At 72.1% G+C, this 115,343-nt stretch carries 78 protein-coding genes and 1 pseudogene (2 of these 79 cut by a window edge); 38 read left to right on the top strand and 41 right to left on the bottom strand.

From position 1 onward, the window contains the following. From IPG72_12240 to IPG72_12280, 9 genes are all read left to right on the top strand, one after another. Positions 1-269, top strand: the 3' portion of a protein-coding gene (locus IPG72_12240; GenBank protein MBK6769757.1) for a hypothetical protein. It extends 262 nt beyond the left edge of the window; 269 of the gene's 531 nt are visible here — the last part of the coding sequence; its start codon lies beyond the left edge, outside the window; the stop codon is at positions 267-269. Between the two features lie 15 nt (positions 270-284). After that, positions 285-1,346 (top strand): prephenate dehydrogenase/arogenate dehydrogenase family protein, encoded by a 1,062-nt coding sequence (locus IPG72_12245; GenBank protein ID MBK6769758.1) that lies wholly within the window; start codon positions 285-287, stop codon positions 1,344-1,346. 134 nt (positions 1,347-1,480) lie between these two features. Continuing rightward, positions 1,481-2,896 (top strand): glycosyltransferase family 4 protein, encoded by a 1,416-nt coding sequence (locus IPG72_12250; GenBank protein ID MBK6769759.1) that lies wholly within the window; start codon positions 1,481-1,483, stop codon positions 2,894-2,896. Then, a complete protein-coding gene (locus tag IPG72_12255; protein MBK6769760.1) occupies positions 2,893-3,756 on the top strand; it encodes an ABC transporter permease in 864 nt (287 codons plus the stop codon). Before IPG72_12250 ends, IPG72_12255 begins: the two co-directional genes overlap by 4 nt. Positions 3,757-3,870: 114 nt before the next feature. After that, on the top strand, positions 3,871-5,259 hold the full coding sequence (locus tag IPG72_12260) for an ABC transporter ATP-binding protein (protein MBK6769761.1): 1,389 nt from the start codon (positions 3,871-3,873) through the stop codon (positions 5,257-5,259). Next, entirely contained in the window at positions 5,259-7,238 is a 1,980-nt protein-coding gene (locus IPG72_12265) for a hypothetical protein (protein MBK6769762.1), read from the top strand. The genes IPG72_12260 and IPG72_12265 overlap by 1 nt, the downstream gene beginning before the upstream one ends. After that, positions 7,235-8,617 carry a glycosyltransferase family 4 protein gene (locus IPG72_12270; protein ID MBK6769763.1) on the top strand — a complete coding sequence of 461 codons (1,383 nt, stop codon included), beginning with the start codon at positions 7,235-7,237 and terminating at the stop codon, positions 8,615-8,617. Before IPG72_12265 ends, IPG72_12270 begins: the two co-directional genes overlap by 4 nt. A 273-nt stretch (positions 8,618-8,890) precedes the next feature. After that, entirely contained in the window at positions 8,891-9,043 is a 153-nt protein-coding gene (locus tag IPG72_12275) for a hypothetical protein (protein MBK6769764.1), read from the top strand. Then, positions 9,036-9,380 carry a nucleotidyltransferase domain-containing protein gene (locus IPG72_12280; GenBank protein MBK6769765.1) on the top strand — a complete coding sequence of 115 codons (345 nt, stop codon included), beginning with the start codon at positions 9,036-9,038 and terminating at the stop codon, positions 9,378-9,380. Before IPG72_12275 ends, IPG72_12280 begins: the two co-directional genes overlap by 8 nt. A gap of 44 nt (positions 9,381-9,424) precedes the next feature. Here IPG72_12280 and IPG72_12285 read toward each other — a convergent pair whose 3' ends face one another. The 7 genes from IPG72_12285 to IPG72_12315 all read right to left on the bottom strand — a co-directional run bounded on the left by IPG72_12285 (position 9,425) and on the right by IPG72_12315 (position 19,867). After that, a complete protein-coding gene (locus tag IPG72_12285; GenBank protein ID MBK6769766.1) occupies positions 9,425-11,968 on the bottom strand; it encodes a phosphotransferase in 2,544 nt (847 codons plus the stop codon). Then, positions 11,965-13,851: an ABC transporter ATP-binding protein gene (locus tag IPG72_12290; GenBank protein MBK6769767.1), complete on the bottom strand. Its 1,887-nt coding sequence runs from the start codon at positions 13,849-13,851 to the stop codon at positions 11,965-11,967. The genes IPG72_12285 and IPG72_12290 overlap by 4 nt, the downstream gene beginning before the upstream one ends. Beyond that, positions 13,848-15,185, bottom strand: a complete 1,338-nt coding sequence (locus IPG72_12295) for a glycosyltransferase (GenBank protein ID MBK6769768.1) — start codon at positions 15,183-15,185, stop codon at positions 13,848-13,850. The genes IPG72_12290 and IPG72_12295 overlap by 4 nt, the downstream gene beginning before the upstream one ends. Then, positions 15,182-16,477: a glycosyltransferase gene (locus IPG72_12300; GenBank protein MBK6769769.1), complete on the bottom strand. Its 1,296-nt coding sequence runs from the start codon at positions 16,475-16,477 to the stop codon at positions 15,182-15,184. The genes IPG72_12295 and IPG72_12300 overlap by 4 nt, the downstream gene beginning before the upstream one ends. 3 nt (positions 16,478-16,480) lie before the next feature. Continuing rightward, positions 16,481-17,764: a hypothetical protein gene (locus IPG72_12305; GenBank protein MBK6769770.1), complete on the bottom strand. Its 1,284-nt coding sequence runs from the start codon at positions 17,762-17,764 to the stop codon at positions 16,481-16,483. Between the two features lie 205 nt (positions 17,765-17,969). Beyond that, positions 17,970-19,313 (bottom strand): hypothetical protein, encoded by a 1,344-nt coding sequence (locus IPG72_12310; protein MBK6769771.1) that lies wholly within the window; start codon positions 19,311-19,313, stop codon positions 17,970-17,972. After that, positions 19,310-19,867, bottom strand: a complete 558-nt coding sequence (locus IPG72_12315; GenBank protein MBK6769772.1) for a sigma-70 family RNA polymerase sigma factor — start codon at positions 19,865-19,867, stop codon at positions 19,310-19,312. Before IPG72_12315 ends, IPG72_12310 begins: the two co-directional genes overlap by 4 nt. 371 nt (positions 19,868-20,238) lie before the next feature. Between IPG72_12315 and IPG72_12320 the strand changes: the two genes are divergently transcribed. The 4 genes from IPG72_12320 (at position 20,239) to IPG72_12335 (ending at position 27,879) form a co-directional block, all read left to right on the top strand. Next, positions 20,239-24,096, top strand: coding sequence for a hypothetical protein (locus IPG72_12320; GenBank protein MBK6769773.1), 3,858 nt, complete (start codon positions 20,239-20,241; stop codon positions 24,094-24,096). A 357-nt stretch (positions 24,097-24,453) separates the two neighbouring features. Further along, positions 24,454-25,671, top strand: coding sequence for a glycosyltransferase family 2 protein (locus tag IPG72_12325; protein ID MBK6769774.1), 1,218 nt, complete (start codon positions 24,454-24,456; stop codon positions 25,669-25,671). Further along, positions 25,668-26,759, top strand: a complete 1,092-nt coding sequence (locus IPG72_12330) for a glycosyltransferase family 2 protein (GenBank protein MBK6769775.1) — start codon at positions 25,668-25,670, stop codon at positions 26,757-26,759. Before IPG72_12325 ends, IPG72_12330 begins: the two co-directional genes overlap by 4 nt. A 199-nt stretch (positions 26,760-26,958) precedes the next feature. Further along, the gene (locus tag IPG72_12335; GenBank protein ID MBK6769776.1) at positions 26,959-27,879 is read left to right on the top strand and encodes a hypothetical protein; all 921 of its coding nucleotides are present in this window, start codon (positions 26,959-26,961) and stop codon (positions 27,877-27,879) included. A 3-nt stretch (positions 27,880-27,882) separates the two neighbouring features. Here the strand turns inward: IPG72_12335 and IPG72_12340 are convergent, their stop codons facing one another. Beyond that, positions 27,883-28,680, bottom strand: coding sequence for a hypothetical protein (locus tag IPG72_12340; protein ID MBK6769777.1), 798 nt, complete (start codon positions 28,678-28,680; stop codon positions 27,883-27,885). 380 nt (positions 28,681-29,060) lie between these two features. Between IPG72_12340 and IPG72_12345 the strand changes: the two genes are divergently transcribed. The 6 genes from IPG72_12345 (at position 29,061) to IPG72_12370 (ending at position 42,579) form a co-directional block, all read left to right on the top strand. Continuing rightward, positions 29,061-30,848, top strand: a complete 1,788-nt coding sequence (locus tag IPG72_12345) for a PAS domain-containing sensor histidine kinase (protein MBK6769778.1) — start codon at positions 29,061-29,063, stop codon at positions 30,846-30,848. Beyond that, positions 30,845-32,320, top strand: a complete 1,476-nt coding sequence (locus IPG72_12350) for a sigma-54-dependent Fis family transcriptional regulator (protein MBK6769779.1) — start codon at positions 30,845-30,847, stop codon at positions 32,318-32,320. Before IPG72_12345 ends, IPG72_12350 begins: the two co-directional genes overlap by 4 nt. A gap of 220 nt (positions 32,321-32,540) precedes the next feature. Further along, entirely contained in the window at positions 32,541-32,861 is a 321-nt protein-coding gene (locus IPG72_12355; protein ID MBK6769780.1) for a hypothetical protein, read from the top strand. A 54-nt stretch (positions 32,862-32,915) separates the two neighbouring features. Beyond that, positions 32,916-39,353 carry a tetratricopeptide repeat protein gene (locus IPG72_12360; protein MBK6769781.1) on the top strand — a complete coding sequence of 2,146 codons (6,438 nt, stop codon included), beginning with the start codon at positions 32,916-32,918 and terminating at the stop codon, positions 39,351-39,353. A 110-nt stretch (positions 39,354-39,463) separates the two neighbouring features. Then, on the top strand, positions 39,464-41,266 hold the full coding sequence (locus tag IPG72_12365) for a hypothetical protein (protein MBK6769782.1): 1,803 nt from the start codon (positions 39,464-39,466) through the stop codon (positions 41,264-41,266). Between the two features lie 125 nt (positions 41,267-41,391). After that, positions 41,392-42,579, top strand: coding sequence for a hypothetical protein (locus tag IPG72_12370; protein MBK6769783.1), 1,188 nt, complete (start codon positions 41,392-41,394; stop codon positions 42,577-42,579). 153 nt (positions 42,580-42,732) lie between these two features. On the opposite strand, the gene IPG72_12375 is transcribed toward IPG72_12370, so the two are convergent. The 3 genes from IPG72_12375 to IPG72_12385 form a co-directional block, all read right to left on the bottom strand. Then, positions 42,733-45,303: a hypothetical protein gene (locus IPG72_12375; protein ID MBK6769784.1), complete on the bottom strand. Its 2,571-nt coding sequence runs from the start codon at positions 45,301-45,303 to the stop codon at positions 42,733-42,735. Positions 45,304-45,634: 331 nt separating this feature from the next. Further along, a complete protein-coding gene (locus tag IPG72_12380) occupies positions 45,635-46,333 on the bottom strand; it encodes a sortase (protein ID MBK6769785.1) in 699 nt (232 codons plus the stop codon). Positions 46,334-46,410: 77 nt separating this feature from the next. Further along, the gene (locus IPG72_12385; GenBank protein ID MBK6769786.1) at positions 46,411-47,118 is read right to left on the bottom strand and encodes a PIG-L family deacetylase; all 708 of its coding nucleotides are present in this window, start codon (positions 47,116-47,118) and stop codon (positions 46,411-46,413) included. Between the two features lie 258 nt (positions 47,119-47,376). On the opposite strand from IPG72_12385, the gene IPG72_12390 reads away from it, so the two are divergent. The 7 genes from IPG72_12390 to IPG72_12420 all read left to right on the top strand — a co-directional run bounded on the left by IPG72_12390 (position 47,377) and on the right by IPG72_12420 (position 60,259). Beyond that, the gene (locus IPG72_12390) at positions 47,377-50,205 is read left to right on the top strand and encodes a hypothetical protein (GenBank protein ID MBK6769787.1); all 2,829 of its coding nucleotides are present in this window, start codon (positions 47,377-47,379) and stop codon (positions 50,203-50,205) included. Between the two features lie 270 nt (positions 50,206-50,475). Next, positions 50,476-51,321 carry a methyltransferase domain-containing protein gene (locus tag IPG72_12395; GenBank protein ID MBK6769788.1) on the top strand — a complete coding sequence of 282 codons (846 nt, stop codon included), beginning with the start codon at positions 50,476-50,478 and terminating at the stop codon, positions 51,319-51,321. 94 nt (positions 51,322-51,415) lie between these two features. Further along, a complete protein-coding gene (locus IPG72_12400) occupies positions 51,416-52,039 on the top strand; it encodes a hypothetical protein (protein ID MBK6769789.1) in 624 nt (207 codons plus the stop codon). Beyond that, positions 52,026-53,141: a ketoacyl-ACP synthase III gene (locus IPG72_12405; protein MBK6769790.1), complete on the top strand. Its 1,116-nt coding sequence runs from the start codon at positions 52,026-52,028 to the stop codon at positions 53,139-53,141. Before IPG72_12400 ends, IPG72_12405 begins: the two co-directional genes overlap by 14 nt. A gap of 5 nt (positions 53,142-53,146) precedes the next feature. Then, complete coding sequence (locus IPG72_12410; protein MBK6769791.1) at positions 53,147-58,114, top strand: S8 family serine peptidase; 4,968 nt, start codon at positions 53,147-53,149, stop codon at positions 58,112-58,114. Between the two features lie 273 nt (positions 58,115-58,387). Further along, complete coding sequence (locus tag IPG72_12415) at positions 58,388-59,131, top strand: response regulator transcription factor (GenBank protein ID MBK6769792.1); 744 nt, start codon at positions 58,388-58,390, stop codon at positions 59,129-59,131. A gap of 102 nt (positions 59,132-59,233) precedes the next feature. Beyond that, positions 59,234-60,259 carry a HAMP domain-containing protein gene (locus tag IPG72_12420; GenBank protein MBK6769793.1) on the top strand — a complete coding sequence of 342 codons (1,026 nt, stop codon included), beginning with the start codon at positions 59,234-59,236 and terminating at the stop codon, positions 60,257-60,259. A 118-nt stretch (positions 60,260-60,377) separates the two neighbouring features. Here the strand turns inward: IPG72_12420 and IPG72_12425 are convergent, their stop codons facing one another. Both IPG72_12425 and IPG72_12430 read right to left on the bottom strand, forming a co-directional pair. Then, the gene (locus tag IPG72_12425; protein MBK6769794.1) at positions 60,378-62,465 is read right to left on the bottom strand and encodes an ABC transporter substrate-binding protein; all 2,088 of its coding nucleotides are present in this window, start codon (positions 62,463-62,465) and stop codon (positions 60,378-60,380) included. Between the two features lie 49 nt (positions 62,466-62,514). After that, entirely contained in the window at positions 62,515-64,905 is a 2,391-nt protein-coding gene (locus IPG72_12430) for a hypothetical protein (GenBank protein ID MBK6769795.1), read from the bottom strand. Between the two features lie 350 nt (positions 64,906-65,255). Here IPG72_12430 and IPG72_12435 point away from each other — a divergent pair, with 350 nt between their 5' ends. The 6 genes from IPG72_12435 (at position 65,256) to IPG72_12460 (ending at position 72,802) form a co-directional block, all read left to right on the top strand. Beyond that, positions 65,256-69,200: a G8 domain-containing protein gene (locus IPG72_12435; GenBank protein ID MBK6769796.1), complete on the top strand. Its 3,945-nt coding sequence runs from the start codon at positions 65,256-65,258 to the stop codon at positions 69,198-69,200. 385 nt (positions 69,201-69,585) lie between these two features. Further along, the gene (locus tag IPG72_12440; protein MBK6769797.1) at positions 69,586-70,809 is read left to right on the top strand and encodes an MBL fold metallo-hydrolase; all 1,224 of its coding nucleotides are present in this window, start codon (positions 69,586-69,588) and stop codon (positions 70,807-70,809) included. 71 nt (positions 70,810-70,880) lie between these two features. Beyond that, positions 70,881-71,132 (top strand): sulfurtransferase TusA family protein, encoded by a 252-nt coding sequence (locus IPG72_12445; protein MBK6769798.1) that lies wholly within the window; start codon positions 70,881-70,883, stop codon positions 71,130-71,132. A gap of 71 nt (positions 71,133-71,203) precedes the next feature. Next, a complete protein-coding gene (locus IPG72_12450; GenBank protein MBK6769799.1) occupies positions 71,204-71,794 on the top strand; it encodes a DsrE/DsrF/DrsH-like family protein in 591 nt (196 codons plus the stop codon). A gap of 117 nt (positions 71,795-71,911) precedes the next feature. Further along, positions 71,912-72,274: a rhodanese-like domain-containing protein gene (locus IPG72_12455; GenBank protein ID MBK6769800.1), complete on the top strand. Its 363-nt coding sequence runs from the start codon at positions 71,912-71,914 to the stop codon at positions 72,272-72,274. 12 nt (positions 72,275-72,286) lie between these two features. After that, the gene (locus IPG72_12460) at positions 72,287-72,802 is read left to right on the top strand and encodes a protein tyrosine phosphatase family protein (protein MBK6769801.1); all 516 of its coding nucleotides are present in this window, start codon (positions 72,287-72,289) and stop codon (positions 72,800-72,802) included. 1,816 nt (positions 72,803-74,618) lie between these two features. Here the strand turns inward: IPG72_12460 and IPG72_12465 are convergent. From IPG72_12465 to IPG72_12500, 8 genes are all read right to left on the bottom strand, one after another. Next, positions 74,619-76,406, bottom strand: a complete 1,788-nt coding sequence (locus IPG72_12465) for a PD40 domain-containing protein (GenBank protein ID MBK6769802.1) — start codon at positions 76,404-76,406, stop codon at positions 74,619-74,621. 89 nt (positions 76,407-76,495) lie between these two features. Then, on the bottom strand, positions 76,496-78,061 hold the full coding sequence (locus tag IPG72_12470) for a hypothetical protein (GenBank protein ID MBK6769803.1): 1,566 nt from the start codon (positions 78,059-78,061) through the stop codon (positions 76,496-76,498). A 93-nt stretch (positions 78,062-78,154) separates the two neighbouring features. Continuing rightward, on the bottom strand, positions 78,155-79,075 hold the full coding sequence (locus tag IPG72_12475) for a hypothetical protein (GenBank protein MBK6769804.1): 921 nt from the start codon (positions 79,073-79,075) through the stop codon (positions 78,155-78,157). Positions 79,076-79,096: 21 nt separating this feature from the next. Next, the gene (locus IPG72_12480; protein MBK6769805.1) at positions 79,097-79,837 is read right to left on the bottom strand and encodes an exosortase-associated EpsI family protein; all 741 of its coding nucleotides are present in this window, start codon (positions 79,835-79,837) and stop codon (positions 79,097-79,099) included. Continuing rightward, positions 79,818-80,648, bottom strand: coding sequence for an exosortase/archaeosortase family protein (locus tag IPG72_12485; protein MBK6769806.1), 831 nt, complete (start codon positions 80,646-80,648; stop codon positions 79,818-79,820). Before IPG72_12485 ends, IPG72_12480 begins: the two co-directional genes overlap by 20 nt. Positions 80,649-80,657: 9 nt before the next feature. After that, on the bottom strand, positions 80,658-81,602 hold the full coding sequence (locus IPG72_12490) for a branched-chain amino acid transaminase (protein MBK6769807.1): 945 nt from the start codon (positions 81,600-81,602) through the stop codon (positions 80,658-80,660). A gap of 112 nt (positions 81,603-81,714) precedes the next feature. Then, on the bottom strand, positions 81,715-82,035 hold the full coding sequence (locus tag IPG72_12495) for a hypothetical protein (GenBank protein MBK6769808.1): 321 nt from the start codon (positions 82,033-82,035) through the stop codon (positions 81,715-81,717). A gap of 76 nt (positions 82,036-82,111) precedes the next feature. After that, a complete protein-coding gene (locus IPG72_12500) occupies positions 82,112-83,689 on the bottom strand; it encodes a PE-PGRS family protein (GenBank protein ID MBK6769809.1) in 1,578 nt (525 codons plus the stop codon). A gap of 221 nt (positions 83,690-83,910) precedes the next feature. Between IPG72_12500 and IPG72_12505 the strand changes: the two genes are divergently transcribed. Then, entirely contained in the window at positions 83,911-84,069 is a 159-nt protein-coding gene (locus tag IPG72_12505) for a hypothetical protein (protein ID MBK6769810.1), read from the top strand. A 1,665-nt stretch (positions 84,070-85,734) separates the two neighbouring features. Here IPG72_12505 and IPG72_12510 read toward each other — a convergent pair. Continuing rightward, positions 85,735-87,042, bottom strand: coding sequence for a hypothetical protein (locus IPG72_12510; GenBank protein MBK6769811.1), 1,308 nt, complete (start codon positions 87,040-87,042; stop codon positions 85,735-85,737). Positions 87,043-87,139: 97 nt separating this feature from the next. On the opposite strand from IPG72_12510, the gene IPG72_12515 reads away from it, so the two are divergent. After that, positions 87,140-88,219 (top strand): tRNA-dihydrouridine synthase family protein, encoded by a 1,080-nt coding sequence (locus IPG72_12515; protein MBK6769812.1) that lies wholly within the window; start codon positions 87,140-87,142, stop codon positions 88,217-88,219. A 50-nt stretch (positions 88,220-88,269) separates the two neighbouring features. On the opposite strand, the gene IPG72_12520 is transcribed toward IPG72_12515, so the two are convergent. Further along, positions 88,270-90,192, bottom strand: coding sequence for an ABC-F family ATP-binding cassette domain-containing protein (locus IPG72_12520; GenBank protein MBK6769813.1), 1,923 nt, complete (start codon positions 90,190-90,192; stop codon positions 88,270-88,272). Between the two features lie 305 nt (positions 90,193-90,497). Between IPG72_12520 and IPG72_12525 the strand changes: the two genes are divergently transcribed. Further along, the gene (locus tag IPG72_12525; GenBank protein MBK6769814.1) at positions 90,498-90,989 is read left to right on the top strand and encodes a YaiI/YqxD family protein; all 492 of its coding nucleotides are present in this window, start codon (positions 90,498-90,500) and stop codon (positions 90,987-90,989) included. Here the strand turns inward: IPG72_12525 and IPG72_12530 are convergent. The 7 genes from IPG72_12530 to IPG72_12560 all read right to left on the bottom strand — a co-directional run bounded on the left by IPG72_12530 (position 90,916) and on the right by IPG72_12560 (position 97,159). Then, complete coding sequence (locus IPG72_12530; GenBank protein MBK6769815.1) at positions 90,916-91,392, bottom strand: hypothetical protein; 477 nt, start codon at positions 91,390-91,392, stop codon at positions 90,916-90,918. The genes IPG72_12525 and IPG72_12530 overlap by 74 nt on opposite strands. A gap of 11 nt (positions 91,393-91,403) precedes the next feature. Next, positions 91,404-92,189, bottom strand: coding sequence for a 4'-phosphopantetheinyl transferase superfamily protein (locus IPG72_12535; protein MBK6769816.1), 786 nt, complete (start codon positions 92,187-92,189; stop codon positions 91,404-91,406). 63 nt (positions 92,190-92,252) lie between these two features. Further along, positions 92,253-92,795: a GNAT family N-acetyltransferase gene (locus tag IPG72_12540; GenBank protein ID MBK6769817.1), complete on the bottom strand. Its 543-nt coding sequence runs from the start codon at positions 92,793-92,795 to the stop codon at positions 92,253-92,255. Between the two features lie 439 nt (positions 92,796-93,234). Then, entirely contained in the window at positions 93,235-93,855 is a 621-nt protein-coding gene (locus tag IPG72_12545; GenBank protein MBK6769818.1) for a Uma2 family endonuclease, read from the bottom strand. Positions 93,856-94,106: 251 nt separating this feature from the next. Then, a complete protein-coding gene (locus IPG72_12550; GenBank protein ID MBK6769819.1) occupies positions 94,107-94,562 on the bottom strand; it encodes a hypothetical protein in 456 nt (151 codons plus the stop codon). Between the two features lie 219 nt (positions 94,563-94,781). Continuing rightward, a complete protein-coding gene (locus IPG72_12555) occupies positions 94,782-95,294 on the bottom strand; it encodes a Uma2 family endonuclease (protein ID MBK6769820.1) in 513 nt (170 codons plus the stop codon). A gap of 227 nt (positions 95,295-95,521) precedes the next feature. Further along, a complete protein-coding gene (locus tag IPG72_12560) occupies positions 95,522-97,159 on the bottom strand; it encodes a hypothetical protein (GenBank protein MBK6769821.1) in 1,638 nt (545 codons plus the stop codon). Between the two features lie 202 nt (positions 97,160-97,361). On the opposite strand from IPG72_12560, the gene IPG72_12565 reads away from it, so the two are divergent. Beyond that, a complete protein-coding gene (locus tag IPG72_12565; GenBank protein ID MBK6769822.1) occupies positions 97,362-97,751 on the top strand; it encodes a phage holin family protein in 390 nt (129 codons plus the stop codon). 71 nt (positions 97,752-97,822) lie between these two features. Here the strand turns inward: IPG72_12565 and IPG72_12570 are convergent, their stop codons facing one another. From IPG72_12570 to IPG72_12600, 7 genes are all read right to left on the bottom strand, one after another. Then, a complete protein-coding gene (locus tag IPG72_12570; protein ID MBK6769823.1) occupies positions 97,823-100,003 on the bottom strand; it encodes a hypothetical protein in 2,181 nt (726 codons plus the stop codon). A gap of 189 nt (positions 100,004-100,192) precedes the next feature. Next, positions 100,193-102,358 (bottom strand): hypothetical protein, encoded by a 2,166-nt coding sequence (locus IPG72_12575; protein MBK6769824.1) that lies wholly within the window; start codon positions 102,356-102,358, stop codon positions 100,193-100,195. Between the two features lie 359 nt (positions 102,359-102,717). After that, complete coding sequence (locus IPG72_12580) at positions 102,718-103,062, bottom strand: RNA-binding protein (GenBank protein ID MBK6769825.1); 345 nt, start codon at positions 103,060-103,062, stop codon at positions 102,718-102,720. Positions 103,063-103,452: 390 nt separating this feature from the next. Beyond that, positions 103,453-105,090, bottom strand: coding sequence for a chaperonin GroEL (groL, locus tag IPG72_12585; GenBank protein ID MBK6769826.1), 1,638 nt, complete (start codon positions 105,088-105,090; stop codon positions 103,453-103,455). 88 nt (positions 105,091-105,178) lie between these two features. After that, a complete protein-coding gene (gene groES / locus IPG72_12590; GenBank protein MBK6769827.1) occupies positions 105,179-105,472 on the bottom strand; it encodes a co-chaperone GroES in 294 nt (97 codons plus the stop codon). 282 nt (positions 105,473-105,754) lie between these two features. After that, positions 105,755-106,906, bottom strand: a complete 1,152-nt coding sequence (locus IPG72_12595) for a tetratricopeptide repeat protein (protein ID MBK6769828.1) — start codon at positions 106,904-106,906, stop codon at positions 105,755-105,757. Positions 106,907-107,146: 240 nt separating this feature from the next. Continuing rightward, positions 107,147-107,686: a hypothetical protein gene (locus tag IPG72_12600; GenBank protein ID MBK6769829.1), complete on the bottom strand. Its 540-nt coding sequence runs from the start codon at positions 107,684-107,686 to the stop codon at positions 107,147-107,149. Positions 107,687-108,020: 334 nt separating this feature from the next. Between IPG72_12600 and IPG72_12605 the strand changes: the two genes are divergently transcribed. After that, positions 108,021-110,408, top strand: coding sequence for a hypothetical protein (locus IPG72_12605; protein MBK6769830.1), 2,388 nt, complete (start codon positions 108,021-108,023; stop codon positions 110,406-110,408). 17 nt (positions 110,409-110,425) lie between these two features. Here the strand turns inward: IPG72_12605 and rimM are convergent, their stop codons facing one another. The 4 genes and pseudogenes from rimM to ffh form a co-directional block, all read right to left on the bottom strand. Beyond that, complete coding sequence (gene rimM / locus IPG72_12610) at positions 110,426-110,977, bottom strand: ribosome maturation factor RimM (GenBank protein MBK6769831.1); 552 nt, start codon at positions 110,975-110,977, stop codon at positions 110,426-110,428. A 49-nt stretch (positions 110,978-111,026) separates the two neighbouring features. Continuing rightward, entirely contained in the window at positions 111,027-111,251 is a 225-nt protein-coding gene (locus IPG72_12615) for a KH domain-containing protein (protein MBK6769832.1), read from the bottom strand. Between the two features lie 652 nt (positions 111,252-111,903). Further along, positions 111,904-112,236 (bottom strand): annotated as a pseudogene (rpsP, locus tag IPG72_12620) (30S ribosomal protein S16). An 18-nt stretch (positions 112,237-112,254) separates the two neighbouring features. Next, positions 112,255-113,595: a signal recognition particle protein gene (gene ffh, locus IPG72_12625; protein MBK6769833.1), complete on the bottom strand. Its 1,341-nt coding sequence runs from the start codon at positions 113,593-113,595 to the stop codon at positions 112,255-112,257. Positions 113,596-113,857: 262 nt separating this feature from the next. Here ffh and IPG72_12630 point away from each other — a divergent pair, with 262 nt between their 5' ends. Next, positions 113,858-115,343, top strand: the start of a protein-coding gene (locus tag IPG72_12630; GenBank protein ID MBK6769834.1) for an immune inhibitor A. Its footprint extends 2,168 nt past the window's final position; the window shows 1,486 of its 3,654 coding nt (coding positions 1-1,486); its start codon is at positions 113,858-113,860; its stop codon lies off the right edge, out of view.

Genomic DNA, 115,343 nt, shown 5'->3' on the forward strand with positions numbered 1-115,343 from the left:
TGCCGCACCGCGTCGCGCGCGTCGTGCTCCGTCGCTCCGTACCGCCCGTGTGGCGCTGGCTGTCCGGCTGCCCGACGGGTTGGCGCCGGCCGTTCTGGGCCGTGGCGAACCATCCGGAGCGCGGGGCCGTTTGGGTGGAGACCGAGGGCGCCGCGCCGGACGTCGTCGCCCTCATCCGATACCACGAGCGCGAGGCGCCCGATGCCTGGCGCGGCACGCCGCTGACCGCGTGGCACGCGGCGCTGTGCGCGGCGGATGCGACGTGCTGAGAAGGAGGATGACCCATGGCCCGTGAGCAGCCCCCCGTCATCGCGATCATCGGCCTCGGTCCCGTCGGGACCGCGCTCGGCCGGGCGCTGGCGCACGTCCGGACGGACTACCGACTGGTGGGACACGACCGCGACGCTGCCCGCGCCAAGGCCGCACTGGCCGCCGGCGCAATCGACGAGGCGCGCTGGAACCTCGTGGCCGCCGTCGAGGATGCCGACCTGATCGTCCTGACCGAGCCGCTCGATCAGACGCTGCTGACGATCGAGCACATCGCGCCCCACGTCCGCCCCGGCTCGCTCGTCACGGACACAGCGCCCGTGATGCGCCCCGTGCTCCGCGCCGCCGCCGACCTGCCGGCGGGCGTCTCGTTCATCAGCGGCCACCCGATCCTCGCCGGTCGGCTCGTGGCGGCGGACGCGGCGGCTGCGGCGCCGGCAAGCGCGGCGGCCGATGCGACGCCGGTGAACGCCGACGCCGATGGGACGCCCGGCGCGGGCCGTACGGGGGCGGCGGCGTCACCATTCACCGGCGTCGCCTACTGCATCGTGCCGGCCGCGTCAGCCGACGCGGCGGCCGTCCGCGTGCTGACGAACCTGATCGACGCAATCGGCGCCGAGCCGTACTTCATCGACGCGGACGAGCACGACGCGCTCGCCACCGCTGTCGACCAGCTGCCCCACCTGGCCGGCGCCGCCCTGGCGCGCGTCCTCGGCCACAGCCCGTCGGCCACCGACATCGGGCGGCTGATGCCCCCGAGCATGCACACCACGTGGCTGGCCACCGGCCGCGACGGCGTGGACGCGGCCGCGGCTGCGATGATGGACCGGTCGGCCGTCCTGTCATGGCTGGACGCGCTCGGCCGCGAGCTCGCCGAGCTGCGCGTTCGCATCGCCGCGGCGGACGCGGCAGCGATCGGCGAATGGCTGACCGAGGCCGACGCTGCGCGTGCGCACCTGGCCCCTGCCAGCCTGGACCGGCGCCAAGGCGACGGCGTCGACCAGAACGCCGCCTGGAACGACATCGGGTCGGCGAACCCGCTGCGGGGGTTGTTGTTGGGGCGAAGGAAGGGGCGGTAGGGGTAGATAGGGCAGACAGGGACAGCGCAGGCGATCAACGGCTGAAGCCGTCGATCCTTGCGAACCGTGCGGTCCTTGCGATCCCAGAGTCCACACGACACCGGCACCACACCCCCACGCGGTACAATCCCGCCGTGACCGCAACCGCCCCACCCCCCGCCCCCTCGTCCTACCGCGTCCTCATGGTCGCCCCGACGTCGTTCTTCGGCGACTACGGCTGCCACGTGCGGATTCTCGAGGAGGCCCGCACGCTGCAGGCGATGGGGCACCACGTGCGCATCGTCACGTACCACAACGGCAACGACGTGCCAGGGCTGACCGTCCAGCGCTGCCTGCCGATCCCGTGGCGGGAGCGCTACGAGGTCGGCTCGTCGCGGCACAAGCTGGCGTTCGACGTCCTGCTGTCCGCGCGCGTGCTCCAGAGCGCGCTCGCCTTCCGCCCTGACGTGATTCACGGCCACCTGCACGAGGGCGCGCTGATCGGCGGCGCGGTGGCGCGGCTCGTGCGGCGGCCGATCGTCTTCGACTTCCAGGGCAGCCTTTCGGGCGAGATGGTGGATCACGGCTTCGTCCGCGAGGGCGGCCGCTGGCAGGCGGCCGCACGCTGGCTCGAGCGGCGGATCGACCACCGGCCGGAAGCGATCGTGACGAGCACGGCTTTCGCCACCGAGCACCTCATCGATGACTTCGATGTGCCGCGCGCGCGGATCGTCGCCCTGCCGGACTGCGTGAACGCCGCCACGTTCCGCCCCGACGTCCTGACGCCCGCCGAGCGCGCCGCCGCCCGCCGCGCCCTCGGCCTGCCGGAGGCGGCGCCGATCGTCGTCTACCTCGGCCTGCTGGCGCGCCATCAGGGCACCAACGTCCTGCTCCACGCCGCCCGCAAGGTCATCGACGCACGGCCCGACGTGCGCTTCCTGGTGATGGGCTACCCCGGCACGGAGTGGTACGCCCGCCGCGCCGAGCAGCTCGGCCTGCACGGGCGCATCCTCTTCACGGGCCGCATCCCGTACGACCAGGCGCCGGCCCACCTGGCGCTCGGCGACATCGCCGTGGCGCCCAAGATCAGCACGACCGAGGGCAGCGGCAAGCTGCTGAACTACATGGCGATGGCGCTCCCGACGGTGACGTTCGACACCCCCGTCAACCGCGAGTACCTGGGCGACGACGGCCTCTTCGCCGCCCCGTTCGCCGACCCCGATGCCTTCGCCACCCGCATCCTCGACACCTTGGCCGACCCCGCCGGCGCCCGCGCGACGGGCGAACGACTGCGCGCCCGCGCGGTTGAGGGGTATGACTGGGCGCGGGCAGGAGAAACACTCGTCGACGTCTACCGAAGAGTCGGCGCGGGCGGTCACGGCCAACGCATGGACGCCCATCCCTCGTCTCCCGCTCTCCCCCCCCGCGAAGCATCCTCCCCCTCCCCCAGACTTGGGGGAGGGGGTCGGGGGGAGAGGGCCTTAGGCCGTCGGGTGGAGAGAGCTGAAGGCCGACGGCCTGAGAGGCCCTCAGTCCGTCCGTCGAACACACCCTCCTCACCCCCCAAATGACCCCCCACACGAACCTCCCACACCAGGATCGCCCCCTCGCCCACCGCCTGCGCGAGCTCTGGGCCTACCGCCATCTCGTCGGCAACCTCGTGATCCGCGACCTCAAGGTGCGCTACAAGAACTCGGTGCTCGGCGTCCTGTGGTCGCTGGCCAGCCCGCTGCTGATGATGCTCGTGTTCTACGTGATCTTCGGCGTGATGCAGAGCCCGTCTGTCGACCGTGCGTTCCACCTCTTCGTGCTGACGGGATTGCTGCCCTGGAACTGGTTCAGCATGAGCGTGGCGGGCGGCGTCGGGTGCGTCGTCGGGAACGCATCGCTGATCAACAAGGTCTACTTTCCGCGTGAGGTCCTGCCGGTCGGCGTCGTCCTCGGCGAGCTCGTGAACTTCCTGTTCGCGCTGCCCGTGCTCATCGCCATGCTCGTGCTGTGGGACATCCCGCTGACGATCCATGCCCTCTGGCTGCCCGTGATCATCGCCATCCAGGCCGTCTTCACGCTCGGCATCGTCTTCCTGCTCTCGTGCGCCAACGTCTACTACCGCGACACCGCCAAGATCATGGAGGTCGTGCTGTTGGCCTGGTTCTTCGGCACCCCGATCTTCTACGACTATGGCGCGTTCAACCGCGTGATCCACATCGTCGGCTGGCCGATCGAGACCGGCCGCCTGGCCTACATCCTCAACCCGATGGGCACGCTCGTGGCCAACTACCGCACCGTCCTGTACGGCTCGCCCGACGGCCCGCCGAGCGCCCCCGACGCGCTCTTCCTGCTCCGCACCGCCCTGACGGCCTTCGCGATCCTGGCCATCGGCTATTGGGCGTTCGCGCGGCGGTCTGGCCGGTTCGGGGAAGAGGTATAGCGTGGGCCACATCGCAAGGGCTTGCTCGGCTCGATGCGTGGGCCGGTGGGCGCCCCGTGGAGCGGCACGGTCCGCTGCGCGGCGATCACGAAGCGCGCCGCAAGGAACGGCACGATGAGCGGTGCGATCCGCTTCGAGGGCGTCACGAAGTCGTTCGTCATCGCCCACGACCGGCCGCGCAGCTTCCAGGAGGCGTTCGTCCGCGTCTTCCGCCGGACCGCCGCGGCCGAACGAGACGTCCTCGTGGCGCTCGACGACGTCTCGTTCGACGTCGCGCCCGGCACGGCCGTCGGGCTCGTCGGGCCGAACGGAACCGGAAAGAGCACGGCCCTCAAGCTTGTGGCGCGGATCGTCGAGCCGTCCGCCGGGCGGGTCGAGGTCAGCGGGCGCGTCGCGGCGCTGCTCGAGCTCGGCGCCGGCTTCCACCCTGACCTGACCGGCCGCGAGAACGTGTACTTGAACGGCTCGCTGCTCGGCCTCGGACGGCGCGACATGAGCCGCCGCTTCGACGCGATCGTGGCCTTCAGCGAGCTCGAGCGCTTCATCGACGTGCCGGTGAAGCACTACTCGTCCGGCATGTACATGCGCCTCGGCTTCGCCACGGCCATCCACCTGGACGCCGAGATCCTGCTGATCGACGAGATCCTGGCCGTGGGCGATCAGGCTTTCCAGCACAAGTGCCGCGAGCGGATCACGTCCCTGCGCAAGTCCGGCGTCACGATCCTCCTCGTGAGCCACGACACCGAGGCCGTCCGCGAACTCTGCGACCGCGCGATCTGGCTCGAGGACGGCGTCATCCAAGCGGACGGCTCGTGCGACGACGTGCTGCAGGGCTACTACCGCAGCATGGTCGCGCGCGAGGAGGCGCGCCTGGAGGCGGAAGCAGCGGCCGAAGCGGCAGCCGAAGCGGCAGCCGAAGCCGCGGCCGACGCCTCCGCCCCCACGTCGCCCCACGCCGACACCGGCGCCCCAACCACCGGCCGTGTAGGGGCACGGCATGCCGTGCCCCCCTCGCCGACCTCCCCACCCCGCCCCCCCACCTCCCCCGACCGCTTCGGCAGCGGCGAGGTCGAGATCGCCGACGTCGAGGTCCTCGGCCCCGACGGCACCCCCCACCCGATCGTCCTGACCGGCCAGCCCCTCACGATCCGCCTCCACTACGTCGCCCACCGCCGGATCGACCACCCCGTCTTCGGCATCGCCGTCCACCGCGACGACGGCACGCACGTCTCCGGCCCCAACACGCGCGACGCCGGGTTGTCGATTCCCTACATCGACGGTCCGGGAACGATCGACGTCCGCATCGACCGGCTGACGCTGCTCGAGGGCAACTACGAGCTCTCCGCCGCGTGCTACGACGACGCGCTGTCCCACGCCTACGACCACCACCACCGCCGCTTCCCGATGCGCGTCCGCGCCGGCGACATCCGCGAGCGCTTTGGGCTGCTCGCGCTCGATGCGGCGTGGACACATCGGGCGGGGGATCGGGGCGACGAACGCTGATGCCAACAACGCTCGCCACTGCCGTCGCCGTCGCCGCGACCGTCCTGATCGCGATCGCGCCAGGTTTGGCGCTGTTGCGCGTGTGCGGGGCGGGGCCGCGCGATGTCGTGGCGCGGGTAGGGGTGGCGGCGGGGGTAGGGCTGGCGGTGGTGCCGGTGGTGTACCTGTGGGCGGCGACGATTGGGGTTGGGATCGGGCCGGTGACGTGGGGGGTCGTATTGTTGGGAGCGATGGTCGCGGGGGCCGGGACCCTCAGGCCGCCGGCCCCCGCGACCCTCGCCCTCGTCCTCGTCCTCTTCGTCCAACTCATCGCCCGCTGGTACGCGGCACGCACCATCGCCATCCCGGTCTGGGCCGACAGCGTCCACCACACGATGATCGCCGACCTCTTCGTCCGCCACCACGGCCTCCCGGCCGACTGGCTGCCGCTCGCGCCGCTCTCGACGTTCAGCTACCACTTCGGCTTCCACAGCATCGTCGCGGCCGTCGCCTCCCTCACCGGCATCGAGGTTCACCGCGCGGTGATCGTCGTCGGCCAAACGCTGATGGTCCTCCAAGCGCTGACCGTCGCCGGCCTGACGACGCTCCTCACGGGCCGCCGCTGGGCCGGCGTCGCGGCAGCCGTCGTCGTCGGCGGCCTCGGCCCGATGCCCGGCACGTACCTGACGTGGGGCCGCTACACGCAGCTGGCGGGACAGGTGGTGCTGCCGGCCGCGCTCGGCATGGCGGTGCTCGCGGCGCGCGAACCGTGCCGGCTGGCCGCGGACGACGATACGCTCGGCCGGCGGCGGGCGGTGGGGCGGATGATCGCGGCCGCGGTCATCGTCGCCGGACTCGCGCTCACGCACTACGTCGTGCTCGTGTTCTTCGTCGTCGCGGTCGGCGCGTGGTGGTTGGTGGACGGCGGCGCAGGCTGGGCGCAGCGGCGGGCATCGTTCGGGCGCCTCGTCGTCGTCGCGCTGGCCGCCGTCGTCCTCGCGCTGCCGTGGCTGCCGCGCTTCCTTGCCGGCAACCTCGATCGGAACGCGGCCGCGCTCGTCAGCACCGAGCTGCCCGGCGCAGTGTGGGGCGCGGTGACGCTTGCCTACGTCGTCGAGCACTTCGGCCAGTGGGTCGGCGTCGGCCTGACGGCTGTCACGGGCATTGCGCTCGCCGTCGGCCTGGCGCGGCGGGACCGCACCGTGGCTGTGGCGACGGTCTGGATCATCGGCCTCGTGGCCGCGTCCTACCCGCAGGCGTTCGGGCTGGCGATCACCGGGCCGCTGAAGGACTTCACGGTCCTGATCGGGCTGTACGTGCCCGCCGCATTGGCCATCGGCGCCGCCGCGGCGCTGACATTGGACATCCTGTCCGCAGGGTCCCTCCCCCAGCATTGGGGGAGGGACAGGCTGGCAAAGTCAGCCAGGGAGGGGGCCCGCGGCACCGCGACGACCGTTGGCATCGCGGCATCCGTCGCCCTCGCCGCCGTCCTCGGCTATCGCCAGCGCGATGTCATCCAGCCTGACCGCATCATCGCCACCCCCGCCGACGAGCGCGCCCTGGCGTGGGTCCGCGACCACACCCCCGCCGACGCCGTCTTCCTCGCCAGCGGCCAGCCGACGTACGGCGACACCGTGGTCCTCGGCGAGGACGGCGGCTGGTGGCTGCCCGTCCTCGCCGACCGCGCCTGCACGATCCCGCCCCTGCCGATCGGCCATGAGCTGACCGTCGAGCCGGACTATCGCCAGCGGACGGTCGATCTGGCGAAGGCCGTCGCCGCCGACCTCGGGGCGCCGGACACCGTCGCGCGGCTGCAGCGAGAAGGCGTGGAGTGGGCCTATGTGGGCCCAACGGCGAAGACGCTGACGGCGGGCAAGCTCGAAGCGGCGGGGTGGCGCATGGTGTACGACGAGGATGGGGCGTCGGTGTGGGTGGCGGCGTGGGGGGGAGGCTCGGGGGGTGAGGGCCTTGGGCCGCCGCCCGTGGACCAAGCCCCATGACCCTCATCATCGCCGGCGACCGCATCGCCCCCCGCATGGCCGGCCCGAGCATCCGCGCCCTCGAGATCGCCCGCGCCCTCCACGCACGCGGCCTCCCGGTGACGCTGGCCGCACCGGGCGAGGTCGCGCTCGATCTGCCGTTCCCGAGCATCGGCTACGACGTCCGCGGCGAGGCGCTGCGGGCAGCCGCCGCGGGCGCGACGTCGATCTTCATCCAAGGCCTCACCCTCGCCCAGTACCCGTTCCTGGCCGCGCTCGACATCCCGATCGTCGTCGACCTCTACGACCCGTTCGTCCTCGAGAACCTCCATGCCCGCGTCCACGACACGCCGTCGGGCCGCCGGAGAGGCCACGAGACGGACCTGGCCGCGCTCGTCGATCAGCTCAAGCGAGGGGACTTCTTCGTCTGCGCCTCCGAGATCCAGCGCGATTACTGGCTCGGCTGCCTGACGGCCGTCGGTCGGATCAACCCGCCGATCTACGACGGCGGCGCCGACCTGCGCCACCTCATCGACCTCCTGCCCTTCGGCCTGCCCGACACGCCGCCCGCCGTACCGACGACGCCCGTCCTCCGCGGCGTCCACCCGCACGTCGGCCCGGATGACCGCATCCTGCTGTGGGGCGGCGGCATCTGGGACTGGTTCGACCCGCTGACGTTGATCCGCGCCGTCGCCGCCGTCGCCGCCGAGCGCGACGACGTCCGGCTGTACTTCATGGGCACGCGCACGCCGAGCCTCTATCGCCCGAAGCAGACGATGGCCGACCAGGCCGTGGCCCTCGCCCGCGACCTCGGCCTCTTGGACCACATCGTCCTGTTCAACGACGGCTGGGTGGACTACGACGCCCGCGCCGGCTACCTGCTGGAAGCCGACCTCGCCGTCAGCACCCACCTGCCGCACGTCGAAACGCGCTACGCCTACCGCACGCGCCTGCTGGACTGCATCTGGTCCGGCCTGCCGATGCTCGTCACGGACGGCGACGTGCTCGCGGACGTCGTGCGGCGCGAGGGCCTCGGCGAGGTCGTACCGCCCAACGACGTCGGCGCCGCGGCCGCCGCCCTGCGCCGGATGCTGGCCGTCGTCGATGCCGCCGCAGCGAGGGGCGACGCGACCCGCGGGCGCGCGGCGTACGCCGCGGCCTTCGAGCGCGTGCGCGCGTCGATGACGTGGTCGGCCGCGACGGCGCCGCTGGCCCGCTTCGCCGCCGCACCGGTGCGGGCGGCCGATCGGCCGATGGGCGACGTGCTGGCGGGCCGGGGGGCGGCGACGCCGGTGGCGGGGCTCCCGCGGCGGGCGGTGGAGATCGTGCGGGAGGGGGGGGTGTTGGCGCTGGTGGAGGAGGGGGTGCGGTACGTGCGATGGGTTCGGCGGGGGCGGTGAGGCGGGTATAGGCCTGAGGGCAGTGCCGGCGGAAGCACATTGCACCGTATGGAAACGCAACATAGAAGCGCGACGAAGAGCAACATAGAAACGTGACCGGACGCTATGGTGATTCTTGTCGGGACTCAATGTTGCTTTTGGGAACGATTCCACATTGCATCGTGATTCACATCCTGGCGACGCGCTTCGAGGACCGTTCGTACGCCTGCCTTGGCACGTCTGCCCGTTTCCCCCACCCCCCATCATCTGGCGTCATCGCCCCATGGACGTGCGATGACCCCGCCCCTCGACCTCACATCGCTCCGTCGGGCGCTCGCCGGCCTCGATCGTGGCTGCGAGCGCTCGCGCAGCGCGCCGGACGACGAGGAGCTGCGCGACGCCGCCCGCCGCCTGCTCGAGCAGCTGGAGGCACGCAACGATGCCTGACATTCAGGTCACCCAACGCCAGGCCACTACCCTGGACGTCGCCCCCGCTCACCTCGCTCTCCTGCGGGCGATCCTCGCCCGCCACATCCCCGACCGCACCGTCGTGGCCTTCGGCTCGCGGACAATCGGCGCGGCCAAGCCTTGGTCCGATCTGGACCTCGCGATTCTCGGCAACACGCGCCTGCCAGTGGTCGTGCTGGCACGCCTTGCCTCGGATCTCACGGAGTCAATGCTGCCCTTCCGCGTCGACATCGTCGAACGGGCCGCCGTATCTGGCGAGTTCGGGGAGCGAATCGACCGCGGCGCCTCGGTCGTGCGGTCCGGCGCGAGCGCGTAGCGCCTGTACGCAAAGCCACGGGATCGAGGCCCCGGTTGACTTGATCAACCTCGCGGAGGATGGACCCTTTCTCCAGCCCCCGCCCCCGCCCCCAACCGCGCCGCGCTGGCCGTCACCAACGCCGCCGCCAACGGCACCCCCCCCGCCGCCAGGTGCACATCCGCCAGCCGCAACAGCGCCGCCGCTTCGCACCAGCGCATCACCGCCGGGTCGATGCGCGGGTCGACCGCGGCGTGGGCGCGCCTGAAAGCCAGCGCCGCGCCCCGCAGCCGTGCCGCTCCGGTGGGCGTCTGGCAGCCGAGCCACACCAAGTGCGCGATGAAGTTCCCGACGTCGAGCGCCGGCTCGCTCAGCGCGGCGTCATCGAGATCGACGAAGCCGATCCGGCCATCGGGGGCGACGAGCACCTGTTCCGGATGCAGGTCGCGGTGCACCGGCTGGAGCCGCCAGGCGTGCGGGCCCGGGGCAAGCGACCCGAGTTGTTCGAGCGCCGCCGACGCCCGCCGCCCAAGCCGCGCATCCGCGGCGGCCAGGCGTGCGACGCGTGCGGCCAGCGGTGCCAGCTCGTCCGCCGGATTATGCCGTCGCTCGAGCGGCGCGGGCGACACATGCAGCGCGCCGAGCGCGGCGCCGATCCGCGCGGCCAACGCGAGGTCGCCCGCGCGCAGGCGCGCCGTCACGGGCACGCCGGGCACGGCGCCGAGCAGAACCACCCGCGCGTCGTCCAGGTAGCCGAGCGGCTCGGGCAGCCGCGGGCCGTCGGCGCGCTGGGCCGCATGCAAGTGGGCGTGCGCTGCCAGGACGCGCGGGCCACGCGCGCTGGCGAAGAGCTTCCCGAACAGGACGGTCGAGGGGTTCGTCGGGGCCGCGGACGCACCGCCGGCCGCGGGCGAACCATTGGCGATAGGCGCACCACCGGCGACGGACGCACCACTGGCGATAGGCGTACGACCCGCGCCTGGTGCGTCGCGTTCGAGGTCGGCGACGTCGTACCGGACCAGGCACCGGCGGCCCGGCTTGTGGCGCACGACGCTGGCCGTCGTCACGCGCGCCTCGCCTTGGCCGAGGGTGCGCAGCGCAGCCGTGATGTGGTTCGGGCTGACCGCCAGCGCCAGCGTCGGCAGCGTCGGGTCCACGGGCACCGGCGGCGGCGCGATGGGTGGGACGGACGACACGATCGTCGTCGCATGCCGGCTGCGGCCGTGCTCCGCGAACCGCGCCTCGGCCGCCGCCACGATCGCGGCGACCGCCGTCGGCCAGTGCGGGTCGAGCCGGCGGAACGGGTGGATCGCCAGCCGGAGGAGCGCCGCGGCCTCGAAGAGCGGCAGCAGCCGAACGGCGGTCGGGTCCGTGGCGCCGACGAGCGTCCGGACGATGTCCCGCGCCGCGTCCGTCGTCGCCTGCGCTCGCCGCGCCGCGCCGCGGCCGGCGGCGCCGGTCGCGACGGATGCCTCGGCCGCCCAGGCGCCGTAGTGCGCCACGAACGTCCCGTGGTCGAACGCGGGTTCGCCGATCGCCGCGTCGTCGAGGTCGATGAGGAAGGCGCCGCCGCCGCCGACGAGGACCTGCCTGTCGTACCAGTCGCCGTGGACGATCCGGGCGCGCCACGTGCTCGCGGCGATCGCCGCAGCGACCCGTTCGGCCAAGCGGCCGGCGATGGGCGATGAGGACGGCAGGAGCGCGTCGATGTATGCCCCCGCTGCGCGCACGGCGTCCGCCTCGTCGTCCGCCGAGCGGCGGGGCAGCGAGGTCGCCACGCGGCACGTCGCCGGGAGCGCGTGCAGCCGGCCGACGGCGGCCACCGCCGCGGCCGTCCAGACGGAACGGTCCCCGCTGGCGTCGACGTCGAGTGCCCGCAGCTCGCGCAGCGTCCGCCCGGGAACCGCCCCGACGACCGTCATGTGGCGCGCGGCGTCGACCGCCAGCAGCGCGCCGACCGGAAGGCTGCGCGCCTGCAGCGCGCGCTGCAGGTTGCCGAGCCGGGCCGCGTCGCGCCGGGTGTGGATCTTGGCGTAGGCCGCATCGTCGCCGCCTGGAGCCCCGACGATCCGCAGCACGCCCTTGCGCTCCGGCACGTGCCGGACGAGTTCGATCGCGAGGTTGCCCGCGGTGGCCGGGTCGTGGCCGAGCGCCCGCGCCATCACACCGGGCGCCATCGCTTCGACGAGCCACGGCACCTTGCGGTCGACGGGCGCGACTTGGAGCACGGCGCCGATGGACGCAAGGTGCGCGAACCGTTCCTCCGGGCCGCCGTGCAGCTCGAACGCCCGTTCGGACAGCCGCGACAGGCGGCCGCCGGGACGCGCCACCGTGGCGTCGCGACCGTCGGCGTGCAGCGTGATCGTGGCCCAGGTGGTGACCGCGCCGCCGTCGCCCGAGCCGCCCGTGGCCGCATCGCCCCCTTGGCAGCGCAGCTCGCCGCGGACGATGCAGCTTACGCCCGGCTTGTAGCGGACCCAGGACGGCGTGAACCCCTGGACAGCGACTTCACGGGCGAGGGCGGGCGCCCAGCCGCGGGCGATCGCGTCCGCCAGGGCGTCGGCGTCGAACGCCGCGGGCAGGCAGGACAGGGCGGCATCGGGCTTCATCGAGCCGCCTCCAACCTCAGGTCAGCACCAGGCGCTGCCGCCGCGCGCGGCTCGGCCGGACGCGCGACCGTCGCCCGCGACTGCAGCGCGTACAGGCCGCGGTACCGGGCGTTCCCGGCCAGCAGCTCGTCGTGCGTCCCGCTGGCTGCGATCCGCCCGCCCTCCACCACCCAGATCGCGTCGGCCGCCTGCACCGTCGACAGTCGGTGGGCGATCACGAGGGCCGTCCGGCCGACGAGCAGGCGGTCGATCGCGGTCAGGACGGCGGCTTCTGACTCGGCGTCGAGGCCGGTCGTCGGCTCGTCCAGCAGGACGATCGGCGCGTTGCGGACGAGCGCGCGGGCGATCGCGATCCGCTGGCGCTGGCCGCCCGAGAGCGTCAGGCCGCGCTCGCCGACGGGCGTCTGGTAGCCGTCCGGCAGGCCGCTGATGAAGCCGTGGATGCACGCCGCCTCGGCCGCCGCCACGATCTCGGCGAACGAGGCGTCCGGCCGGCCGAAGGCGATGTTGTCCTGGACGGTCCCGGCGAACAGGACCCCGTCTTGCGGCACGACGGCGATCTGGGCACGCAGCGAGGCCAGCGTGTAGTCCCGTACATCCCGGCCGTCGATGACCAGCCGGCCCTCCGTCGGGTCGTACAGGCGCGGGATCAGGCCGAGGAGCGTCGACTTGCCGGCGCCGGAGAGGCCGACGAGGGCCACCGTCTGGCCGGCCCGCACCGTGCGGTCGACGGCCCGCAGGACCGGCGTGCCGGCGGTGTAGGCGTGCCCGACGCCCTCGAACGCGATGTCGCCGCGCAGCCGGTCGACCGCGACGTGCCCGTCGGGGACGTCGGAGGTCACGTCGAGCAGCTCGGTGATCCGGTCCACGCACGTCGCCGCCTTGCTCGACCGTTCGGCGATCCGGGCGATCCGCTTGAGCGGCTTGTAGAAGCTGCGCAGGTAGCTCGCGAAGACGACGAGCTCGCCCGGCGTGAGCGCACCGGCCTGGACGCGCAACGCGCCGTAGCCGACCGTCGTCGCCATCGCCACGGCCAGCGTCGTCTCGACGGCGCGGTTCAGCTTGGCCTCGAGCCGCGCCGAGACGAGGCCGCTCTCGACGCTCTGGCGGTTCGTCTTGTCCAGCCGGGCCAGCGCGGCGTCCTCACCGGTGAACATCTGGACCACGTGGATCCCGGAGAGCACCTCGTGCATCTGGCTGGCCAGCTGGCCCTCCTTGCGGCGCTGCTTCTGGGCCGCGGCGCGGATGCGGGTGCTGAAGACGGACAGCAGGCCGAACAGGAGCGGCGTCATCGCTGTGGCCGCCAGCGCCAATCGCCAGTCCAGGACGAACATGACCACGAGGAAGCCGATCAGGACGATGCCCTCGCTCAGAAGGTCGCTCAGGGCGCCGACGAGGAGTTCGCGCAGGAGCATCATGTCGCTTGTCAGCCGCGTGAGCAGATCGCCCGTGGCGGCGCGGATGTGGTAGGCCACCGGCAGCCGCAGGAGGTGGTTGAACACCCTTTGTCGCATGTGCGCGACGACCGACTGGCCGACGCGGGCCGCCAGCAGGCTCTCCGCCTGGTACAGGAACCCGCGCGCCACGGCGGTCACGACGATCGCCGCGGCGCAGACGGCCACGAGCGTGCGCCCGTCCGCTCCCGCCAGCCCCAGCCCTTGCAGCCACGGCCCCATCGGCCGCCCGCCGATCACGTTGTCCAGCACGACCTTCAGCGGCCACGGCTCGAGCATCTGCAGCGCCGTGTAGGCCAGGCTGGCCGCGAACGCCAGCCCAAGCCGCTTCCGATGCGGGCGGAGCTCGTCCCGCAGCTGCCAGATCGCCCCGCCCGCCGCCGTGAGCCCCTCGGCCTGCCGCGCCAGCGCGCGAGTGACGGCGCTCACGCCGCCACCCGGCAGGCGTCGGCGCCTCGGGTCGACGATGTGCGACGCGTCGCGGCATCGGCGACACATGCCACATCCGTTCCAGTCGCTCCACCCGCTTCGGTCGACCCCTCGTGGATCGACAACCGTGCCAATCGCGCCAGCACCGCCTGCGCGTTGTGCCGCCAGGTGTGGCGGGCGATCACGTCGGCCCGCCCGGCGGCGCCCATCGCCCTGGCTGCCTGCGGGGCGGCGAGCACCGCCGCGAGCGCTGAAGCCATCGCGGCGACGTCGCCGGCCGGGTAGAGCCTCGCCGTCCGCCCGTCGTCGACCACCGCGCGCACCGGGGGGATGTCCGCGGCGACCGTCGGCAGGCCGGCGGCGAGGTACTCGAACAGCTTGAGAGGGGAGAAGTAATCCTCGGCGTCCGCGGCGTAGGGCGCCACCGCCACGTCGCACGCCGCCAGCAGCGCCGGCACGTCCTCGTGCGGCACGGACCCCGTGAAGCGCACGCGGTGCCGGAGCCCGAGCTCGACGGCGCGCGCCTCGAGGGTCGGCAGCGCCGGACCGTCGCCGACGATGAGGAGGCATGCGGCCGGATCGTCCGCCGCCACCCGGGCGAACGCGTCCAACACGTCGCCGACGCCGTGCCACGGCCGGATGCTGCCGACGAAGCCGATCACACGGCGGTCGGCAAGGCGCAGTCGGGCGCGCACGGCGTGCCGCTCAGGTGCGGCGGCGGCCATCGCGTCGGCATCGACGCCGTTGGGCAGGACGAGGATCCGCGCGGGATCGACGCCCACTTCGGCGAGCCATTCGGCCAGCGGCGTCGAGACCGCAACGACGGCGTCGGCCCCGGTCAGGACGTCGCGCTCGATCGCCCGCGCGCGGCGCGGCCACGGCAGGGCGCGGTAGCGGGCGGCCTCGCGCGTCAGCGGCGCGTTCACCTCGAGCACGTGCGGCACGCCAAGGGCGCGGGCCACCGCCTGACCGCCGCTGCCGAAGAGGCTGTAGCGCTCGTAGACGGCGTCGATGCCGGCGGCGCGCCACGCGGGCGTCGACAGCGCGAGGGCGCGGGCCGCCAGCTGGGCCCGCAGCGCGCCGGCGCGGTCGCCGCTGGCGCGCTCGATGAGTCGGCGGCTGCGGGCGTCGAGGACGATGGGCGACGCCGCAACGAGCGCCGGGGCATCGATTCGGGCGGCGGCGATGTGGACGCTGTGCCCCTCCGCCGCGAACGCGCGGCACATCGCTCGCACGTGGATGCTGGCGCCCTTCGTGCCGTCGACCGGGATGCCGGGGTCCGTGCAGGCGTAGAGGAGGTTCATCGGCGAATGGTCCATCGGCGAGTGGTTCATCGACCGACGCCTTCGGCGAACAGCATGTGCAGCCGGCCGACGTTCGCCCGCACGTCGAACGCGGCCTCGACGCGGGCGCGGCCGGCGTCGGCCAGGCGGCGGCGGAGCCGGGCATCCGCCAGGAGCAGCTTGAGGGCGGCGGCCAGGGCTTCGGGGTCGCGCTCGGGCACGAGCAGGCCGGTGACATCGTCTTGGACGAGTTCCGGGATGCCGGTGACGGGCGTCGCCACGACGGGTACGCCGAGGGCCATCGCCTCGATGAGGACGGTCGGCAGGCCGTCGCGGTTGCCGTCGGCGCCGACGACGCACGGGGCGGCGAAGGCGGTGGCGTGCGGGATGAGGTCGATGAGCGCGGCGCGCGGCAGCGGGCCGGGCAGCGTCACGCGATCGGCCAGGTCGAGCGCGGCGACGAGCGCGGTGAGCGACGCGGCGCGCTCGCCGGTGCCGATGATCTGACACGTGAAGGGCACGCCCTCCGCCTTGAGGATCGCACACGCGCGGATGAGGTCATCGAACCCCTTCTTCTCGACGAGCCGGCCGATCCCGAGGATCAGCGGCAGCGGGTGCGGGACGTGGCCGTTGCGGTGGAACGCGTCGAGGTCGAGGCCGTTGTAGATCCGCACGAGCCGCGATGTGCCGGGCGTGTGGGCCAGGTAGGCCCTGTTGAAGTCGCTGACCGTCACGCTGAAACGGGCATCGACGAACTTGCGCGCGAGCGCCGTCGGCGCGACGGACTGATGAAAGATGTCCTTGGCGTGCGCCGTGAAGCTGTACGGGACGCCGGTCAGGCGGGACACGATCCGCGCCACGGACGTCGCGCTGGACGCGAAGTGCGCGTGGAGGTGGGTCACGCCGGCCGCCTTGACGCGCGGCGCCAGCCAGACCGCCTGGTGGAAGCGCTTCCAGGCGCCGAGCCGCCGCTTGCGGGCCGTTTCGAAGAGGACGGTGCGATAGGCTTCCGGCGCCGCGCGCCACGCGGCGACGTGCGTGCGGACGACGTCGCGCACGCCGCCGGCCCAGACAGCCTCGGGGGCGTAGGTCACGCGCGCCCGGACGCGGGCGACATCGGCGTGGAAGCGGCCCTCGTTATTCGTCTTCAGGCTGAAGATGTGGAGGTCGGCGCCTTGGCGCTCGAGCTCGAGGATCTCGTTGAGGATGAACGTCTCCGAGAAGCGCGGGAACATTTTGCAGACGTAGCCGACACGGGTGGTCGCGGGCACGGCGGCCGTCTTCGTCGCATTCGGCCAACTGGACACACCCGGCACGGTCGTCACTGTGGTCACGTTCGTCACGATCTACTCCTCAGCGGACCACGCCGGCTGGAGCCGGTCGGGGCGGTGGTGGGCGCCATGGGTCGGCGTGGCGACCGGGCGCGGGTGGACGGCGGACGGCTGATCCAGCAGGCCGACGAGCGCCGCGGCCACACGGTCGAGGCCGCCGAGGTCGACCTGGCCCACCGGTCGACCGGCGGCGAGCGCGCGGGCCAGCTCATCGCGCAGGCGCGCCGGCGTCAGCGCGTCCGGCGTCACCATCCGGACGACACCGCGGCGCTCGAGGGCGGCGGCGCGAATCAGCTGCTCCTGGCGCGGCGTCGTGCGCGGCACGAGGACGGCCGGGCGCCGGAAAGAGAGGATCTCGCACGTCGTGTTGTAGCCGGCCATCGACACGACGGCGGCGGCGCGGGCGACGACGCCCGACAAGCCGGCGACGAAGTCGACGATGCGCGCACCGGGCGCGTCGGCGGCCATCGCGTGCAGCGCGGCGCGCTCGGCGTCGGCCATGAACGGGCCGGTCACGACGACGGGGCGGAACGGCGCGCCGCCGGGCCACGCGGCCGCGGCGCGCAGGAACGTGTCGAGGACCGCGAAGCCATCCCCGCCGCCGCCGGCCGTTGCCAGGACGTAGGGCGGGGCGCCGTCGGCGACGAGGTCGGCCAGCTCGGCGGGGATCGGCTCCGCGCGGCGGCGGAGGTAGCCGACGTACTGCATCTTGGCGGCGACCGCGCTCGAGAGCCCGTAGGCCTCCGCCGGGTCGAAGACATCGCGCTGGCCGTAGACGAGGATCCGGTCGTACACCCGCTCGAGCAGGTCGTAGATCCCACTGGCCGCCCACGCCGCCCGCGTCCGCCCCGGCGCGTCGACGACATCGCGCAGGCCCAGGACGATCTTGGTGTCCGGCAGGAGCCGGCGCACCGCGGTCAGCGCGCGGACGGCCTCGCCCTTCACGCCGCCCGGCGCGTGGTCGACGACGACGAGGTCCGGCCGGAAGTGGCGCACGGACTCGTGGAGCAGCGCACTGCGCAGGGAACGGACGGTCTCGAACGACGTCGGCAGCGAGCGCGCGGCGTACTGCTCATCGCCGGTCTTGATCACACACGGCAGCTTGACGGTGTCCGTTCCCGGCGGCAGCACGAGGTCCGTCGCCAGCGGCGAGCCGGTGACGATGAGCTGCGCGATGCCGGGCCGGACGCCGTGGAGGTGGTGGGCGATGGACAGGGCGCGGCGGAAGTGGCCGAGGCCGTACGTGTCGTGGCAGTAGTGGAGGACGCGGCCTGGGTGGGCGGGGGGGTGGATCGTCATGGGTGGCTTTCCTTCTGGGGGAACGCGGCGGGTGTGGGGGCCGGCGTCGCATTCGCTCGTGCCCGCTACGTTGCCGAGCGGGCGGGAAAGTCACGGGTGGGGATCGGGTTGCGTGGGCGAGGAATGTCGGCGGACATGGAAAAGGGCGGGTCTGAGACCCGCCCCTACCGTGTGAATTTGGCGTGAGGCCACCGCGTGGCTTGGCCTAGCGGTTGCGCTCGCCGCCCTTGTCGTCGCGGCCCTTGTCCTCGCCGCCCTCGTCCTCGCCGCCCTTGTCGTCGCGGCCCTTGTCCTCGCCGCCCTCGTCCTCGCCGCCCTTGTCGTCGCCCCCTTCGTCCTCGCCGCCCTCGTCCTCGCCGCCCTCGTCCTCGCCGCCCTTGTCATCGCCCCCTTCGTCCCCGCCGTCCTCGTCCTCGCCGCCCTTGTCGTCGCCCCCTTCGTCCTCGCCGCCCTTGTCGTCGCCCCCTTCGTCCTCGCCGCCCTTGTCCTCGCCGATCTCGCGCGCATCGTCCGCGCCCTCCGCGCGGGCAGGCGGTGCGATGGGGCGCGGGCCACCGGCCGCGGTCGCTTGCGCCGCCGGCGGCTCGGCCGTCGGCCCGCTCGGGCGGGCCGACGATGTTGCGGCGGCGGCCCTGCCTGCCCCGATCGGCGATGGCGTTGGGCGCGGCCCGGTCATCGACGCCAGCGGCGTCGGCCCGTGGGGCACGACGGGGGCCGGGACGCCGTAGTCCAGAAACGGCAGCATCTCGACCGCCACGAGCTGACCGGCGGTCAGCCGCGCGCGGATGCGGACGTGGTCGCCGATGCCGAACGCGCCGGGGTGCTCGGAGGCACCGTACTCCGCGACGTCGGCGGGGACGTTGACCGTCAGGCCGGAGATCCGGCACCACTCCGCGGCGTACGCGTCGATGACACCCTCGAACGTGACGTCGGCGCTGCGCGCGGCGGCCATCGCCACGGCGACGTCGGCGCGCCGGGCGGCAGCGACGGCCGCGGCTCGGGCGCGGTGCGATTCGACGCTCGGCGCCGTCGCCAGCAAGACGCCCCGCCCCGCCTCCTTGACGGCGTAGAGCGCGTCGCCGGGCACCGCGTTCGTGGCGGCATAGGCCACCGGCGCGCCGACGAGCAGCGCGGCCACGCCGGCGGCCATCGCCCAGATCGTGCGCAGCGGGCGCGTGGCTGGACGGGGCGACGAGGTCGAACGGTCGATCGCGAGGCGCGGGCGATGCGGCGCCGCGGCGGATCGTGACGGTGCGGTGGACGATGGACCGGGTGTCGACGACTCAGCCGATGGCGACGACGGGGCGATACCGGCTGCCCGCGCGTCGAATGCAGCGAGCAGGCGTTCGCGAGAGGTAGCCACCTGGGCCATCGTCGGCGGGCGGACCGCGGCGGTCAGCGCGGCCGCGGTCTCGAGCGCCGGTCGGAGCGCCTCGGCGGACGCGGGATGCCGCCGCAGCACCGACTCCACCGACTCGCCCCGCTCCAGGGCTTCGAGGGCTTCGATCAACTCGGCTTCGTGCCGGGATTCGTCATAGGGAGCGTTCATACGCTTGCCGTCCTCTGCGTCATCTGCCGGGCCAGTGCGGCCACGGCACGCGCCTGCAACTGCTTGACGGCCCCGGCCGTCCTGCCCATCGCCTCAGCCGCCTCCAGAATGGGCAGCCCGGCCCCGTAGCGCAGCGCCAGCACCTGTTGCTGCTCTTCGGTCAGTGCCTGCATCGCGTCGGCGAGAGCGATACGCTCCTCGTCGCGGGCGATGGCCGTGTCGAGATCGCCAAGAGGATCCTCATCGTTCCCGGCCACGATATCGTCGAGCCCGACCTCGGGGTGCCGATAGACCCGCCGGTAGTGGCCGCGCACGACGTTCTTGGCGACGCCGAACAGCCAGCCCTGCAGCGTCGTCTGCGGCGGCCGCGGCCCGTCGATCGCCTCGAGGAACCGGACGAACACGTCGCTCGTCAGGTCGGCGGCCAGGTCCGGGTCCGCGACCTGCAGCGAGACGAAGCGATGGATCACCGGGTGGTAGCGGTCGTGGATCTCGATGAGCGCCGCACGATCGCCGGCCAGCACGCGCGTCAGCAGCGCGGCCTCCGCCGGCACGGCCGCTCGCTCGGGGTGGGTGGGCTCACTCGTCATCCGTCTGGATTGTGGCGCACGCCACGCCGATCGGGAAACAGGCACGATCATCGCAACCCTCTGCGCCGCCGGAGCGGCCGAACTGGATCCATGGTGGTCCGCCCTCCTTCCCCGCCGCGGTCGTCGCCCGGCCTGCGGCGCCTCGTCGGCGTCGTCGGCTTGGCTTCCACCTCCTCCGTTGCCGAACCGCGCCAAAGGTCACGGGTCGCCCGATACGAATTTCGAACGCCGATGCCGGCCCGTCAGGAACGGATTGCACGGCCGCGCGTGTCCATCTGATCCGACACCCCGCCTCGCTCCTCCCACTGCTGCCGACGATCACTGAAGGGACCGCCATGCACGCTCGCGGCCGCCGCACCGCCCTCGCCGTCACCACCGCCACCGCGCTCGCCGCCTGTGCCGCATACGCCCTCGCGACCGCCGCCGACGCGCGGGCGCAGGCGCCGGGCGCCGACGGTCGCATCCACTTCACGGTCGACGACGAGCGCGACCTGCCGGACGCCCGCCCCGGCGACGGCACGTGCGCGGCCCCGGCGCCGGACGGGCGCTGCACGCTGCGCGCGGCGTTCGACGAGGCGGGGGCGTCGGGGCAGCCGACGACGATCGCGTTGCCGGCGGGCCTGTATACGTTGAACTTGAACCGGGGCGCGGCCCCGCCGGTCGCCGGCCCGGCGTACGCGGGCTTGTACGTGCCATCCGGCGCCGACGTACGCCTCGAGGGCGCCGGCGCCGCCGTCACCGTCATCCGGCTCGGCCTCGCCCTAAGCGAAACGAGGATGATCATCGTCGCCGAGAGCGCTCGCCTGGACGTGACGGGCGCCACGCTGCGGGCCGCCGGCGGCCACAGCGCGATCCAAACGTACGGGCGGCTGACCGTCGCGGACGCCGTGCTGTCCGGCTGCAGCCCGTGTACCTCGGTCGTCTCCGTCGACTTCGACGGGACGCTGGCGATGACGCGCACGGTCGTCGCCGACAACAAAGTGGACACCGTGCTGTTCCTGTGGGGCTCGGCCGTCGTCGTTTCCAGCACGTTTCAGCACAACGTCGTGGCCAGCCAAGTCCTCTACGCCTATGGAGCGGCGCGCTTCGAAGCATCCGCGATCATCGGGAACGAGTTTGCGATGTTGACGAGCTGGGGCGGCGGCGGCGGTCACGTTCAGCTTCACCATTCGACCGTGGCCGACAACGTGATCCGCCTATGGGACTTCGGCGGGGCGCCGATGTTCGGTTCCGGCCCGCTGACGCTCGAACACACCACGATCGCCGGCAATCGCGCCACGGCCGAACGGGGCCCGATGGTCCTCTTCCGTTCCGACCGGCTGGCGATCACCGCCTCGATCGTCGCGGACAACGGCACGCTCGGCGATGTCTACATCCCGTCGGCCGGCTGCATCGTCCCGACCATCGTGTCCCACGGCGACAGCGTCGTCGACCAATCGTCGTGCGCCGACCCGGCCCGCGGCGACCGCGTCGTCGCCGACGCCGACCTCGGCCCGCTCGTCGACGCCGGCGGCCCGACGCCCGTCCGCCTGCCGCGCCCGTCGAGCGCCGCGATCGGCGCCCGCACCGTCGGCTGCCCCGCGGTCGACGCGCGCGGTGCGCCGCGGCCCGCCGGCGGCCCGTGCGCGTCCGGTGCCGCCGAACCGTCCGCCCCGCCGCCGCCGCGCGGACTGCTGTGGCCGATCGACGCGGCGTTCCCGACCGGCGGCCCGGATGCCCCGCAGCGCACCGAAGGCGTGCCGGGACCGCCCACCGTGCTGGCGGTGCGCGACGGCCGCGGCATCGTCGTGCGCGGCCGACAAGGCCAGGCGCTCGGCATCACGAACCAGCCAACGGCCCTCGAAGGCGGCATGATCGACCTCCCCTCACCCGCGATCGATGCCGCGCTGGACGGGACGACGGCCTGGCTGATGCACGCCGACGGGACGCTGACGTCCGTCGACGTCACCGACCGCGCCCGCCCGGTGCGCCTGGCGGTCGTGCATCATCCCGTGCCCGGCGACCTCACCTACCCGGTGGCCTACACGCGCCTGGCCATCCCGGCGCCGGGCGTCCTGTGGCGCCTTGGCTGGACAGGCAAGGGGCTGCGCGGGACACCGGTGCAGTATGTCGATGTCTGGGATGTCACCCGGCCGACAACGCCGCGCCATCTCCAGAAGCTCGACATCGGCTTCGGCGCCGGCCCGCGCGGTCTGGCCTGGTACGCCGGCCGCCTCGTCATCGCGCAGGCGACCGGACTCGGGTTCGGCAAGACGGACCGCTCGTTCACCGTTCTCGACGCGTCGGCGCCGCTGACGCCGGCCGAGGGCGCCCGCCTCGACCTCGACGGCACCCCGACCGGCGTCACGCTGCACCACCACCACGCCTTCGTCACCGTCCGACAGCGCGACGGCGGCGCCCCCGACGGCGTCCTTGCGATCGACGTCACCGACGCCGCCAAGCCGGTCGTCCTCGGCTGGTGGCCCGACGTGTGGGACGACGTCGTGGCCGCCCCGAACGGCGTCCTCCTCCGCCGCGGCGCGTCGCTCGCCGCCGCCGACCTGTCGGACCCCCTCCGCCCCCGCATCCTGTCGGCAGCGACCTGGCTGGTACCGCCCACCTCGCTCCGCGCAATGGACTCCGGCATCCTCGCCCGCCTACCGGACGGCCGCGACGTCGTCGTCGACCTGACCGCGCCCGGCGGCCCGCGACCGGTCGACGCGCCGTCCGACGGCGTCGTCATCCAGACAACGGTGGGCGGCGGCGAGGACCTCGCTTGGCGTACCGAACGTGCGACATGGCATGTCGCCGACCCGCAGCACCCCGCCCGCGTCCGCCGCGAGCTGCCGGAAGCCGGTGCAACCACCGTCGCCACGCCAACCGTTGCCGACAGCATCGTCTGGAAGGCAGCCCCGGACGGAATCCACGGCTTCGCAACGGACGGCACCGGTGACGCAGTCGGTACCATCGATGTGCGCAACCCAGCGGCATTGTCGGCTGCCAACGCCCGTCTCTGGGTGCTCACCGGATCGCACGTCGCGCTGTGGGACGTCGCCGACCCGGCCCGCCCGACCCCGTCGCGCACCTGGCCCCTGCCAACCGACGCGATCGTGGGCGGCCTGGCGGCGGACGACGCCGGCGCCGTCGTGTGGTCGTCCACCGGCCGCGTCTGGCGCCTGCGGATCGACGACAGCAGCACCCAGCTGCCCGGACCGCTCGTCGTGCACACGGCCGGCCCCATCGTCGCGGCCGCCATCGTCGGCGATCGCCTCGCGATCATCGACGGCACGAGCGTCACGGCGTACGCGATCGACAGCGGCAGCGCGAGCCTTCTGGGCGCATTGCTCGTATCCGGCGCCGGCCGCGGGCTGGCGGCGTCCGGCGACCGGGCGTACGTCGTGGCCGGCGGGTGGCTGCACGTCGTCGGCCTGTCGAGCGACCCCGTCCGCCCTGTCGTCAAGGTGCCCGCACCCGGCGCCCGCGGACCCATCGCCATCGCCGGCGGGCGCGCCTTCGCAGCCGCCGGCGCCAACGGCCTGCTGGCCTACGACATCGCTGCCCCGCAGCCGCCGACCGTGCAGATGCACTGCGGCACGACCTTGCCGGGCGAGCGCGACGTGGTCGTCCGCTCGCCCGGCGCGACCTCCGTCGTGCTGCGCCTCGACGGCCTGCCGGTGGCATCGGCCGCCCCCGCCATCGCCGGCGATCGAGCCGATCTCGTGACGCTGCACCTCGCCCTCCCCGCCGGCCGCCACCGCATCGACGCCGTCGCGCTCCGGCCGAATGCGCCGACCCGGACCAGCCCACCGATACGCGTCGAGGCCATCCCCGACCTGCTGTTCGACCCCAGCGGCGTCACTTTCGATGACGGTCGCCCGTCCGGTCCCCGCCCCGCCCTGGATTCCACGGGCTGCGCCACGTCCGCCGACGGCTGGACGGTCCGCATCGACGCCCACAACGCAATACACGTCGTCGTACCGATACGGCCCGACATCGCCGCCACCGCGGCCGTCACGATGACCGTCGCCGGCCGCGCAGCCCGGCTCGCCCCGGTCCTCGACACCCCATCCCACTTCGCCGGCACGTTGCCGGCGATCACCAACCCCGCCGCCGACCCCATCGTCCACCTCAGGATTTCGGCCGGGACGGAGCGGGCGACATGGCACGGGCGGGCGGTGCGGCAGCAGGTGTGGCTGCCGTGGGCAGCGCGCTGACATCAGAACACGAACACCGGGCGATCGCGACGCCCTGCGCACTCGCCCGTCGGGCCTCCGGCGTCCACACCCACCCCCGCAACGGCAGCGCGCCCTGGCAACACGCAGGCGACTCCGATGCGGGGTGTCCAGAGGGGCGCAGCACCCTCTGGCCGGGGTGCAGGGGCCAGGCGGCCCCTGCGAAGGAAATGCACGAACCCATTTGGGTATGCGTCCAATCGGGCACGTACTCCGGCTCTGCACTTTCCTCATCTTCGTCTCGACTTGCCTCATCTTCGTCTCGACTTGAGCCGCCATCCAAGCTCTTTAGGCCTCATCAACAATGCAGCTATCCGCGTCGACGGTATACTGCCATCCATGCCCGCTCCCGACCCAACACCCCCAACCCCCGCCGACACCGCCATCCTCATCCTCACCCACAACGGCACCCCCCACCTCCCCGCCTCCCTCACCGCCTGCCTCGCCCTCGACGGCCTGGCGGACGCCGCGTCCATCATCGTCGCCGACAACGGCTCGTCCGACGGCGCCCTGGACCTCGTTGCGCGCGACTTCCCAAACGTCACCCGCCTCGACCTAGGCGGAAACCTCGGCTTCGCCGCCGGCTACAACGCCGCCGCCGCCTCCTCCTCCGTCACCGCCGATCGCCCATGGCTCCTCTTCCTGAACGACGACACCGCCATCGACCGCCACGCCCTTCGCGCCCTGTGCGACGCCCTTGCCCCCGGCGACGTCTGCGCCGGCGCCCGCCTCGTCGACTGGTCCGGCGACCGAATCGACTTCGACGGCGGCGCCGCATCGTGGACGGGGCATGGGCACCCCCTCCTTCACGGGCAGCGCATCCGACCGCAGCATACGCCGCCCCCGGCCCGGCCGCAGCTCTTCGCATGCGGCGCGGCCATGCTCGTCCACCGGGCGACCTTCCTGTCCATCGGCGGTTTCGACCCCGACTACTTCATGTACTACGAGGACGTCGACTTCGGCTGGCGCCTCACCCTCGCCGGCCACGACGTCCGCCACGTCCCAACCGCCGTCGTCCGCCACCGCGGCGGCGGCAGCGCCGACACGTTCGCATCCGCAGTACGCGCCCGCTGGCACGAGCGCAACGCACTCGCCAACGTCGTCAAGAACACGGCGGAAGACCATCTCGCCCGCGTGCTCCCGGCAACCCTTGCCCTTGCCGCCGTCCGCGCCGGCGCGCCGCCGGACGTGATCGACGCGGCCGCTCGGTTGGTTGCACTCGGCATACCGCCAGGCGACGTCAACCCCTCGCACCCCTTGCCCCTCCCAGGCGAAGACTGGCCCGGCTGGCCCCACCTCGCCCCGCTCGACCTCGACTGGCCCGCCCTCGCCGCCGCCCGCGCCGCGATCCGTCCGCGCTGGACCCGCTCGCCCGCCGATGTCGTCACCCGCCTCGGCCGGCCGTGGGCACCCATTCCCCCCACCCCGGACGGCTGGGCCGCGCTCCGCCGAGCAGCCGCCGCATTCGAGCTGGAGGCCATCTATGGCCCCGTCGACGTGCACGCCGGCCTCCGCAATCGCCTCCACGGCCGCCTCCGCCGCGCACTCCGCCGATGACCGCCGCCTCGGTGCCGGAACCCCCGAACGAAGTTCGCGTCGACGTCATCGTCGTCGCCTGGAACAACCGCGCCTACCTCGCCGACCTCCTGCCCGCCCTCGCCGCGCAGACGCACCGACCACAGCACCTCATCGTCGTCGACAACGGCTCGACGGACGGCACACCGGCCTGGCTGGCAGCGAACTGGCCGGCCGTCGAAGTCATCGCGCTCGGAGCCAACCTCGGCTTCGCCGCCGCCAACAACCACGGCCTCGCGCGCAGCGACGCGCCGTGGGTGGCCCTCGTGAACAGCGACACCGTGCCGGACCCCACCTGGCTGGCCACCCTCGTCGCCGCCGGCAATGCCGATCCGCGCATCGGCAGCGTCGCCAGCCTCATGCTGTTCATGGATCGCCCCGACATCGTCAATTCCGCCGGCATCGCCGTCGACCCCTCCGGCATCGCCTGGGACTGGTTGGGCGGCGCGCGCGTCGACCGCCTGCCGTTCGACGCCGCCGCCGGCGCGATCACGGTCTTCGGCGCCTCCGCCGGAGCGGCGCTCTACCGCCGCGCGGCGATCGACGACATCGCGATCCCGCCGGCCACCGTCGACGGACAACCGATCTCTCCGCCTCAGCTGTTCGACGAGGCGTACTTCATGTACCTCGAGGACGTCGACGTCGCCTGGCGGCTCCGGCTGCGCGGCTGGGACAGCGTGCTGGCACCGGGCGCCTGCATCCGACACGTCGGCAGCGGCACGTCCGGCGAGGGCTCGCCGTTCAAGAACCGCCTGCTGGCGCGCAACAAAGTCTGGACGATCCTCAAGAACTATCCGACGGCACCGCTCCTCGCCCGCCTACCCCTCGTCGTCGCCTACGACCTGGCCTCCGTCCCGTACCGCGTCGTCGTGAACGGCCAGACCGCGGCGCTGCGCGGCCGCCTCGACGCGCTCGTCGGCGCACGTCACGCGCTGCGCGAGCGGCGGCGGGTCCAGGCGGCGCGAACGGCCGGGTGGGCGTCGATCCGGGCCGCGATGGCCCCCGTGGCCACGCCTTGGTCCGTTGCGGCGCGCTATCGCCACCTCCGTCCGGGTCCGACGCAGCGGTAACGGCGCGCCACCTGCAGGAGACGAATCCGCGCCACCATCCGTACCCCGCCAGCGCCGACCACGTTGTACACGGATGGTTGTGGATGACCCATTTCGGATGCCCACTGCCCGCCGCCGCCACGAAGGGGTGCGACGCCGGGTCGAACAGGCGCCACACTCGGGCCCGGCCACGCGCCGCCCGCCGAGCTGATGAACGATGATGAACACGCACAATGACCCCACCGACGACTTGGCGAACGTCATCGCCGGGTTGTCCCCTCAGCGCCGCCAGGACGTCGCCACCGCACGCGCCGTGGCGGCCGAAGCCGCCGCGCTCCTGGTCGGCCACACCGCCCATTCCGCCGTCTGCCACAAGCCGGACGGCAGCATCGTCACCGCGGCCGACATCGCGTCGGACCGGCTGATCGCCGCTCGCCTCCACGCCGCGTGCCCGGGCGACACGATCCTGTCCGAGGAGTCGACCGCCCACTTCGAAGGCGGCCGAACGTGGGTGATTGACCCGCTCGACGGCACGACGAACTTCGCCGCCGGCCTGCCGATTTGGGGCGTCACGCTCGCACTGCTGGAGGACGGTGTCCCGACGGTCGGCGTCAGCGTCTTCCCGCGGCTCGGCCTCGACTTCACAGCGATCGCCGGCCGCGGCGCCTTTGCCGGATCGGCCCGCCTCAGCCCGCATCGGCTCCGCCAGCCGGCCGCCGGCCAGGCCAACGGCCACGGCCCGTCGCCCCGCCTCGGCATCGGGCCGGACGATCTGATCGCCCAGTGCAGCCGGACGGCATCCCGTTGGCAGCTCCACCTCCCGGCGACGCGCCGCACGCTCGGCAGCACCGCGTTCCACCTGGCGCTGGTGGCCGCCGGGACGTGCCGGGCCAGCGTCACGATGGACGCCGGCATCTGGGACGTCGCGGCCGGCTGGCTCCTCGTCACGGAGACGGGCGGCACGGTCTCCGACGACGCGGGAATGTCGCCGTGGCCGCTCGCGGCGGGCGACTGGTCGCAGCGACGCATCAGCACGATCGCCGCCGCAGATGCTGCCAGTCACGGCGCCGTCCGCCGCGCGATCACGCCGGTGGAGGACGGTCGGTCAGGCGATGACGGTGGTGTGCGAACGGCCGCGTGACGGTCAGCCGCGAACCCCCGCCCGGCGCGGCCACGCCCGCGCGAGCATCCGCGACAGCCATGCACCCAGGCCGGCGCCGAGGCCGAGGAACAGCAGCCCGCGCGCCCACTCCGGCAGGAACTGCAGCGTGAGCAGGAACGCCGGGCGCTGCAACGGCCCCGGCACGCCGACGTTCTCGTAGAGCTCGCGCAGGAAGAACGCCAGCGCCAGCGACACCGCCAACCCGGCCACCGTGACGAGCACGAACACGCGCACAAGTTCGCGCTGCGTCAGCGCCGGTGGTCGGGCGCGCTCTTCGTGTTGGAGGTGCGGGTCGTACGGGAACGCCCCCAGCGCCTCGGTCTGCGCCAGCTCGTCGACGATGTAGGCGGCCGCGGTGCGCAGATCGCGCGCCACGGCGAAGCCCTTGTCGTCCGGCTCGCTCGGTCCGAGGACATCGCTGAGCATTCGGTCGCCGAGGACGAGCACCGCACGGCAGCCGGCGGCATCGGCGACGGCCAGCGCCGACGGGTCGGCGGCGACGAAGAACATCGACCTCAGCGGCACACCTGCCCGGCCCGCCGCCTCGGCCAGCGCATCGAGCCGGTCATCGATGTCGGCTGCGCGGGGGGCGTCTGACGCGGCCCTGAGGTCGAGCCGCGGAGCGACGAGCAGCAGCGCCAGCGCCGTCTCGGGACGCTCGCCGTCGCCCGGCACGCTGACGAACAGCGGCTGCACACCGGCGTCGGACAGGGCGGCCAGCCCGGCAGCGGCCTCGGGGTCGATCTGGAAGACGTCGGACAAGATGAGCGCGTTGGCCATGGGCGTACGATACCACAGGGCGGGCAAGGCAGTTCACGCGACTCGGCGTGCGGCGTTCCGGCGCCCCGATCGTCGCCGCAGCCCGCCACGGATTCCCCCGAATCCTTCACGGCGAGGACCGTGCTGTCGCATTATTGGCGCAACCCCGTCGTAGATCGCGGTGTTGCTTAAGGTACATTAAGGCGGCGCCGCGCAAGGCGCCTCGCTCGTCGCCCCGTCGCATCCGCACATTCACACGCCCGCCCATGCGTGGGCCCCACCGGATCGAGTTCCGCCCATCCTGGCGCGGCGCACGTCCGCCTTCCCCGGCGGCATGCGCGCGCTTCCTCATCTCTCGTCGCCTGCACTCGCCCGATCCGCAACAGCGATAAGGAGGCCCTATGACGAAGCACGGCAGCCCCCACCCGAGCTTCGGCGACTTGCCGCACACGCCCCGCTCGCCCTTTTCCGGAGTGCCGACACCGGACCAGCCGGTCGATCCGTCCCCCGCCCTCGCCGCCGCACGCGTCTCTCTCGGCCGTGACCACGCCGTCCTCGAAGCCGACGCCGGATTCGAGGACCTCCTCGGCCTCGCCGGCGATGAGCTGTGCGGGCGCTCCATCTTCGACTTCATCTTCCCCGCCGAACGCCGCGCCGTCGCCGATCGCCTCAACTACGCCGTCGCCTGTCGCCACGACCGAATCGGCTGCCTTGCCCTCCGTCGCCCCGACGACCACGCCGTCCACATCGACGCCGTGCTGCGCTACGAAACCACCGGCGGCGAAGGCCTCTGGCTCCGGTGCAGTCGCCTGACGGGCACGCTCGTCGCCGCAGCCGGCCCGCACGGGGACGGCTCGGCGACGGCTGCGACGACGGTGACGGCGGCGACGGCGGCGACCGCACCGGCAACGCACGCATCGTCGCTTGCACCGTCGTCCGTGACGCCGTCGGCCGTATGGCCGTCGACCGCAATCCCGTCGACGCCGTCATCGCCGTCGAACCCGGCGCCCGTCCCCGCGCCCGTCCCGCTGACCGCCGTTGACGACGACGGCCTGGACGACGCGAGCCGCCAGGTCCTCCGCCTCGAGGACGTCCGCGGCGGTGCGATGCTCGTCGTCGGTGCGGCCGGCCAAGTGCTGGCAGGGACGTCGGCAGCGGCGACGCGCATCGGCTGGCCGGTCGAACTGCTGACCGGACAGACCGTCGACAGCCTCTTCGTCCTGAGCCCGCCGGCGCGCGAGCAGCTCCACGACGCCGTCCGCTCCGGGCGGCGCCAGATGGTGCCCGCCAGCATCGTCGGCGGCCTGGCGCTCGCGAACCTGGAGTGGCTGCCGGCGCAGCGGGCCGGCTACGGCTTCCTGTCGATCCTGTCCGTCCAGATGACCGCCGGCTCGGACGAGCACACGTTGGCGCTCCAGCAAGCCGTCCGCCTCCTGTGGCACGACGCCGGCGACTCCGCCACGGCGCTCGTCCTGGGCACCGAGAACCTCGCGTCCCTGCTCGGCGCGGACGGGCGCCGCCCGGGTGCGGCGAGCATGGCCGGCGTGCTGATCCGCCACGCGCGGATGATCCACCAGGCGATGGCCGAGGTCCGTCGTGTCGAGAACGGCACGCCGGTCGAACTCGAGCCGGTCGATCTGAACGATACGATCACGGCGTATGTCGCGGCCGTCCAGCCGTCCGCCGCCGCCGCGTCCATCACCCTGCGCACCGAGCTGGCGACGGGGGTGTTCGTGCGCTCGACGGAGCTGCGCATCCGAAGCATCGTCCGCAACCTCGTCACGAACGCATGCCAGGCGCTCGCGAGCCGGCCCGGCGGCGGCACGGTGGAGATCACGACGGCGCCGGCCGACGGCGAGTCCGGTCCCGGTGTCCAGCTCGTCGTCCGCGACGACGGACCCGGGATGTCGGATGCCCTCAGCCGCGTCATCTTCGAGCCGGGCCTGAGCAACCGCCACGGCGGCACGGGCGTCGGCTTGAACCTCGTGCGCCAATTCATCGTCGAGAGCGGCGGCGCGGTGCAGCCGCTGTCCAGGCCGGGCGAGGGAACGGCCTTCGTCATCTGGCTGCCGACCGTCCCTCCGGATGGCGTTGCGCCCGATAGCGTCGGCCCCAACGGCTTTTCCCCCGGCAGCGTTTCCCCCGACGGCTTTTCCCCCGACAGCGCGCCAACGGAGAACCGACCATGACCCCCCCCACCCTGCTGGTCGTCGATGACGAATCGATCTTTCGTGACCGGATCGCCCGAGCGCTCGCCCCGGCGGGCTACCGGATCCTGCAGGCCGAAGATGAGTCCGGAGCGCAGCGGATCATCGAGAGCGAGTCGCTCGACATGGCCTTTCTCGACCTGACGCTCCGGAACGAGGACTCCACCGCGCCGTTGACGGACCGCGGCGGCTGGCGGATCTTCACGCGGCTGCGGCACTTGGCGCCTGAGGTGTCGGTCGTCGTCGTGACCAGCGACGGCGCGGCCGGCACGGCCGTCCGGCTGCTGCAGCAGGGTGCGCTCGACTACTACGAGAAGCACGGCCTGACCCGCCGCTCCGCCGACGCCGACCTGCAGCGCCTGGCCGAGGTCGGGATCGCCCGCACCCGTGTCGGCCGCGCAGCGCCCGCCGTCCCGTCGGACAAACATCCGTCGGACGGCGAGCCGTGGGTCGGCGGCGACACGGCGGCGATGCGTGAGGTCGAGCGGCGCGTCGCATCGTTCGCGCCGTTCGACATCGGCGTGCTGATCCTCGGCAGGAACGGCACGGGCAAGGACATGCTGGCCGAGGAGATCCACCGCCGCTCGCCGCGCGGTGGCCGCAAGATGGTGGCGGTGAACTGCGCGGCCATCCCGCGCGACCTGCTGGAGAGCCAGCTTTTCGGACACGAGAAGGGTTCGTTCAGCGGCGCCATCGACAAACACATCGGCTTGATGGAGGCGGCGAGCGGCAGCACGCTCTTCCTCGACGAGATCGCCGAGATGGACGCCGACCTGCAGGCCAAGTTGCTCCGCGCCCTGCAGCACAAGCGGATCCGCCGCGTCGGCGGCACCCAAGAGATCGACATCGACATCCGCGTCATCGCGGCGACGAACCAGGACATCGCCGCGGCGCTCGAGAGCGGCGCGCTGCGCACCGACCTCTACTACCGCATCGCCGGCACCGAGATCACGCTGCCGGGCCTCACCGAGCGGCTCGGCGACATCGTCGCCCTCGCACAGCACTTCCTCGCGATCGAACGGGCGGCCTTCAACCCCGACGCCACGGGCTTCACATCGGCGGCGCAGCATGCGCTGTGCGCCTACGACTGGCCGGGCAATGTCCGTCAGCTCCGCAGCGAGGTGATCAGCGGCCTCATCCTGTCACGCGGCCAGGCGGAGATCGACATCGCCCACCTCTCGCCCAAGGTCACGATCGGCCAGCTGCCCGGCGCCGCCCTCGAGCCGTCCATCCACGCCCGCCTGGCCGCCGGCCTGCCGGCCGTGCTGCCGCCGGACGGCCTGCCGCTCGTCGAGCTCCGCGACGCCTGGGAGCGCAGCATGATCGAGCAGGCGCTCGTGCGCCACGCCGGCAACATCGCCGCCGTCGCCCGGACGCTGCATGTCTCGCGCGATCAGGTGACCCACCGCTGCCAGAAGTTCGACCTCGATCCGCGGGCGTTCGCCGACGCATGAGCGCAAGTGGGTGGCGGATTTTTCCGCGCCGTGGCTGGAAAGTGACGCGGTCGCCGACTCCTTCGGCGGCCGCGTTTTCCGTGGTCCACAGTTCACGCGCTCGGCGGCAGCGGTTGGCACAACCCTTGCATATTGGCCGCCCAGCGCCCCGCCCCGGGTCGTCACGATCAGCAGGCCCTTCGCGTTTCCAACGCCCGGGCGCACAATCACGGAGGCCAACGTGTCAGCGGATCTCATCGCCAACATCCGATCGGCCATGGCGCTTTCCGTCTTCGGTTTGGGCATCCTGTCCATCGTCGCCGGCGTCTGGACGATCCTCGCCCGCGAGTACCAGCAGACGATGCGCGGCATCGCGGCCCAGTCGAACCGGCTGCACGCCCGCAGCTTGGCCGAGGTCGGCGTCGTGCCGGTCCTCGACGCCTCGGCGCGGCTCGTCGAGTCGACGACGCAGCTGATCAAGACCGCCATGGGCATCGGCGCGTTCCTCTGCCTCATCGGCTTGGCGATGTGCCTGATCTCGTTCTGGATGTTCTACCTCTAGGCCAGTTGCTGCCCCGCAAGCGACGCACCCGGGAACCCCACCACGGAGCACGCGATGTCCGCCGATCTGCCCGCCCCCGAACCAACCCCCGTCCCCACTCCGCCCGGCCGTGCCCTCGCCGACCGCGTCGCCTCGGACGCCGCGCTGGCCGCGCAGGCCGCGCGATGGGTGCCGCTCTCGGCCGAGACGACCGAAGGCGTGCGCGACGCGGTGACGCTCATCGCCGGCTCGGCCGCGCTCGTCCTCCTCGGGCCGCCGGGCAGCGGCAAGACCGCCGCGCTGCAGGCCGCGTGGCACCGGCTGGCGCGCGCCGGCCAGTCCGGGCGGGCCGTCGCCCCGCTCTACATCGACTTGGCCCATGCCCGCGACGGCGAGGGCCTGACCGACCTCGTCGTCCGGGCGATCGACGCGCTCGGCCTGCCGGCCGACGACGCGGCGCCCACCCATCTCCTCCTCGACAACCTCGACCGAATGCGTCACCGCTACCTCCTCGACGACCTTCGTCTGATGATCGACGCCGGAGGCCGCGTCGGCCCGACGGCCGTCATGGCCTGCCGGCAGGACGATTGGGCCGAGATCCACACCGTCCTGCCCGGCGTCGCCGAGGCTCGCCTGCTGCCGATCGAGCCCGCCGACGTCCGCGACGCGCTCATCCGCTTCCTCCCGGCCGCCACCGCCGAAGCCGCCGGGGCATGGCTCGCCGGCGACGCCGAGCTGGCCGAGGCCGTCACGCAGCCGCGCGTCCTCGGCGCCTTCCTCGCCGTCGCCGCCGGCCACGCCCCGGCCGACTGGCGCCGCGCCCGCGTCGGCGACGCCCTGCTCGAGCGCATCCTGTCGACCGTCCCGTCCACCGAGCGCACCCTCACCCGCGACGCGCTGGCCGACGTCGCCCTGAGCGCGCACGGCCGCGCCTTCGTCAGCGAGGTCGACACGATGGCGATGCGCCTCGGCGTGACGCGCTACGACATGCTGCGCACCGGCGCCGTCGTCCCGCGCGGCGCCGACCTCGAGTTCACCGAGCCGCTCCTCGCCCGCCACTGCGCTGCGCTGGCCCTCATCCAGCGCTTCGGCGCCGTGCCGGAGGCCCTCGCCGGCCAGATCCAGTCGATCGACGACCCGGCCGTTGCCCCGCTCCTGATCCATGCCTACGACCTGGCCCCCGACCCCGCCCGCTACCTGGCCGCGCTCCGGCGCCTCCCCGCCGCCGAGCGCGTCGTCGCCGCATGCCTCGGCCTCGACGAGCCCTTCGCCGATGCGGTGGCCGCCGCAACAACCGCACCCGCGGCACCCGCGGCAGCCACTGCATCGGTCGCACCCACAGCGGCCCCAGCACCCACAGCACCCACAGCGTCCGCCGACCCGACCCGACTCGATGTCACCGCCCTCGACGGCGCCTCGGCCGACATCGCCCCAGACAACACCAACGACATCGCCAACGCCAGCGCCAACGCCGCGACGCTCCGCTCCGCCTGGCAGCTCACGCACAGCGCGGACGTCGCGTACGCCCTGGCCGAAGTCGAAGCGGAACGCGGCGCGCTGGCCGAGGCCGTTCAGGCGCTTGGCTGGGCGATCGAAGCACGGCCCGGCGTTGCCGCGTGGCACGACGCCCTCGGCCAGATCGAGGCCGAGCGCGGCCGCTGGGCCGAGGCCGCCGACGCCTTTGCCACCGCGCTGCACCTGTCCGACGGCGACGCCGGTGTGACCCGCCGACTCGCCCGCGTCCAGATCGCCCTCGGTGAAGCCGCCGGCGCCATCGCCGCCCTCGAAGCCCTCGTCGCCGCCGCGCCGACGGACGCCGCCGCATGGTCCGTCCTCGCCCGCGCCCACGAGGCGACCGGCAACGCGAACGCCGCCCTCGCCGCCGCTGCCGAGGCCGTTCGCCGGGACGATGCCTGGCCGGACGACGCCCTCCTCGTCGCCCGCCTGACGGTCGGCGCCGTGCCCGTCGATCCCGCGCCGGCCGACCTGCCTTCCAGCATCGTCGACCCGCTCGTCGACCCGCTCGTCGACCCGCTCGTCGACCCGCTGCCCAGCACGACCGACGCACTCCCCAGCACCACGGACGTCGCCCGCATCGCCGCCCTCTTCGCCGCAGGCGCCACCTCCTACGCCTCGCCGTCCTCCCCGCCGCCGACGGAAGCACCGGAGCCGGACCCGACCTCGGCCTCCGCCACCACCGCCGCCACCACCTCTGGCGGGACATGGGATTCCCTGGACATCGGACCCGTCCCAACCTCCCCAACCTGGCCGGTTGCCGCAGCCGCTGCGCCGACGGAAGACAGCACGGAAGACAGCGCGGCCAGCGGCGACGAGGGATGGGACGATGGTCCGGACGATCCGGATCCGGTCGCCGAGACCGCCACCCTCGCGCGTACCGAAGATGAACCGCCCGCCCTCCGCCCCCCGATGGCCGGTCCGCCGGATGACGCATCGGCCGTGACTCGGACGGCCGCGCTCTTGTCGGTGGCCGGTTTGTACCAGGAGAGCGGCCACGCGGCGGCCGCGTACGTCGTCCTGCGGCGCGCCCAGGATGAGCTGCCGCCGTCCGCCTCGGTCGCCCGCCGGGCGGGGGAACTGGCGCTGGCCCTCGGCGACCCGGCATCGGCCGTCCAACAGCTCTCGCTGGCCGTCGGGCTGGACGGCGAGGACGTCGGCGCGATGCGCGCGCTGGCGGCCGCCCACACCGCGCTCGGCGAGCCGGCCGCGGCGCTCGGCGCGCTCCAGGCCGCGGCGCTGCGCTGCCCGGGCGATGCCGACCTCTGGCTCGAAGTCGCCCGTGCCGCCGAAACGGCGTCCGATCGCGACGCTGCCGAAACCGCCCTCGCCCGCGCCGCCAACGCCGCGCCGGATCGCCCCGACGTGCATGCCGCCGCCGCAGCCGCTGCGCTGGCGCGCGGGGACACGGAAGCCGCGCTCGCCGCGCTCGAACACGCCGCGTCGCACGACCTCACCGACCCGCGCTACGTCCTGCCGCTCGTCGACCTCTGCGTCGACGACGCCCCCGACCGCGCCCTCGCCCTCCTCGACCGCCTGCCCGCACAGTCCGACGTCCTGGAGCGCCGCGCCCGTCTCCTCGGCCGCTGCGGCGACTGGCCGGCGGCTGTCGACGCCCTGGCTGCCGCGTGCGCCCTGCCGTCCGGCGAAGGCAACCTCGACTTGGCCATCCGCCACGCCGACGCCCTCGTCCACGCCGGCCGCGCCGCCGAAGCCGCCGCGCTGCTCGAAGCCGCGTCGCCGGCCCTCGCCCCGCGGCCTCCCGCGGTCGAGGCCGTGCTCGGCGGCGCGTACGCCGCCGTCGGCCGGGACCGCGACGCGCTCGTCGCCTGGAGCGGCGCGGCCGTCGCCGGCGCCCTCGACGCAACGACCCTCGTCGCCTACAGCCGCCTTGCGTGCCGCCTCGGCGCGCTCGATGAGGCGGTCCGCGCCGCCGAGGCCGCCGTCCTCCGCGACGGCTCGCTGGCCGACGCGCCGGCCGCGCACGCCGACGCCCTCGAGGCCGCCGGCCGGATCGAGGCCGCCGCGCACGCCGCCCAAGCCGCGCTCGCCCTGGCGCCCGATCGCCCGGAATCGTTCTCGCGCCTGGCCCGCATCGCCGCCGCCCTCGGCCGCAACGACGTGGCCGTCGCGACGCTGCGGGCCGGCGTCGAGCGGCTGCCCGACGCCGCCGCTCTCCACCACGCCCTTGGCCGCGCGCTGGCCGCGCAGCACGACGCGAACGGCGCACGCGCCAGCTTCGCGCAAGCGGCGGCGCTGGCGCCGCACGCGCCCCAGTACCAACGCGATCTGGCCGCCAGCCTCGCGGCCGACGATCCGACCGGCGCGCTCGACGCCCTCGAGCGCGTCGTCGCCGCGGCGCCCGAGGACGCCGAGGCATTCCGCGCCAAGGCCGCGCTCGAGCACACCACCGGCGATCTGGCCGCCGAACGCGCCTCGCTCGAGCGGGCCGTCGCCCTGGCGCCCGAACGACCGGACCTCCTCGTGGCGCTCGCCCGCACGTGCCTGGCCGCCGGCGACCTTCCGTCCGCCGGTCGCGTGATCGAATGCGCCAACGCCCTCGCGCCGTACGATGCCGATGTCCACGCGCTGCGCGGTGCACTGCACGAGGCGTCCGGCCATCTGCCCGCCGCCCTCGACGACTTCGAGACCGCCGCCCGCCTCGCACCGACGTCCGCCGCGGCATGGTCGGCCGTCGGCCGCCTGCGGCTCGCCCGCGCCGACATCGCCGGCGCGCTGACCGCGCTGGCCGAGGCCGCCCGCCTGGACAACACCGACCCGCGCACGCACCGCGCCTTGGCCGAGGCCCTCGAGCGCGTCGACCAGCCCGCCGACGCCGTCGCGCACTGGACGATCGCCCGCCGCCTCGCGCCCGACGATCCTGCGACGGCGCTCGGCCTCGGCCGCGCCCGATTGAGTTCCGGCGACGCGCACGGCGCCGTCGCCGTCCTCCGCCAGGCCCTGCCGGCCGCCGACGGTGACGTGGTGCGGCCGGAAGGCGACGCCGCGCTCCACGCCGTGCTCGCCGAGGCGCTGCTGGCCACAGGGCGCGTCGGCGACGCGCTCGCCCACGCCGCCGTGGCCATCGAGCTCGAACCCAAGTCGGCCGCCGCTTGGCGCGCACAGGCCGAGGTTCGGCGCGTCGCCGGCGACGACGATGGCGCCAGGGCGGCACTGGCGGAAGCGGCGCGCCTTGCGCCAAGCGCTGCTGCGCACTCCGCCGTCGCGGAGATGGACGACGCGCGCGGCGACGCGGCGGCTTCCATCGTCAGCTGGCGGCGCGTCCTGGAGCGCGATCCCGAACACGCCGTCGCGGCGCTGCGCTACGGCCAGCGGGTGGCGCAGGACGGTTGGCAGCTCGCGCTCGCCGTCCCGGCCCCGGCGCCGGCGATCGATCCCGACGTCGCGGCATACACCGAGATCGTCCTCTCCCGCGCTCTGTCCCGCCTCGAGGGCGACGATGCCGCTGCCGCCGAGCGCGCGTTGGCCGTCGTTCGCAGCCGCGCCGGGCAGATCGGTGGAGCGGTCGAGGCGGCGCGGGCTGCCGTGGCGCTCTCGCCAAACACCGAGAGCCTCCTCGTGCGGGCGTTCACGCAGCTGACCGCCGGCGATCCGGCCGCCGCGCTGGCCGACCTCCGCCTGGCCGCCGCCCGCGGCAGCGACGATGCCCGTCAACATGCCCTCGCCTCCAGCGCCCACCTCGCCGCCGGCGAAATGGACGCCGCCGCCGAGGCGCTGCTGGCCGCGATCGAGCGCGCGCCCGATCTCGCCGAACTGCCGTGCCGCCTGGCCGAGATCCAGCTGGCGAGCGGCGACCGGTCGGCGGCTGCCGGCACGCTCCGCATGGCGGCCGGCCTCCCGATGGACCCGGCTGCCGAGCGCCGGCTGGCAGGCCTCGCGCTCGACGCCGGCGCGCCCGAGGTGGCATGCGTCGTCCTCGAGGCACGCGCCTCGTCCGATCCGAACGATCCCGTGCTGCTGGCGCTCCTGGCCGAGGCGCGCCGCCGCGTCGGCGACATGTCCGGCGCCGCGGACGCCCTGCGCCAAGCCGCCCGCTACGGCCCCGAGCGGGCCGAGACGCAAGCCCAGCTGGCGGACCTGCTGGCCGAGATGGGCGATCTGGACGAAGCCCGCGAGCGTTACGGCAAGGCGATCGCGCTCCAGCCCTATCAACCCGCCTGGCGCTTGGGCGACGCCGCCGCGCTCCTCGCGCTCGGGCGCCGGGACGAGGCGCGGTCGGCGCTCGTCGACGCGCTGACGTTCGCGCCATCCTCCGTCGACGCAAGGCTGCAGCTGGCGACGCTGCTCCTCGAGGACAAGGACGCCCGCGGCGCCCGCGAAGTCCTCGACCCCGCCCGCGTAGACGCCCCCGACGACGCGCGGGTCCACCACCAGCTCGGCCTCGCCGCCCGGGCGTTGGGCGACCACGAGGCCGCCGCGGCCGCGCTGGACACCGCCGCCCGGCTGAACCCGAGCGACCCCCGCCCATTCGTCGCCCTCGGCGACCTCCACCGGGCACAGGGCGAGCAGGACGACGCGATCCAGGCGTACGAACAAGCCGTCGCCGTCGCGCCGCGCTCGGTCGAGATCTACTTGCGTCTGGCCGGCGCGTGCCGCGAGGCCGGCATGGTCGAGCGCGCCCTCCTCATCCACGAGCACGCGGTCGATCTGGCGCCCGACGACGCGGCACCCCGGCTTGCGTTCGGCCGCGTGCTGGCCGATCTCGGCAACTTCGCCCGCGCCGTCGACGTCCTCGACCCGACGCTCGGATTGATGGTCGATGGCGACACGCGCCTCGCCGAGACGCTGACGCTGATCGCCAACCTGTACTCCCGCCTCGACCAGCACGAGCGCGCTCGGCCCTATCTGGAGCAGGCGCACGCGCTGCAGCCGAGCGAGCACGCCGGCAAACGCCTGCGCGCAAACCACATCGTCCAACTCTTCGCTCGCAGCCGCGCCAAGCACGCAAACGGGGCGCCGCGCGACTCGAGCAGCTGATCGCCACCGCACCTTTCTGCGGCGACATGGCCGCCGACAGTGTCTGCCGACCCCCAGAACGATCGGTTTCCCGATCCATCCCCCAGCACCACCGGACCAGGAGCCCCCCCATGATCCCGTTGGTCAAAGGCTGCGCCGCGTCGGTCTCACGGGCAGCGACACGACTGCACCCCGGATCCGCGCACGTTCCACCCCCGGCCGCCGCCGCGCTGATCGTCACGAGCCGCCATCGCCTCTGGCAGCGCTACGGCCCCGACGGGATCTTTGCCATCGAGCACGCCGTCGGCGCGCTGACCGCGGCGATGGACCGCCGCGGCATCGGCGGCACGCTGATCTATGCGGACGGCAGCCCGCTCCTCACCGCCCTCGGCGTCCTCCCGGCCGCGTCGAGCGAGCCCCGCGGCGTGGCCCGCGTCGTTCGCGATGTGGCGCGGCGCATGGCATGGACGGAGGAGGCAGCCCGCTTCGTCCTGCTGCTGGGCGATGACGGCATCGTCCCGTTCCACCCGCTGCCGAACCCGACGGACGACGACGACGCCGCCGTCCTGTCCGACCACCCGTACGGCCTGGATGCCCCGGCCGACGGCGCCGATCCGTGGTCGCTGCGCCCCCGGCGCGCCGTCGGCCGCCTCCCGGACGCCAGCCTGCCCGCCCTGCTGGCCGCGCTCGCAGCGACCACCGCCGCACACAACCGGCTGGCCGACGGCGCGCCGTTCCTCCTTTCCGACACCGCCTTCGGCTACTCGGCTTCCGTCTGGAAGCGGGCAGCGCGCGGGGCGTTCAGCGCCGTCGGCGAGCCGCAACACCTTCGGCTCTCGCCGCCGCTCTCGTTCCAGGACCGCCCGCAGCCGGGCCCGGACGGCCCGCGCTTCCGCTACTACAACCTGCACGGCCTATCCGACGGTCCGGACTGGTACGGCCAGGTCGATCCGACGTTCCCTGCCGGCTACGACGCGTTCCCGGTTGCGCTCCGGCCGGTCGACATCGCTCCGGCGCCGGGCGCGGTCGTTTTCGCCGAGGCATGCCACAGCGCGCCGACGCGCACCGGATCGCCGGGCGGAGCGATGGCCCTCGCCCACTTGGCCGGCGGCTGCCTGGCGTATGTCGGCGCGACGGGCGTGGCGTACGGCGGCCTCGACGGCGGGTTGGTGGCTGCAGACCTTCTGGCGCACCGCTTCTGGACCGCGCTCCGCGACGGGCTGCCCGCCGGCGAGGCGCTGGCCAGCGCCAAGGCGGCCCTGATCGGTGAAGGCCTCTCGCGCCAGCCGTATCTGGATGCCGAGGACGTCAAGGCGGTCCACAACTTCGTGCTCTACGGCGACCCGAGCCTCGTCCACGCGCCGAGCCCCGAGGCCCGGCGCATGGCGACGGCCGGCGCCGCTGCGGAGATGTTCGGACCGGCAGCAGCGGTGGGGTTGCTGCCGGTCCGGCCACCGCACAAGGCCCGTCCCCAGGCATCGACGCGGCCGGAGGAATCGGTGCCGCCGCGGGACACGGCGCGGCCGCCGGTTCTCGCTTTGCACAGCGCCCGCGTCGCCGTCGACCGCCTGAAGCGCGACGACGCGCGCCCCGCCTGGCGAACCGCCGGCGGCCGCTGCCCCGACGGTTCGCTGGCGTGCGCCCTGTCGCCCACCGTCCTGGCGGACACCGTCCGCCGCAGCATCGCCCGCCGCCTGCCCGCGTTTGCCGAAGGCGACGTCACGACGCACGTCCACCCGGTCTGCGCCCCGGCCGCCATCGCCCACGGCCCCGGCGACGCCGCCGGTCGTGCGGCCGCCGACGGCGCCGCACGAGGGATGGTCGTCACGCTGGCCCGCAGCCTGCCGACCGCCGACGGCCCGGCGTGCCACACCGTGCTGCACGTCACCGTCGACGCCCAGGGCGCGATCCGGCGCCTTGCGGTCTCGCGTTAGCGTACCCCGATGAAGACGGGATCGATGAGCGGATCGATGATCGGGTCGATGATCGGGTCGATGATCGGGTCGATGATCGGGTCGACCCGCGGATGGGCGACGGAAGGAACCGGGGGCCGCGCCCCGTGACGCCGGCCGCCGTCGCCCGCCGCCCGGATCCCCGCTGCACGCGCCTGGCCATCGTCGGCGTCGGCGGCGCCGGTGTGGCGACGCTGGCATGGCTGGCCGAGGCCGGCGGCATCGAGGCACGGCTCATCGCGGTGGATGCGTGCGCGGCGACGTTGGGCGGCGTCCCGGACAACGGTGGCCCGCCCTGGCGGCCGGCGGCCCCGATCTGCATCCAGCTGCCGCGTTCGACGGGCGGACGGACCACGCCCGACGCGCGAGCCGATGCGGCCCGGTCCATCGAGCCCGTGCTGCGCGCCGCCGTCCTGGACGCCGACCTCGTCTTCGTCGTCGCCGGCCTTTCCGGCGACACGGGCGGCGGCGTCGCCCCTGTGGTGGCCGAGCTTGCCAAGGCCGGTGGGGCGCTCGTCGTCGGCTTCGGCCTCGCACCGTTCCCGTTCGAGCCGGAGCGCAACCACCAAGCCGCGGCCACGGCCGAGGCGCGCCTGCTGTCGGCGTGCGACGCCGTCGTGACGCTCGACGGTGACCTGGCGTTCGGCGTCGTCGGCGCCGACCTGCCGTTGGAGTGGGCCGCCGCCGCGGCACGCGAGGTCGTCCGCCAGACCGCCGTCGGCATCGCCGCCTTCGCCGATGCGGGCGGCTGCCTGAAGATCGGCCTCCCCGACCTGGTGCGCCTGTTCGGGAACGGAGGGCGGAGCTGCGTTGCCACCGGCACGGCAGCTCCCCGTGCCGTCGAGGACAGGAACTCATCGACGCCGGCCTGGCTCGGCGCGCTCTCACCGGCCGAACGCGCCGTCACCGCAGCGCTTGACAGTCCGTTCACCGACCTGGCGGCCATTGCGACCGCCGACCGCGTGCTCTGTCAGATCACCGCCGGCCCCGACCTGGCACTCGCCGATGTCGATGCCGCGATCGAACGCCTGCATGGCGCGATCCGCCCGGGCTGCGACGTGCGCGTCGGCGTCCTGTCCGGCGCGCTGCTGCCAGGCTCGGCACGGGTACTCGTCATCGGAACGGCCGTTCCGGAGCGGAGTGGGGCGAACGTCGTCCCGTTTTCGCGCGAGCCGCTGAGCCCGCGCGCAGCGATCGGCCGCGCGGATCGCGACGGTGTCTGCGCGCAGGCGGACGGGGCGGCGGGGGCGATCGGCGTGGTGCGCGAGCGGCCGGTGCGGGCGGCGGCGGGGTAGGGTGTGGGCAGTTAGTTGGTGGCGGACAGTTGGTGACAGACAGTTGATGGGTGGCAGACAGTTGATGGCGGACAAGAGAGCAGCGACGGCTTCCGCCGCTGACACCGTTGCCCAGGAGAGCCCGCGGCCTCCGAGAACTCGCTGCCTCGCCCCCTACGCCGCCCGCCCCACCGGCAACCGCAAGCACAGCTGAACCCGCTGGTCTTCGGGCGTCCGCCGGGTGAACCACGCCTCGCAGCCCGGGAAGCCGCGTGCGGCCAGGGCGTGGCCGACCCGCAGCGCGGCCGGGTGTGACGCAAGCGCGGCCTCGTCGAGCAAGCGGCGCGGCGTCATCGGCGTGAGGCCGCCATCCAACAGGTCGATGACGACGACGATCGCGCTGGCCGGATCGCCCGGGACGATCGCCTCGTGGCGCACGTGGACCGACAGGTGCGAGCCCCAGCTGGCGGTCGCGACGGCGCCGGTCACGACGGCCAGCGCCACGTGCTCCAGCAGCCGGACGTCGACCGTCACGTCCGACGGCACGATGCCGCGCACGCCGCGGAACCGGATCCCCCGCAGCGCGAAGAGGTCGCGCAGGCTGCGCTCCGTCGTCGCGCCCAGCACGCCGATGTCGACGGCGCCGAGCTCGGGACGATGCCGGTGCGTGGCCAGGCTGCGCTGCGCGGCGAGCGCGCCGAGCACCGCGCGCAGGCCGGCGGCGTGGCCGTCGAGGACCGCGAGGTGGCGCATCAGATCCGGTACGGGCATCCGGACCTCGGCGTCCAGCGACTCGCCCTGCAGCCGGAGGTCGACCAGCGGGTCGCGCAGTGCATCCAGCAGATCGACGAGGATGGATTCGCTGCCCGCGGCCGCGTCCGCCGTCGTCGTGACGACGAGCGTGGCGCCAAGGCGGTTGCGGTGGCGCCAGTTCGGCCGATCGATCGGCTCCACGCGCACGACGGTGTCCATCGCGTGCAGCGGCACCCGTCCGCCTTGAAGCGTGCTCGAGGCGTCGCGGAGCGAGTGGACCAGCGTCCGCGCCCCGGGCCCAGGGATGTCGATTCGGTGGCCGGGCAGGAGCGCCGCCCCCACCAGGAGCCGCCGGGCGGCGGTGTTCGCCAGAATCACACGGCCGTCGGCATCGCAGACGACGACACCCCACGGCAGCGGCTCGATCAACCGTTGGTGTGCCTCGACACGCGCCAGGTACGACGTCGCCGGCGCGGGCACCATCTGCGCGGCGCCGGCGAGCGCATCCGACAGCACCGGGTGGCCCTCGACGCGGCGCTCGATCCCGTCCAGACGCGATCCGAAACGCGCCACGTCGCCGTGCAGCGCCGCCACCTCGGCGCGCAGCCGGGCGATGTCGTCGGCCGTCGCGGCGGGCGCAGCCGGTTGCGGCGGGGCGACGGGCTCGTCGAGGCCGGCAAGGCGGTGGGCCAGCGCGGCGGCGGACGCAGCCAGCTTGGCCGGGTCGTCCCGCCGCCACGGGCCGTACGCGCTGCCGGCGACGAGGACGACACGCGTCGGCCGGCCGCCGGCGGCCAGCAGGATCGGCCCGTCGAACGGCAGGCCGAGATGTCCGTACAGGTCGTCGACGTCGCGCGCCTCGGTCCGGCTGCCCAAGGCCCCATCGCCGGACTGCAGAGCGCGCTTCACGGCCGCCAGCTGGGTCAGCGGCCGCCGATAGAGCTCCTGCAGCGCGCCCGACGGCGTCAGCGCCCAGAAGCGCACGGCTTCGTCCTCGACGAGCCCGGCGTACACGACGGCGGCGTCCAGTTCCTTCAACGCTTCGCCGAGCGCCCGGCCCATCGCACCCGCCAGCGCCAACCGCGCCCGCGCCGACGCGCCCGGCCGGCCCGGACCGACGGCGTCGGTGCCCCGTGCCCCGGTCGTGCGGACCGCGCGCCAAGCCGCTCGTGCCCGCCTCTGCGCACCGTCCGCCACCGCTCGTCCCGACGAGGCCAGGGCGATCGCCGTGCCGGCGACGATCGACGATGTCCGGGCGACGGCGGTGGATGTCCGGGCGACGGCGGTCGAGGCCCGTTTGACGGCCGCCTCGAGAGCGGCAGAGGCTTCCTGCGCCACGATCGCCGTCCCCGTGCGCATGGCGGCAGCCTCGCCGCGCAGGACGGCCAGCGCGATCCAGGCGCCCGCCGCCAGCACCCCGGCGCGCCACAGCGCCGCGGCCGCCGGCATCGGCCAAATGGCCTGCAGCGCGCTGCCGAGAGCGAGCATGCCGAGGCCGACGAGGGGGTGGTGCGGGATCATCGCCGTACGTGCCCTGACCGCGCGCGGGCGGGCGACGGTGCGGGCAACCGTTCGGGCGACGGCAGGGCCGGCGATGGCCAAGGCCAGCGCCAGCGTGCCGGTCGCCAGGACGACGTCGGCGAGGACGGCCCGGCTGGTGGCCGAGGCGGCGCCGGCGCGCGCCGCGGCGGCCCAGCCGGGCGCGGACGCGAGCCAGGCGACAGCCATGGCGGCGGATCCCGCGAGGAAGGCGGGCACGGCACGCTCGATCGTCGATCGCTCGAACGCCGGTCGCACGGCGATGACGATGGCGACCACGACCATGCCGCCGAGCAGGCGGTCGGCAGGGGCTTGCCAGTGGGCGATGTCGGCGAGGCGGAGGACGAGATCGCTCAGCAGCTGCAGCGCCCCGACGAGCGAGAGCGCGGCCAGCGATCGTACGGCAGGGTCGCCGCGCCACGTCGGGGCGGCCGGTGCTGCGCGGTGGCGCATGGCGCCGCTACGTACGGTGCGGAGGGTCGGCCATGCGAGAGCCAGGAGCAGCGCGGGTCCAGGGCCCTGTAGAAAGCGCAGCACGGGTTCCGACCATCGGGGCATGGCATCCGGTCCGTCGGCGGCGTCGCTCGTCGACCGGGGCGAGTATACCGGAAGGTGAGGCGGCGGCCCAATGCGTTAGGGCAGTGCGTCAGGGCAGTGCGTCAGAGCCGTGCGCCAGGGCAACGCCTCCGGGCATTGCCGCAGGGCTGCCCGTCGCACCGCATCACCCACACGGGGTCGAGCAAGTCCACCGCACGGCGATGGCGCACGGCGCCGGCACACGACGCTACCGCACGACCTGCCCTTCCTTCAGCCGGGTGTACACGACCAGCCGCTGCCCGTAGTTGGCCTGGCCGGCGTTCCACGCGCCGTCGCACGTGATGAGGTTCAACATGCGCCGCGCCGTGGCGCCGAATACCTTCTGCACCGGCGCGCGGTCGAAGGCATAGCGTTCCTTGGCCTCGACGACGAAGATGAAGCGATCACCGTTCTCGTACGTCACCTCGACCTCGTCGCCGGGCACCAGCATGCGCAGCTTGTAGAAGACGGCCGGGCCGTACGGATCGTCCAAGTGGCCACTGATCACGCTCGTCTTGCCGGCTTGGCCGGGCAGCGCGCTCTCGTTGAACCAGGCCACGTTGCGCGAGATCCGCGGCACGTCGACCTTGCCTTCCTTGTCCCGCCCGCTCCGCTCGATCGACGCATCGACGCCGATCGCCGGGATGCGGAGCCGGATCGGGACGCCGGCGGCCTGGAATGGGTCGGGGGTCGGCGTCTGGTAGGGCACGGTGGCCGTGGCCGTCGGCGGCGGGGTGAGCGTTTCCGAGGCGGCCGGCAGCGGGGTGTACGTCGGCTCGAGTTCTTCCCTGGCCCAGCCGGACATCGTCTCGGGCAGGACGTCGGCGCTGGCGCCGCCGCACGCGGTGCCGGAGAGCGGGGCGACGAGCGCGAACGCCAAGATGGCGAGGCGGGTGCAACGGTTCATCGAATCGTCTCCGCGTCGAGCGCGCCGCGCGGCGGTCCTGCACGCATCTTGCGGCGCGCGAAGCGTCGTGCGGCGCGTCATGCCGGCAACACGATCCGCTTGAAGCCCTCGGCCAGCGCCAGCCCGTTGGCCGCGCCGATCGTGGCAGCGCGCTCGCGAACGCGCTGCGCCAACACTTCGGGATCGCCGAACTGCGATCGGTGGGCGTGGAGCGCCGTGATCTTGCGGTCGATCACGGCGCTGATGTCCACGATGTGGTCCGGATTCGGGTTGATCGTCAGCCAGACCTCGCGCACCTTGTGGACCTCGAGCCCTTCCGCCAGCAGGTGCGGCGCGTTCAGGAAGTCGCGCGCCGTCGGGAACACGGCCTCGAGCGTCGCCTGGCCGACGGCGCGGTGGTCGGGGTGGTTGACGTAGGTGTCCGTGTAGTACGTCGACGGGTCGTGCGTGATGACGATGTCGGGCTGATGTCGCCGGATCTCGCGGGTGATCGCATGGCGCAGCGCCAGATCGGCCACGACCTCGCCGTCCGGCAGGCCGAGAAACACGATGTCCTCCACGCCGAGCACCCGCGCCGCCGCCCGCTGCTCGTCGACGCGGAGCGCGGCGAGCGCCGGGCCGGTGAGCGACCGATCGCCCGTGCCCTTCGAGCCGTCCGTGACGATGACGTACGTCACGGCGGCGCCGCCGTCCGTCAGTGTGGCGATCGTGCCGGCGGCCGGGAACTCGGGGTCGTCCGGGTGGGCGACGACGACGAGGACGCGTTCGATGGGTGGTGTGGTCATGGCCCCATTCTACGGGCGGATCGGGTGGTCGCCAATGCGGAGCACGGCGGATCGATGCGCGCTCACCATGCGGACGAGGGCACCGCACGGCCGCACGCCGCCGTATCGCCCCGCCCATCGCGACGTCGTATACGTCGTATACTGCGTGTCGGCCGGCCGCGGTCATGTCTCTTCACGTACCCCCGACCGCCGATTCCGCGCCCGGTCGATTTCCGTGCCCACGATATCCGTGCCCAGTCGCTCGAGGATGATGACGGAATGACGATGTCCGCTCCATGCGCCCCGCGTACCCGTTCGATCGTGCTCGCGCTCGCGGCGGCCCTCTGCGTGGCGACGGCGCTGGCCGCCGCGCCCGCGGAACCGCCGGCGCAGGCGCAAGGCGTGGCCAAGCCGTTGCCGACCGGTGCGTGGACGTCGTTCGCGCACGGCAACGACATCCTGGCGCTCGCGTGGGACAGCAACGTTCTTTGGTCCGGTTCGCGGGCCGGCGGCTTGGTCCGGTGGCAGGACGGTGAGGGCGTGCAGTTCCTCCGCCCGCAGGATCCGCTCGGCGGCAACACGGTGCGCGACATCGCCGTCGGCACGGACGGTCGGGTCTGGATCGCCAACGAGGGTGGTCTGACGGTGCTCTTCGACAATGAGACCGCCGCGAAGTCGGACGACAGCTGGTACACCTACACCATGTCGAACACCGCCGGCGGCCTGCCGTCGGACGACGTCCGCGCGGTCGCCGTCGACGGGACGACGATCTGGGTAGGCACGACGCAGCGCTGGGACCGCGTGAACGGCACGCACACCGGCGGCGGCCTGGCGCGGCTGGAGACGAAAGGCACGCCGGACGCGTCCGACGATGCCTGGGCGCGGGTCTACACGTTCGACAACACGTACATCAAGTCGCCCACCGGCGACGACAAGCTCGGCCTCGTTTCGGACAACATCGAGGACGTCGTCGTCACGCCGCAGGGCAATGTCTGGGTCGCCACGTCGCCGCACTGGCGGCTGGAGCAGGAGCGGGTGGGCGAGCAGGCGCCGGTCCAGCGCTGGACGCGGATGCACGGCGGCTTGAGCTACCTGGCCACGAACCACACGTGGGACACCGCCGACGACGTCTGGACATCGAACAGCTGCGAGAACAAAGAAGTCACGGTGACGTGCTCCGTCCAATCGCTCGGCATCGACCCGCAAGGCTATGTGTGGGCGGGCATCGGCGGGCGGGGCGTCCTGTGGTTCCGCGGCGACCAGGCGACGATCCCCGACGAGCTCAGCCGCCGCTTCTCGGTCCAGGGCGAGTCCGGCTACCCGCTGCGCTTCGTCGACGACATCGCGTTCGGGCCGGCGAGCGATCCGGCGCTCGTGAACACGGTCTGGATGGCGTCGCGGGACGGCGGGCTCGTCGTCCTCAACCACAAGTTCACGCTGGCCAACCGCAACGACGACGTCTGGAACCTCGGCCGCGACGTGCCGTTCACGTCCGCCGACGGCTTGGCGCGCGACCGCGTGCAGGCCGTCGCGCTCGGCGGCGGGCGGGCGTGGGTCGGCACGGGACCGTACATCGGCGGCGCCGGCGGCATCAGCCCGTTGGACACCGTCAACCTCACGTTCAGCGCACCGCTCGTCACCGCGCAGTCGCCGGCGACGAACTTCATCACCGCCCTGGCGCTCGGCGCGCCCGGCTCGCGCTGGGCGGGCCACCTCTGGATCGGAACCGGCAGCCGCATCCAGCGGCGTTTCGGGGCGGGGGTGATCGACCTCGACACCAAGGGCACGCTCACCAGGGCCGACGATATCTGGACACCGTATACGACCGTCGGCACGGATTCCGACAAGGCGCCGCCGTGGACCGGCCTCGTCGGCGACAACGTGCTCTCGATCGCCGGCGACGGCGATAAGATGTGGTTCGGCAGCGCCGAGTCGACGTGGGACGGCAAGAACAAGAAGTACCAGGACGGCGGGCTGGCCGTGTTCGACGGCACGAGCTGGACGGCGCGAACGCCGTTCAACACCGGCACCCCCGCCGGCCTGCGCGACGCCAGCGTGAGCTCCTTGGCGCGCGGCTGCTCGGGCGACGTCTGGGTCGGCACCGGCAACCCATGGGACGCATACGGCGAGGGGATCGACGTCCTCACGCCGGGCAACTCGGTCCACGTCGTGGCCCAGGACAAGTGGGTGGCCCACAACTACATCAGCAAGGCGGTCGACGGGCTGCCGTCAAAGAACATCACGGCGATCAGCGTGAACTGCGCGGCCAAGAAGGTCGGCGTTGCGGCCTCCCACCACGTCCGCCAGCCGGACGGCGGCTCGCCCGGCGGCTCGCTCGTCGGCGGCGGCATCGCGCTGTTCGACCTCGACACGAGCACGTGGAAGCGCTGGGACTCCCGCACCGGCTTCATCAGCTTCAACAACGGCGATCTGCTGGCCGAAGCGAGTTCCGTGGCCGTCAGCGACAGCGGCGTGCTCCACGGCGGCACGTACGGCACGGACAAGACGAGCACCGAACTCCTGGTCAACGAGAAGCCGTTCTGGCCCGCCGTCCTGAACACGTTCGCCGACCCGACGTGGTCGAAACGCGTCTTCTCCCACTCCGGCACGGTCAGCACGTTGGCCCACGATCCCGACGGCCGCCTGTGGGCCGGCACGTCGCGCGGCGGGATGGCGCGCGAGAGCGCGAGCCCCGAGAACTGGCGCGAGGGGCCCGACCCGGGGGGTCTGCAGGTCTTCGACGGCGCCGCATGGCACACCCTGGCCGTGACGAACACCGGCCTCGTGGCCAACGACATCAGCGCCGTCGCGATCGGCGCGGACGGCACGGTGTGGGTCGGCACCGAAGGCTGGGGCCTCGCCCGCTTCTCCCCAGGCGCCGCCGTGCCGACGCCAACACCGACGGTCCCGGTCACGCCCGGCACGGTCTTCCCGACCGCCACCCCGTCCCCGACGATCGAGGTCACGCCCACCCAACCCGGCACCCCCGGCGGCACATCGCCCACCCCGACGCGCGGCACCCCGACCGCCACCCGCACGCGGACGGGCACGCCCGGGGGGGTGACGCCGACGACCATCTACCTGCCGAGGGTGGTCAAGAGACGGTAACGCGGTCGCCGCACATCGCGATGGGCGGTGATCATGCATCTGGGGCGGTGTCGCGATGTGCGGCGGGAGGGTGGCCGTGCGGCGGCGCGTTGACCCCTTTGTGGCCCCTTGCCCCCTCCCCGGCGACGCTCCGGTCCGGTACGCTGTGCGCACCGTGATCGAGACCGATCGCCGCATCGCCGCCCCGTCACTGCACATCGCACACATGCTTCCCTCCTGACGGGCGATCGGTCTCGGTCCGGGCTCACACAGCACCGGACGGAGGTCAACATGTCCACGATCAGCCCCAGCCGCACGCATCCGCGCAGCCACAGTCCGAGCTGCGGCCCCAGCCACCCTCCCATCCACGGCCATGCCGATGTCGACTGGCGTTCGTACGCCGCGGTGTACGACGTCATGGCGGAGGCGAACCCGGCGTACCGGGCGCTGGTCGACGACTACCGCCGGTTCGTCGGCGGGCTGCGCCTGCGCCCCGGCGACGTCCTCGTCGATGTCGGCGCCGGCACCGGCAACTACACGTTGGCCGCAGCGGAAGCGTGGCCGCAGTGCCACGTCCTGCACGTCGATGCGGACGACGGGATGAACCACCGGGCGCGGGCCAAGCGCGCCGCCACCGGGTTCGGCAACCTCGAAATCCGGACGGCGGGCATCGATGCATTCGATCTGCCCGACGAGAGCGCTGCGCTCGTAACGGCGGTCCACTCGCTCTACACGTTCCCGGACCCGCACGCCGCCATCGCCAAGATGTTCCGCTGGCTGCGGCCGGGCGGCGCCCTCTTTGCCTGCGATCCGGGCGCGCCGATCGATGTGGGCGAGTGGTCCCGCTACGTCTTCCGGCACATGTGTGCCGATCGCGGCTTCGCCCGTGCCGCTCTGCAAGTGTGGCGCGCCCGCGAGGTCATCCGCCAGAACCGGCGGATCGGCCGAGCCGTGGATGCCGGCACGTACTGGCGGCACGACGCGAGCACGTTTCGGACGGCGTTCGAGCAGGCCGGATTCGAGGTCGCCGAGACCCGGTCGGTGTACCGCGGCGTGAGCGACCTCGTGATCGCCCAGAAGCCGGTGACGGTCGCGCGGGCCGCGCGACTCGGAGAGGCCTTCGAGGCAGCGATCTGAGCGCTCCGCGACGCGATGCGAGTGATCGATCGCACGTCCCTGTTTCATGCAGTTGCGCGAAGTTCACGTAGTAGTCAGGATTGGAGCTTCCGAAATGTTGATTCGCCCCGCCCTCGACGCGGCTGATTTCGACGCCGTCCATCGCCTTACCCACGACGCCTACGTCGCCCTGGGCTACATCGGTCCGCAGCCCGACGGTCGCCTGCGCCACTACGCCGACATCGACGCCGCGCCCGAGAACATGGTCGTCGTGGCCGTCGACGACGGCTCGATCGTCGGTACCGTCTCGATCACGCTCGACGGCCCCAGCGGGCTGCACGTGGATCACGACTTCCCCGAGGCGTGCGATGCCGTGCGGGCGGAGGGACTACCGATCGGGGCGGCGTGGCGGATCATCACCGAACCCGGTCACCGCGCGACGATGGCGCTCGTCCTCGACCTCATCCGGGCCACGACCGACGTCCTCGGCCGCTGCGGCATCGAGACCGCGCTCCTCAGCTTCGCGCCGCGTCACGAGCGCGCTTACCAACGCCTCCTCGGCTTGACGACGATCGCCCGGACCGACGGTACGGCCGACCTCCGCACGCCGGCCGTGCTCATGCGCGGCTCGGTGGCCGAGGCCGCCAGCCGCCTCCCGCCGCACGACAACCCCGCCCTGGCGACGCTGGCGGCCGAACGCAAGCGCCTGCTGGAGGTGGTCCGCAGTGTCGCGGCGTAACACGAGTCCCTCGCCAAGCCGCCGCGCGGCCGCGCCTCGTGGACGCGCGGAGCTTCCGCTCCGCCCTGGCGAGTCGCTCCGTCCGCCGTACTCCCACATCGTCGGCTGGGGCGCCGACGTGCCGCGGCAGGCGGTTACGAACGAGGACGTATGCACGCGCATCGACTCCTCCGACGCCTGGATCCGTGCGCGCACCGGCATCGTGACGCGGCACATCGCCGCGCCCGACGAGTCGACGGAGACGCTGGCCGTCGGCGCCGCGCGGGACGCGCTCGCGACGGCGGGGCTAGCGGCGGCGGACATCGACCTCATCATCTGCGCGACGAACACGTTCGATGTCCTCGTCCCCAACCTGGCGTGCACGGTCCAGCGCCACCTCGGCGCCCGCGCCGCCGCGGCGTTCGACGTGCAGAGCGCGTGCTCCGGCTTCGTGTTCGCTCTCGCCGTGGCGACGGCGCTCCAGCGCACGGGCCGCTATCGCCGCGCCCTCGTCGTCGCCGCCGAGACGATGTCGCGCGTCGTCGACTGGTCGGACCGCAACACGTGCGTGCTCTTCGGCGACGGCGCCGGCGCAGTGGTCCTCGAGGCGTCCGACACGCCCGGCGGGATCATCGGCTTCACGCTCGGCAGCGACGGGGCGCAGGGCGATCTGATCGTCCTGCCGATCGGCCTGCGCCACTCCGGAGCGATCGACGGCCAGGCGATGTGTGCGCCGCACGTCCAGCTGGACGGTCACGAGGTGTTCCGCTTCGCGGTGCGCATCGTCGGCGACGTCGTCCGCACGTTGGCCCTCGACGCGGGGCTGGCACTGTCCGACATCGACCTCGTCATCCCGCACCAATCGAACCTGCGGATCCTCGAAGCCGCGGCCAGGCGCATCGACGTGGCGCCGGAGCGCATCTACGCCCATGTCCACGCCCACGGCAACACGTCGGCGGCGAGCATCCCGCTCGCGCTGGCCGACGCGGTGCGCGCGGGCGCGGTGCGCGGCGGCGACCGGATCGCGCTGGTGGGCTACGGCGGCGGGCTGAGCTGGGGCGGCTGCCTGATCGAATGGACGGCTCCGACCGGCACATTGAACCGAGCGACCCCAAAGGAGTGATCGCCATGACAACGTCGACGACCGTGACCGAGACCACGACGTCCCGCCGTCCCGGCCAGGCTGCAGCCCGCAACGGGCAGCAGCACCACGGCGACGACCATGCCGCCGCCAGCCACGGCAGCACGTACGATGGCGGCGGCTACCTGAACCGCACCCAGATGCTCGTCGGCGACGAGGTGCTGGCGACGCTGGCCACGAAGACGGTCGCCATCGCCGGCTGCGGCGGCGTCGGCGGCGCGGTGGCGATCACGCTGGCCCGGATGGGCGTCGGCGGCTTCACGCTGGCCGACCCGGCCGACTTCGATCCGCCCGACATGAACCGCCAGTGGGCCGCCACACACGACTCGCTGGGACGAAACAAGGCGGACACGTACGCCGACGTCCTGCGCTCGATCCAGCCGGCCGTCCGGCTCGCGACGTTCACCGAAGGCGTCACGGCGGACAACCTCGGCGCCTTCCTCGACGGCGCCGATGTCGTCGTCGATTGCCTGGACGTGGCCGTGTCGCCGCTGCTGCGCGTCGGCCTCTACCAGCTGGCGCGCGCCAAGGGCCTGCACGTCTTCTGCGCCCCCATGCTGGGCTTCGGTGCGATCATCGTCGACGCCGCACCGGACGGGATGCCGATGGAGGCGCTCTACGGCCGCGTCTTTGCCGAGGCGGTGGCCACCTCGAAGCTGCCCGACGGCCTGCGCGACCTCGTCGTGCCCGAGCACATCGACGCAATCGAGCGCCACCTGCGGAACCTCAAGGCACCGTCCGTGGCGATCTCGCCGATGCTCTCGGCGTCGCTCATCAGCACGGAGATCTACCTCGTGCTCGTCGGCGAGGGCACGCCCGGCTGGCGGCCGCCGCACTGCCTGCCCGACGTGATGGTCGTCGACCCGATCCGCTCGACGTTCCGTGTGCTGCCGCTGCAGGATCTGGTGGCGAAGCACGCCGACGTCGCCGCACCGGACATCACAACGCCCGACACGCGCCGCGCCGCCCTCGCCGCCGCCGGCTGGAACACGGTCCGCCTGCCCCACGGTGCCATCGCCGTCGACCTGATGAGCGACAGCTGGCGCGAGCGGGTGCGATCGAGCGCGGCGACATCGTCGCGTGCCGCCCCCGCCGACGTCGAAGCGCTGCTCACCGCCCGCTACGGCTTCCCGCACATCGTTCCGGTCCACCGCGGCCGCTTCGCCGAGGCGCTCTTGGCCAAGGCGCTCATCCGCCCCGGCGCCGCCGTCGTGACGAACGCCCTCTTCCCGACCACGCGATTCCATTTGGAGAGCGCCGGCGCGCTCGTCCTCGAGTTCGGCCTTAGGGAGGCGGACGATCTGTACGACCCGCACCCGTTCAAGGGCGAGCTGGATCTCGACCGGCTGGCCAACGTGTTTGCCGGCGTCGACGCCAACGACTGCCCGGCCCCCATCCTGGCGGTCTACGTCGAGCTCGGCGCGAACGCGATCGGCGGCCACGCCGTGCGCCTGTCCCACCTGCGCGCCGTGCGCGACCTCGCCGCCGCTCACGGCGTGCCCGTCCTCATCGACGCCACGCGCGCCTACGCAAATGCAGCGCTCGTTCGCGAACGTGAGAGCGGCCAAGCGGGCCGCCCGCTCGGCGACATCGTCCGCGACCTGTGCGCTTGCGCGACGGCATGCACCGCAAGCTTGAGCAAGGACTTCGTCACGCCCGTCGGCGGCTTCGTCGGCACGCGCGACGAGGCGCTGTTCGTCGGGCTGCGCGACCTGGCGGTGCTGGCATACGGCGACGGGCTCGGCGACGACGACCGGGCGTTGATGGCGGCGGCGGTGGCGACGGGCGCGGCGGCAACGCCATCGTCGGAGGCTGGAACGGACGACGGAGCGGACTTCGCCGGGGATGATGCGGTGGGCGCGGCGGCAGCGATGCGCGCCTCTTGCGTCCGCCGCCTGCACGAAGCGCTCACCGCCCGCTCGATCCCGGTCGTCGGCCCGCCAGGCGGCCACGCCGTCTACGTGGACGCAGCCGCCTTCTTGCCGCACCTCGGCCCGGACGACCACCGCGCAACGGCGCTGGCGAACGCGATGTTCGTCGCGGGCGGCGTGCGCGTGGGCGCGCACCTCGGGACGCCGCGGCAGGCGGCGGCGGGCGTCGATCTCGTGCGGCTGGCGGTGCCGGTGGGGGGGGTGAGCGACGCCGACGTCGAGCGGGTCGTCGAGGCGTTTCGGCAGGTGCACGTGGGGCGGGCGGGGATTGGGGGTGGCGGCCGGTCGACGTGGGCGGCGGAAGGGTCGGCGCGCTCACGGCGGACTTCACGCCGGCTTGAGTCGCCGGGTTGGTCGCGATGCGGCCAAAGGCCGGCCGTTCGGTTCGGGAGCGAAGGCAATCGATATCGCAACACTAAGCAACACCAAGAGATGTCGCAACAACAAGACGAGGAGTGGATGATGGGCAAGGAACCGCAGGGTCGAGCTCCCCGGGCCGTACGGCGAACCGAGCCGGACGAGCCGGTCGTCCAGCGCTTCATGGTCGCGGGCCTCACCACGAAGCCGTCGAAGCTGGCGTTCAAGGTCGTGAAGAGCACGATGCACCAGGAGGACGCGCCCCTGGCGGTCAGGCAGGGAGCGCAACCGGATGCGCAGACCATCATCTATGTACACGGCATCGGGAACAAGCCGCCCGCGTCGGTGCTGAAGTGCCAGTGGGACACGGCGCTCTTCGGGCGGGAGCTGGGCGATCGAAGCCGGCTGGCGTACTGGGTGAATCGGGCGTTCTATCCGACGCCCTCCGCCGACACCTGCATGACCGAAGCCATCGAGAACCTCGACGCCGAAGAAACCTCGACGCGGTCCACCATGCAGATCATCGAGGCCGCGTCCGACGGCCTCGACGCCGGGCTGGCCGCCGAGATCGCCGCGATCGCGCCCGGCGACGAACAACGAGCCTGGCTGACCGGCCTGGCCGAGCGGATGGCGTCGCAGGCCGACAAGCCACAATCAGCTGTTGCGGCGAGCGGCGTAGGGGCGCGGATTCTGCCGCTCCCGCCCTTCGTTCGTCGCTGGATCACCCGCCGTATCACGCGCGTGTTTCTTCGCGACGTCAACGAGTTCTTCTTCGACGATGAGCGCCGTTCGGAGATGGAAGCGAGCCTGACGGAGCGTCTCAGCGCGGGCGGCGGGCCGTTCGTCGTGATCGCCCACAGCCAGGGCTCGATGATCGCCTACAACGTGCTCCGAAGGCTGCCGGAGGCCGATCGCAACGTAAAGCTGTTCTTGACGATCGGCTCGCCGCTCGGCATCGCCGAAGTACGGGACATCCTCAAGGTATGGTCGCCCGACGGCGTGTTGCGCATGCCGCCGTGCGTCGAGCGCTGGGTCAACGTCGCCGATGCCCGCGACCCCGTCGCGGCGGACACAACGGTGGCCGACGAGTACGAGGTGTCGGCCGGTCAAAAGATACGGGACGTGCCCGTCGACAACGCTCAGTCACCGCGCCATCCCCACTCCGGCTCCGGTTACCTGCGGGTCCCGGTCGTCCAGCAGGTGGTGCTCGAGACCGTCGGCAATGCGTTCGTCCAGCCGGTGGCGCGGACGATCATTGCCAAGGACCTGGTCGACGGGATCGAGGATGGTCACCGCTTGGCGAGGCACCCGGTGTTGATCCAGCTGGCGCCAAGGAACGACATGCCCAAGAAGGACGGGCCCAAGGAGGAGATGGAGACCGTTGACACGGTTCGCAAGTCCCTGATCACCGCGATCCATGAGATGGTACGGACGACGGCACGCTCGTCGCAGTCCGATGTGAAGGACGAGATCGAGCAGGCGAAGGTCGAGCCGCTGAAGCGCTTCGTGGCCGCGCATCTCACGCGCCATGAGATCGAGCAGCTCCGGACGTGTTTCGGCGACCTGAAGGTCGAGCGCGTCTGGCGTGATGCGGTCAAGCGGACGCTCGTCCACGCGTCGGTCCACACGATCCAGTCGCGCCCCGCCGTGCTGGGCTACGATGCCACGGGGCGCGATATCGGCTGGGCGGTCCTGGACACCGGCATCCGCGCCGACCATCCGCACTTCCGAATGCACAGCAACGTCAAGGCCCAGTGGGATTGCACGCAGGCCGGTGGCGCTCGGCGATACACGCCTCAGGACCAAGCGTTTAACGGCTTGGACGAGCACGGCCACGGCACCCACGTCGCCGGCATCATCGCGGGTGAGTGCCCGTCGATCGTCCTCAAGCCCGGTGAGCAGCCGCGCCGGTTCGCCGGCGTCGCGCCGCAGACGTCACTGTACGGGTTCAAGGTGCTGAACGACCAAGGCAACGGGCAGGACTCCTGGATCATCAAGGCCCTCGACACGATCGCGGACCTCAACGAGTCCGCCGGCCGGCTGGTGATTGCCGGCGTCAACCTCAGCCTGGGCGGCAACTTCGACCCAAGCGTCTACGCGTGCGGACACACACCGCTTTGCCAGGAGCTGCGGCGCCTTTGGAACCAAGGCGTGTTGGTCTGTCTTGCAGCCGGCAACGAGGGCTATGCGCTGCTGCAAACCGCGCACGGCGACGTTCCGTCGAACCTCGACCTATCGATCGGTGACCCGGCCAACCTCGACGAAGCGATCGCCGTCGGCTCGATCCACAAGACGAACCCGCACACCTACGGCGTTTCGTACTACTCGTCGCGCGGCCCGACGGCCGACGGCCGAAGGAAGCCGGACTTGGTTGCCCCCGGTGAACGGATCCTCTCCGCGCTTCATCAGTTCAAGGCCGTCGACCCCGATCCGAAGACGGGCAACTATGCGGCGGACGATCTCTACATCGAGATGAGCGGCACCAGCATGGCCGCACCGCACGTCTCCGGTCTGCTCGCAGGCTTCCTCTCCGTGCACAGGGAGTTCATCGGCTACCCGGATCGCGTCAAGCGCATCCTGTTCGACCACTGCATCGACCTTGGGCGGGATCCGTACATCCAAGGGCACGGCATGCCCAACCTCATCGGGATGTTGGCGAACACGTGACGGATGGGACCGGGTGATTGTATCTGTGAGACTGCGGCCGAGTCTCGGTGAGTTTACACATGTCTCTCGGTTGGATCGACCCCCGATCTCGGTTAGACAGCCCGCGTGTCTAACCGAGACCGAAGTGTAAACTCACCGAGATCCCACCCCACCCTCGTACGCCCCATCCCACCGGAACGCGGTATCATCGCCCGCGCACGTGCCATTCCCCGATCCGCCTCCATCTCCTGCCCCTCGTCGCCCCAACCGCGGCCGCCCCTCCGGTGTCCCTCCATGTTCCCATCCCCCCACCCTCCCATCACCCCCCGTCCGGCGACCATCCTCGTCGTCGACGACGAGCCCAGCATCCGCACCGTCGCCCGCGCCTACCTCGAGCAGGCCGGCTACCGCGTCGTGTGCACGGACAACGGGCCGGACGCGCTGCTCAAGGCCGAGGCCGAATCGCCCGACCTCGTCGTCCTCGACCTCAACCTGCCGGGCATGGACGGCATGGAGGTCGCGGCGCGGCTGCGGGAGCGGTCCGACGTCTACATCGTCATGCTCTCGGCCCGGACCGAGGAGGCGGACCGCGTGGCAGGTCTGCGCCTCGGCGCCGACGACTACCTCACGAAACCGTTCAGCCCGCGCGAGCTCGTCGCGCGCGTCGACGCCGTGCTGCGGCGGCGGCGGGGGGAGGCCGCGGCTGGCGCAGCTGCCGAGGCGGGCAGGCACGTGCTGCGCTTCCAGCACGTCGTCATCGATCCCGACGGGCGTGACGTCCGCGCCGGCGGGCGGCCGCTGGAGCTGACGCCCACGGAGTTCGAACTCCTCGTCGCCCTCGCCCGCCACCCCAACCAGACCCTCACCCGCGAGCAGCTCATCGACCGCGTCTGGGGCGCGGACTTCTACGGCACGGACCGGGTCGTCGACGTCTACGTCGGCCAGGTGCGGCGGAAGATCGAGGCCGCCAGCGGCGCAAACGTCATCGCCACCGTCCGCGGCGTCGGCTACCGCTTCACGGACGCGCGCGACGGATGAGCGGCGCGCCATGATCGTCACCCGATGTGCGACCCCCGTGTGTGATGTCGCCTGTGCGGCGCCTCATGCGCGACACCGCACGACCCCCACCCCATGACCCCCATGACCCGACTCCGCCAGCTGCGCTGGCAGCTCGTCGCCGCCCAGCTCCTCGTCGTCGTCGTCGGCGTCACCGTGCTGGCCGTGACCGCCGACGCCACCGGCGCCCGCCTCGTCGCGGACGATCTGCGCCCCCTCGCCGCCGCCGCCCTCGCCGCGGCCGCCGTCGGCCTGACGACGAGCGTGCTCCTGCTGCGCCAGATCCTCCGCCCGCTCGACGAGATCGCCCGCAGCAGCGAGCGGATCGCGGCCGGGCGATACGACGAGCGCGTCGCCGTGCCGGCCAGCGACGAGCTGGCGGCCGTGGCGGACAGCTTCAACGAGATGGCCGCCGCCCTCGAAGCCGTCGAGGCCCGCCGGATCGCCCTGATCGGCAACGTCGCCCACGAGCTCCGTACGCCGCTGGCCGGTCTCGAGGGCTACCTCGAAGGGCTGCTGGACGGCGTCTTCACCGCCGACCCCGCGACGCTCCACGAGCTCCAGCACGAGGTCCGCCGCCTGCACCGGCTCGTCGATGACCTCCAGACGCTCTCCAACGTCGAGGCCGGCCAGATCCACCTGTCGCCGACGGACTTCGACCTCGTCGCCCTCGCCCGGCGCGTCGCCGCGCAACTCGGCGCCCAGACGCCCGCCGGCAGCGTGACGATCGACGTCGCCTCCGACGGTGCGCCCCTCGTCGTCCACGCCGATGCGGACCGCGTCGCCCAGATCGTGCTGAACCTCGTCGGCAACGCCGTGCGCTACACGGCCGAAGGCGGCCGCGTCACGATCCGCCTCCGCCGCGACGCCGGCACCGCCCGCCTCGACGTGATCGACACGGGCATCGGTATCGCCTCCGCCGACCTGCCGCACCTCTTCGAGCGCTTCTACCGCGTCGACCGCTCCCGCGCGCGCGCCAGCGGCGGCAGCGGCATCGGCCTGACGGTGTCCCGCCACCTGGCGTGGGCGATGGGGGGCGACGTGGCGGCGGCGAGCGATGGGATTGGGCGGGGGAGCACGTTCACGTTGACGTTGCCGGTGGGTCGGTGAGGGATGTGAACGGCACGGCCCACCGGTGCCCGACACCTCGACTGTCTATGTGTAGGGGGTCGCTCCTCCACGCACTCGGCCACACAAAGCATGATCCGGCCGCTCACGCATCGTGCACTCAAGGTGTGATGAAATCGGCCGCTGGAATGAGGCGCGGGTTGCCAAAGCGCTCCGCATTGTAGACGGTGACGTGAGAGCCCGGCACGTTGAGGTAGAGCGACTCATACAATGCGGTGATCGATCGGGTCGGGTCGGCGGACAGCGTCTGGTACAACTCCCAAGAAAACTGATCGGCCCGCCACAACCCGCCCGCCGCGTCCCAATTCGCCGAGAACGAGTTCTCCGTCGGGCTCGCCGCAGCGACAAGCAGGGCACCCGGCGCAACCACACCGGGCTCGAGCACCCCGGCATGACACGCCTCGACCACCACGAGCAGCCGGCGATGGCGGTCGGTGGCACGCCGGCCATCGAGGGCTCGGCGAAGGAGTGGCGCGTCCAGGTAGCCGCCGCCCCCTCGCCCCGTCGCATCCTCCGCCCCGAGGTGTAGCCCCTCACCTCCGCCATGCCCCACGAGGTACACCAAAGCGTCGTCTCCGGCGCCTCCGCCGAGCACGACGGGTGTCGAAGCGGTGGGCTGCCCCTCCAGCAGCGCTTGCAGGTCATCAGGCCCGATTTGGCTCAGTCGGTAGTCGATCTCGGCACCGGCACGCAGGTCAGGACCGCCGGCCACGTTGCGGACGGCGCCGTCCGGGTTGCGTGGATCGCCGGCGAGGTCGTCCTCGAGGACGAGGATGATGCGCTCGTCGGGCACACCACGGGACTTCAGCAGCTGGTACATGGCCAGGGCATCGGCTTGGTGTCGATAGTTGTCCCAGCCGGTCGACAACGCTGCGACCAGCGCCCACAGGCCACGCCGCTCCGCGACCGGATGCTCGTCCGCCGCGCCGATGTCGGCCGTCGAACGGTGGCGCACCGAGGCCAGCGTGCGCAGCGCGGAGTGGGTCGACGCCGCCCGCAGCGAGCCGGTGCCGCTCAGGTAGTCGGTCGTTTCGTAGGCGCCCGCGCGTACGCGCCAGACTCGGAAGGTGGACTGGGTCGGATCGGTGAACCGGTCGTGGTCGAACTCCAGCGGCCCGGTCGCACCGGTGATGTCGGGCTGCTCGCCGGCCCTCAGCCGGCGCAGTGCCTCGGCGATACCCGCCTTGTCCCAGCCCGTCAGAGAGCCGCGCCCGGTCACGACCTCCTTGATCGCTGCGGCCAGGGCGGGGCCGCCGGCGCCGTCCGATCGCTCCAGGGCGTAGGCGATGAGCACGAGCGCGTCGTACGCCGGAGCGGCGAAAGCGGGCGGCGGGACACCCAGCTCGACCTGGTATGCCGGCTCGAAGCCGGTCGCGGGATCGGGCGCGAAGGCCGTCCCCTCCATACCCTCACCCAAGGCACCGAGCCGCCCGGGCAGGCCCGGATAACGGGCGCCATCGCTGAAGAAGAGCCGCGTCGCGGGGCTGAGCGTGGGCGCGGTGCGCAGCAGGCAGGCGATGTCGTCGATCGACGTCGTGGCGACGAAGAGAACCTCAGGCGCCGCCCGAATCGCCTCGGCCAGCGACGCGGAACAGTCCGGCGCATCCGGCTGGCGCCGGACGATGCCGACCACCTCCATGCTCAGCTCCCGGGCCAGGAAGCCGAACCAGTCGAAGAACGTGGCCCCGTACGGGCCGAAGTCGGTCCACAGCGCGACGCGACGCACGCCTTGCTTGCCTGCGTGTGCGAGCATGGTCTCGGTCTGGGCGACGTCGGACTCGACGGTGCGCCAGAAGTAGTCCCGCCCGCCGAAGGCGCGGAAGATGTCGCCCGCGCTCGCGCTCGGCGAGATGAGCACCCTCTGCGCGGCGATGAAGCGGTCGGCCACGGCGAACACGTCGGCCGACGCGTCCGGACCGATCACGGCCACGATGCCATCGTCGGCAAGGAACCGGTCGGCCGCCTGGGCGGCGGTCGTCGTGGCCAGGTCGGCGTACTCCAGCGCGATGGGCCGGCCCGCCACGCCGCCGGCGTCATTCACCGCGGCCTGCGCCCACGCGAGTGCGGGACGCAAGCCGAGGTCGGCCGACCCTGACAGCGGCAGCATCACGCCGATCCGCAGCGGCGGTTGGGACGCGCAGCCGCACAGCAGGGCTGCCACGGCCACGGCGGCGATGACCGGCCTCACGGTGCCCACTCCGGCGTCGCGGTCCGGGCCGCGTTCCCCGTATGACCGTCTACAGGGTGTCCGGGCTCAGCGTGAAGTCGACCGCGCCGCCATCGACCCATGCCTCGACGTCTAACGCCTTGCTGCGCGCGCGGAGCCTAAGGTCGATCACTTTGCCCCGAGGGACGACAAATTCCGGCGATTTCGTGCTACCGAAGGGAGGGACCGGGGTCCAATCCGTGTAGTGCACGGGCTCCTCGTCACCCGTCGCGACGCCGTCGATGCGGTACTCACGGGCCGTGGCGACGGCGTTCACGGCCGGCTCTTCGAAAGCCACCGTGAACGTGGACGTGGTTGCCGTTTGAGCGAGGATGTTCGCCCGAATATCGCCGACCTTCGGCACGGAGGCGAACTCGGCGAGCTTGATGCGCTGGACGGACGGCCAGGAGTAGACGCGCGTCTGCGGACCATCGGATGGCGACGCCCGGTCCTCAAAGGCGAGCACCTGGAGCATGAGGGCGGCGCGCAGCGGCAGGCCCTCGAGCTTGATCGAGGTGGCATCGCCCGGGACGATTGCCACGGAGTTCGGGCCATCCGGCGCCGCGCCACCGAGCAACGGGGGGTCCGTTTCCGGATGCGCCAGGTCGAACACCTCGTAGCCGGTCGGGCTCGTGACCGGCTTCGTCCACTGCAGTGTGACGTTGAACTGGCCTGGGGCGGTCCGCCGGACCGTCGGGGTAAGGAGCTGCGGGATCGCCGGCCGCACGGTGGGCACAAAGGCGGCCAGGTGCGCGCCGATGTAGTCGTCCGTTGCCGGCCGGAGCACGTTCGTATCCGGGTTGACTTCGGCCTGCCGGGTCGCAGCCAGCGGGAACGGCGCCGGGATGGGCGCCAAGGTCTTCAACGGCTCCCAGGTGATGTTCAAGGTATCACGGAGGTCCCGTCTGCACCCGTATGCGAGGAGGTGATGCACGGTCTCGGACCCTCCGGTCGCCAGAGACCGGACCGTCACGTCGACATAGCGGTACACGTCCATTTTGGATGGGCACGACAGGGGGGCGCTCGAAGCGGGCGCGGCGATGACGTTGAGCTGTACGGCCGAGTTCGTGAGCGGTGCCGAGACCTTCGCTGACTTGTCGAAGCCTGAAAACCCCTGCAGATGCATCCAGGCGGCGGCATCGCCCGCGTACTTGGCCGGAACCGCGGATGCGAGCAGGTCAATGCTCGCGCTGCCCGAAGACGGTAGGCCGCCCATGACCGGCGCCGACACCGGACCGGTCCGGTCACCACCCGGGAAATTGAGGAGGAAGTCGACCCCGCCCATGTTGACACTGAGCGTCTGCACGAGGTTCGGTGCCGCCGGCCAGATCTCCACCGGGCCCGGAGTGGCCCGGCCGGACGTGCCGATCCGGTTGACCAGCCCGACGACGTTGCCCTCGCCGTCGCACAGGTCCAGCGGCCAACCCGCCTCCTGGAGCAGCCGGCGCCCGTTGACCGTTAGCGTCTGGGACGCCGCTTCCGCCGCGGCCGACTCGCCCAGGTACGTGTGCGCCGCGATGAGCAGGCGCGTTGCCTCGATCTGCATCAACAAGAGCTTGGTGGCATAGCCATACAGCTTGCTGTAGTACGGCAGGTCGCCGAACCCCCAGGCGCCGCCGTAACCGCGCTCCGTGCGGTAGGCGACGATCTGGCCGTAGTTGCTCACGGAATAGGACGTCTTGCCGAATTCGTCGGCCAAGACCTTGTCCCACGTCGAGGTGCTCCAGGCGCCGACATCCGAGGTGATCGCGTTCGCCAGGGCTTTGAGCTGCTGGTCGGAGGTGCCCTGCCCCTGCTTGATGTTCGCCAAAGCGGTCTCGAGCTGGTTCGACTTGGGCACGACGGCGACATCGTAGGAGGACAGGAGGCTCGCCCAACTGTTGGCGAAGTCCTTCTGACGGTCGTTCCACTGGCCCTCGACCACCTCGTCGAAGCCCTGGGTAATGCGGTTCTCGATCCGCGCGACGTCGCTGCGCAGGCCGGCCATGTCGCGATCGAGTTGGTCCAAGCGATCCAGCACTTGCTGGTTGGCGCCGTTGCCCGTCCAGTCCATGATGCCGTTGTAGATGCCCATGCCGGAATGGGCGGCGCTGAATACTGAGCTGACCTTGCTCAAGGTCGAGAAGATGGACATGACGCTCGCGGCACCCTGCAGCGAACGTCCGACGGCCAACGTGCGTCCCTCCGCGTTCATCGCGATGAGGGCGCGGGGAGCGGCGGCAGCGCAGTCACCGGTCTCGCCGGCGAGGTCAAGGGACCCGGACTGCGCCGCAGGTGCCTCGTTCGCCACCGGCGACGGTGCACCGTTGGCCGACGGCGGCTCGGACGGCGCCGGTTTCGGGACTGTGCCGGCGGGCGCGCATGCCGCGACGGCGACGAGCAGGGCGGCGAGGACAGGGCGGGCGATGTGGCACGCAGACATGGTGGGGCTCCGGGGAAGTCCGTGGTGGATGCGGCTGACACTTGCAGCGCGCAGGCGGGGTCCAGGTATCGGCGCGCGGCCGCATGGTAGTGCGCGGCGGTCGGGAGTCAATCCGTGCGGGCGCATAGCCCAGTGGCCCTGCGCTCCGCGCGGCGTAACGTGAGAACCTCGCACCACCTGAGGCATACTTTCCGGCCGACAAGGCCAGGGGGATAGCCGCGTCCCGGCCTCCCCCGCGTTCGGCTCGGGGGCGGACGCACGTTTCCCCGGGCTGCCCCCGTCCCGCAGGCGTCGACCTCGCCCACTGCGGCCGCCGACGCCCCCCTACCCCGCCGAGGATGGTGCCCGCCATGTGCCGTATCCCCCTCCGCTCCGGTGTCGTGCGCCTTGCGACCGCCGGCCTGTTCGTCGCCCTCGCTGCCTGCACGTCGACGCCGGAGTCGACCGAGCCACCACCCGCCCCGGCACCGCCCAGCCCGGTTGCCAACGAGGCGCCGGGCGCCGGCGGCGAGACGAAGGCCTTCGACCCGAGTGGCTGCCGGCCGCCGGAGACGACGACGGGCCCGCTGGTCGTTCGGGGCGGGCCCGACGGCGCATGCACGCTGATCACGGCGGACGACGACTACGCGTACGAGTTCGTCAACGTCGCCGACGGCGGCACGCTCTACTTCCAGGACGACGGGCGGGCGATCGACTTCCGTGCCAAGTCCATCCTGGTGGAGATGGGCGGCACGGTGCGGGCAGGCAGCTGGGACGAGCCGTTCGGCGCCAAGGGCGGCTCGCTCACGATCGGCCTGTGGGGCGACGACCCGACGGCCGAGGGCACCAGGCGGCCGGCGTCCGAGCCGGGCATCCGCTGCATCGGCGGCCAGGGCGAGACGGGGTGTTACCCGGAGGATCGGGTCGATCGATTCTGCCTCGGAACGGACCCGGACGATCCCTGCACTGCGCGCGAAGCCGGCGCCATAGGCGACAACGCCCGGTTCGAGGGCTACCGTGACCTGGAGTACGACGAAGGGTTCTTCGGTTACAAGGTCTTGGCCGTGAGCTACGGCGGCCGGCTCGAGCTGTTCGGCCGGCGAGGGGTCGTACCCAACGCGTCCGACCCGACGGCGCGGGTGGAGCACCCGACCTGCGCCCCGCCCGGGCCGGACCTCCACGCGACCGAGGCGACCGGCTCCAGCTGGGCCCGGCTCGCCGCGCCGATCGGCCCCGGGACGACGAGGCTGGAACTCGACCACCCAGTGGATTGGGCCGAGGGGGACCGGGTAGCGCTGGCGACGACCGACTGGTACCCGAGCCACTCCGAGGTCGTGACGGTGGCCGACAACGCCAACGGCGTCGTGACGCTCCAGGCACCGCCGCGCTTCGAGCACCGCGGCGACGTCTTCACGATGCCCGCGCAGGCCATGGCCGGCACCGGCAACCCAAACACGGCGGTGGACGTGCGCGGCGCAGCCGGCCTCCTGACGCGCAGCATCACGATCCGCTCGCTCGGCCGCACCGCCGACGAGCCGTTTCCGGATGCCGGAAGGTGCGGTATGGAAGCGGACGACCCCGGCTGCTACTTCGGTGGCCACGTCATCGTGCGCCAGGGATTCGGCGCCTTCCACGTGCAGGGTGTCGCATTCCACCAGCTCGGGCAGGGCGGGCGGATGGGTCACTACCCGCTGCACTTCCACCTGAACAAGTCCACGCGCTACACGAACGCCTTCGTGACCGACAGCGCGATCACCGAGAGCCACAACCGCTTCGTGGTGCTCCACGGCACCCACGACGTGACCCTTGCCCGCAATGTCGGGTACCTCTCCGTAGGCCACGGGTTCTTCCTCGAGGACGGTTCCGAGATCAACAACCTCCTGTGCTACAACCTGGGCATCTCCGCCCGTGGCGCGCTCGAAGAGTATTACCGTGCCCAGCCGCCTGACAGCCCCACCCACCGCGCCGTCCCGCCCATCCTCGACAAGATCCAGGGCGGCACCGGCACGGCCGGCAGCGACGGCCACATGCCGGTGATGTTCTGGATCATGAACGCCTACAACGAGTTCGTGGGGAACAAGGCCGTCGGCGTGATGGGCGCGGGCTCATGCTACTGGCTGCTCGGCTCCGGCGTCAGCGGCATGAGCGCGCCCGGCCACATGGCCGGCATGGGGGCGGTCCGTTGGACGTCCGGCACGAACACCGATCAGGACTACGCCGCGTTCAATCGCGCCGGCGCGCGCCAGGCACCACTGAAGCGCTTCCGCGCCAACTCGTGCGCCACCGCGGCCTACGCCCTGCAGACGACGATCGACGTCGAGCCGACGCAGCCCGTGAACACGGGCTTTCACGCCCTTGCCAACCCGTACCTAAAGGTCGAGGACATCATGCGGCCGATGGTCAGCGGCAACTTCAACCCGACGCGGGTCGACGACCCCGCGCTCGCCGCGCTCCCCGGCCGGCCGGAGCCGAACTGCCGCCAGGGCATTGCGACGGGCGACTCGTGGGCCCTCAACGGTCCTTCGTGCTCCGGCACGGTCATCGATCGCTTCACCACGTCGTTCAACTGGGCCGAGGTCGGCTTCGGTTCCGTTTGGCTGCGACCGTGGTGGTACGTCTTCGTCAACAGCGCGATCACGGACCAGCTCTTCGGCGGTCTGGGCTTCGTGACGGGCGGGAGCTGGGCCCAGGTGCCGCCGGGCAACCTCCAGATTGCCAGGGACAGCCTGTTCGTAGGCACCACCTCGGGGGGCGACCCGGCGGGCTATCATGGCCCGGACGTCACGCGCGCCGTCCGCAGTGGCCCCGCGCTCACGCTGCCGGCCGAAGGCATCGGCTATCCGACGGGCAGCCTGAACCCGCAGCGGCTGATGACGATCTACGACGGGCCGTTCTACTCCGATGGCAGCGCGTTCGCGGCGGTCGCACCGTTTGACTGTCCGGAGGGAGACTTGGCTCGCTGCGGGGTCTACACGTTCACGATGCAGCCGAAGAAGGCCGGCACGCCGCCGCAGATGACGGTCGTCAACGCGGCCATCGGCTGGAAGCAGCAGAACGGTTTCTACTACCCGCCGGCGTTCGCGTTTCGACGCTCGGGCTTCGATGCGGCGTCGTTTCGCCACAACACCTTCGACCAATATGCGCCCTACGCGGGCGGCGACCCGTTTGGCCTCGTCACCTCGATCGACTTCTCGACGATCCTGAACGACCTGGACGGCACGCTGACGGGCGTCGTGAGCAGCCGCGGGCCGCGAAGCGCATCCATCAGCCGGAACAAGTTCTTCGACGCGCCGTCGCAGGACGACGAGTGCTTGTCCTTTGGCGTGCAAACATCGCCCTACGACTTCGTGACCACGGCGATGGCCAAGCTCCAGGGCGATGGCCCATGGACCGTGGACTGGCAAGCGTGGAACACCCCTACGGTGAACCCTGCCGTGCCGATCTACCGCCAGCTCAAGCTCGCGAGCGACGTATGCGACGGCGACACGACCTGCGGTTGTTGGCGGGCAAGCTTCCTGATGGGCGGCCAGAACGGCGAGGCGCCCTACCTCACGGCGGACCGAGGCGTGTACTACGTCGACACGACGATGACGTCCAAGCCGTCCTGCGGCGCGGGCGAGAACCGACTGCTGCCCGTCAACAGCCACCTCGCGCCGTTCCGCGATGGCGAAACGTACGTGCTCTACCACCTCTTTGCCCGGCCCGACACGCGCGTGACCTACCAACTGTTCGTCGGTGACGGCTTCCGGCCGACCGACGGTCGCTGGGTGCGCGTGCAGCCGCACGTGTTCTCGGGCGGCGGCAACAACCTACTCGTGACGGCGGACGACGGTATTGCGGCTCCGCTGCCGGCCGCGGTCAACGGCGTGCTGACCGTGACGCTGGACAACGCGCAGATCGGGGCCGACTTCGCCTTCACGGCGCGGGCCGACGACGAGAAGTGCCACCCGCGCGACCTATGCCAGATCGCGGCAGACGGGGGCGGCTGCACCATCGCCGAGCGCTACGCCGAGAGCGACCTAGCGGATGCCATCCGCAGCATCTGCGAGGAATGGGCCACGGTGACGGCAGGCGTGGCCGACACGATGGACGGCCTGACGCTGGCGGACTGTCCCGAGGGCGGCTGCCTCGGCTACGCCTTCACGATGCCCAGCGGTTTCGAGGCGTCGCGGGCCGGGCACCCGTACACCGTGGCCGGCCTCCCGCTCGCCACGTGGTTCCCGGACGATGCGGACTGGAACGTGCCGATGAGGCTGCTCCCGGGCGAGAATCCGTGTCCCGCCCCCCCGCCGCCGAGCGGCTTTGGGGGGCAGTGAGGCCGGCCGGAATCCGGTAGGGACATCATGAGCGTCCCCAGGCAGCTCTATCTCCGCCTTCTCCGAGACCTACCGACGCGCTCGCCTTTGCGGCCTGCCGGAAGGTGTCGAGTTGCTTGACCAGCTTGGTTGCTGCCAATGGGGAACGGCATGCCGTTGCCCGCCAACGACGACCGGCGGGCCAATAACGGGCATCCCCCTCGCCGTGGGTCCCGCTTGGGGTCTGGGGTCCATCCGCTCGACCCTTACACGACCCTTACGATCCCCTTGTCCCCCCCTTACGCCCCCGGCCTATCCTAGGCGCATCACCGACACGGCCGTCCGACGCCCACGAGCGCGCGGCCCGAAGCGCCGAAAGGGAAGCCCGATGACCGACCTCAGCCTCATGCCCGCGCCCGCTGCCACCGCCGCGCCCGCCGCAGTCGCGCCGCTCACGACCTCACCTGCCGCCCCCGCCGTCACCGCCGTCACCGCCGCCGAGCTGTACGCCAAGCTGCTCGCCGATGCACCGCTCTTGATCGTCGACGTCCGGAACCCCGCCGAGTTCGCCCGGATGCACGTCGAGGGCCGCGAGGCGCTCGACGTCCTGAACATCCCGTACTACGCCTTCATCGAGGACGAGGACGAGGCCGCCGCACCGATTCCGACGGACCGCGAGGTGGTCGTCGTCTGCGCCAAGGAGGGCTCATCGGAGTACGTCGCCGAGCTGCTCGCCGCACGCGGCATGGCGGTGAGCTACCTGGCGGGCGGCTTCCCGGCCTGGGGCAACCACTATGACGTGCGCGACGTCGCCGCCGGCGCGTGGGGCAAGATCGTCCAGATCGCCCGCCCGGCGCGCGGCGACCTCAGCTTCGTCGTCGTCAGCGATGGCGCGGCCGCCGTGATCGACCCGCTCCGGCACGTCGACGTATACCACGACGCGATCACCGCCGCCGGCGCCTCGCTCACGGTCGTGCTCGACACGCATGTCCACGCCGATCACATCAGCGGCGGCCCGGCGCTGGCCCATGCCACCGGCGCACCGTACCACGTCCATGCCTACGATGCGATCCACCCGATCGACATGCTGCCGGCGACGATTCCCTACACCTCGCTCGACGACGGCCAGACGTTCCGGATCGGCGCCGTGACCGTCACCGCCCATTGGTTCCCCGGCCACACGCTCGGCCAGTTCAACTTCCGCCTCGACGCCCCCGACGGCACGAGCGCTCTCTTCACCGGCGACGGGATCTTCCTCCGCTCCTTCGGCCGCCCCGACCTCGGCGGCAAGGGCGAGGCTTGGACACCGCTGCTCTACGAAAGCCTGACCGAACGCCTACCCGCCATCGTCCATCCGCATACGCTCATCCTGCCGGCCCACTTCAGCGCCCTCGACGAAGCCGGCGCCGACGGTGTCTTCAGCGCCCCCTACGCCACGGTCGCTGCCACGAACGACGCCCTGCGCCACCGCGACCGGGCCGAGTTCACCGCCTACGTCCTGGGCCACCTGCCCGTCTTCCCGCCCGAGTACGTCCAGATCAAGCGCGTGAACATCGGCCTCCTCGAAGCCGGCGAGCAGCTGGCCGACGAACTCGAGCTCGGCAAGAACATCTGCGCGCTGAGCCAGTAGCCGACCCGGCCGACTGCTCCACGCCACCGCACCCGTCCCTCAGCCCAACCCAACCCCAAGGAGAACCACCCATGTCCACCCACTTCGACGCCACCCTCGACGTCAAAGGCGCCAAGTGCCCCATGCCCCTCGTGAAGAGCCGCAAGGCGATCGGCGACCTGCCCGTCGGCCACGTCCTCCAGGTCATCGCCACCGACCGCGGCTCGATCGCCGACTTCCAGGGCTGGGCGACGACGGCCAAGAACATCCGCCTCGTGGCGCAGGAGACGACCGCCGAGGGCGGCCAGGACCTGTACGTCCACTACCTGGAGCGCACCGCATGAGCCCCGTCGACACGCTGTCGCCGTCCGCCGCGCCGATGCCCATGAACGTGCCGGCCGCCCCCGTCACGCCGATGTCCGCGTCGGCACCGACGCCCGTCGCTCCTCCGGCATCCGCCGCCGCCGACCCGCCCGACCGCCTGGCCGCCCTCGAGGCGCGCCTCACCGCCCTCGAAGACCACCCGTCGCAGTCCACCGAGGACCGCGTCGCCATGGTCGTGTTCTCGGGCGACCTGGACAAGGCGATCGCGGCCTTCATCATCGCCACCGGGGCGGCCGCGATGGGCATGGAGGTGAGCATGTTCTTCACCTTCTGGGGCCTGAACGCGGTGAAGAAGCAGAAGATCTTCGCCGGCAAGAACGTCATCGAGCAGGGCTTCACGGCGATGCTGCCCGGCGGCCTCGGCCAGACCGGCCTGTCGCAGATGAACTACTTCGGCGCCGGCGCCAAGATCATGCGCCGCCTGATGAAGCAGCACGACATCTCGTCGCCCGAGGAGCTGTTCGGCCTGGCGCAGGAGCTCGGCGTCCGGATGGTCGTGTGCGACATGTCGCGCGAGCTGCTCGGTGTCCGTGACGAAGAGCTGATCGACGGCCTCGAGACCGGCGGCGTGGCCACTTTCCTGGCCGACGCGGCCCGCGCCAAGGTGACGCTGTTCATCTGAGGCCGTCGACGACGGCCGATCGCCATTCGACACCGCACGAATCGACAACCGACAACCCCACGCGTTGTCCCACAGGAGGCCACGATGCTCCGCAACCTCTTCCAACCCCGCCCGGCCATGCCGGCCGCCGGCCCCCTCTCCGCAGGCCACTCCGCAGGCCACGTCGGCGCTCTCTCTGTCGCCGAGCTGAAGCAACGGCTCGACGGCGGCGAGCCGCTGCACGTGATCGATGTCCGCTCGGCCGCCGAGTTCGCGCACGACGGCCGCATCGCCGCCGCGCACCTCATGCCCCTGCCGGTCCTTGCCGAGCGCCTGGGCGAGCTGCCGCGCGACGTGCCGATCGTGTGCGTCTGCCGCTCGGGCCAGCGCAGTGGCCTGGCCGCCGAGCTGCTCGCCCGCCACGGCTTCACGAACGCGCTCAACCTGACGGGCGGCATGCAGGCCTGGGCACGCGCCGGCCTGCCCGCGCAGCGCGGCTGACGGGAGGCACCGATGATCACCGACGCGCCGGCCGCGACGTACGTCCCATGCGCACCGTGCGCCGCCCTCGCCGACCGCTCCGCCACCGCCCCGCCGCAGAGCTACGACGTGACGCCAACGGTCCGACTGGCCGCCCAACCGCAGCCCGAGGACTGGTCGCGCTGGGCCGCCGAGGGCTTCCGCACCGTCCTCAACCTGCGCGGCGACGGCGCGCGCGCCGCCGAGCAGGCGCACACCGCCGAGGCGGCCGGGCTGCGCTACCTCCACCGTCCCTGGCCGGCCTACGAGCTCGATCGCGCCCACATCGACGCGTTCGCGGACATCGTCGAGGCGCCCGACACCGGCCGCCTGGTGTTCCACTGCCGCACCGCCAGCCGCGTCGGCCTCATCTGGCTGCTCTATCGCCAGCTCCGCCACGGCTGGACGCGCGACCAGGCGGTCGCCGAGCTGCGCGCCGCCGGCTACGACGACGACGCGATCGAGACGTTCGACTTCTGCGCCGACGACTACTTCGAGCGCAGCACATGACCGCGCTCGTCCGGCCCGCCCTGCCGGCCGGCGCGATGTCGGCGTGGCTGCCGGTGTGGCTGCGCGACTACCGGCGCGCCGACGTGCCGCGCGACGTCATCGCCGGCCTCGTCACCGCGGTCCTGCTCATCCCGCAGAGCATGGCCTACGCCCAGTTGGCCGGGCTGCCGCCGCAGGTCGGGCTCTACGCCTCGGTCCTGCCGCTTGCCATCTACGCCATGCTCGGCACGTCGCGCCAGCTCTCCGTCGGCCCGGTGGCCATCACGTCGCTCCTCGTCTACAGCGGGGTGAGCGCCCTGGCGGCACCGGGCACGGCGCGCTTCGTGGAGCTTGCGCTCGTCCTCGCGCTCCTTGTCGGCGCGGCCAAGCTGCTCATGGGCGTGCTGCGGCTCGGCGAGCTGCTGAACTTCATCGCCCACCCCGTCCTGGCAGCGTTCACGAGCGCTTCGGCGCTGATCATCGCCGCCGGACAGCTCAAGCACATCCTCGGCGTGCCCGTCGGCGGCGATCGGCTGCACCAAGTGCTGGCGCAGGCCGCCGCGCAACTCGGCCGCGCCAACCCGGCCACGCTCGCCATCGGCCTCATGACCGTCGCGCTGCTCGTCGGCTTCCGCAAGGGCCTGCGCCCGGCGCTGGCGCGCACGCGGCTGCGGCCGCTGGGCGTGACGCTCATCGTCAGCGCCGCGCCGCTCGTCACCGTGGTGCTCGGCACGCTCGTGACGTGGCTGATGCGGCTCGACGCGTCGGCCGGCGTGGCCGTCGTCGGCGCCATCCCGCTCGGCCTCTCGCCGTTCCGGGTGCCGCACGTCGCCTGGCCGGACGTCGCCGCGCTCGGACCCGCCGCGGCGGCCATCGTCCTGGTGAGCGTCGTCGAGTCGATCGCGGTGGCAAAGTCATTGGCCAGCAAGCGCCGCCAGGCGATCGACCCCAACCGGGAGCTCGTCGCGCTCGGCGCCGCCAATCTGGCCGCCGGGCTGTTCAGCGGCTACCCGGTGACGGGCGGCTTCGCCCGCTCCGTGGTGAACGACCAGGCCGGCGCGGTCAGCGGCGCGGCCTCGCTCGTCACGGCCGGCGCCATCGCCGTCATCCTGCTGTTCTTCACCCCGCTCTTCGCGTTCCTGCCCCAGGCCGTCCTGGCCGCGACGGTCATCGTCGCCGTCGCCGGCCTCGTCGATCTGGCCGAGCCGCGCCGCATCTGGCGCGCGAACCGCGGCGACGCGGTCGTCTGGGCGATGACCTTCGCCGCGGTGCTGGCGCTCGGCGTCGAGCGCGGTATCTTCACCGGCGTCGGGACCTCCCTCGCGCTCCTCTTGTGGCGATCGAGCCGGCCGCACATCGCCGTCGTCGGCCGCCTGGGCGAGAGCGAGGTCTACCGCAACGTACTGCGCCACGCCGTCACGACGTGGCCGCACGTCGTCGCGGTCCGCATCGACGAGAGCCTGTTCTTCGCGAACACGCGCTTCCTGGAACAGGCGCTCCTCAAGATCGTCGCCGACCGTCCGGCCGTGCGCCACCTCGTCCTCATCGGCTCGGCCATCAACTTCATCGACTCGAGCGCGCTGCACACGCTCGAATCCCTCCTCCATGAGCTGCGCGACGGCGGCGTCGAACTCCATCTGGCCGAGATCAAGGGCCCGGTGATGGACGGCCTCGAGCGCACCGACTTCCTGGATCACCTCGGCCGCGACCACGTTCACCTCACCACGGACCGGGCGCTGCGGGCGCTTGGATGTGACGACGAGCCGCAGGACGATGGGCACGAGGATCGGCACGACGATCTGCACGACGCCCCCGCGCCGTCCACCCCGCCGCGCCGTCAGCCGAACGCCACCGGCAGCCACACCCGCCGCCCGCCCGCCCCGCCCGTCGGCGTCGCCTCGCCCCCGGGCGTGGTCGCGCTGGCATCCGGCGACGGCGTCGCGGTCGGCGTGGCGGGCAGCGGCGTGGGCGTCGCCGATTCGGTCGGGGCCGTCGTCGCGGTCGGCAGTTCGGGCGTCTCGCTCGGCACCGGGAACGTCGGCGGCGGTCCCGGCACGGACGTCTCGCTCGGCGGGCTCGGCAGCGGCAGCGGCGTCAGCGGCGGCGGCGGGAACGTCGCGGTCGGCGTGGTCGTCGCGCTCGATACCGACGTGCCCGTACCGGCTCCCGGCGTCGCCGTCGGCTCCGGCGTGAACGGTGGCGGCGGCGGCTCGAAGCTCGTCACCCCCGCCCAGTCCGGCTCCGCCCCCGTCGTCAGCGGCCCGTACACCGTCCCGCCGCCGTCCTGGACGTAGTACAGCCGCACGTCCCGGCTCGGCGTCGTCGCAATCTCGGCGTTGAAGATGATCCAGCCGCCGCCGGGTGACCATGACGGGCGGAACAGCGACCAATCGGGGTGCGTGGCGACGGTGCCGGCCGTGCCGGTGTCCAAGTCGAGCAGCCAAACAGCGTACGGCCGCCGCCCGACCGACGAAGCGTGCGACGCGAACGCGATCCGGCGGCCGTCCGGCGACCACGCGGGCTGGACATCGTCCCAGCCGGGGTGGGCGAACAGGCGCCGCGTCGTCGACGTCGTCAGGTCGAGCGCCCAGAGCTCACCGTCCGCGCCGTTGCCGCGGTCGGCGGCGCGCAGGACAAACGCCAACGTGCGCCCGTCGGGCGACCACGACGGGTTGCCGATCACCTGGCTGTTGCCGGTCGCCGAGAAGAGGAGCCGCGCGCCCGTGCCGTCCGGCCGGACGACGGCGATCCCGCTGCCGCCGATGATCTGGCCCTGCGACGACGTGATGTACTGGATGACCGTGTAGGCGATCCACGCCCCATCCGGCCGCCAGCGCGGCTCGAAGTGCGCCGGCCCGTTCGTCACCGCCCGCCGCTCGCCCGTCGCCACGTCGACGACCTCGATTCGCCACTGCGCCGCCGCGCCCGACCCGCCCGTCGCCGTGTACGCCACCGCGCGCCGATCCGGCGACCAATGCGGTTGCGCCTCCGTCAGCTGCGGCGTGTTGACCAGCGCCTGCCGCCCGGTGCCGTCGGCGGCGATGACGAACAAGTCCGTCCGCCCGCCCGCCGCCGCCACGTCCTGGAACACGATCGCCCCGCCCTGCGCCGGCCCGACCGGCGGCCCGACGGGACCGGGGGTCGGTTCGTGCCACGGCGACGTCGCGGCCGGCGTCCCGGTCGGCGTCGCTGTCCCGTCCGACACCTCGGGCACGACGACCACCCGCCCCGTCATCGCCCCGTGGTACACGCAGTGGTACCGAAACACACCCGGCGACAGAAACCGGACCCGCAAGCCCCGCCCCGGCGCCAACGTCCAGTTGAACCACCCGGCATCGCTCGTCACCGAGTGCAGCCGCTCCCCCCGATTCACCCACCGCACCGTCGACCCGAAGGTCACCGTCACCGCCGCCGGCACGAACACATCGTCCGTCACATCGACGTCGACGATCGGATTCGGCATCGGCGTCACCTGCAGCCCGTGCATCCCCATCGGCGCCGCCGACACCCCCGCCACCGACCCAAGAACCCCCATGATGACGGCACCCACGCCCACCGACCCAATGACCCCCATGATGACGGCACCCACGCCCATCATCACCCCACCCGCGTAGGGGCGACGCATGCGTCGCCCGAAGCCCGTCGCCCCCCGCGATGCCATCGCCCCCCCCATGGTCGGCGGGTCGCAAGGCAATGTGGATGGGTCGCACCCCATCACGCACCCCCGTTCAATTCACCCAACACCGCCGCGCGCTCCTCCATCGTCAGACCGTCCGCTTGCGCGATCGCCGGGCCGGCGTACGGGTCGTCGCGCTGGGAGACGAGGTCGGCGAGGTCGAGGCCGGCCCGTTGGAGGAGGGACCACGATCCGCCGCCGGCGCGGTAGAACGCGGTCAGGACGTGCTGGTTCGACAATCGCGCGCCGGATTCGATCGACGGCGACGACTCCGCCGTCGGGTCGAGGCCCATGTCCAACGCGGCGCCGCTGCGCGCGGGCGGTTCCATGCGATCGACGAGGCCGGCCATGGGCGTGATGTCGACATCGTAGACGCCCGGCGGCAGCCAGTCGCGGCTGCCGTGGCGCGACTCGACCGCGTCGAGCGCGCGGGCGAGGTCGGACGGGGGCACGCCGGCGGAGACGAGCAGCTCGGTGACCGTCGGCACGCGAAAGCGCACGGACGGGCGCGCCGGCGCGGCGGCGACGGGCGCTCCGGGGCCGACGTCGAGCAGCTCGCCGTCATCGGTGCCGGAGCCGCCGGCGCCGACGTCGTCCAGGTCGGCCAGCGACGGCGCCGTCGGGTCGAACAGGACGGACGGTGGCGAGCTGATCTGGCGGGCATACTGCGTGAAGTCGTTGTAGGCCTTCCACGCCGGGCGGACGCTCGCAGGCGAGAGATCCACGGATGCGAACAGGCCGTTCGCGGCGCCGGTGTCCGTCAGGGCGGTCCAGATCACGGCGGCGACGTGCGGGTCGGCGGTCAGCGTGTCGAAGGCCGTCCAGAGGTTGCGGGCCTGCACGGTATCGCCGGTGGCGTCGGCGTCCCACGACAGGCCGGTCGCCCAGACGCTCTTCACGTCGACCGCGTGGCGGCCGAGCGCCGCCGCGGCAGCGCGCCACACCCGCCCGGTGCGCTCGGCCACGGCCGCAGCCACGGCCGCCTCGTCGACGCCGCCGTCCGGCAGCAGCCGAAGTTGCATGCCGATCGCGTCGAACGGCGGCGTCCCGACCGCCCAGCGCCCTGCTTCGATTGCGGCGCGCAGGTAGTCCACCCCGTCGTCGTCGGGCGTGCAGAGCAGGCCGCCGGCGACGACGGTGGCGCCGGGCGCCGCGGCGCGCACCGCACCGCCCACCGCCTCGAGCAGCGCCGCCCAGCGTGCCGGTGGGATGGGATCCCGACCCGCCGGCGCATGGTTCGGCATCGGCACGATCTCCCAAGCCTGCACCCGATCGCCGAGCGCGCCGGCCAACATCGCGGCGTGTTCGACGAGCTCCTCCAGCCACGCCGCACCAACGGCCGGCGCAACCGACGCGTCCGCCGCCGCAGCATCCGGCGCCACGGTCAGGCCGCCATCGATCACGCCGAGCACGCGCAGCCGTCGGGCGGCAGCGGCATTGACGGCGTCGACTGCCGCAGCCAGGAAGGCATCATCGACCACCCGCCGTTCGTCGAGCACGAAGCGAATCCGCACCCAACGCGCACCGACCGCTGCGGCAGCGGCCAGACGCGTGTCGAGGTCGGCGCTGGAGCCAACGTCAATGCCGATGCGGTTGATCACCATACGCCACCTCGATGCCGCGCGACTCCACGCGTTCCCGCACGTTCCCGAACGTCCTACGGGGTGTCCTGCAGGGGCGGACACGGGGACCCGCCCCTACAGGATCGCCCGGACCATCACGATTCCCAACGCGATCTCGACGAACGCGGCGCACGCCAACAACATCCGCGCGGCCACCGCGAACCCGCGCTCATGGACCACCGCGGCGAGCGCGCCGTTGGCCACGAGCGCCAGCAGTCCGACCGTCGGGAGGCGCCAGGCGCCGCTCTTCGGACCGGTCGGGCCGGGTGCGGTCAAACCAACGCCGTCCTGTACGACGTAGGCGAAGCGCAGGCTGACCCGCGTCGGCAGATCCGGATAGTGCCATGCGAGAAAGCCGAACGCGAACGCCAGGACGGCCCCGGCGGCCAGCAGGAGCCCGACCGAAATTCCGTCGTTCCAAAGCCCCAGCCGGGCCCACGGCGCCGGGAAGGAGCGTTCCTCCAACGCTTGGCGCGCGCCGAGCCGCCGGCGCTGCACGAACTCGTCGGCGAAGGCGAGCGGGTCGGCAGGTGAGATCGCGTACGACAGCGCTTGGGTCATGATGAGGACCTGCGATTCGGGCGGCATCGTGGCGTACACCAGCACCGGGCGCGGCTCGCCGGCGTCGTCGAGGATCGTCGTATGCCCGACCTCGTAGCCCTCCACCCGCACGCCGGTGAGCGGCGCTTGGTACGGCCGCCCCTTGACGACATGCGTGATCGCGCCCATCGGCACCACTTGGCGCGTCGCCGCCCAGCGGATGACGAGGGCGTCGCGGCTGAGGGCGTAGTGCATGTTGAACAGGCCGTAGCTCCAGTACGCCAGCCGGAGCGTCCCGGCCAGGAGCACGACGAACGCTGCGCCCCACAAGACGGTGCGCGGCCCGACGCCGTGCGCAAGCGCAAGGTAGAGCACGCCGCCGCACGCCGCAATGCCCAGCGCAACGAGGCCGAGTGCGATCCAGCGCGCCTGCGTCCGAACAGGGTGGAATGACATCGCGTGGTGGCCGCCCGGGCGCTAGAACCGCCGCCAGGCGAGCGTCGCCGGGAAGAGGCTGGGCAGGAAGTCGTCCGTCAGCATCGCGGCCGTCTCGGCGGACGTGCCGCGCACCGGCGCCGCGAGGCGCAGGCTCACGACGCCGCGCTCGGGGTCACGCCCGGGGTGGTCCCACAGGTAGACGTAGAGGAACACGAGCTCTCCCTTGGCGCCGCTCTTCTTGGCGGTACCGAAGTTCACGGACAGCGGCCGCGGCCCGTGCGGCAACCGCACGGCGCGCGCGTCGAACGCCTCGATCGCCCAGCCGCCGAGCGGATAACACGTCTCGGGCGTGTGCTCGAACAGATGGTAGCTGTGCCCGCCCCGGCTGCCGAACGCCGTGAGCCAGACCAGCGCGCCGTCCGCGCGGCGATAGGTGCGGGCGATCGAGACCTCGGGATCGCGCAGCCAGATGTCGACGGCCGGGTCCTCGGCCCGATCCTCACCCGCCCATGGCCCGAGGTCGAGCGGCAGCGCGGCCGGCAACGCGCTGAGCGACCAGTCGACGGTCGACCGCATCGCGACCTCGCCGGGCGTCCGACCATACCAGCCGGCGGTGTCGGCGAAAACGACGTGGCCGCCGGCCGGCATGGTGGGCGGGGGGGGCATCGCATCGCGGGTGCGGGCAAACAGCAGTGCGGCGACGAGGACGGCGGCGGCAACGGCGATCAGGCGGCGTTGGCGACGATGCGTCGGCAGGCCCTCAGGTGGAAGCAACGACATCACACCCCATCGCTCTCCCCATCCACAACAACCCCAGCACCGCTGCCGCAAACAGCACCGGGCTCGACAGCCCGTGGTAGTACGTCAGTCCGGGCACCGTACCGAAGGCCTCCGCCACGACGAGCAGCCCGCTGAGCCGAACGGTGTTGGCGACGAGCGCGAGCGGCACCGCCAGCGCGACGAGCGACCAGCGCCGTGCGCGCGGCCCGTGCAGCGTCCCCGCCAGGCCGACGGCCAGCGTCACGAGCGCCACAATCGATCGCAGGCCGCTGCACGGCGCGCCCACCTGGAAGCTGCCGTCACCGACGATCAGCTGAGGGCCGCGGTGAATCACGTCTACGCCGAGCGGGCCGACGAGGGCGGCGGCTTGACCGGCAGCGGCGGAAGCGAGGCGCGGGGCGATGTGGGCGACCCACGGCAGCGGGATCGCCAGAGCGAGGAGCGCCAGCGGGAGGGCGAACGCGCGCAGCCACGCAGGCCCGCCGACGATCAGGCATGCACCGGCCAAGAGCCCGACGAGCGCGAGCGCCGAGGCGGGCCACAGCGCGTACCGCGCGGCGAGCGCATGGGCGGCGACGGACAGCACGACGAGCGCAAGGCCCGCGACGGACGGCGCGGCGGGTCCGAGGCGCTTTGCGGCGCGCCAGGCGAGGATGACCGCGGCCACGGCGACGAGCGGGCCGTGCGAGTAGTACGGGTTCACGCGCCACGTCGCTGCCACCCAGGCCATGGCCGGCGCGAACAGCACGGCCGCCGCGATGAGCGCGGCGGCGGCGGCGGCGAGGGGCAGTCTGTCGTCAGCCTTCGGCAATGCGTCGGCCTACGCGGGCGTCGGGACGGCGGCGGGCTCGAAGACCGGCGTGCACCAGTGGCGGTACTCCGGCACGCGGCCGCGGACGACATCGAAGTAGAGGTCCCGCAGCCCGGCGGCCACCGGCCCCATCTGGCCGGACCCGACGCGGCGCTTGTCGATCTCGACGACGGCGGCGATCTGGACGCCCGTGCCGGTGAAGAACACCTCGTCGGCACCGTAGAGCTCGCTGCGGTCGATCGAGCGCTCTTGGACGGGCATCCCGAGGCGCTCGCCACACAGCTGCATGACCGTCGAGCGGGTGATTCCCTCGAGGATGTTGTCGAAGACGGGCGGCGTGATGATCACGCCGTCGCGGACGATGAAGATGTTCTCGGCACTGCCCTCGGAGACGTGGCCGTTCTGGTTCAGGACGATCGCCTCGTCGTAGCCGTTCATCAGCGCCTCGCTCTTCGCGAAGGCGCTGTTCACGTACGTGCCGGTGATCTTGCCGCGGGCCGGCATGCTGTTGTCGTCCACCCGCCGCCACGACGAGACCATGACGCGGGCGCCCTCCTCGTTGTCGACGTACTGGCCGAACGGGGTGGCGAAGATCGAGAGCTCATCCTTGAGTCCGTGCAGCCGGACGCCGATCATCTCGTCCGACTTGTAGGCGAGGGGTCGGATATACGCGTCTTCGCGGTAGCCCTCGCGCCGGAGCAGGTCGATCGTGATCCGGCTGAGGTCGTCGGCGCTGTACGGAAGGTCCATGAACAGGAGCGCGCAGCTCTTGATCATCCGCTCGAAGTGCTCGCGCAGTCGGAAGACCAGCATCTGTTGCTCTTCGTCGTTCCAGTAGCCGCGGATGCCCTCGAAACAGCCGGTGCCGTAATTGAGGGCGTGCGTGCGGACGCTGATCTTGGCGTCCTCGATTCCGACGATCTGGCCCTTGAAGAACGCGAACTGTCCCTTCATGCCTACACTCCCGACATCAGAGGGCGCGGCCGGTCGCCATGGGGGCGGCGCGGCGCCATTATACCGTGCGGCATGGGTCGGGCCAACCGGTTTCGCGGGGCACGGCGCCGGCCTATGCCCGCCCCCGCTCCTCCGCCAAACATCGCGGACACCCCGCTTCCGGCGACGCCACTTCGACCTCGTGCTTCAGGCAATACGCGTCGACGCGCAGCCGCCGCAGCAGCCCCCACCGCTTGACGACGGCCAGGTCGACGCGCAGCTCGCGGCCGGCGTTCGCGCGCAGGATCGCCGGGACGCCGCACTTCGCGCAGTCGCCCGGCAGCCACGGCAGCGAGCGGCGGCTCGCCTTGATCAGGCGGCACTCCTGGATCGCCCGGCCGCGGTTGTAGTCCTCGTAATAGTGGCGGCACTCGGTGCCGGCGGGGGTGCGCATGGCGGTGCTCCTGGGTGGGTCGCATTGTACCGCGGCCGCGGTGCGGGCGATCGGCATTTCGTTCGGGCGCGCGCCGCTATCGACCGACGCGCATCGCCCACGGCAACGCGATGCGGGCGCGGGGGACGGCCGTCTCGATCGGGGTCGGGATTGCGGTCAGGGTCGCGGTCGCGGTCGATGTTGCGGGCCATGTCGAGGTCCATGTCGAGGTCGACGTCGCCATGGAGGTCGCCATGGTTGTCGCACTCGACGTCGGCGGCCCCGACGACACCGTCGGCTCGGGTGTCGGCCCTGGCGGCGCCAGCCGCGGCGGCGACCCGGTCGTATCGCACGTCCGCCCGTCCCGGTACTCGAACGCGCCGATGTCGGGCCGAGCGTCGTCCCGCGCGTTGCCGCACCAGTCGTCGATGAGGCCGGAAATCGTCCGGGCTTGATCGACGATCGCGCTGCCGTCCTTCAGCGCGAAGTCGCGCCCGTCGGGGTCGCGAAACCAGGTGCGGAAGTCGGCGGCGCTGAGTTGGAGGGTGCCGACGATCCGGGCCTTGCCGCCGTCGCGCTCGCGGACGCGGCCTTGGACGAGATTGCCGGTGATGTCGGCGACCGACGCGGCGAAGCGGACGTCGATCCCGGCCGTGTCGTAGAGCGTATTGTGCTCGATCCGCGTCGCCTTGGCCTCGTTCAGGTAGATCCCGACGTCCGCCGGGCAGTGGGCGATGACGTTGTTGCGCATCACGCCGCCCTGGTGCTCCGGGCTGCACGTCCCGTCCTCGCAGATCCGGTCCGGGCTCGACCCGCCGCCGCCGAAGGACAGGCCTAGCCGGATCCCGCCCTTGTGGAGCATCTCGCACACGACGAGGTTGCGCTCGAACACACCGTCGCGGCTGTTGCCCTTGAGGAACGCGGCGTAGCTGATGTGGTCGCCGCCGTCCTTGAAGTGATCGTGGATGAAGTTGCCGACGACGTGCCACCGCCGCCCGCCCACGACATCGATCGGCGTCACCGGGTTGCTCGTCTTTCGCCCCGCCGGGCTGAAGAACTCGGTGTCGCGGATGACGACGTCGTCCGGCCAGCGCCAGCCGCCGCCCGCCGCGCCCATGTCCTGCCCGTTGCCCTTGATCATCGCGTTGAACGCATGCAGCCGGCCGCCGTCGATCACCGTCCGCTCCGCATCGCCGACGATGTGGAACGCGTGCTCGCACCGGCTGTCGTCCGCGCAGTCGCCTTCGATGTCGAGGTTCTCGAAGCGCCAGTCGGCGGCGGTCACGTGGAAGCCCTCGACGTACGTGCCGTCCGTCGACACGAACCGCAGCAGCGCGTCGCCGAGCGTGGCCGCGCGGACGGTGATGGGGCGGTCGGGGGTGCCGGGGCGGGTGACGGCGAGCTTGGGGGGGAGGGTGTAGGTGCCGGGGGCGAGGGTGATCACGTCGCCGGGGGAGGCGGCGGCGAGGGCGCGGGTGAGGTCGGCGGGGGTGTGGACGGGGATGTCTCGGGACTGGGCGTGGGCGGAAGGGGACGGTGACGTCGACTGTGCGATGGCAACGGCAAGGGCGACGACGCAGGCGTAACGAGTCGCGGCAGCGGCCGGTTGGCGCGCCGTCAACGAGCCGTCGGCGTCGTCTCGTCCGCCACCTCCACCACCCGCGGACTCCCCCATCCACCATCGTCATCCACGCCCGCCCGTCCGGCCCGAACGCGATATCGCGCACGCTCGACACGTCGAGGAGCATGAGCGACCGCCACGCTCCGTCCGGCCGGCGCACGCGCACCTCGCCGGGGAGGCCGCCAAGCCACGCGCTGCCATCGGGGGCGATCGCCAAGGTCGGATCGTACGGTTGCCGTTCACCGGCTGGCTGCAGGTCCAGCAACGGTTGGCCGGTGAACGCATCCCACGTCCCGTCGGCCGAGCGGCGTACGAGGCCTCGCTCACCGCTGAAGAGCCAGACGGCGCCCGTGCCGTCGCCCGCCAGCTGCACGATCCCGCTCGTCACAACATCGGCCGGCATGGCCACGTCCGTCCAGCTGCCGTCCGCTTGAAGCGACGCGATGTGCCCTCTGGAGCTGCCCTCAATGCCCACCCACACGGCCCCTCCCCCACCCGTCGCCACGTCCCGTACTTGGCCGCTCGGCAATCCGGTGGCCACCGAATGCGGTTCCCAACGGCCATCCGGCCGATGCCGGGTCACGAACACTTCCGCGCTCATCCCCTTGGCGACGGCCCACACCGAGCCGTCGTTCGCGGTGACGACGCGGGAGACGTCGCGGCCGCCGAGTGCGTCGGGACCGGCGAACTGCGTCCAGGCGCCGTCAGGTGCGAGATGCACGAGGCCGGTCGCAGTGGCATACCAGACCCCGTCAGGCGCGAGGGCGATGTCGCGGATCTCGCCGGCCGCCGACGGAAAGCCCTCCAGGAAGTGCTGCCATTCGCCCTTCTCATTGCGATGATGGGTGTCCATCCAAACCTCGGCGCCGTCCACGGCCACGGCGTTCGGGGACTCCGGGCCGCCGATCCATTCCTGGCGCCAGGTGCCATCCGGGAGTCGTCGGGAGACGGTGCCCGATCCCATCCAGGCGACACCGTCCGCATCCAAGATGAGGCCCGTCGCCCATGCCACTCCCCGTCCCGGAACCTCGAAGTTCCATCGACCGGAATGGTTGTCGTCCGGGACATAGATCCCTTTCGTGCCTCCGAACCACGGTCGGCCGGCGCGATCGAAGGCGATCGAATGGAGTCCGGTTTCGTCGGCCGCGAGCCTGACCTCGTCCATCGATGCAGGCGTCCATCGGCCGGTGTTGCCGAGGACGTCGGCGAACGCGACGATCCGCTGCAACGGGTTCGAGTACTTCAGAGTGCCGTACAGCGCCCAGATCTGCCCATCCGGGCGCTCGGCCAACATCGGAATCGGCCCAAGTTCGATCCTCAGCCCGTCCGCCGAATCGAACGACTCCCATCGCCCGTCCGCGCGTCGAACGGCGACGCCGGCCGGCGCACCCTGCGGCGCATAAGCAACCCACACATCGCCGTTCGCCGCGGCAAGCATGTCCGTCACGCTCACCTTCGGCCCGAGCGGGTACCCGCGCACGGGCGATTCCCAGCCGCAAGTGGCGCCTAGTCGCGCCACGCCGGAACCCCCGCCCACCCAGACGCCCCCGGAGCGATCCACGGCCACGTGATCGGCATCGACCGGCACGTTGATCGACCCCGACCGCCCATCCGCGTTCAGCCGCGCCAGATCCCCACCTACAATCGCCCACACGCTACCGTTGGGCGCCACCGCCAGATCCGTCCCGGTACTCCACTCGAGGCCGTCCGCCTCTGTGTACGACTTGACCAACGCCCCATCGCGCGACCGCCGAGCAGCCCCATCGATCCCGACGGACCACACATCGCCCGTGCGCGGATCGAGCGCCATCGCCTGCACGTCGTTCGCCGGCCGCAGGTGCTCCCACCGCCGCGCCGCCAAGGTCGGCAGCGGCCCCGGCGTCGGACCGTACACAGGCGATGCGAAGTTACATGCGGGTCCGAACGCAAACGGAAGGTAGATTCGATGCTCAGCATGCGCGATCGACGTCGGCGTGAGCGCAGCGAACAGCGAGGCAAGGGCGACGGGCCAGCACAGGAAGCGCGGGTGCATTGTTGGCTCTCCGAGACGACGTTGGCGGGCTTTGGCCGATGTTCGGAGAGCATACTGCGTGCGCGCGTCAAGGGCGAGTGGCCGCGATCCCCCGCACCACCACCGGCACAAACACCCGCCTCCCCCCACCCCACCCCGCCCACAACGGGCACCGCTCGTTCCGCGTCCGCGGCCGCGCGACGTTCTCGCGGTGGTTGTTCGCCACGTCGAACCGCTCGGCCACCTCATCCCGGACGTCGACCCGGAAGCTCGTGACCGGCGGATCACCCATCCGCATCTGGCGCGTGGCCGTCAGCACGACCTCGGCGCCGACCGCCAGCGTACCGACCTCCCAACGGATCACCTCGCCGGCGGTGTTGCCGGCCCACGCCTCCACCGCGAACGGCACCGCCGGCTGCGTACCGATGTTCGTCACGCGCGCCACGAACCGCTCGTAGTGCGTCCCGTGGATACAGCCGACATCCGCGACGGTCGCGGCGGCCAGGGCGAGGTCGGGCGCGTCCATCCCGCAGCGCAGCGTCGCGGTCATCGCCTCCAACGCCGTGACGACGATGCGCGGGTGGGCGTCACGTGCGTTGTACTGCCCGCCGGCCGGCGCGCGGCGACCCTGGAAGCGTACCTCGACCGGTGGGTCGTCCCAGTGGCTCGCCCTCTCGCCACCCGTCAGCTCCTTCGTCACCGCGTCGTATCGCTCGAGCCAGGGCGACCGCAAGCCGTAGCAATCGTGTTCACCGTCACAAATCGTGAGGTCCCACGCCGGCCCGTCGTACGGACACATCGCCCCGCCCGGCACGAAGAGGTCGACGTGGCGTCCTCGCTGATAGAGCCCGTCGTACGTCCGGTCGATCGGCCCGTCCGTCGTGTCCACGCGCACGCCCCAGCGGACGTCGGCGTCCGGATCGCCCGACCAGCGCGCGCGAACCTCGAGGACCCAGGCGCCGGGCACGGCGGGCAGCGTATACGTGACGTGCCGCAGCGGGGCGATCGGCGCGAGCGCCTCGACGACACCCGGCCCCGTCGACCGCCAGCGTGCCGCCGTCCCTTCCGCCGCCAGTCGCTCGAGGCCGGCGGCGCGGTGGCGCGTCACGGTGATGGCGTCCGGTGCGCGAAGCGAGGCACGCGACGGGGCGAGCACGAGGCCCGCGCCGAGCGGCACGGTCAGCGGCTCGGCGAGCGTGACGATGGCGCCCGCATCCGCGCACGTGCCGTTCCAGCAGTACGTCTCGGCGACGGCGTAGGATGTAACGGGCCCGTGCGCGAAGGCGAGCGGCAGCCATGGCCCGGCGCCGCGGACTGGCGCGGCGAGCAGGACGGCTGCGGCGGACAGCGCGACGGCGGCGGTGAGGAGGGCGTGGCGGAGGGGGCGGTGGTTCATGGACATATTAACGGACGAGTGGAAGGTTTCGGACCGGTGGCACGTCGGTGTGGGGCCCCCACCCACCACATCGCCCCGCCGGTATACTTCTACTACGATGAACGACCTCCACCCCGCACCCCCCGGCCACATCCCCGGCCAACCCCTGACCGCCCTCGCTCCGATGCAGGACGTCACCCACCTGCCGTTCATGCGCGTCATCGCGCACTACGGGGCGCCGGACTGCTTCTTCACTGAGTACTTCCGCGTGCACGAGGTATCGTGCCCGGAGCCGCACATCCTGCGCTCGATCACGGACCACGCCACCGGCCGCGCGGTGTTCGCGCAGCTCATCGGCGAGCACATCCCGTCGATGGTGCGCACCGCCAAGGCCCTCTCCGCCTACCCCGTGGCCGGCATCGACCTGAACATGGGCTGCCCGGCGCCGAAGATCTACAAGAAGAACGTCGGCGGCGGGCTGCTGCGCGATCCGGACAAGGTCGACGCGCTGCTCGGCGCGCTGCGCGACGCCGTGCGCGGCCGCTTCACCGTCAAGATGCGCGTCGGCTTCGACAACACCGAGCCCTTCGAGCGCATCCTCGCCCTCGTCAACAAGCACGGCGTCGACCTGCTGACGATCCACGGCCGCACCGTCGCCGAGATGTACCGCCCCGGCGTCCGCTACGACCTCATCGCCCAGGCGGTTCGTTCTGTTCGCTGCCCGGTGCTCGCCAACGGCGACGTCACGTCCGCCGCGACAGCCGTCGCCGTCCTGTCTGCAACCGGCGCAGCCGGGGTAATGATCGGCCGCCACGCCATCCGAAACCCGTGGATCTTCCGCCAGACGCGCGACGTGCTCGCCGGCCGCCCGGTCACGCCCGTCACGCTCGCCGAGGTGCGCGAGTACATCGATCGCCTCTACCGCGAGACCACGTCGCCGACCGCGTCCAGCGTCGCCCACGTGCACAAGCTCAAGAAGTACCTGAACTTTATCGGCCAGAGCGTCGATCCCGACGGAACGTTCCTGCACCAGATGCGCCGCGCCATATCCGAGACCGAGCTCTTCCACATCTGCGACCGCCACCTGCTCAGCGAGCCCGACCGCCACGCGTCGATCGAGCCGTACCCAGGCGTCTTCGCGCGGCCGAACAGCGAGGCGCCACTGGACGGGTGCTCGTTGGCGACGGTAACCGGTTGACCTGGGGCCGTCCCGATACGCCGCCGCCCTCGTGATTCCCGCCCCAGATATCAACCCGCCAACTCGCTCAACGCCAACCACCTCTCCGTGGCGGCATCCAGGGCATCGGCGACCGTGGCCAGGTCGTCGGATAGCGATTGCAGGCGCGTGAAGTCGCTGCCGGCCGTCTCGATGGCCGTGGTCAGCGCCTTTTGGCGGGCTTCGAGGTCGGCGATCGTTTGCTCGAGGCCCTCGAGCTCACGCGATTCCTTCCACGTGCGCTTGCGGGACGATGGCGACGGCGACGGCGCATTGGCGTCGCGGACACGGCCGTCGACCTTGACGGGCGCGCGGACGCCGGCGGTGGACGCGGCGCCGGTGGCCGCCTGCGCCCGCTGCTCGCCGCGAATCCGCAGGAACGATTCGAACGGCGTCGGGTAGCCCACGTGCAGCCGCCCGTCCTCAAGCACCGCCAGCTGGTCCACGACGCGGTCGAGGAAGTAGCGGTCGTGGCTCACGACGATGACCGTGCCGGTGAACGTGTCGAGAAACGACTCGAGGACGCCGAGGGTCTCGATGTCGAGGTCGTTCGTCGGCTCGTCCAGGAGCAGCACGTTCGGGCGGTGGATGAGGGTGCGCAGGAGGTAGAGGCGCCGCCGCTCACCGCCGGACAGGCTGCCGATCTGGGCGTGCTGTTGCGGTCCCGGGAAGAGCAGCCACTCCAGCATCCGGGAGGACGTCACCTGGGACCCATCCGCCATGCGGATGACGGGCGCCTCCTGGTCGATGTAGTCGATCACCTTCATGTCGTCGCGCAGCGCCGCGCTCCGCTGGTCGAAGTAGCCGACGGCGACGGTCTCGCCCCACTTGATGTCGCCCTCGGAGGCGTCGAGCACGCCGGCCAGGATGTCGAGCAGCGTGCTCTTGCCGGCGCCGTTCGGGCCGACGATCCCGATTCGGTCGCCGGGACCGAGGCTCAGGTCGACGCCGGACAGGACGGCGCGGCCATCGAACACCTTGCCGATCCCGGTGGCCGCCAGCACCTGCTTGCCGAGCCGTCGGCCCGCCAGCGCCAGCGCGACGCGGTCCTCGCCGCTGTCATACTGGATCTGCTGCATCTCCTCGACCCGCTGGATGCGCGCCTTCTGCTTCGTGCTGCGCGCCTTGGCACCCCGCCGCAGCCACTCCAGCTCGCGCCGCAGCTGCCCCCGGCGCGTGTCCTCCATCTTGGCCAGCCGCTCGTGGCGCTGGCTGCGCTGCTCGAGGTAGTGGCGGTAGCTGCCGGGATAGCTCACGAGCTGCCGCCGATCCAGCTCGAGGATGCGGTTCGCCACGCGGTCGAGGAAGTAGCGGTCGTGGGTGACCATCAACAGGGCGCGCGGGCTGCGCAGCAGGTACTGCTCCAGCCAGGCGATCGTCTCCGCGTCCACGTGGTTCGTCGGCTCGTCGAGCACGAGCAGGTCCGCTGGATCGATGAGCGCCTTGGCCAGCGCGACCCGCTTCTGCTGCCCACCGCTCAGCGTGCCGACGCGGGCATCGACGTCGGTGATGCCGAGCCGGTGGAGCACCGCCTTGGCCTCGGCCTCCGCCGCCCAGCCCGACGTGCGATCGAGCTCCGCCGCCAACCGCGACAGCCGCGCCTGCCCGGCTGCGTCGTCCGGCGCCGCCACGAGGGCGACGTTCATGGCGTGGTAGTCGCGCAGCAGCGACAACACCGGCGCGTCCGCGGCGTACACCGCCTCGAGCACGGTGTGCGACGGATCGAGGACGGGCTCCTGCGGCAGGTAGACGACGCGCACGCCGCCCCAGACCGTCACCGTACCGGCATCGGGCGGCTCCGCGCCGGCGACGATCCGCAGCAGCGTCGTCTTGCCGCTGCCGTTGATGCCGATCAGCCCGATCCGATCGCCCGTGTTCAGGCGAAGGTCGATGTCGTCCAGCAGGACGCGCTCGCTGAACTGCTTGGCGATGTGCTCGAGGGTGACGAGGTTCATGGGGAGGGTACTGTAAGTGGGGGGAGGGGGCGGGGCAAATGGGGGCAGGGCGGTACCCTGCGCGGCACGGAGGGCGATGGCCCACGCCCCCGCCCCCGGCACGCTTCGCGCGCCGACCCCTCCCCCAATGCAGGTGGAGGGGTAAGGAGGACCCGCAATCGCGTTCTGTGTAGATCGCAATGGGTCCCGCCCCCAGCATTGGGGGCGGGACAGGCCGGCGAAGCCGGCCAGGGAGGGGGCCTTCGTCGGGATGCGCAGCACGGTGGGACCCGTCCAACCAGAGGCGAAGCCCCTACAATCGCCCCATGCCACCCCCCGCCCCGCCCGCACCGCCCGACCCGCGACCCCCGACGCTCGTCGTCGACGCCGACGGCTGCCCCGTGAAGAACGAAGTCTACCGCGTCGGGCGGCGGTACGGGTTGAAGGTGATCCTCGTCGCCAACACCCAGCTCGGCGGCCCGCCGATGGAAGGCGTCGAGCGCATCGTCGTCCGGAGCGGCCTCGACACGGCCGACGACTGGATCGCCGAGCACGTCGGACCGCGGGACATCGTCGTGACCGCCGACATCCCGCTCGCCTCGCGCTGCGTCGCCGCCGGCGCCCGCGCCCTCAGCCCCCGCGGCCGCGTGTTCACGCCCGACGACGTCGGCGACGCGCTGGCGACGCGCGACCTCCTGACCAGCCTGCGCGAGGGCGGCGTCATGACCGGCGGTCCGCCGCCGTTCACGCCGCGGGACCGGTCGAAGTTCCTGCAGAAGTTGGATGAGCTGGTGCAGGCGGCGCTGCGGGCGGAGTGACGGGCGGGTCGACGGCGTCGTCCGCCAGCGCCACCAGCCAGCGGTTCAACGCTTCGCGCGCCGCCGGCAGCGTTTGCATGGCCGTCCGGTTGGCGACCAAGGACGATGCCGTCGCGACGTCGAGCAACGCGCGGAAGGGGTCGGCGGCGCAGCGCTCGCCCGCGACGAGGGCGAGCGGCCAGTGAACGGCGAGGATGTCGGCGAACGCGGCGTGGCGCGCGGCGAGGGCACGGCGCAGTTCGTCCCACTCGGATGCGTCCGCACTGTCGGCGATGTTGGCGCGGAAGACGCGGATCACGAACGCCTCGACGCGGTCCCAGCCGGCGACGAATTCGGCCAAGGCGATGTCCTCAGCACGGCCGGGCGGCAGCAGCGACTGCAGGTGCGCGGTGTACGGGTTCATCGTAGAGGGAATCACGCAGGCCATCGCCAGCAGGCGAGCGACGGGCCGGGTCGATCGACGGCCAGCGCGCCGTAGTAGCCGGGGCCGGGCGTCAGGCGTCGCACGGACCACGCGCCGGTCGAGGTGTCGTCGGCGATCGTGCCGCCGAGCGTCAGCGATCCATCCGCGTGGACGTCGACGTCGAAGCGCGTGAAGCCTGCCGACAGGCCGGCGCCGATCGCCTTGGTGTACGCTTCCTTGGCCGTCCAGAGCGTGAAGAACGCGTCGCGCCAGCCGTCAGCCGATTGCCCGGCCAGATAGGTCTGCTCGACCGGCGAGAAGTACCGCGCCGCGATCGCCGCCAGGTCGTTGTGGCCGCGCCCGGTCTCGACGTCGACCCCGACGCGGCAGCCGCGCGCCACGGCGACGAGGGCGAGGCCGCCCGAGTGGCTGAGGTTGAACGCGAGGTCGGCAGTGGCGAGGCCATCGGCCCGGTCGATGCCCGTCGCCAGGTGCGGCTTGCCGAGGTCGTCCACGACGAACGCGACGTCGCCCGGCGCACACCCCGCATATCGCGCCAATACCTGCCGCAGCCGCGCCCGCGCCACGCAGAAGCGCACGCCGTCGATCGGGCGGCGGAAGCGCGCCACGCGCAGCCGCTCGTCGGGGGCGAGGACGAGGGCGTTGAGCGCGGCGACATCGACGCCCGGCAGATCCAGCTCGATGCGCCAGACGTGGACGTCGCCGGGCGCGAGGACGAGGTCGCTCGGCGGCGGCAGCCAGACACGGGCATCGATCGCGCCGTCAGGCACGGTCACGCTACGTGCTCAACGCGTCGGCGCGCTTGGGTCATCGGCCGATGTTGTCATAGGGCGATGATGTCATAGGCCCATGATATCGTCCCGGACGCGCTCGGCATCGGACTTGGAGGTCGAACCCACCGGCACCGCCTCCTCGTCCCCCCGCAGCCGCAGCAACAGGAAGTCATCGTCCACCCCGAACCCCGCCCGCTCGTAGAACGGCTTCGCCCGCTCGGCCGGCGAGACGATCAGCTCCTCGAAGTCCTGCTCCCGCGCCCACGCCACCACATGTGCCAGCAGCGCCGCGCCGATGCCCTGGTTCCGGTAGGCCGGCACGGTGTAGCAGTCCGTCACGTACCCCCACTGGTCCGACGTCCGGCACGGCCGGGGCACGGGCGATATCTTGTGCACGGACATCGTGCTCACGATCAACCCGTCCGCCTCGGCGATCCAGCGCGTCCACGTCCCGTCGGCCACGCCGGTGATGAAGTGCGCCAGAAACCGCCGCTCGAACGCGTCGAACGACTCGACGGGCACCTCGCCGCCCTCGGCGCGGAAGTCCCAGCGCATGCGCGCGAGGAGGAGGGCGTCGGCGGGGGCGGCCTTGCGGAATGTGGGGGGCATGGGGGTCCTCGGGGGGCGGGTCACGTACGCCCTCAAACCTGGCGTCGGGACGACGATAGCACGGGGCTTGGGTGCGCCGGACACCTGGGAGGGTCAAGGTCGATGGCCAACTGCGCGGGGCCGATGGTTGTCGGAGACCCTGGACCTAAGCGTTGACGGTAAGTCTCACGCCCAACGCCCGAAGCACCTTGAGCACGGTGTCATACCGCGGCTTCGCGCCGGGCGCGAGCGCCTTGTACAGGCTCGTTCAATCCTCACGTCATCCGCCATCGCCGAGGTTGCCGAGGCCAGCCATCTTGGGGATGAGAGACCGATGCCCGGCACGGTCAATTGCCCGCCGCCGAAGAGAAACATGGCTCATCGCCCGATTTCAACATTGAATCCCGACCACAATCAACATTGCTCTTCACCCAGAATCAACATTGAATCCCGACCACAATCAATGTTGCTCCCCACCCTCCCGAAACCGCACCCGCAGCACCACCCCCACGTCCACCGCCACAGCCGGCGCGCACATCGGCGCCACGCGCTCGCCATCGCCATGCACCATCATCTCACGATACCGCCGCCCATGCGGGTCGCGGTGGACCTCGAGGCGCCGCTCCGGCAGGCTGACGAGCCAGACCTCGGGCACGCCGTGGCGCGCGTACAGCGGCAGCTTGCGGCGGCGGTCGTGGGACAGCGAGGTGTTGGCGACCTCCACGGCCAGCAGGACGTCGGAGACGTTGGGCACTCGGAGGCAGTACTCGTTGGGCTCAGGGCGCAGGAGGGCGACATCGGGTCGGACCACCGAGTCATCGCCGAGGCGGACCGCGTTTTCAGTCCAGACGACGAATCGGTCCCCTTCCCGTGCCATGAATAGGCGGGTCAGGGCCATCTGACACGAAGCGTGGAGAGGTCCGGGCGTCGGAACCACGAAGATCTCGCCTTCGATCAACTCGGTGTGCTGATCGGGCGGAATGAAGCCGGTGTCGCACAGCGCCAAGTACTGGTCGGCAGTAAACCGCCAGCGGACTTGCCGGCGCGCACGCAGCGGCATGGAAGGAACTTGGACGGCCATCGGCTCCATCCTGATCGGGGCGTCTCGCGGGTACGTCGCACAAGCATAGCAGCGAGCATATCGGCCAAACAGCCGTGGCAACAGGTCGCGCGCGACAGGTCGGTGACAGCTTGGCGACATTGCCGCGCCACGTGCTCGCCGCGAGCCAAACAGAGGAGCCGCCCCCATCGGGACGGCTCCTCTCGATGCCCCTATTCAGTTGTCCCCATCGGCCGGGCCGATCGCATCGGCCCATCCAAACGCGCGCCGCCTCACGCCACCTTCGTCGCTCCGGTCCCGGTTCCGGCCCCAGCCCCAACCCCCTTGACCGGCATGTCCATCGGATCGTCCGGGTGCTCCCGGTCCCACCGCTCCTTCAGCGCCGCCATGTCCATCCCGATCGACTCGCGGCGCACGACGCCGCCGTGGAACGCGTCCACGTGGGACACCGCGGCGCGGAGCGACTTGTCGAGGCGGACGCTCGGGTACATCGAGCCGTCCAGGCGGATGTGCGGGCTGAAGATGCCGATGCCGGGCAGGCGGACGCGGACGCCAGCGCTCAGCTGCTCGGCCAGCTCGCGCGCCAGCTCCTGGAGAACCATCTGGGCGATCGGCTGGGTGACGAGCGTTCCGATGGAGAGCCGCGCGGCCAGCTCGTCGATCTCCATCGGTGGTGCGCCGGAGAGGCGCGGGCGGTAGGCGTTGATCGCCTTGATCCAGCTTGTCATGAACGTTCCTTCCTACCGGTGAGCGCTCGCGGGTCAAGTCGAAGGGTGCGAGCGCACGCCCAGCATAGGGGGCAACGTCGATCCCGCGACGTCGGGAAACCGCCGCGCGGCCGCCGCGCAACCGTTAATCCGTCGCCTGTACCCCTGCGCCGTGCCGTATGCCCTGCCCAACACCGCGTCCAGCGTGCTGCCGTCCGCCGACCTCACCCGAAGCCGCACTCACAGCAACTCGGCAACGTCCACTTCGATGTCAGGCGCACAAAGCGGAGCAGCCACATCGCCCGCCTTGAGAACGGTGATATCGCGATACCGGCGACCGTGCGGGTCGCGGTGCACCTCGAGGCGCTGCTCCGGCAGGCTGACGAGCCAGACCTCAGGCACACCGTGGCGGGCATACAACGGCAACTTTCGGCGGCGGTCGTTCGCCAGCGACGTGCTGGCAACCTCGACGGCCAGAAAGACGTCCGCAGCGTCGGGCACACGGCGGCGGTACTGGCGCAGTCCAGGCCGCAGGATGGCGACATCGGGTTGGACGATCGAGTCATCACCCAGTCGTACGGCATCCTCGACCCAAACGACGCCGCGATCGCCAAGGTGCAGGACGAATTGGTGGAAGAGGAACGTCTTCGACGAAGCGTGCAGCGGGCCTGGCGGTGGCACGACGTAGATCTCGCCTTCGATCAGCTCGGTGTTCTGATCGGACGGCAGGACGCCGGTAGCGTACAGGGCCACGTATTGCTCGGCGGTGAACCGCCACCGAACCTGTCTGCGGGAGCGCACGGGTGCATCAGCGGCTCGGACGGCCATCGGCTCCATCCTGAATCGGGGCGTCGCGGGATGTGTCGCACAAGCATAGCAGCCAGCGTAGCGGCTCAGCCGCCCGTCTGACAGGGTGCCGACGACACATCCGCGACAACTTGGTTACAGCGCCCTCGCGCCATCCCTGAGAGCGTCGCAGCCTACCGCCCCACCGCCAGGAACGCGCGATACGCCATCGCCGCCCCCGTCCCGCACCCCGCACATGCCCGCCCGAATCCGAGCGCCGCGAGCGACGGGTGCCCCGGCGCGCCGCCACCGTTGACCGCTACCCCCGCCGCCGGATCCCCCGCCGCCAGCCCGATGTACGTCGCCGCGTCGGACGTGTCGTTCTCCGAGATGTCGTTCACGAGCACGACGACCGGCCGATCGCTCGTCACGACCGCCGAGCCGTACGTGCCGGCCGGCATCGCGTTGAACGCGGCCGACGGGTAGAACGTGCGGCTGGCCCGCGCCGGGATCGCCACGCTGCACGGCGCGCCGCACGACGTCTGCGGCACGCCGGTGTCGCTTGCGAACGCCAGATCGACGCGCGCCGCTTCGTCTGAGACGTTCGTCACCTGGATTCCGGTCGTCAACCGCATGGCCGTGTGCCCGCGCCGCACGAGCGGCAGGACCACCCGCCGCGCCGCCTCGCGATTCGGCACGGCGCTGTAGGCCGCGCCCTGGATGGTCAGGTCCTTGGCGTCGAGCACGACGGCGGCGATCGGTGCGTCCGCCGTGATCCGGGCCGAGGCGACGCAGTTGTCCGGCAGCACGGCCGAGGTGCCCTGGTAGATCGTCGCCCCGCTCCCGCCCGCCACCGTCACCGGCGCCTCGTCGAACGACTGGCCGGCGCACGCGCCCGTGCTGCCATCGTAGTGCACGCGCACCGTCGTCGCCGCGGCGCCCGGGTTCACGACCGCGATGCCGGTGTCGTACAGTCCGACGGTCGTCGCCTGGCGCTTGCGGACGAGGGGCGCGTTGAGCTCAGTGGCCAGCAGCGTGTCGGGAATCCCCTCGAACGCGTAGACCGCCTTCTCGCTGGAGGCGACGTCGATGAACGACTGGACTGCGACGTCGGCCGCGCTGGTGATCCGCATCCAGCCGAGGAAGCCGTTCGGCGACGCATCGGCCAGCAGTCGGAAGTCGGCATCCCGCTCGAAGTCGATCGTGACCGCGGCACCGGGCGCGACGTGCAGGTCGGCCGTCGCGAACGCCGTCACGCCGCCCATCCCCCTCACCTCGACGTGGACCGAGTGCTCGGCGGCCGTATCCGTGTTCTGGATGGACACGAGCGACGTCTGGCCGTAGTAGTCCGCCACCACCAGCGGCAGCACGACGGTCTTCCCCGGCACGACGCTGGAGTAGATCCCGGCCGCGCGCGTCGTCTCCCAGTCCGTCCGGGCCAGTGCCGCGATCGGGCGGTCGGCGCTGACGACCATGGCGTACGCGCCGTTGGCCAGGCCGGGGACGAGCGGCAGGTAGACGTTGGCCGCGGTGCCCGGCAGGATGATCCGCGTGATCTCGATCGGCGCGCCGGTGCGGCCGTAGAACTGAATCTTGGCCGTCGCGACGTTCGTGAAGTCCAGGTTCTGGACCTGGATGCCGGTTGCGCCGGCACCCTGGATGGCGGCGGTGTGCGCAGCGGTGCGCACGGCCATGCGCGCCGCGCGGGCCGGCGGGACGGCCGGACCGGCGGCAACGGCGGCCAGCGCCACGGCGAGCGCGGCGGCAACGGCGCCGCGCCGGACGATGCGGGCGACCAGGCGTCGCGCCGATCGGAGGGTGGATCGTTTCATGGGTGTCTCCTTTGTGGTATCGTCGGCGGCATCCGGTCGTGCGGCGATGGCGGGCGCATCAGCGCCACCGCGACACGACGTGATCCTATCGACATTCGGCGCGCCAACAAGGCGACATGTCGCCCCGGACCAGCCGGTGACATCGCCTCCCACGCCTCGCCCCTCAGCAAGCCTCTCAGCAAGTCCCTCGAAAGGATGTCCGATGAAGCTCATCATCCGGATCGCCGCCACCGCCGTCGCCATCTGGGTGGCCGACCGCTACATCAACGGGATCGACGTCGCGCTGTCCGGCCAATCGCCGTGGCTCGTCTACGCGGTCCTGGCGCTCATCCTCGGCCTCGTCAACACGTTCATCAAGCCCATCATCACGCTGTTCACGCTGCCGATCACGTTCCTCACGCTCGGCTTGTTCCTGCTCGTGATCAACGCCGGCATGCTCCTGCTCGCCAGCAAGCTCGCCCAGTGGGCCGGCTACGGCTTCACGGTCGACGGGTTCATCCCGGCGGTGCTCGGTAGCGTGGTGATCAGCTTGGTCGGCGGGGTGTTGTACGGGCTGCTGAACGGGAGCGACAAGGGCAGCCGGCGGCGGTGACGCCGGTGCGGTGGGGTGGCCGCGCCGGCGTCACCGGCGCGGGCGCCACGTGCGGCGAAGCGCGCCCGAGGTCACCGGGAACGGACGAGGACCCGCGGACCATTGTGTGCGGTGCCCAGCCAGACGCTGCCGTCCGGGCCGAACGCGAAGTCCGTGATGTGGGTCGCCGCCAGCCCGTCGCCGCTGCGGAGCGCGCGCCATGACCCATCCGGCAGCCGGACGCGCAGCCCGTCCGGCAGATCGCCGACCCAGAGGCTGCCGTCCGGACCGACGGCCAACGCTCGGCTCGGGTCCTCGGTCTCGAGGTCGATGAACGGCGCAGCAAGCGAGGGGTCTTGCTCCGGCGTCGTCCAGGCGCCCGCCTTGTCGCGACGCGACAGTCCCGCCGCCGTCCGCACCCACAGCGCACCGTCACCCTCGACGGCCAGCGCGAAGGCGCTGCCGGCACCGGCGCCCGCCGGCAGCCCGATCCTCTGCCAACCTTGGCCCGGCGCGTAGCGCGCCAGTTCCTGCGTCGCGCCCCCGCCGCCGGCATCGTCATCACCGTAGAAGCCCACCCACACCGATCCGTCGCTCCCCGCCGCGATCGCAGAAGGGGTGTTCGCCGGCAGGCCATCGGCCGGACCGAAGCACCGGAAGAACGGGTCGTCGGCAGTCGTACAGACGATCTGGACCTGTGTGTACGGGGCCAGCCACCACACCGAGCCGTCTGCGTCGATCGCAAGCGCCGTGACGCGCCCGCGCGGGTCGTCCTCGGCGACGCTCATGCGCAGCGGCAGCGCACCCGATTTCATCCGTCCGACGACGCCGCCGCCGGTGGCCACCCACACGGCTCCGTCCGCGCCGATCGCGATGTCGTCGACGATCGAGAGATCGTACGTGTCGGACGGATCGAACGGCGCCAAGCTCCCGGCCGCCCGGCGCTCGACGATGCCGTCCCCGCCGCCCAGAAAGACGCCGGCCGGCGATGCCGCGACGACCGAGCCGCCGGCGTCGCCGATCGCGGCCGCCTGGAATCGGCTGTAGCGCCCGTCTGGCGTTCGCTCGTACAGCCCGACGTCAGTGGCCAGCCAAGCCGTTCCGTCGCCATCGAGCGCGATGTCGGTCAGCCCATAGATCGTGTAGACCTGAAGGCCTTCCGCCTGCCCTTCCACGCGCGCGCCGCCCGGCGCGTCTGCGTCCGGAACGGTCATGACCCCGTACTGCCAGCCGATCCACGGCTGTCCCTGCCCGTCCAGCGCCAGATAGGCCGCTTCGCCGTTGGGTTCCATGGCGACCGCGCCGAGTTCGACCGATACCCACTGGCCATCCTCCGTCAGGATGCTCATCTCCGGACGCCAGAGACTCCCGACGGGCTCGACCGATCCGTGCAGCGCCAGGACACGCCCATCCGGCCGGATGCCGACGTCCCAGACACGCGGCGTCGACTGCCGCCCGATGGTTTCCCATGACTGCCACTGCCCGTCGGCCCGGCGCACCTGGAGACCGTCGTACAGCGTGCCGATCCAGACGTCGCCGTTTGGCGCCGGGCGAATGCACCCCACCTTGTTGACCTTGTCGATGCCCCACGGCGGCTGCTCCCAGTCCCCGTCGGGTCCCAGCCGCGCGACGCCCATCACCGCCCCGAACCAAACGCCGCCTTGCGTGTCAACCGCCACCTTGATCAAAGCGTTGCCGACGCGTTCGGTCCGGATGTCGCCGTCGCCTTGGTCGACTGTGATCGGGAAGTCGGACGGCAGCGGCGGCCGCACCGTCGTCCAGACCCCATCCGGCGAGCGCCGCCCCGCCCCAAGATCGGTGGCGACCCACACCGTGCCGTCCGGCGCAAACGCGATGTCGTTCGCCGCATTGCTCGGCAGGCCGTCGGCGACGGTGAACTGCGCCAGCGCCTTTCCGCTGCCTGACCATCGGGTGACGCCGCCACTCACGCTCGTCGTCCAGACTTCGCCCGCCTTCGGGTCGACGGCCACGCTCGTCAGGTCATCGCTGTCGACGAACGCCTCGAGGCGATCGATCGCGAGCGTGGGAAGGTCGACCGCGTCGGTCGATGTGATCCCCGAGCCGGAACGATTGGCCGTCAGGGGCGATGTGCTGGGCGACGCGGAATCGGACGCGATCGACGTACCCGCAAGCTCGGTGGGCGTCGGCACGGGCGCACCTTCGAACGGCACGCCCGCGTTCCGACCGGCGCAGGCGAGCACGGACAGGGTGAACGCGGGCATGAACGCGAGCACGATCAGGCGGCGTTGCATCGGTTGAACTCTCCTCGATATCGAACACGGACGGCTTGTGGGTTGCGGCGTCCCTGCGACAGGGTGCCAGCGACGGACGGCGTCACGGCGACCGCATCTCTCAGCGGAAGCCCTTCAACGCGGCCAAGCTTACGCGGACGGCGTTGCTCAGGTGTTACGCGTCAGGCCGCCACGTGCTGCTCGCCACGTTCACGGCCCCCACTCGAACCCCCGCACCCCCCGCTCCGCCGTCCCGACCCACACCCGCCCATCCGGCGCGACGGCAATCTCGCTCACCGCGCCCAGCGTCGGACCGCCCACGACCTCGCCCCATCCGTTGTCCGACCGGCGCGCGCGCAACGGGTGCGACCGCGCACCGACCCACAGCGTGCCGTCGGGCCCGGCGGCCAACGCCGCGGCGTCGCGCGTCGCGCCGAAGCGCCAGTGCGGCTGGTCGGCATACGTCGTCCAGCGCCCGTCGGGCGCCAGGCGGGACAGCCCGCGGGCGCTCATGACCCAGAGCGCGCCGTCGGGCGTCTCGGCCAGCGCGTATACGGCATCGCGGATGAGCGGCTCGGGCGGCGCAACGCGCGTCCAGCCCGTTTCGGGGCGATGGTACGCCATGTTCCGCGCGCCGAAGGGCTGGTCGCGCCACGCCAGGCGCGTGTCGAAGCCGACCCACACCGACCCGTCGCGCCGCGGCAGGATCGCCGTCGGCTCGAGCGCCGGCAGGCCGTCGTCGAAGCCGTAGCGGATCCATGTGCCGTCCGCCAGGCGGCGGCTCACCCCGACGGCGCCCCGCCCGTCGGCCGCACGTCCGGCCTGGCCGGACGCGCACCACAGCGAGCCGTCGGCGCCGAACGCCAGCGCGTTCGTGTGCGGATCCACGAGGCCGTCGTTCACGCCGAACGTCGTCATCGCCCCGTCCGCCGTGCGCCGCACGACACCGCGCGGCGTGCCGAACCACAGCGTCCCGTCCGGTGCGGCGACGATCGCGTCGACGCGCGCGTCCGCGGGATCCAGCGGCGTCCCGTCGTCGGCGGCCACGACGTCGATGTGCGTCAGCTTGCCATCCGGCGCCAGCCGGTCGGCACCGAAGCGGGAGCCGAACCAGACACCGTCCGGTGCGAGCGCGAGCGCCGTGATGTGGTTGCTCGCGAGGCCGGGCGCCGAGCGGCGCGTGAGGGCGCCCGACGGACCGCGCACCGCGATCCCGCCCGATCCGCCCACCCACACGGCGCCGTCCGGTGTCGTCGCCAGCGCGCGCAGCTCGCGGAGCGGCGCCAGCGGTCCGCCGTCGACGGCCATCACCGACCAAGGCGCCGCCGCTCCAGCGGCCCCGCCGAGCATCAGCGCCCCCTCGGCGGCGATCACCGGCGCGCCCGCGGCGTCAAAGGCAAGGCGCCGCAGCGGGCCGGGACGGGACACGTCGCGCAGCCGCGCATCGAGATCGCCCAGCGGCACCGTCCGCCACGTCGAATCGACCGCCGCCGGGTCGATCGCGTCGACCACGACCGGCGGGCCGAGCGCATCGAGCACCCAGACGTCCCCGCCGGGGGCCGCCGCGATGTCGACGGGCCGCTGGACTTGAAGCTCGTCGCGGAACATCTCGAACCGGCGGCGCTGGCCGTTCGCCCGCACCTGATGGAGCGGTGCCGCATGATCGAAGGGCGAGCTGAGCCAGACATCCCCATTCAACATGGGCACGATCCGGTCGATCGCATTCTGGAATCCGAGCATGTGCGACCATCGGCCGTCCGGCGACAACTTGGCCACGCCGTCGTCGAGGCCGATCAGGACGTCGCCACCCGCCGCGACGGCAACGGACCGCGGCGTCGCCGGTTCGGTGCGGCCGCCGTCGACGGGGGTCGGCAGCGGCGGCGGCTGCACGGCCGTCCACGTGCCGTCCGCCGCGCGTTTGGCCGCGCCCCGATCCGTGACCGCCCAGACATCGCCGTTTGGGCCGACGGCCACATCGTCCGCCGCCAGCCAGAGGTCGTCGACGTCCGTCGTCACCGTCGCCGTCACGCCGCCGGACGCCCAGCGCACGACGCCGCCGTACGTCGCGGCCCAGACGTCGCCCGTCGCATCGTCGACGGCCAGATCGCGCACGTCGTTCGGGTTGACGAGCACGACCGCGTCGGCGACGGCGAGCGGCGAGGAGGGCTCGGGCGTGGACATCGGCGTCGGCAGCGGCGTCGGGGCGATGGGGTCGGCGGCGAGGAGGATGGGGAGGTAGATCGGGGTTGCGGCGGTGGCGACGGCGGGGCGGGCAAGGAGCGCCAGGAGGGCGAGGAGCGCGGGGGCGCTGGAGAAGACAGCGTTCCGGATCGCAGGGACGAGAGCGCGATCGGCGGGGGTGGTGGATGGACGCATGGGGGTGCTCCCGTCTGCGGTGCGGGTCTGTCGTTGGCCGCGAGTCCAGGTTTGGCGACGAGCCGTGGACGGCCCGTCGGCGGCCACGCCGTAACGGCTGACACCAACCGGCGCATCCGGGTTCCGCCGAATCGTTACAGCGCATGGGTCGACGCCTGGTCCGACCCCAGCAACCTGGGTCGACCCCGATAGCTTGGTTTGACCCCGACAACTTTGACCCCGACAACAACGGCCCCGGAGCTGCAATGCTGCTCCGGGGCCGTGTGCTTTCGCAATTCAGTTGTATCTGGCCGTCCGTCCCTTGCGGGACTTCAGGCCGTCACACCGTCACGCAGTGCGCGCGGTGTGGTTGGGGTGGACTACCAGCCGCCGCGACCGCCGCCGCCGCCACCGCTCGAGCGATAACCGCCGCCGCCGCCACCGCCACCTGCGCGACCACCGCCGCCGCCACCGGCCGGGCGCTCGCCCGCCTCGTTGACGGTGATCGTGCGGCCGCCCATGGACGAGTTGTTCAGGGCGCGCATCGCCGCGTCGGCGGCGTTGTCGTCGTTGAACTCGACGAAGCCGAAGCCGCGGCTGCGGCCCGTCTCGCGGTCGGTGATCACAACGGCATCGGCGACATCGCCGTGCGGTGCGAACGTGGTGCGGAGCTCATCCGAGGTCACGGACCACGGGAGACCACCGACAAAAAGCTTCTTGGCCATAGGGAACAGAACCTCCTGGTTTGGCGAGGCGGCACGTTGGCCGCTCGCCGATGTGGATCGGGGATGCGCAGCTTGGCCTGAGGTTCCCTACACCACACACAGGAGATCCCAGAATCGGCACACAAGAGGGGCGAACCCGTCGCCGCTAGTGCCGGGAGGCACATCACGCGGTGACCCTTGTCATATCGATATCAGAGGACAACTGACGGAGCGGGAGGGCGAACTCATTGATGCATACGTTCGACTCGGTGTCGAACCCACATCCTCAATGGACAACAGTATACCCTACTTTGGCTGCAATTGCGACGTTCGCCATTAATCTTGTAACAGACCGCGAGGGCGGAGGCTCTCGCCCCCGCCCTCGTCATGCGGCTGCTTGCGGTCGACGAACTAGTAGTCCATCTCCCCAGGCCCGTCCGTGTGCGGCTTCTCCTTCTCCGGAGCGTCCGCGATGAGGGCCTCGGTCGTCAGGATCATCGATGCGATGGAGGCGGCGTTCTCGACCGCGGCGCGGGTCACCTTGGCCGGGTCGATAATGCCCTTGTCCATCATGTCGATGTACTCGCCGGAGAGGACGTTGTAGCCCAGCGTGTGCGACTTCTTGGAAGCGCTCTGGCGCAGGATCTCCTCGACGATCACCGCCCCGTCGCCGCCGGCGTTCTTGACCAGCTGCTTGACGGGCTCGGCCAGCGAGTGAAGGACGATCCGCACGCCGGTGGCCTCGTCGGAACCCGTCGGGACGTCGATCTTGGCCAGCGCCTTGCGGGCGTGCAGCAGCGTCACGCCGCCGCCGGGCACGATGCCCTCCTCGACCGCGGCGCGCGTGGCCGAGAGCGCGTCCTCGACGCGGTGCTTCTTCTCCTTGAGCTCGACCTCGGTGGCGGCGCCGACGCGGATGATCGCCACGCCGCCGGCCATCTTGGCCAGGCGCTCCTGGAGCTTCTCCTTGTCGTAGTCGCTGGTGGTCGTGTCGATCTGGGCGCGGATCTGGTCGATGCGGCCCTTGATCGCCGCCGCGTCGCCCCGGCCCTCGATGATCGTCGTGTCGTCCTTCGTGCTGACGATCTTGCCGGCGCGGCCGAGGTCGCGCAGCGTGGCGCTCTCGAGCTTCTTGCCGATGTCGTCCGAGATCACCGTGGCGCCGGTGAGGGCCGCGATGTCCTGGAGCATCGCCTTGCGGCGGTCGCCGAAGCCGGGGGCCTTGACGGCCAGGCAGTTGAAGATGCCGCGCAGCTTGTTCAGCACGAGCGTCGCCAACGCCTCGCCGTCCACATCCTCGGCGATGACGACGAGGTCGCGCTTGCCGGTCTGGACGAGCTGCTCCATGAGGGGCACGAGGTCAGCGGCGGCGCTGATCTTCTTGTCCGTCACCAGGACGTAGGGCTCGTCGATGACGGACTCCATCGTCTCGGCATTCGACATGAAGTACGCGCTGATGTAGCCGCGGTCGAACTCCATGCCCTCGACGTACTCGGTCTCGAACTCGAGCAGCCGGGACTCCTCGACGGTGATCACGCCGTCCTTGCCGACCTTGTCCATCACGTCGGCGATCAGGTTGCCGATGTGGTCGTCGTGCGCGCTGATCGAGGCGATGTGGGCGATGTCGTCGCGGCCCTCGACGGGACGGCTGATCTTCTTGATCTCGGCGACGATCGCGGCCGTGGCCAAGTCGATGCCGCGCTTGATCTGCATCGGGTTCGCGCCGGCGGCGACGTTGCGCAGGCCCTCGGTCACCATCGCCTGCGCCAGCACCGTGGCCGTCGTCGTGCCGTCGCCGGCAACGTCGTTCGTCCGCATCGCGGCTTCCTTGAACAGCTGCGCGCCCATGTTGGCCCACGGGTCGGTCAGCTCGATCTCCTTGGCCACCGTCACGCCGTCATGGGTGACGGTCGGCGAGCCGAACTTGCGTGCCAGCGCCACGTTGCGGCCCTTGGGGCCGAGCGTCGTCTTGACGGCGTTGGCGACGATGTCGACGCCTTCCTTCAGGCCGCGGCGGGCGGCCTCGTTGAACACCAGGATCTTGGCCATGTATGCAGTCTCCTTCGAGAATCGATCGGGCGGTCGTGACTGAGAGTGGGGATTGAGCGTGCGGACGGAAGTGGGCGCGACGGGTGCGCTAGCTGGCCACGCGGGCCAGGATGTCCTTCTCGCTCAGCACGAGGTACTTCTTGTCGTCGATCTTGAACTGGGTGCCCGAGTACTGGGCGTAGAGGACGACGTCGCCCACCTTGACGTCCATCGGGATCCGCTTGGTCCCGTCCTCGTCCAGCCGGCCCGGCCCGACGGCCATGATCGTCCCGCGCTGCGGGCGCTCCTTGGCGCTCTCGGGCAGGACGATGCCGCTGGCGGTCACCTCTTCCTGTTCGATCGGCTCGACGATCACGCGGTCGCCCAGCGGCTGCAAGTTCATGCCCATAGCGTGCCATGCCTCCTAGTAGATCGGATTCGATTTGCGATTTGCGGGTTGCGCCGGTCGCACGTGCGCCGGCCGCCGGACGCAGCCGACGTCGACGACGCGGCGGCGATGTCCGTTACGGGTGGCGATCGACCGCGTTAGCAGTCGCGGCCCGGGTTTGCCAGCCGCCCAGGCGGGGAGAGTATAGTGCGGAGCCCGAATCGAACAAGGTGCGGGCGATTAGACGTCCGTTAGAGGATCGCGAATTCCGTGTATGGGCACCCCTTGTGGGTGCCCTTACGGCCCCTCCTCGAACGAGCACAGCTTCATCCCCTCGTGCGCCGGCTGCGACGTGCTGTCCTCTGCGAGCGCCTTCTCGAACCACGGCCTGGCTTCGTCGCAGCGGTCCTGGAAGGCGAGCGCGAAGCCGAGCAGGTAGTAGAAGTCCACCTGCTGCGCGCCGAGTTCGATCGCGCGCTCGAGGTGGTGGGCGGCTTCTTCCCAGTGCTTGGCGGCGTACGCCGTCCAGCCCATGTGGCCGTGGCCGGGCGCGTAGTCGTCGTCGGCCTTCACGGCGCGCTCGAAGCGCGACTCGGCGGCGTCGATGTCGCCGGCGTCGTAGTCCAGCAGCCCAAGGTTGTCCCAGCCGATCGGGTCGCTCGGATCGATCTCCGTGGCGGTCTTGAACGCCTCGCGTGCCGCGGCCACATCGCCGCCGAAGCGGTGGATGCGGCCGATGTCGATCAGGAACAGCGTGTTCCGCGGCTCGAGCTCCGCCGCCCGCCGGTAGTGCTCCAGCGCCGTCGCCGACGCGCCACGCGCCTCCCACGCCATCCCGAGCGCCCGCGCCGCGTACGCGTCGTCCGGCCCGCGCTCGACGGCCTTCTCCGCCTCGGCCAACGCGGGGTCCCACCGGCCGGCTCCGGCGTACGCCTCAGCCAGCGCCGCACGGCCGCCGGGGTTGTCTGGATCGAGGTCGACGGCCTTCAACGCAGCGTCGATCGCGCCCTCGGAGTCGCCGCCCCAGTCCAGCGCCACGGCCAGCGCGGCCTGCGCGTCGCTGGCGTCCGGCGCCGCCGCGACGGCCGTCGCCGCCGCATCGGCCGCGTCCGCGTACCGTCGGCGCGCCGCCAGCCGCCGCACGCGCGCCAACGCCACGTCGGCCCGCGTCGGGTCGATCGCCTGCGCCGTGGCCCACGCCGCGAGCGCCTCGCTCTGCCGCCCGGCCGTGCGCGCGGCCTCGGCCGTCGCCAGCGTCACCGGGAGCGGCGGCGTCGAGGTCGGGCCGGGGGTGGGCGACGGCAGGTAGCGCGAGATCGCATTGCGGACGATCGTCGGTCGCTCGCGCAGGTAGATGGCGCCCGCCAAAAGCACCAGCGCGGCCACGAGGGGCCAGCGGCGGGGCTTGCGGCGGTGGGGGTCGCGGGGGGCATCGGGGGAGAAGAACACGGCGGGCGATGGTAGCGGGGGGTGGGGGTGGGGGGCAAGGCTGGTTCGGCCGACCCAGTCGACGGTAGGACGACGAGCAGACCGAATCGCCCGTCGTCCTGCCCGCTATATCAATCCCCTGCGGTCGCCGACTTCACCCAACCGCGCGCCGCGAAGGTCACGAACGCCGGTCAGCGATGCGTTTCAGCCGCCAAGGACCACGGATCGGCGTACAGGGCGACATGACCCCGTCGCCCTTCGTCAGTCGTCGTCGTCGTCCTCATCCTCATCGTCCGCGTCCTCGTCTCCCGCCTCATCCTCGTCCCCGCCCTCCGCCGCCGCCGGATCCGGCGTGGCGTACGCGCTCGCGGCGCCGTGCTCGTAGACCAGCGCGCCGCCCGAGTGGCCCACCTCGTAGCCGAACCAGACGAGGGCGAGCGCAGCCACCGGCGCGACGCTGCGCGCGACCTGACCGGGCTTGCCCTTCACAAGGCCGACGAGAACGATCGCGGCGGTGAGCAGCGCCAGGTTGCGGAACAGCTCGCCCTCCTCCTCATGCTCGTCCACGAACCGGTCGCCGATGACCTCCTCGACCTTCTCGCCCGACTCCTCGCCGGTGTACGTCGCGGCGAATGCCGAGATCGCCAGCAGCACCGAGAAGGCCGCGGCGATGCCCCAGGCGGTCCGCACGGCCATGCCGCGACGGACCGCGAAGAATGCGCCGAGGAGCACGACCGGCTGGAGGACCATCAGCACGATCGGAAAATGGACGACGGCAGGGTGGAGCGGATCGGGATACATCTTCGCGGGACTCCTGTGAATAGCGCGGATCAGGCGTTTGGGCCGAGAGTATGCGCCCCAACCCATGGACACGGCCAGTACCGGACGATATAATGGCACGCGCTTGTGTCAACGCCACGCCGGCGCGGGCATGGGACAGGGGGGAAGCGAGGCGGACACGGGCGGCGCGAAGGGCAGCGGTGAAGGCAAACGACCTCACACCGCGGCCGAACGCACCGTCGGAGTCCACTTCGCAGACGTTCGATCGCCGCCACGACCGCCCGAATGCGGGCTTGGCTTGGCCCCCGGTCCCGTTTCCGTTTGCCGTCTGGGCGCCAGGACCGATCGAGCGATCATGCCCCATCTGCGACCGCCGGACCCGTCGGCCCGCGGCGATGCAGCCCCCACTGTAGGGCACGCTGCCTCCCGCCCCCACCGACCGCGACAGCGCCAGCGCCATGCGCGGGTGCTGGCGGCGCTGGCTACGTGCATCCCTGTGGCGGCGGGCGCGTGGTGGGGCTCGGCGGCGGTGCAGGCCGATCCCATTCTGCCGCCCATCCACCTCGACTCGCTCGGGATCGTGCCCCCGATCGGCCAGTTGAACGACCCGCACGGGATCGCCGCCAGCCACGGCGAGGACGGACGGTTCTACGTCGTTGACGGCGCCAACGCCCGCGTCCAGGTCTTCAGCCCGAGCGCCCTGCCCCTCGGCGAGCTCGGCCGCCGCGGCGACGCGGTCGGGCGCGGCGAGCTCTGGCAGCCGGCGGATGTCGCGGTCAGCCCGGACGGGAAGTTCGTCTACGTCGTCGACCGCGGTACGCGCAAGGTGATCCGGTTCACGCCCGAGCTTTGCCTGCCGCCCGAGAACCGCCCGAGCTGCGCCTCGGGCAGCTGGGGCGGCCGCGGCCGCGGCAACACGCTCTTCGAGTCGCCCGTCGGCCTGGCGACGGACCGGCAGGGCCGCGTGTACGTCGTCGATCAGGCGACGGACGAGGTCAAGGTGTTCGACAGCGAGGGCACGCACGTGACCACGTTCGGCGGCTCGGGCAACGGCAACGGCCAGCTGCTCCAGCCGACGGATGTCGACGTGGCGCCCGACGGCACGGTCTGGGTGGCCGACCGGGACAACGACCGCGTGGTGGCGTTCAAGCCGAACGGCGAGTACCAGAGCACGTTCCGCGGCGCGCAGCAGTCGATGTTCCATCCGGACGGCATCGCGGTCGGTCCGAACGGGCAGATGCTCGTCGTTGACCAGACGCCGGCGGAGGGCGAGCCGCGGGTCACGTGGTACGACAAGGGCCGGCTGGCGTGGCAGATCGAGCTCACCGGCGGTCCGGACATCGACCGCGGCGCCCCGATCGCGGGCGGCGTGGCGTTCCTGTCCGACGGGCGCGGGATCGTCGCCCACCCCCGCTCCCTCGAGTACAGCCTCTACCTGGCGAACGCCGACAGCTCGTTCATGCCGTTCGCGCTGCGCGGCCAGGAGCGGAAGCAGTTCGATCTGCCGACGGATGTCGCGCTCGACCCGCAGTTCTATGTGGTGGCGGACAAGGGCAACGGACGCGTCCTGATCATGAACCCCCAGAGCGGCGAGTCCGACGTCATGCTCGGCGGCCTCTACCAGCAGACGGTCGGCATGCTCGAGCCGACGGCCGTTGCCGTCTGGCGGACCGGCCCGGCGTGGGCCGACGCGCGGATCTACATCGCCGACCCGGCGCGCCATTCCGTGTTCGTCGTCCGGCCCGATGGCCAGGTGATCGACCGGTGGGGGTCGGGCGAGCCGCGGCGGGACCCGGAAGGGTTCGCCGAACCCATCGACCTGGCGGTCGGGCCGACGGGCGAGGTGTTCGTTGCCGACAAAGGCAACGGGCGCATCGTCCGCCGCAGTCCGGACGGACGTTTACTCGGCCTCGTCGGTGAGCCCGGCGACCTTCCTGGCCAGCTTCGCTACCCGATCGCCGTGACCGTCGGGCCGGACGGGCTGGTCTACACGCTTGAGTTCGGCAAGTCCCGGGTACAGGCGTTCACCACCGACGGCAAGCCAGCCCATGTCTGGCCCGGCGCCAGCCTGCCCGTCCAAGCCGAGCTCGGCCTGCCGTGGAACCCCGTGGCCCTCGCCGCCGACGACCGTTTCGTCTACATCCTCGAGAACGACCAGCGCGAGCACGTCCGGGTGCAGGTCTTCCAGCCCCGGCTTGACGCCCAGGTCATCGGCGACGTCGTCGCCACGTTCGGCACCGAGCCCGGCCCGAACGCCGGTCAGCTCTGGAACCCGCTCGGCCTTTCCGCCGGCGACGGCAAGATCCTCATCGCCGACGCCGGCAACAACCGCGTCGAGCTCTTCGGCTGGGACGACGGCCACGTGATCCCGCCGACGGACGGCCCGGACACGCCGACACCGTCGGACACGCCCACATCGCCCCCGACCGCAACGCCCGACGTCGCGCCGCCGACCGAGACCCCAACGGCAACGCCCAGCGACGCGCCGAGCGCAACGCCGACGGGCCGACCGACCGACCCCGTGCCGTCGGCCACGACGCCGCCCGTCGGATCCGCGACGCCGACCGCGTCGCCCCCGCCCGACACCGCGACACCCACCGCCACCCTCGGGACGCCCTCGGCCAGCCCGCCGCGGCCGAGCGAGTCGGCCAGCCGGACGCCGACGGTCACCGCGACGCGGGACGCGGGGCTGACGGTGCGGTTGTTCCTGCCGCGGGCGTATCGGGTGTACCGGGGGCGCTGATCGGGGTCACGGGCCTGCTACCCCTCGTCCAACAACCCCGCCAGCGCCACGATGACGATCCGCCCACCCTCGACGTCGATGCTTTCGATCACGTCCCCGATCATCGGCACGAGCACCTGCCGCTCGCCCCGCACCACCAGGATGTCGCTCGCGCCGGCGTTCATGAGGTCGACGACGCGGCCGACCGGGTCGCCGTTCGTCGTGACGACGGCCAGGCCGATCAGGTCGTGCGGGTAGTAGCTGTCGTCTTCGTCCAGCGGCACGGCGTCCGACGTCGGGACGTAGACGGACAGGCCGCACAGGGCGGCGGCATCGTCGCGGTCCGCGGCGCCGCCGAAGCGGACGAGGAGGCGCCGGTCGTGCGACCGGACGGTGTCGATCGTCACCGGACCGGGCGGCTCGCTGCGCGCGAGGTCCGGGCCGGCCACCCAGACCGTCCCCCCGGGCTTGAACCGCGCCTCGGGGTGATCGGTCAGGATGTCGACCTGGACCTCGCCGTGCAGACCATGAGGCCGCCGGATCAGACCGACGGCGATGTACTCGGGGCGATCCGCGCGCGCAGCGGTCATCGCGCCGACCGGACGCGACGCCCGGACGCCGCGCGCGCCACCGCGCCGTTCAATCGACGATCTCGAGCCGCCACCGCTCGCCGTCGGCCGCCGCCGTCAGGAGCGACCGCACCGCAGTGGCCACCCGACCGTCGCGGCCGATCACGCGCCCCATGTCCTCGGGATCGACCTTCAGCCGGACGTAGTGCGTCCGGCCCTTCGAGAACGACGAGACCTCGATGGCCTCCGGCTTCTCGGCCAGCGCCGTGGCGATCGTGCGAACGAGCTCGGTCATTTCGGCGCCCATCTCAGCCCGCCTGACCGATCCGCTCCCGAATCTCCTCGACCGCCTTCGCCCCGATGCCCGGCAGTGCCAGCGCCGCGTCGTCGCCCTCGGCCAGCAGCGCGTTCAACGCCGCGGCGGTGGTCACGCCGGCGTCGGCAAGCGCCTTCTCGATGCGGGACGAGAGGCCGAGCGCCGCCAGCTCGCCCGTCGCGGCGACCGCTTCGGCCGGCGCTGCCTCGTCCTCGCCCGACACGGCGTCGGCCAAGGCCTCCGTCACATCGGCAGCCTTCTCGACGACAGCCTCGGCCGCGTCGGAGACGACATCGGCGACGACATGGGCGGCCTTCTTGGCGCCCTCGACGACCGTGTGCGCCGCCTTCTTGGCCCCCTCGACGACGGGATCCGCGGCATCGGCGACGACGTGCGCCGCCTTCTTGGCGCCTTCGACGACATCCTCGACCACGGGCGCGGCCGCGTCGCTCACGACGTCGACGGCGTGCTCGATCGCGTCGCCGGCCTTCTCCAACGCGGCCCCGGCCGCGTCGATCGCGGGCGCAGCAGCTGCGGCAGCGGCGGCGGCGGTGTGCTTGGCGCGGTCGAGGAGCGAGGCGTCCTCGGCCGGCACGTCGGCCACGGACGCGGCCTTGGTGGCCTTGCCGCGGGCCGGCTTGGCCTCGGCCTTCGGCGCTGCAGCCTCCGGGACCGGGGCGACCAAGCTGTCGATGCTGGCGCCGCCGTGGATCTTCTTCACCTTGTCGGCCAAGCCGAGCTTGGTGAAGAAGCGCTCGACCGGGCCGCTCGGCTGGGCGCCGACGCTCAGCCAGTGCAGCGCACGCGCTTCCTTGATGACCACCGTCGGCGGGTCCGTGCGGGGGTCGTAGTGCCCGATCGTCTCGATGAATCGGCCGTCGCGCGGTGAGCGCTGGTCGGCCACGACGATGCGGTAGCTGGGCTTCTTCTTGGCGCCGACACGGCGCAGGCGGATGCGAACCATCTGTGTGAGCTCCTCTCGCTAGGTCCCGAGTAGGCCGGGCGGCAGCTTCATCTTGCCGCCCGACGATTTACCACCCGACAATCGCTTCATCATCGTCTGCATCGACTTGAAGTTGCGCAGGAGGTCGTTCACCTCCGGTACGCTCGTGCCGCTGCCGGCCGCGATGCGGCGCCGGCGGCTGCCGTTCAGGACGTCGGGCTTCTTGCGCTCGCGGGGCGTCATGGAAAGGATGATCGCCTCGACGCGCTTGAGCGCACCGTCGTCCACGTCCGCGGGGAGTTGCTTCATCGCCTTGCCGAGGCCGGGGATGAGGCCCATGATCTCGCGCAGCGGCCCCATCTTCTTCAGCTGCTGCATCTGCGTCAGGAAGTCCTGCAGATCGAGCTGGCCGCTCTGGAGCTTGCGCCCCATCCGCTCCGCTTCGTCCGCATCGACCGTCTCGGCCGCGCGCTCGAGAAGCGAGGCCAGGTCGCCGCGCCCCAGGATGCGGGACGCGAGTCGCTCGGGCTCGAACGCCTCGAGGGCGCCGGTCTTCTCGCCGACGCCGAGGAATTTGATCGGCACGCCCGTCACGGCGCGCACGGACAGCGCCGCACCGCCGCGCGCGTCGCCGTCGATCTTCGTGAGGATCAGGCCGGTCAGGGACAGCCGCTCGTGGAATGCCGCGGCGACGTTCACCGCCTCCTGGCCCGTCATCGCGTCCACGACGAGCAGCGTCTCGACGGGCTTCACGCGCCGCGTGATCTCGGCGAGCTCGTCCATGAGCGGCTCGTCGATCTGCAACCGGCCGCTCGTGTCGACGATGACGACGTCGTACGCGCCCCGCCGCGCGAACTGGATGGACCGCGCGGCGATGTCCGGCGGGGCGGGCTCGGCGCCCTCGCTGTAGACCGCCACGTCGAGCTGCTTGCCGAGCGACTCGAGCTGCTGGATCGCCGCCGGTCGGCGCGTGTCGCACGCGACGAGCAGCGCGCGCTTGCCCTTCTTGCGGAGCATGAGCGCCAGCTTGGCCGCCGTCGTCGTCTTGCCGGCGCCCTGCAATCCCGCCATGACGATCACCGGCGGATCGCCGCGTCCGATGTCCAGCGGCGCCGCCTTGCCGAGCGTGGCCACGAGCTCGTCGTAGACGATCGTGACGACCTGCTGCGCCGGCGACAGGGACCGCATGACCTCGGCCCCGACGGCGCGCTCCTTCACCCGCGCGACAAGGTCCTTCACGACGCCGAACTGCACGTCGGCATCGAGCAACGCCAGCCGCAGCTCGCGCATTGCGCGGTCCACGTCGGCTTCGGTGAGCACGCCCTTCTTGGCGAGGTCGCCGAACAGCGCTTCGAGTTTGTCTTGGAGGGCGTTGAACATGGGGGAGCCAACAACAATGCGCGGTGAACGATGCGCAAGGCGCCGACGTCACGGCAGGCCGAGGCTGCCCGACGGTCGGCGTCGGTGGGTCAAGGGGCGGATGATAGCGATGGGTGAGTCGGTCGTCAAAGAGAACGGCCTTCGGACGTCGCGGCCCGACGTCTTCCAAGAGACCATCAGCCGTCAATCCTCCTTGACACCACCCCCTCCCCATACGACCATACCCGCCTGCCGCCCGACGCCCCGACCGAGGAGCCCCGCCATGCCCACGCCGCCCGTCCGCCGCTGGCCCATCTGGACACCCCGCGTCGCACGCGGCGGCGCCGCCGCCGTCGCCGTTCTCACCGCAGCCGCGCTCTCGCTCGGGCACCTGGCGTCCGCCGCACCCTTCGTCGCCCCATCGGCCGCGCCATCGGTCGCCCTATCGGTCGCCCTTTCGGCCGCGCCATCCGCCGCCCCGGCGTCGCCCCCCGTTGCGCCACCCCCTGTCGCGCACCCCGCCGATCCCGCGGCTGCGCCGTTCATCAGCTACGTGCAGCCGAGCGAGGTCCTCGTCTACGACGCCGCCCGCCGCAACGCCGGCCCCGGCGCGAGCCCGGCGGCGGTCGAGGCGGCGGCGGCCGCGTTCCGGGCGGCGTGGGCGGCCGACCACTTCCATGGGCCAAGGTCCGAGGATCTCGAACGGCTGCACCAGCGCGAGCTGGCGTGGCTGCATGCGACATCGCCCGCCGACGGGCCGTCCGCCATCGATCCGCGCCGCGGCGGCGCGCGCTCCGGAGCCGACGCACATGCCGACGCACATGCCGACGCGGGCGACCGCGCGGACCAAAACGTCGATCCGGCCCGCTCGCCCATCCCTTTGCAGCGCGCCCCGGTCCTCGGCGAGCTCAAGCTGCTCGTCATCGCCGTCGAGTTCGACGGGACGGACACGGCCGAGAACTTCTCGCACGAGGTCGGCATCCGGGCCGGCGGCCGGTGCGTGACCGAGACCGTGACGTACGACGGGCCGCTGCATGGCCAGATCGCCCGCCCCGGCCCGCTGGACAACCACACCACGTGGCGGCCGAGCTTCGAGCGCGACTTCTACGAGCAGATGGTCTTCTCCGCCGAGGGCGTCACCGAGCGCATCCGGCCCGACCTCGTCGACCCGGAGGACGGCCGGCCGGGCATCGACATCGGCGGGAACTCGATGGCGAACTTCTACAAGGAGGTCTCGGGCGGCAAGGTGACGTTCGACGGCGGCCCGCGCGGGGTCACCGCCTGGGTCAAGGTGCCCCATTCCGTCGGCTACTATGACGCGAACGCCTGCCGCAACGGGCGGCCGTCGGGCTCCGGCCTGCCGAGCAACCCGCGCTTCCCGAACGGGACGGGGCAGCTCATCGCCGACATCGGCGCCGCGATCAACGCCGCCGACCCGGACTTCCCGTGGGCGGACTACGACACGGACGGCGACCGCGTCGTGGACCACGTCGTCTACATCCACGCCGGCATCGACGAGTCCGAAGGCGGCGGCGTGGACGGCAACCAGCAGATCTGGGCGCACCGTTCCAGCGTCGACGCCCGCACCGGGCTGATGGACGACCGCGGCACACCGACGGACATGACGGACGACATCACGATCCGCGGCTACACGATCCAGCCCGAGAACCTCAGCCTGGGGGTCCTCGTCCACGAGTTCGGCCACGACCTCGGCCTGCCGGACCTCTACACGACGACCGGCGACGAGGACGTGACGTGGTGGGACCTGA

It is taken from the genome of Candidatus Avedoeria danica (assembly GCA_016703025.1).
In the GTDB taxonomy this organism is placed as follows: domain Bacteria; phylum Chloroflexota; class Anaerolineae; order Epilineales; family Epilineaceae; genus Avedoeria; species Avedoeria danica.

Bases quoted from the DNA above. Each gene is read 5' to 3' on its own strand.
- IPG72_12345 (MBK6769778.1), top strand. From the start codon at position 29,061: ATGACGAAGCACGGCAGCCCCCACCCGAGCTTCGGCGACTTGCCGCAC.
- IPG72_12475 (MBK6769804.1), bottom strand. From the start codon at position 79,075: ATGTCATTCCACCCTGTTCGGACGCAGGCGCGCTGGATCGCACTCGGC.
- IPG72_12545 (MBK6769818.1), bottom strand. From the start codon at position 93,855: ATGGCCGTCCAAGTTCCTTCCATGCCGCTGCGTGCGCGCCGGCAAGTC.
- IPG72_12325 (MBK6769774.1), top strand. From the start codon at position 24,454: ATGCCCGCTCCCGACCCAACACCCCCAACCCCCGCCGACACCGCCATC.
- IPG72_12295 (MBK6769768.1), bottom strand. From the start codon at position 15,185: ATGAACCACTCGCCGATGGACCATTCGCCGATGAACCTCCTCTACGCC.
- IPG72_12495 (MBK6769808.1), bottom strand. From the start codon at position 82,035: ATGCGCACCCCCGCCGGCACCGAGTGCCGCCACTATTACGAGGACTAC.
- IPG72_12455 (MBK6769800.1), top strand. From the start codon at position 71,912: ATGCCGGCCGCCGGCCCCCTCTCCGCAGGCCACTCCGCAGGCCACGTC.
- ffh (MBK6769833.1), bottom strand. From the start codon at position 113,595: ATGTTCAACGCCCTCCAAGACAAACTCGAAGCGCTGTTCGGCGACCTC.
- IPG72_12480 (MBK6769805.1), bottom strand. From the start codon at position 79,837: ATGTCGTTGCTTCCACCTGAGGGCCTGCCGACGCATCGTCGCCAACGC.
- IPG72_12395 (MBK6769788.1), top strand. From the start codon at position 50,476: ATGTCCACGATCAGCCCCAGCCGCACGCATCCGCGCAGCCACAGTCCG.
- IPG72_12570 (MBK6769823.1), bottom strand. From the start codon at position 100,003: ATGCAACGCCGCCTGATCGTGCTCGCGTTCATGCCCGCGTTCACCCTG.
- IPG72_12440 (MBK6769797.1), top strand. From the start codon at position 69,586: ATGCCCGCGCCCGCTGCCACCGCCGCGCCCGCCGCAGTCGCGCCGCTC.
- IPG72_12330 (MBK6769775.1), top strand. From the start codon at position 25,668: ATGACCGCCGCCTCGGTGCCGGAACCCCCGAACGAAGTTCGCGTCGAC.
- IPG72_12540 (MBK6769817.1), bottom strand. From the start codon at position 92,795: ATGCCCCCCACATTCCGCAAGGCCGCCCCCGCCGACGCCCTCCTCCTC.
- IPG72_12410 (MBK6769791.1), top strand. From the start codon at position 53,147: ATGACAACGTCGACGACCGTGACCGAGACCACGACGTCCCGCCGTCCC.
- IPG72_12385 (MBK6769786.1), bottom strand. From the start codon at position 47,118: ATGACCACACCACCCATCGAACGCGTCCTCGTCGTCGTCGCCCACCCG.
- IPG72_12530 (MBK6769815.1), bottom strand. From the start codon at position 91,392: ATGAACCCGTACACCGCGCACCTGCAGTCGCTGCTGCCGCCCGGCCGT.
- IPG72_12565 (MBK6769822.1), top strand. From the start codon at position 97,362: ATGAAGCTCATCATCCGGATCGCCGCCACCGCCGTCGCCATCTGGGTG.
- IPG72_12605 (MBK6769830.1), top strand. From the start codon at position 108,021: ATGCCCCATCTGCGACCGCCGGACCCGTCGGCCCGCGGCGATGCAGCC.
- IPG72_12500 (MBK6769809.1), bottom strand. From the start codon at position 83,689: ATGGGGGAGTCCGCGGGTGGTGGAGGTGGCGGACGAGACGACGCCGAC.
- IPG72_12465 (MBK6769802.1), bottom strand. From the start codon at position 76,406: ATGCGTCGCCCCTACGCGGGTGGGGTGATGATGGGCGTGGGTGCCGTC.
- IPG72_12470 (MBK6769803.1), bottom strand. From the start codon at position 78,061: ATGGTGATCAACCGCATCGGCATTGACGTTGGCTCCAGCGCCGACCTC.
- IPG72_12305 (MBK6769770.1), bottom strand. From the start codon at position 17,764: ATGACGATCCACCCCCCCGCCCACCCAGGCCGCGTCCTCCACTACTGC.
- IPG72_12265 (MBK6769762.1), top strand. From the start codon at position 5,259: ATGCCAACAACGCTCGCCACTGCCGTCGCCGTCGCCGCGACCGTCCTG.
- IPG72_12560 (MBK6769821.1), bottom strand. From the start codon at position 97,159: ATGAAACGATCCACCCTCCGATCGGCGCGACGCCTGGTCGCCCGCATC.
- IPG72_12335 (MBK6769776.1), top strand. From the start codon at position 26,959: ATGAACACGCACAATGACCCCACCGACGACTTGGCGAACGTCATCGCC.
- IPG72_12415 (MBK6769792.1), top strand. From the start codon at position 58,388: ATGTTCCCATCCCCCCACCCTCCCATCACCCCCCGTCCGGCGACCATC.
- IPG72_12360 (MBK6769781.1), top strand. From the start codon at position 32,916: ATGTCCGCCGATCTGCCCGCCCCCGAACCAACCCCCGTCCCCACTCCG.
- rimM (MBK6769831.1), bottom strand. From the start codon at position 110,977: ATGACCGCTGCGCGCGCGGATCGCCCCGAGTACATCGCCGTCGGTCTG.
- IPG72_12520 (MBK6769813.1), bottom strand. From the start codon at position 90,192: ATGAACCTCGTCACCCTCGAGCACATCGCCAAGCAGTTCAGCGAGCGC.
- IPG72_12320 (MBK6769773.1), top strand. From the start codon at position 20,239: ATGCACGCTCGCGGCCGCCGCACCGCCCTCGCCGTCACCACCGCCACC.
- IPG72_12435 (MBK6769796.1), top strand. From the start codon at position 65,256: ATGTGCCGTATCCCCCTCCGCTCCGGTGTCGTGCGCCTTGCGACCGCC.
- IPG72_12575 (MBK6769824.1), bottom strand. From the start codon at position 102,358: ATGCGTCCATCCACCACCCCCGCCGATCGCGCTCTCGTCCCTGCGATC.
- IPG72_12245 (MBK6769758.1), top strand. From the start codon at position 285: ATGGCCCGTGAGCAGCCCCCCGTCATCGCGATCATCGGCCTCGGTCCC.
- IPG72_12375 (MBK6769784.1), bottom strand. From the start codon at position 45,303: ATGCGCCACCGCGCAGCACCGGCCGCCCCGACGTGGCGCGGCGACCCT.
- IPG72_12365 (MBK6769782.1), top strand. From the start codon at position 39,464: ATGATCCCGTTGGTCAAAGGCTGCGCCGCGTCGGTCTCACGGGCAGCG.
- IPG72_12390 (MBK6769787.1), top strand. From the start codon at position 47,377: ATGACGATGTCCGCTCCATGCGCCCCGCGTACCCGTTCGATCGTGCTC.
- IPG72_12450 (MBK6769799.1), top strand. From the start codon at position 71,204: ATGTCCGCGTCGGCACCGACGCCCGTCGCTCCTCCGGCATCCGCCGCC.
- IPG72_12515 (MBK6769812.1), top strand. From the start codon at position 87,140: ATGAACGACCTCCACCCCGCACCCCCCGGCCACATCCCCGGCCAACCC.
- IPG72_12510 (MBK6769811.1), bottom strand. From the start codon at position 87,042: ATGAACCACCGCCCCCTCCGCCACGCCCTCCTCACCGCCGCCGTCGCG.
- IPG72_12310 (MBK6769771.1), bottom strand. From the start codon at position 19,313: ATGAACGCTCCCTATGACGAATCCCGGCACGAAGCCGAGTTGATCGAA.
- IPG72_12255 (MBK6769760.1), top strand. From the start codon at position 2,893: ATGACCCCCCACACGAACCTCCCACACCAGGATCGCCCCCTCGCCCAC.
- IPG72_12280 (MBK6769765.1), top strand. From the start codon at position 9,036: ATGCCTGACATTCAGGTCACCCAACGCCAGGCCACTACCCTGGACGTC.
- IPG72_12260 (MBK6769761.1), top strand. From the start codon at position 3,871: ATGAGCGGTGCGATCCGCTTCGAGGGCGTCACGAAGTCGTTCGTCATC.
- IPG72_12340 (MBK6769777.1), bottom strand. From the start codon at position 28,680: ATGGCCAACGCGCTCATCTTGTCCGACGTCTTCCAGATCGACCCCGAG.
- IPG72_12285 (MBK6769766.1), bottom strand. From the start codon at position 11,968: ATGAAGCCCGATGCCGCCCTGTCCTGCCTGCCCGCGGCGTTCGACGCC.
- IPG72_12430 (MBK6769795.1), bottom strand. From the start codon at position 64,905: ATGTCTGCGTGCCACATCGCCCGCCCTGTCCTCGCCGCCCTGCTCGTC.
- IPG72_12275 (MBK6769764.1), top strand. From the start codon at position 8,891: ATGACCCCGCCCCTCGACCTCACATCGCTCCGTCGGGCGCTCGCCGGC.
- groES (MBK6769827.1), bottom strand. From the start codon at position 105,472: ATGAACTTGCAGCCGCTGGGCGACCGCGTGATCGTCGAGCCGATCGAA.
- IPG72_12400 (MBK6769789.1), top strand. From the start codon at position 51,416: ATGTTGATTCGCCCCGCCCTCGACGCGGCTGATTTCGACGCCGTCCAT.
- IPG72_12490 (MBK6769807.1), bottom strand. From the start codon at position 81,602: ATGAAGGGACAGTTCGCGTTCTTCAAGGGCCAGATCGTCGGAATCGAG.
- IPG72_12600 (MBK6769829.1), bottom strand. From the start codon at position 107,686: ATGTATCCCGATCCGCTCCACCCTGCCGTCGTCCATTTTCCGATCGTG.
- IPG72_12550 (MBK6769819.1), bottom strand. From the start codon at position 94,562: ATGACAAGCTGGATCAAGGCGATCAACGCCTACCGCCCGCGCCTCTCC.
- IPG72_12615 (MBK6769832.1), bottom strand. From the start codon at position 111,251: ATGACCGAGCTCGTTCGCACGATCGCCACGGCGCTGGCCGAGAAGCCG.
- IPG72_12580 (MBK6769825.1), bottom strand. From the start codon at position 103,062: ATGGCCAAGAAGCTTTTTGTCGGTGGTCTCCCGTGGTCCGTGACCTCG.
- IPG72_12525 (MBK6769814.1), top strand. From the start codon at position 90,498: ATGCCACCCCCCGCCCCGCCCGCACCGCCCGACCCGCGACCCCCGACG.
- IPG72_12350 (MBK6769779.1), top strand. From the start codon at position 30,845: ATGACCCCCCCCACCCTGCTGGTCGTCGATGACGAATCGATCTTTCGT.
- IPG72_12460 (MBK6769801.1), top strand. From the start codon at position 72,287: ATGATCACCGACGCGCCGGCCGCGACGTACGTCCCATGCGCACCGTGC.
- IPG72_12270 (MBK6769763.1), top strand. From the start codon at position 7,235: ATGACCCTCATCATCGCCGGCGACCGCATCGCCCCCCGCATGGCCGGC.
- IPG72_12380 (MBK6769785.1), bottom strand. From the start codon at position 46,333: ATGAACCGTTGCACCCGCCTCGCCATCTTGGCGTTCGCGCTCGTCGCC.
- groL (MBK6769826.1), bottom strand. From the start codon at position 105,090: ATGGCCAAGATCCTGGTGTTCAACGAGGCCGCCCGCCGCGGCCTGAAG.
- IPG72_12420 (MBK6769793.1), top strand. From the start codon at position 59,234: ATGACCCGACTCCGCCAGCTGCGCTGGCAGCTCGTCGCCGCCCAGCTC.
- IPG72_12445 (MBK6769798.1), top strand. From the start codon at position 70,881: ATGTCCACCCACTTCGACGCCACCCTCGACGTCAAAGGCGCCAAGTGC.